This window comes from Dolichospermum sp. DET69, assembly GCA_017355425.1.
Lineage (GTDB): Bacteria > Cyanobacteriota > Cyanobacteriia > Cyanobacteriales > Nostocaceae > Dolichospermum.
Genome location: CP070233.1, coordinates 3,601,347 through 3,716,689 on the forward strand (window position 1 = coordinate 3,601,347; position 115,343 = coordinate 3,716,689).

A 115,343-nucleotide genomic window follows, 5' to 3' on the forward strand; every position below is an offset into this window, starting at 1 on the left:
GCAGTCCGTTGTACAGAAGAACGTTCCCAACTGCAAAACAAGGAAAAAGCTTTGGCACGTCTAAAAGCTAAGTTGTTAATCATTGCTAAAGAACAACGCGCCCAAGAAGTTGCCGAGATTCGCGGTGATATGGTGGAGGCTTCCTGGGGTAATCAAATCCGTAACTATGTATTTCACCCTTACCAAATGGTGAAAGATTTACGGACAAATATCGAAACCACAGCCATTATTGATGTGATGAATGGTGAACTGGATATGTTCATTCAAGCCTATTTACGGCAAGAAAACCAGATAGTTGATGGGTAATGGGGATTGGGGATTGGGTAATTAATTTTTGGTGTTGCTGATTTGAGATATTCACCTGATTTTTAATGATATCAAACCCTTTGTAGAGATGTTCCATGGAACGTCTCTACACCTAAATTCATGCTTGATTTCAGCAACTCAAATTATTAATTGGAAATATTTTTATTCACTAATTCCAATACAGGTTTTGGTTTAAATTGTTCCGTCACATACTCCTTAAATACAAGTTGCAAGGTGTATTTACCTGCTTTTTTCTCAATTAAAGAATGTGAATTAGGGGATGGGATGAGTGCTATTTTCCTGAAAATAACGATAGAATAAAGCCTGTGCAGCCTGACAATGTTTTTCTACTAATTCAGATGGAGATAAAACTACTGCTTTATCCATGTAACGATAAACCCAGAGACTAAACTCATTTAAAGAACGTGGTGGTAATTTTATAATATAGTCTATAAATTGGTATTCTCCTATAGTTTTATCTATTTGTCCTAGGATAATTTGTTGGTTAAGATGACGAAGTTCACCTTCTAAAATAAATCTTGTAACTGGAGGAAAAAAACGTACTTTAACCTCAATAAAATCCAGATGACCATTTAATTCTAATTCTTGTTCTTTGACTTCACCTAAATATAAACCCCAACCATTTTCTATTAACTTATATGCTTGATCAAGACTTTTTTTCTGTTTATCTAATTTACGAGGTGTTATTTTAATAAACTCACAATAATTATTGAAACGATTTAAACGCCCTATTGCTAAATGCTGTGTTTCACAATATTCATATAGTAAATACCAAGCAATATCATAATAAATTAATTGTAAAGGAAAAACCTGAAAACGTCCTGTTCGATTAGAAGCATATAAATCTTGCGAACGAGATATTTCGATGGCTTGTCCATGACTAATCGCTTTTTCTAATAATGGCAATTGATGAAATAATGTATCTCGATTTTCACCTTTTGCTGCCATTTCTGCGGGGTCAGTATGAACAATAGCCCGATTAAGATGCTGACGAATTGGGTAAAAAAAATTACCCTTGAGTTCCATATCTAAGCCACGGAGTCTTTTACTAAGAGTTTCACAAATACGTCTAATTTGCGGATCACCTTGATATTGTGCTTGGGACACTAAAGCGTTAAATGCTACCTTTAATTCTGTGCTAGAAAGCGCACCAGTCCCAAGATAATATCCCCAACGATACATTCGACGATCAAGAATACCGTAATTTCTCAGGGTTTCTAAATCTTTTCGTAATGTAGAAACTGCTGGATATCCTGCTGGTAATTCTATATTTAATTCTGTGGCTAATTTTTGGAGATATTCTCTGACAGCACTAATTGCATCGTGGTGTTGATTACTATTGGAGTCCAGAAAATCAGGACTACCTATACCTGGATATTTCAACAAGGTAGTAATTAATATCAGTAATCGTTCAAAAGCTAAACGTTCTGTATAGGAATGACTAGGTTTTTTAGGCATAATAAAAGAAAATATTGAAGTTTTTAGTAGCTATTGGCTATAACTCTTGTCAGGATTATCTTTGTGTAAGTAATTATCAATCTTTAGTTTATAGTCTTTTCCTAGCTTTTCATTAATTCTGAAGCTATGGTAATGAGTATCATTTAACCTAGCTTTTTCAATATGTATATTTCTCGACGTTCTGCTACTGTCAGAAATGTTTCTGTATCTACTGTTAATGGTGGTATTACTTTAGTAATTTTGTTAATTGCTCCTTTGGGTTTAGCCGCAGTAATTATCAATACTTTATTAGTAACCTTTTCTACCTATATACTTTCTATTGCGGCAGACAGGGTAATGTTATGGTTGGAACCCGAACAAAAGGCAGAATTAAGTGCTTCTGAAAGTGAACATCGTTCTCAAAAATCCAATTTACAACGTTGGTGGCGTTAATGCAGACTCTTTATGTTTCTGAACAAAACTGTTATGTTTGCCTACAAAAAGAGAGTTTATTAGTTAAACAAGGTGATTCCGTATGCGTTGAAGTACAGTTACCTTTATTAGAGCAAATTCTGATTTTTGGTAAGTCGCAAGTAACCACCCAAGTAATTCGTGCTTGTTTATGGCGTGATATTCCCATTGCTTATTTATCACGCATGGGCTACTGCTATGGCAGGATTTTACCGATTTCTAGGGGATATAGACAATTATCACGTTATCAACAACAGTTATCCCCTATAGAGAAGTTAATTACTGCTAGGGCTATTATTAAAGGCAAGTTAAAAAATAGTAGGGTATTATTACGAAGACAGAATAAAAAAAGAGAGTCAGAACTTTTAGAAAAAGTTTTACAAAGTTTAGATTATTTAGCTGATCAAGCAGCACAGGCTGATACTTGTGAAAGATTAATGGGCTTTGAAGGTGCTGGTGCGGCTCAATATTTCGCGGCTTTTAGTGAATGTCTAACTAATCCTGATTTTGTGTTTTCTGGGCGGAGTCGTCGTCCTCCAGGCAATCCTGTGAATGCCATGTTAAGTTTTGGTTATCAAGTTCTTTGGAATCATTTATTATCATTGATTGAAATTCAGGGATTAGATCCTTATTATGCTTGTTTACATCAGGCTAATGATGGTCATGCAGCTTTGGCTTCTGATTTAATTGAGGAGTTTCGCGCACCGTTAATAGATTCTTTGGTTATGTGGCTAATTAACCGCAAAATCGTTAGTGCTGGTGAGGATTTTGAATTTAAAAATGGTGGGTGTTATTTGAATAATTCAGGAAGGAAAAAGTTTTTAAGGGCATTTTTACAACGAATGACTGAGGAAATACAAACTAATGATGGAAAACAACCAAAGTGGGATTTATTAACTCAACAGGTCAGGGCTTTTAAACAGTTTGTTTATAATCCTAGTCATCAATATCAGCCTTATCGAATTGATTGATTTTTCCTCATATTTATGTTATGTTTTTGTATGTGATTGCTTATGATATTCCTGATAATAAACGCCGTAAAAAAGTCGCCGATTTGTTAGAAGGGTATGGTCAACGTGTACAGTATTCTGTGTTTGAATGTAAATTAAATACGGAAAAATATGATGATTTACGTCGTCGGTTAAGGAAGGTTTTGAAGTTAGAAGAGGATAATGTCAGATTTTATCCTTTGTCTCGACATACTCTGTCTCAGGTGGAAGCATGGGGGGTGGGAATACCTGTGATTGAACCGCCTAATTCGATTATTGTTTAGTTTTTTTTGATGGTAAATTGTGGCGTTGTCCGAAGGTCAGGTAAAATGGCTGAAATGTTTATTTTTGGGTTACGAACTTCGGTCGCTTGCTGGGTAAAGGTTTTAGGCATTTTGATCTGTTGCTTAGAGGCTGTTTTACCACTTTTTTTCCTGACCTTCGGAAACTGTCTCTGGACTCCTTACACCATCAGGGTCTACAATACAGGGATTCCCACTCGCTGGGGATATTAATTGAATGGAAACTTCTGGCAACCACTTCTTGCTAACTAAGTCGAATTGAGGTAGAAATTCCCACTCGCTGGGGATATTAATTGAATGGAAACTTTCTAGACCAGATAGCTTGTTGCCCTTTGGGATAGTGCATTCCCACTCGCTGGGGATATTAATTGAATGGAAACGTCAAGAGCAATGAAAGTAAAATAGCTTCTGCCTGGGGATTCCCACTCGCTGGGGATATTAATTGAATGGAAACTTACCCCTCACTTTGCTACCATTAGCAGTAACGTCAATGCAAAATTCCCACTCGCTGGGGATATTAATTGAATGGAAACATTAGGTTATCCTGTGGGAAGAACCAAGTGATTTTATCAGGATTCCCACTCGCTGGGGATATTAATTGAATGGAAACCCAGTTGTCTGGAAATATGGTAAAGTAATGGTTTCTTATTCCCACTCGCTGGGGATATTAATTGAATGGAAACGCGCTACGGTTAAAGGTTGACTCGCAATCTATCTTCCCATTCCCACTCGCTGGGGATATTAATTGAATGGAAACATGATGGTGACTTTGCAGTAGTTCCTTATAAAGAAGATTCCCACTCGCTGGGGATATTAATTGAATGGAAACATCAGTTTCTTCTACTTCAATAAGCCTTGCCTTTTTAGAGGGAGACTTATTCCCACTCGCTGGGGATATTAATTGAATGGAAACTACCACCAATAGCTCTACCAACCCCTCTTGATAGATATTCCCACTCGCTGGGGATATTAATTGAATGGAAACTCAACAATTATATTCCCAGTCCCATGTTCTATTGCAATTCCCACTCGCTGGGGATATTAATTGAATGGAAACAAGCTATCTAAAGCATCCATATTTAGTTTACCTGTACATTCCCACTCGCTGGGGATATTAATTGAATGGAAACATTTGTTGACAAAGCTTAACACTAAACTGAAGCTTAGTATTCCCACTCGCTGGGGATATTAATTGAATGGAAACTAACGACGCAGGAGTCAAAAGGCAGCCTCGCAAAGAATTCCCACTCGCTGGGGATATTAATTGAATGGAAACTCTGTTGTTAGGTGTTGACAGAATCTATCGGTTGTTATTCCCACTCGCTGGGGATATTAATTGAATGGAAACTGGTCGTCTCCCGTATATCCACAAAAATCCTCTGCCATTCCCACTCGCTGGGGATATTAATTGAATGGAAACCATCAACTACCGTTTGACCTACTCCCCAATCTGACATTATTCCCACTCGCTGGGGATATTAAGAGACTTCTAAATAAAAAAATATCCCAAATTCTCTTGTGGTGCAGGCATACTATGGCTAACGCCACGCTGCGCTATCGACAAGCTCAGTACAAGTCTTGCCTGCTAATAATACAAGGACGGGCAAGATGCCCATCCCACAAGATTGGATAATTTTTTTGTGAAGTTCTCTAATTGAATGGAAACTAGAATTGCAACTTGCGATCGCCACTTAGTAATTTAGTATCTATTCATATAAATACAAAACTTTTATCAGTATTAATAAATACAATACATTTGAACTAAAAAAGTTTAGCAAAAAAAGCTGTAGTTTAATACCTGCATAAATCAGAACAGATGTCAAAAACAAGAAAATATTTAGAATAAAATTCTTGTGGAGAGAAAAAGCTTACCAATAAAGCATTGTACGAATTATATAGAGAAATGTTGCAATATTATATATTTATAGACAAATACTGAATTATGGCTATACAATGCGTATATCAATCATATAAGGAAATCACTAGTGTCAGAAGAATATTGGCGAGCTAAGATTTGGGGGTTACTTCATGATCCTGTGCTAAAAGCATTACACAACAACAGTGGACGGGGTAAAAATAGCTTCTACAAACAACTAAAAGTTATGAAACCTTGGGTTGATGCTGATAGAATACCTGGTAAGTCACAAAGTAAATTATGTAAACATATACTCTTAGCTGACCATATAGCTTCCTCTAGTGATAGAGCTACAATAGGTTGTGTAACTGCCAGTATTAATTATGCTCCACGTAAAAACCGTGAACTAGGATTAGAAATTAAACACCTATTATCTGGTGCAAAACAGGATTTTAGAATCCAACTACATGAAGAACTTATAAAATCTAAACGCAGTAACTACTTACAGGATAAAGAAAAACTCCTACTACAATCTGTACCAAAAGAATTACAAACAGAAGATATTCGACATGATCTGAAAAAGATTAAACAATTATATTGGTGGTTGTGGCGTTGTTTACCAGAAGAAACCTGCAAATTATTTACAGAAGATACATCTTTAATGTTAATGCCAGCAGAAACAAGAATTCCTGATGGTTCAATTTGGAGTCATGTTAGTATGACTTCAGCATTAGCCGGGGCATTAGCAGGATATGATTTAACACTAGAGCAAGTAGAACGAAATTGGCAGTCAGATCAAAAATTATCTCATCCTTATTTAGCCGTATTTAGTTTTAGCCCAGTACAAGAACTAATTAAATCTAGTCGCAAAATGCGCGACTTTTGGGCCGGTTCTTGGTTACTGCATTATTTATCTGCTAAAGTTTCTTGGGTACTAGCAAATCAATATGGACCAGATACATTACTTTATCCTAGTCTTTATCAACAACCATTAATAGATCATTGGTTATTACAAAAATATCCAGAATTCAATCAATGGATAGAAAAACCATCAGCAGATAAACTATTAACTGCCGGATTTCCTAATGTTATAGTATTAATATTACCCAAAGATAAAGTTCAAGCTGCCATGCAAACAGCCCAGCAAACGCTGTTAGAAGAATGGTTAATGATTGGAGATTTAGTATTTAATTACTTACAAAAAGATAAAAGTCCTTGGAAAGATTTACAATCCGATCATAAGACTTGGAAAGGATGGTTAAAATCCCAATGGCAGTTTTATTGGACAGGGTTACCCATAGGAAACAAAGAAACAGAACTTAAAAGTCCTGCAATTATTAATGAAAATAAAGATAGAGGATTTGAAGATTGGTTAAATGTCCAGAACGAAACTTATAATCTAGACAAAACAAGTAAACTTTTTCAAGAAAAAGAATTAGAACTTCTTAAAGAAGCATACAAAAGACATTATCGAAAAAGGGGTTTTAGTGCTAATGTTGGTTCATGGTGGGGTTGTATATTCGATGCTACCCGTGCTAGTTTAGCATCAGTTAAAAACGCCCGTAATTGGGAAATGCCCACAGCATTTGGACCCCGTTCTACAATTTCTGGTATTGGTCCAGTTGTAAATACTCATAATCAAAAAGAGAGTGAAGATAATCAAGAAGAAAAAGATACAAAATATGGTAATGACTGGATAGCAGAAAGCGATACCAAGGAATTATGGGAAAATAAAGCAGGTTTATTTGATGGTACAGAACAATTAAATGCTACAGAAGTAGTTAAACGAGGTTTACATAAAGTTTTACGTGATTTATTAGGAATAAAAGAAGAAGATATTGCAGCATCTTATCCCGATTTAACTTCAGGTGTCGCTGGGTATTTGAAAGTTAATGCAAAAAATCATAAACATCAAGAAAATTTGGACGAATCTTGTGAAAAAATATTAGAAAAATTTCCTAGTGCTAAAATCATAATTGATGAAATGTCTAAGAAATGGGGTATTCCCTGGATAGATACTCCAAATAGTAATCATCATTCGCAAGAATATCATTGTCGCTTGTTAAATTCTGGTTGGTTAGTAGAAGATTTACAAACTCCAGAATTAAACATATTACAAATACAGTTAGATAAGGCTAAGGACGAAGATAGAGGACATATTAGAAAGCAAATCTCTGATAAAAAACGTGATTACCGCGAAGAAATTCAAAAAATAATTACCGAATACTACCCCAAGAATAACCCATCAGATTGGTATGTATTAGCAGCCGGTGATGGTGATAGTATGAGTGAATGGTTAAAGGGAACAAAACTGAAAACCTACGGTGATTATATTCCCTCAACATTGTCAGTCAAATTAGAGAAATTTCCCCAATTCCTAGAAATTCAAAAACGCATGGGACCAAGTACCCACAGTGCATTAAGTCGGGCATTATTAGACTTCTCTAATCAATTAGTACCTTACCTCACCCAAAAACGTTATGCAGGTAAACTAATCTATGGTGGTGGTGATGACGTTTTAGCCTATACGAACCTATGGGAATGGGATGAATGGTTATGGGATATCCGCCAATGTTTTAAAGGTGCAAAAGACCCTCACGGAGAATTTAGTCATGAAGGAGATTATTGGAAATACTTAGGTAATATTGACCAATTAGCCGACCGTCCATTATTTACAATGGGTAGCGAAGCCACAATTAGTTTTGGTATCGTTATTGCCCATCATTCTGTACCATTAGCTATAGCATTAGAAAGCCTATGGGAAGCAGAAGACGCAGCGAAAAAACACGAATATCATCATAGTTGCCAGTTAGGAACTAAAAAAGATTGTTTTAACAAAAAAGACGCTGTACAAGTGCGGGTATTATATGGAAACGGTAATACTTTAAAATCCACCGCTAAATTTGATGTTTTCTATCAATGGCAGGAATTAATGGCAAGTTCAAAAGACAGTGCCATATTTGAACAAGCAGCGAGTTTGTGGACTCAACACCCAGCACCGAGTTTAGAGGCTATTGCACCCTGGACAAAGGCATTTTGTGACAGACGTGATCAATTTCAAACCGATGAAAACAAAACCGCACAAATAAAGTTTCAGGAAAACATAGCCAACTTTTTAACAGCATTGTTTATTACCACTCAAACCAAAGACCTAGATAATGAAATTCAAAGTTGGTTAAAATTGGCCGCATTTATCAAACGTAGTCGTAATATTGATATTAAGTTAGGAGGTGGTAATTGATGTATTGGTATAAACTCACACCATTAGATATCTTGATGTTACGAGATGCCAAACCATTTTCACCACAACAAAGGGCATGGGCAGCTAGTGTGTTTCCTCCTAACGGTCATACCATAGCCGGGGCATTGCGAGGGTTATTAGGAGAGGGAAAAGAAAAGAAATTGAAAATTGTTGGTCCTTTTCTCTGTTATCAAAACACAGAAAATACCTTATATCTTCCCCGTCCCTTGGGTTTTGTCAAATCTACACCTCTTGTCCCTTTAAAATGGGCAAATGAATTTCATCTAAAATGGGAAAACAAACCTCATCATCTAAACGATGCCTTACGTGATGAAACTCAACCTTGTCCATTAGTCAAACTTCATAATTCTAAAGATGAAGATGAGGAAGATGAGGAAAATCACAACAATGAATTCCCAAAATGTGAAGGGAGTTCTGAGGTAAAGTTTAGACAGTATTTACCGTCTTGTGTTGTCAAAAACTATTTAGAAACAGGGGAAATTAATAAATATTGTTGGCAAGTAGTTAAGGGTACACATGAAGATAAACCCTGGACAATAGAAACCCGTTCCCATAATAGTATTGAACCCGGAACAAAACAAGTTAAAGATGCCGATGGTTACTTTGTAGAAAACGCCATTAGATTACATCAAAACTGGAGTTTTGCCATTGGAATTAATGATTCAATACAAACACCTGCTACAATCAGATTAGGAGGAGAAGGACACAGAGTAATAGTTGAATCTTGTCCAGAGTTGGGGGAACAATGGCAAGAACTACAAAACATTTCAAATACTAATTCAAAATCTAAAAGTCGATCAATAGCTTATTTAGTTACTCCTGGAGTTTTTGAAAGACTCCATAAAAATAAACATGGACAAAAAGTTTCTTTATGTCGTCCTTATCCTTGGGAATGGAAACTAAAGGATGATAATTTTGTGAGTATGTCCACAGATAAGCCAGTCCCAATTAGTTGTAGAATAAAAAGCAAAAAGGATCAAAGTATTCCTGCGCCTCAAGTATTTGCAGCACCACCGGGGAGTTTATACTATTTAGAAACACATCAAGAATTGTTTCAGGATCAAGAACTTTTACCCAATGGTGAAAAAAATTATGTAAATCATTGGCGAAAATTGGGTTATTCAGAAATGTTGTGGATTAAATATAAAGAAAAGGTTGAGAAAAAAAATGGCTGATTTTAGAGTTGGTTATATGTACAGTCTTGCACCTATTCATTGTGGAGGTGAAGGAGACTTAGGTAATATTTTAGAAATTGCCCGTGAAGTACATACAAATTTTCCTTATATTCCCGGTTCTTCTTTACGTGGTAGCCTAAGGGATGGAGTAGAAATATTAGATCCAATGGCAGCCCCAATTCTATTTGGAAAAGAATTAGACGAAAAAGGTCAAATGGGAGTGCATCAAGTTTGGTTTGGAGATGCGCGATTATTATGGATTCCTATGCGAACCATGTCAGTTAATAATAGAGATGTTTTTACCTGGGTTAGTTGTCATTCATTAATTCGTGATCATGCTATAATTTCACGCCAAAAAACAGCAATATTTCCTAGTGAGGCTGTGGGTACTCGTGCAGGGGTTTATTCTGTAGCTGATGCTCAAATTACAGTTAAATTATTATCAAATGATCAAAAACAAGCTATTTCTTTAACAGGATGGCCAAATTCATTAAAAGATGCTGTTCAACCTACTTGGAAAGATAATTTAATTATTTTACCTGATGCAGATTTTCAAGTATTAATGGAACATTCGCTGTGGACCCAAGTTCGGAATAAAATTCAGGAAGAAGTTGGTTCGGCTGAGATTTTCTGGACAGATATTTGTATTCCTAGAGATACTATTTTTTATTATCCTTGGGGCTATAGTTTGCTCAAAAATAATCCCATAACAGAGAAACAACATGATTTATTAATCAGCATTTTACAAGAATTATTTCAAGTAGGTGGTCAAGCTAATGTAGGACGAGGTTGGGTTCAAGGTTGGACAAATCATCTTACAACACCTATTAAAGACAAAGTTATAGCCTAAAGGAATATAAATTTATGCCTCAACTAAACAGACCTAAGCAACCAAATCCAGCACTAAAAGTTACTGCAATACCTCCAACTCATTCTGAACCTATTAAATCTGAAAAATTGAAACCTGAAACTATTAAGAATGATAATAACTCTTCTTTAGTTTTACCAGAACAAATGAGTCTAACTGCCCATGAACATATTCAAAAATATTTACAAAAATTCAGAAAACAAAAGTTAGATAAAAACGATTTAACCGCCGTTTTAAGATTGTCTCAACATCTAAGAGTTTTTGGTTTACTGTCTGCTGTTGGTTATCTAAATCAAGCTAATGCCCAAGGTGGAGAAGTAAGGGAACGTACTGTACCAGTGTGGGAATCATTACTAGGTCAGATGGTAGACAAAAATAACTCACCAACGAAAGAAGAACTGATGGCACAAATAGTAGACATAACGAAAGATAAGCCACAAGAATATATGCTGATGTGGCGGAAATCTTTGTTATTAGCTAATCACTGGAATTTTTGGGCTAGAGCCTATCAGGAGGACTAATGTATACAGGAATCCAATTAATTAATTTACTAGAAAAACAGCATCAAAAGCGATCGCAATCTGGCCTATTTAAAAAAGACATTTTTACTATCCAGTGGCGTGCTAAAGTAGGTTCATTTCCCCATCCAGATGTAGAAACTATTGTTTCTGCTGGTGAACCTTGTGGTACATGGCGGCCAACTCACGGACGACCAGGAGATAAACGCAATGTTAGCGAAAATTGGGAGCAATTAAGATTTTTACCCCTTAATGGTTACATTCCAGGGGCTTCTATTCGAGGTTTGGTAAGAGCATGGGCAAAACAACGGCCAGAAATTTTACCAAGAATGTACGAGCTTTTGGGGTATCAAGAAAATGATAAAATTAGTGCTGGGAAAATAGAATTTCTCGATGCTTGGCCAGAAACAGCAACTAAATTAAGTTTAGATATTGTTAATCCTCAACAGGAATTTCAGGTATATCATCAAAACCAAAGCAAACCATTATCTCTTTATACTTTAGGTAATGGTAAAGATACAATTCCTGTCATAGTTGCAATTAGAGGAATACCCGAAAAAGCTACAGATGAAGAAGTAACCGAAGTTTGGAATTGGGTACAACAAGCACTAGGTTTATATGGTATTGGTGGACGAACTGCGTCTGGTTATGGAAGTCTCAAACTTCCCAATTCTGCACAAAAACTCACACCTGATCCCGATTATGCAGTTAAACAATTTGAATTTAGTCTTTACAGTCAAGGTAATGCAGGTCCACATACTCAAACAATGGAATTACGTCCTTCACATTGGCGGGGTTGGCTGCGTTCTTGGTTGATGCGTTTTTTCTTGGGAGTAATGTCTGAAAATATGGCTAAATTGACTGTATCTGAACTCATGGGAGATATAAATGCAGGAGATGGTAATAGTCGCAAAGGTTGTGTACGTCTGCAAATAATTCAATCTAATACACAGGGCGATCGCTCTGAGAATCAACCAAACTTTTATTTGTGGAAAGGTAAACTACAAATTAGCGCACCACAAGACATCCTTAATAAAATTATTTTGCCTATCATTCGCTTTGCTGTCATGGTTGGGGGTGTTGGACGTGGATGGCGTAGACCATTACATATATTTTACATGAATAATGGTAGAGCAGCTTCCAGAGGAACATACTTAATTTTAAAGCACAAAGTTAAAAATAACACTACTAACCAATGGGATACTAAACCTTTTGGTTTACCTCTTGATACAACAGCTTGGATAAAAGCTTATAGTAACTGGTTGACAGCAGTAAAAAGTAATTGGAATGATAGATTATCGACTGAAAACCATAACATCACAGCAGAGGTTTTTTCCCCTACTACTTGTGCAATTTATGTAGTTCCAGGTCCCGATATAAATCCCATAAAAACTTCCTCCATAAAATGGGAACAAATAGATGATGCAGAAGTAACTCGTGGGGATGGAATGTATTTAATTTATCATGAAAATCATCCACGCAATTATAAGCGTAATCAAGATTTAGGTGGTAGTGCTGGTAATAGTAGTGCTTACTGTTCTTGGGCAAGTATTAAACGGGTAAATATTCCCAATAAAGACGAAGAAACCGACTGTCAAGAAATTGTTTGTTTATTTATGGGTGGACAAACACCAAATGCTAATCATGTGCGATCGCGTTTTCTCCGTGATTTAGGAAACATAAATGGTAATTTACATCTATTTGGTGTCGAACCTCCAGCAGAAATTTAACTAAATAAATACTACAAAATATAACTCGCTTAAATATGAAATCAGTTTTAATTGCCACAATCGGCACTAGAGATTTAATGTTTCAAATATCATCTGGTGCATGGTTCAATATTGGTAATGATAGAGTCCAAAACGGAGAAATTATTGCTGAACAATTAGAAGTAATTTCTGATTTAGGCTTAAAGGATAATATAACTTTTCGTGACTTAACTAAATACCTATTAGATAATATTGAAAAATATGTAGACAAGCTCCAACCACCAATTATTGGTAAACTATTTATTGAGGAAGCATCAAACATTGAAAAGGTTTATTTAATAGCTACTGATCAGAATGAAAAAGTAAAACAAAGAGAAAAAGATACCTTATATTCAGCCGCATTAATTAAAGAATGGATAATCCACAAATTTAGTCATCTTACTGATGAAAATGTTACTATTATTCCGCTTGGTCAGGATGGTATTAACCCCTCTAATTTTGAGGATATGTTTAATTGGTGTCGAAAAATCTGGAAAAATACAATTACTGTTAATAGAGATCAATCAGTTTGGGTATGTTTGAAAGGAGGAGTAGGACAAACTTCCGAAGCTGCCAGAATTTCAGGACTTAGTTTTTATGGTGATCGCATTCAGTTCTTTGAATTTAGAGAAAATCCAACTGCTAACCGTAATGGTATTCCCTCTGACTATACTGGTCCATTTTTAGGAACTAATTATCTTTGGGATAGAACTCAAAAACAGGCTTTACAATTATTAGAAAGCTATGATTATGCCGAAACATATAAATTACTAGAACCATATTTTCAACAATTCCCTAATAAATTTGGAGCAATATCTAACTTATTAAAAGCTGGAATAGTTTGGAATCAAGGGGAATTTCAGCAGTTTTTATCAATAGCTAGAAATTCTACCAACATACCCAGAGTAGAAGGAAGATTATGGATGGCTTATGAACAAGCCTATTTAGGTGTAATTCGCCTTCAACAAAGAAATACCACAGAAGCAATGTTACACAGTTATAGAGCTATTGAAGGCTTATTATATTTGTGGGCTGCGGATTCTTTTCCTAATGATGTTGAGGAAAGAGAACAAGGATATCCATCAATTAAAAGTTCTATTTTGCAAAAATATCCATCATTAAGAAGACATTTTAATAATTCAGATGTTAATCTGCAAGGATGGTTATTAGAAGATTTATTAAATCTGGCTATTCCTGAAACCAGAAATCATATTGATTTTCAAACATTTTGGGATTCTGCTAAAAAGGCAAGAAATAGTTTTTCCCACCGTTTAGGCGGTTTGGCAGAACAAGATATTTTCAAAGCTTGGTCTCAAGATATAAAAAATCCAGATATCAAAAACTCAGAACAATGGGAAAAAAGAATTTTTAACTGCATTAATTTAGTCACAGGAAAACCTTTTAAGAATCTCTCACAAGCCAGCATTTTTCAAAAAATACACATCGAAGTTTATCAAAAAATAGAAAATACTGAAATAATTAATTAAAAATTAGTGTATATTTTATGAAAACAACAAATAACACAACCCACGTTAACACCCTGATCATCACCGTAGGAACTAGACAAATAGGGTGGCATTGCAAAGATGGTATTATTCGTTCCTTTGGTGCAGATGGTAATATTGGGTATCCTGCCCATATAAACCAACTTTATCAAGAACTAGGAATAGAACGGGGTACACATCAAGAAGGTGATAAAACTTATCCTTGGAGTGGTAGAGATTTAGGACAACGTTATTACGAATACTGCAAAGAATGGTTGGGTGGTAATTTTAGTAATGTTGAATTATTGTTAGACAAAACTATCATTGAAGCAGGAATCAAACAAGGATTAAAACATATTATTCTTTGGGCAACTGACCAACCAGAAACAGTTTCCTGGAAATTTCGCAGACTTGATACCCTGTGGATAGCAGAATTAATGGCAAGTAAAATTAAAAGTTTATTTCCAGAAATCAGAGTTGATATTCATGCACCAAAAATAGATGCTGGTGATAGTAATGCAATAAGAGAAGAACTAGAACAATTAGTATTAAAAGATGCTATTGATGCCTTTTCACCTACTAAAAATGAAGAATTTGTACTGTGGATACAAACCAAAGGATGTACTCCAGTAATTGCTTCTAATGTAGAAATTTGTGCAGCAGCATTAGTGCGTCAATATCAAGTATTTAACGCTAGTCCTGATGAACCGAAAGAATTGTTTAGCAATTTAGAAAATAATTCAGTAACCGCTAATCATTCCCGAAGTTTTACATTAATTTCAATGGCAGAATATTTCTGGTCATTGGAAAAATTACGGATTAAATCAGCTTGGGAAAGAGGCGATTTTTCAGAATCTCAACTTTGGTTAGCTGTTCATCAACATCGTCATCCAGTATTATATAAATTAGCGGGGTTATTAGCAAGATATAGTAATTGGGAATCCAATGATGAATTTTACCGCAAACTCAAAGATTGGCTGGGTTCTAATGATGTGAGTAACTTGGTTGAGTCAGAACAAATTGAAACTTGGAAAAACCAACTCCAGAAAATGCAAGATAATGATATCAGCAAACTTTGGGAGTCAACAATTTTGATAGAACTGTGTCTTTATCGAGAGAATTATACGGCTGCATTTATCCAATTTACACAGCTTTTAGAACGATTATTATATATCCAATCAACTGCACAAAATTGGACTACTAAGGGTTGGGCATTGCATAAAAATAATGACCCCTCATTAGCAGAATTAATGCAAGGTTGGTGTTTATACAAGAAATTTAATCAAGATAGTAAATGGTCTAAACTTTTGTATGAGATTCGACAAAACCGCAATCAAATAATTCATAAAGGTGAATCTATCACAACCAAAAAAATTCGTGCTATCTGGGCTGATAATGATTTTCCAGTGAAATATCCAGAAACCCCAGCAATCATTAAAAATCTGATGATGGATGTACTTAAAGAAATTGGTACACCTCTCAACTTGAATAATTTACTCATGCGATCGCTATATCAATGGGGACTAAAATATTTAGAAGATGTGAGTTAATTGATTCTGTAAACTTGAAAATAATACTAAAAAAAGTCCTCCACTATCATTACAAACTTTATTAGCAGAGGTAAAAGCAAATCGAGATAAACAATATCTAAAAGTCTAATTTTGAAGATACTTAGGCGATCGCTCTACCAATTATTAAGGGAAAACTGGCAATTCCTAGGTCGCGCTAGTTCCCTCCGGGACGCTTTGCGTAGCTTGCTTCCCGTAGGGTACGCTATCGCTCACCCATTTATCCCCTAAAAATTATCCTAATTACAATGTCCACACTAATTCCTTCATTTAATAGCTGTTCAATGAGAATGACCCCTGGTGAAAGGAGGTTAGCGCAGCGCATGGAGGAAAAACTAGATGATGATTATTTATTGTGGTATGACGTACCCATCGGTAAAAAACAATTACACCCTGATTTCATAGTTTTGCATCCTAGCCGGGGTTTGTTTATCCTTGAGGTTAAAGACTGGAAACTGGACACAATTCAAAATATCAATCCCTCCACATTCACTATAATTACTGATAATGGCATTAAAGAAGTTAAGCACCCATTACAACAAGCCAGAGATTACGCTTTAGCAGTCAACAAATTGTTAGAAAAAGATACTGCTTTAGTTCAACAAGGTGATTATCAAGGTAAGTTAATTATTCCCTATGGTTATGGTGTGGTTTTTACTAATATTAACCGCAAAGATTTTAATAATAGTGAACTCCCCACAGTATTTGAGGAACATTTAGTTATTTGCAAAGATGAAATCTTACCAAGTACCGATGCAGGGGAATTTCAGCAGCGACTTTGGTATTTGTTAGCATATAACTTTGGTAAAATCCTAACCAACAGTCAAATAGATAGAATCCGTTGGCATATATTCCCAGAATTACGAATTACTCAATTATCTTTATTTGATGTAGAAATAGAAGAACCCCAACATCTGCAAATTCCAGATATTCTCCAAATTATGGACTTGCAACAGGAACAATTAGCCCGCAGTTTAGGTGATGGACATAGAATAATTCATGGTGTGGCAGGTTCAGGTAAAACCATGATTTTAGGCTTTCGGTGTCAGCATCTGGCACAACTTAATAAACCCATATTGGTACTGTGTTTTAATGTTTCCCTTGCTGCTAAATTACGAGACATGATTCAGAAACCTGGCAAAGTTAGTCGCATCAAAGTAAGACACTTTCATGGGTGGTGTATGGATTTACTCAAGAAATATAACATCCCCAAACCTGACCCTAGAGAATATCAAGGGGAATCTTACATAGAAGAACTGGTAAATCTAGTCATAAATGCTGTTGATGCTAAATTAATACCCAGTGGAATTTATGATGCTGTGATGTTGGACGAGGGACATGATTTTAAACCTGAGTGGTTAAAATTAATTGCCCAGATGGTTAACCCGGAAACCAATTCACTGCTTGTACTTTATGATGATGCCCAAAACTTATACGGTAGTAAACGTAATAAATTTAGCTTTAAAAGTGTGGGGATTCAGGCACAGGGACGCAGCACCATTTTAAAACTCAACTACCGCAATACAGAACAGGTGTTAGGGGTGGCCTACGAATTTGCTAAGGAAGTAATGATACCCACGACCGGGGATGATGACCAAGTGATATTAGTAGAACCTGCGAGCGCTGGCCGTCAGGGACCAATGCCAGATTTAATCAAACTATCCAGTTTCCAACAAGAGGTAGATTACTTAGCCCAACGAGTGCAACAATTACATGAACGGGGTACACCCTGGAACGAAATCGCTATTATTTATCGTAGTTATTTTATGGGCAATTGCATATTCCAAGACTTCCAAAAAATGCACATCCCTATTGAATGGGTAAACGCCAACAATAATAGTCGCAATTATAACCCTGCCCAAGAAAGTATAAAATTAATAACCATGCACTCATCTAAGGGTTTGGAGTTTCCCATAGTGTTGATTCCTGGTCTTGGGTATATGCCCAACGAAAACCAAGAGTTAGGAGAAGAAGCGCGGTTAATATATGTAGCCATGACCAGGGCAATGGAACAATTGATTATCACCTGTCATCGTTCATCAGAATTTACCAACCGGATTGAGTCAGCATTATCAAAAGTTACAAAGTAATTTAGAGGATTTAATAAGGTACAAATTGATGGAGTTCATTAACAACAATCATCACAAAAAACTAGAGATTATAGACGGGATAGGATACGTAATGTTATTCGTACCGTGAGATTTGATGCTAGTGAATGTTATAATTGTCCGATGGATGTTGTGACAGAGTTTCTGAATCTATTTTAGTAATTATTAATTTTTTGCCAAAACGAACATAATATAGTCAAAATATGAAATTTATTTTTGTTTACGTTACTTGTAAAGATCGTAGTGAAGCCCTTAATGTAGGTAAAGCTGTAGTAGAATCCCGTCTTGCTGCCTGTGCCAACATAATTAATGGTATGGAAAGCATTTATTGGTGGAACGGTCAATTACAAGTAGAAAAAGAAGCAATTTTAATTATGAAATCACGCCGCGATTTGTTTGCAGAACTGACAGAAAAGGTAAAATCAGTACATTCCTATCAAGTACCTTGTGTGGTAGCTTTACCCATTGAAACAGGAAATCAAGATTACCTGAATTGGTTAATGGCAGAAACCAAAACTACAGATATCAACGAACAATTACACTAAACTTATTGTTATTCTCCTATGAACAACGGTTACGACCAGTATAAAATATATCTAATACGACACAGCGCAAATAAACTTATTATTAAACATAGAAATATTTCCACAGAATATTGTAATGTCGTTGTCATTACATAATGCTAAAATAATTGAATCACGAATAACACCCCAAATCAACCGACAATGACCAGTAAAACTCCACGTAACACCCTCAATTTACGCATTAAGCCAGAAGAACGTGATTTGATAGATATGGCTGCCAAATTGCTAGGTAAAAATAGAACTGATTTCATATTAGCAGCAGCGAGGAATGCAGCCGAAGAAACCTTACTAGAACGAACTATTTTTTGGGCTACTCCAGAAGCTTATGCCGAATTTATCACCTTACTAGATGCACCACCCCAACCTAATGAACGTTTACGTAAAACTATGCAAACAAGCGCACCCTGGGACTCAGAATGAGCTTAACACCACCTGAAACCCTAGCTAGTCATCACTCCTGCGCTGATTTTTCCTGTGGAATAGCTTCTCTTGATGATTGGTTAAAGCGTCGAGCTTATACTAATCAAGTCAGTAGTGCAACGAGAACTTTTGTCATCTGTGTTGACAATAAAGTTATTGGATATTATGCCCTTGCTTCTGGAGCAATTAGTGTAGAATCAGCTTTAGGTAAATTCCGGCGAAATATGCCTAACCCCATTCCAGTGATTATTTTAGCACGCTTGGCAATAGATAATTCTTATCAAAGTCAAGGTTTAGGACGTGCTTTATTCCGTGATGCTGCGCTACGGGTTATTCACGCTGCTGATACTATTGGCATTAGAGGAATTATTGTTCATGCCATTTCCGAGGAAGCTAAGAATTTTTATTTAGCTTTAGGTTTTAATTTGTCTCCTCTTGAACCAATGACATTGATGATTACTGTTAACGATTTACGTGATTGTCTTGCTTAGGATTGAACTAATTAGCTCCGCATTAACACTCTCTGGTTTAGCATAAAACAATTGTTTGCTAATGCAGACACAACAAAAAAACCAAAAACTGGTTTAAGTTCAACAGCAGCACTATCAGCCGACTCCTATTCCCCAAGAACCTGCTACAGTAATAAAAGAAATAATAGCGAATTAATTATGGAAAAATCTCCTACTCCAGACCCCCAACCCAGCTATGTCAAACTTGCCATGCGAAACATGGTGAGAAAAGGTGGCACATCCCTCCAACACTTCGCGCTAACTGCCGTAGGACTATTATCTGTCCTAGTGGGTTTAGCATATCTTACCCGCTAAGTGAGGAAAATTCGTGCCTCTACAGATAGAATTATATTTAGAAGATTGCTTTGACGACTCTTCCCCCATAGCCGTCAATATTGGTAATAATTACCCCATTCCTCTGGAAACCTGGGAAAACTGGTTTCAACAATGGTTGGAAAATCTTCTTGATTATCTGCCAACTGCACCTAGTTATGAAATCAGCTTGCGTTTGACAAACGATACCGAAATGCAAACCCTAAATTCCCAATATCGTCAGCAAGATAAACCTACAGATGTTTTAGCCTTTGCCTCTCTCGAAGCAGATTTACCACAAAGCGAAGAAATGCTGGCTACGATGCCTTTGTATCTAGGTGATATTATTGTCTCTATAGATACGGCACAACGTCAAGCTCAACAGCAGGAACACAGCTTGTCTACAGAATTAGCTTGGTTAACGGCTCATGGTTTATTGCATTTGTTAGGTTGGGATCATCCTGACGAAGAGAGTTTGATAGAAATGTTAAAGGAGCAAGTTGTATTACTCAAGAAAATAGGTATTATTATTAACTTAGAGTCTTAGAGGATGTTAGAAAAGTCTAATTTGTTACCTAGCCTGGCGACTGGAAGTCGCAGCTACACAGACAAAACCCACCTTCGTGGGTTAAGAAGCTGGGTTTTTGGTTAGTCCACGCAGGTGGACTTCGCTTGTGTAGTAGCGAATTATATTCGCTCAAAACTTTTCAAACATCCTCTTAGATATATCTTGACAACGGCGAATCTTGGTAATTAATTTATAGTTGAGATATTTAAAATAGCCTATAATTCCATCAAAGTTGATCTGGCTATAAAAATCCGTAAATTCTCACCCTTTTATATATCGTATTCTTTTGTCTATGCCTCCAAAAGTTTCGTCATCACCAACCAATAACAGCTTACCAACGCTTGTGTCTAAAGATAGGGAACTTTCCTGGCAAATTGCCTCTAATTTATTTGTTAGTTTTAAGTATGCTTGGGCTGGAATTACCTATGCTTTTCAGACTCAACGTAACTTTCGGATTCATGTAGCTGTCTGTGCCTTGGCCATTGGACTAAGTGTATTTTTACGTTTAGAAACAGTAGAGGTAACTATAATTGCGATTACCAGCGGTTTAGTTTTGACCTTAGAGTTAGTGAATACTGCCATTGAGTCAATTGTAGACCTAACGGTCAAACAGTCTTATCATGAGTTAGCAAAAGTTGCTAAAGACTGCGCTGCTGGTGCTGTACTTATCTCAGCTTTAGTAGCATTACTGGTTGCCTCTATATTAATATTGCCTCCTTTAGTAATTTTGATCCTATCTACTTTCTAGAAATTAGATTGTGAAGAGTAGAGACGTTTTCGGAAAACGTTTTTGATATTTTTAAATGAAATTAGGTAAAAATTGTGATATTAGTCATTGATAACTACGACAGTTTTACGTATAATTTAGTACAATATCTTGGAGAATTAGCAGTAGATTTTCCAGTGGCTAATGACCTGCAAGTGGTACGAAATGATCAGATTACTGTAGATGAGATTAGGGCATTAAACCCCGATGCAGTGGTAATTTCCCCTGGTCCTGGTCGTCCAGATGATGCCGGAGTTTCCCTAAATGCGATCGCCCAACTTGGCTCTCAAATACCCATTTTAGGTGTGTGTTTAGGACACCAAAGTATTGGTCAGGTCTTCGGTGGTAAAATCGTCTCTGCCCCCGAATTAATGCACGGTAAAACCTCCCAGGTATCCCACACAGGAATAGGAATTTTTCAAGGTTTAGAAAATCCTTTAACCGCGACCAGATATCATAGTTTAGTTATTGAAAGGGAAACTTGCCCAGAAGTATTGGAAATCACAGCTTGGGTGGAAGATGGCACAATCATGGGCGTGAGACACCGGAACTATCCGCACATTCAAGGAGTCCAATTTCATCCGGAGAGTGTTCTCACTGCTTTGGGTAAAGAACTACTAAGAAATTTTTTGCGAACTTTGTAAAGCGAGCATTTTTATGAAACGACGACAATTGATAGGCTACGCTGGAGCGGGTTTAGTAACGGCTGTAGTTACTAATTTAGGTACTCAAGTTCCAGTAAATGCCCAGTCTGGCGGTGTATCAATTCAGTGGTTAGGTCATACTTGCTTTTTATTGACCAATGGTAATGTCAAAATTCTCATCAATCCCTTTCAAACTTTAGGTTGTACAGCTAAGTATCGTTCCCCAAACGTTGCCACAGATTTGGTATTAATTAGCAGTCAATTGTTGGATGAAGGTGCAATAGATAAAATCCCAGGAAATCCCAAATTAGTCTATCAGCCGGGTGTCTATGAGTTTAAAGGCGTTAAGTTTCAGGGAATTACCACAGACCATGATCGTAACAATGGAAAACGATTTGGGAAAAATGTAGCTTGGAAATTGACACCAGGAGGAATTAATCTATTGCACTTGGGAGGTTCCGCTGCACCGATTACTCTAGAACAAAAAATTCTCATGGGTCGCCCCGATGTGTTATTTATTCCCGTGGGAGGTAGTGCTAAAGCCTACAATGCCCAAGAAGCAAAACAAATAATTGAATTCTTAAATCCTAAGTTAGTCATTCCCACCCATTACCGCACTCAAGCTGCTGATGGTGCAGTCTGTGACATTTCCCCAGTAGATGATTTTCTGACTTTGATGCAGGGTGTTAATATCCGCCGAAGTAATAATGATTCTGTGGCGATTAACTCCAAGATTTTGCCGGAAAAAACCGAAATCCAGCTTTTAAGTTATAAGTTTTAGTCACAGATAAGCGTTGGGTTTCATTCTTCAACCCAACCTACTCATTAATGGTAGGCTTGTTTGGCAAATAGTTCTTCCTCGTCAATTTTATCATAGCATATCTAAAACTCGTTGTCAAGTAAAAGATTACTCTTTTTGCGTTTTTTTTGTAAAATTCAAATTCTTATCTCGTTCCCAGTCTCTGACTGGGAATGCCATGATAGAGGCTGGAGCCTCATTGTATTATTGAAGGCAGAGCCTTCTTGAACCCATTCCCATACAGAGTATGGGAACGAGACAACGAGACATATAACCGCATTAGAAACGGAAATGGATCAAATCAAATGGTTGATCAACTTTACAAATTAACAGCAGAGGAAATTCAAATTAGAGAAAGTTCTAGTAAGAGAACTCCACAAAAAAGATTATCCAATTTTGTGGGATGGGCATCTTGCCCGTCCTTGTATTATTAGGGGACCAGATGCCCGCACCACAAGAAATTTTGGGATATTTTTTTAATTGGAAGTCTCTAAATAAGAATTTGGGGATCTAGGGGAGATCAGATAATTCGTGATAGGACTGCATTCTCTCAACTAAAATGAGTGAAAAGATGACTTAATATGGAGGAGATAAAATCATGAGAGTTTGGCTTGTATGCTTTTTTGTTCTGTTTGCTTTAGCCGAGTTTTTTAAGTGGTTACGAGGTTTTTCTGTCCCGTTACCGATATATATTTTAGGTGGGGCGTTGTTAGCAGTTGCCTCTAATTATGATAAAATCTTTGGTTACTATGTCAGCAATATCCATATAGTTAATTCTGTGGAAATCCCCCAGGAAATACCTAATTTGGAATCAGCAGCAAATTCAACTCCAATCTCTGTATTAATTTCTAGCTCTGTATCCGAATCCAATGTTCAAGAATCTGCCAGAGATTGAATTACTGAGTGGTTAGATTCGTAGAATCAGGGAATAGAGAATAGGGGATACAGAGAGTTTTATTTTTTGGCAAAATATATAATTAGGGCTGTATCAGTGCAAGATGCTGATATTGCATGACAAAAAATGCCTTTGTAAATATAACTCACACGAAATATAAGATTTTTGTTAAGCTTGCTGGAACATTAGAAGTTAAGTAGCTTTTAAGACAGAAAAAAGTAGCAAATACTACGAATTGTATTTAATTGAGATAAATATCGTAGACCCAGAGGAAAGAAAATCAATGTTCAAAAAATTGATCATCGTTGGATGTTTAACCCTCTTTCTATTGGTAAGTTTATTAACAGGAAATGCTTTAGCCGAGACTCCAGCAGCCGTGTCTGATCTGAATACGGGAGATACAGCATTTATGCTAATTTCATCAGCCCTAGTAATGCTGATGACACCGGGATTAGCATTCTTTTATGGTGGGTTTGTGCGATCGCATAACATCCTTAACACATTAATGATGAGTTTTGTGTTAATGGCCATTGTCGGAGTCACCTGGGTTCTTTGGGGTTATAGCCTTTCCTTTGCCCCTGGTTTGCCTTTTATTGGTGGTTTGCAGTGGTTGGGGTTAAATTGGTGTCGGCTTGGAAACTACAGGTTATCTGAAGGGTTCAGCCCCGGCAGAGGTGGTTTCCTATGCGGGGACAATTCCCCATCAAGCATTCATGATCTATCAAGCCATGTTTGCAATTATTACCCCAGCCTTAATTTCGGGAGCGATCGCGGAACGGATGAGTTTCCGGGCATATTGCCTGTTTGTCGTGCTGTGGTCAACCTTTATCTACACACCCTTAGCTCACATGGTTTGGGCAAAAGGCGGATTTTTAGGTTTATATGGCGGTATAGGAGCCTTAGACTTTGCGGGTGGTACAGTAGTGCATATTAGTTCCGGCGTTTCGGCATTGGTAGCCGCAATGGTCCTAGGTCCGAGAAAAAACTATCCAGATCGTCTGAGTCCTCCCCACAACGTCCCCTTTATTTTATTAGGTGCGGGTTTACTGTGGTTTGGGTGGTTCGGTTTTAACGCTGGTAGTGCCTTATCCGCAGGCACAGTAGCTACAGTAGCTTTTGTTACTACCAATACATCAGCCGCCGCCGGAGCATTAATGTGGTTGATTTTAGAAGCGACATTAAGGGGAAAACCCACCGCTGTAGGGGCAGCCACGGGTGCAGTAGCTGGTTTAGTTGGTATCACCCCAGCCGCCGGATTTGTCACACCTGTTGCGGCAATTTTAATTGGTTTCATTACCTCCGTCGTTTGTTTCTTTGCTGTGAGTTACAAGCACAAATTACAGATTGATGATGCCTTAGATACCTATCCCGTCCATGGCGTAGGTGGGACTATAGGCGCAATTTTAACAGCTATCTTTGCCACAACTGAAGTTAATGCCGGTGGTAAAGATGGGGTATTGCGTGGTAACTTTGGAGAATTATTTGTGGAACTGGGAGCGATCGCCCTAGCCTATATAATTGCGGCTGTTGGGACTTGGATCATTCTCAAAATAATTGCGGCTACAGTTGGTTTACGAGTCCCAGATCAAACCGAAGATCAAGGCTTGGATATCAACGAACACGGAGAAGAAGGTTATAACTCCGAGTTTGCAGATCGGATTTCTAATAAGTAGAAAAGGTAATGGGTAATGGGTAATGGGTAATGGGTAATGGGTAATGGGTAATGGGTAAGAGCTAAAAACTTTTACCTATTACCAATCACTAGATCTACAATTAAGTTCAATATTGGTAATGTTTTCTAGTCGTGTCTAATCGTGTAAAAACTTTTCCTGTCTGGGGACTCTTCGCACTGTTAACTAATATAATCCTCATGTTAGCGGTGATCGTATTGATTTGGCGACAGCAAAAACTAACCCCTGTGTTAGCAACTACAGCTATCCCCGATTCCCCAGAACCAGTTAACCTCAATTGGAAAAATCAATATGTAGCACCAGAGTTAGGCCCCCGTCATAAACTCAGTTATCCCCAATGGTTGGATATCCTCAAGCAAGAAGCTAAAATAACTGCTAGGAAAAATCCCCAGCGATTAACCATACTCGCGGGAGATTCTCTAAGTTTATGGTTTCCACCAGAGTTATTACCTGAGGATAGAAGTTGGCTAAATCAGGGTATATCTGGGGAAGTTAGTAATGGATTATTGCAAAGATTAGATTTCTTTGATCGCACCCAACCAGAGGTGATTTTCGTCATGGTGGGTATTAACGATTTGATTCGCGGGCTAGATGATCAGGAAATTTTAGCTAATTATCGGCAAATTATCAGTTATTTGCGAAAAAAACACCCCCAATCAGAAATCGTCATTCAGTCAATTTTGCCTCATGGTGCGGAGGGGGTAACTTGGGAAGGAAAAGAAAAACTCCTAGCAATTCCCAATCCTCGGATTCGCAATTTAAATCAGGAATTGAATAATCTTGCTACTGAAAAAGCTGTGAGATATCTGGATTTACATCCTTTATTCACCGATAAACAAGGTAATCTTCGGACAGATTTTACTACCGACGGTTTACATCTGAGTCCCCCAGGTTATCTAGTTTGGCGGACTGCCTTAAGGATGTATACTAACCAACAAGTAACACGCCAAGTACCTCAATTAGAAAAGATAAATTCAAAAAATAGGATATAAATCCAAATTTTCCATCTAAATCGTCTCCAAACGCGAGAAAATCAAAAATAGTAATTACCAGTGGTCTATTTCAAATGGATACAAAAGCTTTTAAACGCAGCCTCCAACATTCAGCTAATTACAATCGTAAGGGCTTTGGTCATCAAGCGGAAGTTGCTACCCAGTTACAATCTGAGTTTCAGAGTAACTTAATTCAGGAAATCCGCGATCGCAACTACACTCTCAAACGGGGTAATGTCACCATTCAATTAGCACAAGCATTTGGCTTTTGTTGGGGTGTAGAACGGGCTGTAGCCATGGCCTATGAAACTCGTCAGCATTTCCCCACAGAACATATTTGGATTACTAACGAAATTATTCACAATCCCTCTGTGAATAAACGAATGCAAGAAATGCAGGTAGAATTTATTCCCGTCATTGACAAAAATAAAGACTTTTCTGTTGTTGGTAGCGGTGACGTGGTAATTTTACCAGCCTTTGGTGCAAGTGTTCAAGAAATGCAAATCTTGAATGATAAAGGTTGCCAAATTGTGGATACTACCTGTCCTTGGGTATCTAAGGTTTGGAACACAGTAGAAAAGCACAAAAAAGGCGATTACACCTCAATTATTCACGGAAAATACAAGCATGAAGAAACCGTTGCTACTAGTTCTTTTGCTGGGAAATATTTGATTGTTTTGAATTTAAAAGAAACAGAATATGTGATTAACTATATTCTTAATGGTGGCAATCGGGAAGAATTTTTAGCCAAATTTTCTAAAGCCTGTTCTGCGGGATTTGATCCTGATCAAGATTTAGAACGGGTAGGGATTGCTAACCAAACAACCATGCTCAAAGATGAAACCGAAAAAATCGGGAAAATGCTAGAGCGGACAATGATGCAGAAATATGGACCAACAGAGTTAAATCAGCATTTTCAAAATTTCAATACTATCTGTGATGCCACTCAAGAACGTCAAGATGCTATGTTGGAATTAGTGGAAGAAAATGTAGATTTAATGATAGTCATTGGTGGGTTTAATTCATCAAATACTACTCAATTACAACAAATTGCTTTTGATAGAAATATTCCTTCCTATCACATTGATTGTGTGGAACGGATTCAATCAATTAATAACATTGAACATCGGCAATTAACAGGAGAATTGGCCATTGCAGAAAACTGGCTACCAGCGGGAGAAATTAAAGTTGGTGTGACTTCTGGCGCTTCGACACCGGATAAGGTAGTTGAAGATATAATTGAGAAAATTTTTGCCCTCAAGTCAACAGCAACTTTAGTTTAAATCGTAGTTTCTTGACTTACCTCTCTTGACATTACTAATAATTTTTCTAAGAGGATGTTTATAAAGTTTAAATTAATACTAATACAGCGCGGCATAAATGAAGCAACCATTTAAAATTTCTGAAAAGCTCATGCTGTAGAGGATGAATGAACAAGTCCCTCATGGTGTATTAAATGTTGTTTTACCCCTCCCTAACTCTCCCCTTTCTAAGGGGCTACGGTGTACACACAAGTCTTCTAGAGTTGCCCCACAACGTTTAGATCCCCCCAACCCCCCTTTCTAAGGGGCTACGGTGTACACACAAGTCTTCTAGAGTTGCCCCACAACGTTTAGATCCCCCCAACCCCCCTTAAAAAGGGGGGCTAAATTCTTCAAAGTCCCCCTTTTTAAGGGGGATTTAGGGGGATCGGATCACGTTCAGCATCCTGTCTAGAGATGTGTGTACACCGTAGCCTTAAAAAGGGGGGCTAAATTCTTCAAAGTCCCCCTTTTTAAGGGGGATTTAGGGGGATCGGATAACGTTCAGCATCCTGTCTAGAGATGTGTGTACACCGTAGCCTTAAAAAGGGGGGCTAAATTCTTCAAAGTCCCCCTTTTTAAGGGGGATTTAGGGGGATCGGATAACGTTTAGCATCCTGTCTAGAGATGTGTGTACACCGTAGCCTTAAAAAGGGGGACTAAAACCTCTCAAAGTCCTCCTTTTTAAGGAGGATTTAGGAGGATCTCCCAGGATTTTGAGTTTATACCCAAGATGTGTGTACACCGTAACTAAGGGGGTAAATAATCATACCTGATATCACTTTATGGCTACGCCATGCTTCGCTATCAAACATCCTTTTCTGAAAAACGATATAATCGCAATTTATCACTTAATTTAAGGAATCTACAACAATGACGGATAGTACATCTTTTGATAAACTCCAACCTGCAAGTCAACAACAATCTATCGTCTATTTACCATATATTCCGGGTGGTAAACGAAATTTGTTACCCTATGCCATCACCCTTTATAAAAAATGTCAGTTAGAGGGACACCGCAAAATTGAGGGTAGTGATAATATTTCCTTCGTTGCTTCCTGGAATGATGCCACCTTACCCTCAGATTTAACCATTTGCCAGATGCAGTTTGATTCTAAATCTGAACTAACTTATGAAGTCAAGATGCCAAGTTTTGAATTTATTAGTTTTTTAATTGAACTAATGGAAAACTATAAGCGCAATAAAATCGCCGATTTTTCTAAAGCTTTTTACCGGAAACTCTTACGCTTAGATGATTGAAGCAAAAGCGGAATTTAGAATTTAGAATAAATACAACATAAGCTTTTTGTCAGATTCGGAATGGTTCATTAACTTACGCCGGACTGTAATATAAACATGAGAATATATCATAAAGATTTATAAATTTTAATGATTTAAAAAAACAATATATGATTTGATGTATTTTAAATTACAAAAACATCCTAAATAAAATTCCCAAACATCTACCAATAGGGTATTGTCAGAAGAGATAAATTTTAGTTTGCTATTAATTTTGTTAGTCGTTATATTACTTACGATTAGTCTGCAAAAAACACATTCAAAAAATACACAGCCTCATGCACATACCCGATGGATTTATTTCAGTTCCAGTAGCAGCAGCCACCAGTTTAGCCAGCGCAGCCGCTTTATTCGTGGCTTTTGAGCGATCGCAAACAGCTTTTGGGATTCGTCGCGCCCCCATTCTCGGCTTAACCACCGCCTTTATTTTCGCCGCCCAAATGATTAATTTTCCCGTAGCGGGAGGAACTAGCGGCCACTTATTAGGAGGGGCTTTAGCCGCGATTATTTTGGGTAGTCCTTGGGCGGGAATGTTATGTATCGCCACAGTTTTAATTATTCAAGCCGTCCTCTTTGCTGATGGTGGAATCACTGCCTTGGGTGCAAATATTTTAAACATGGGAGTAATCGGCGTGTGGGTTGCGTGGGGATTAACCCAAACCTTACAACGACTATTTGGTGGTTCTCAAGGGCGTTTACCCCTAGCAGCAGGCATAGCAGCCGGAGTCAGTGTAGTTGTTGCCGCCATAGCTTGTGCCATTGAATTAGCCCTTTCGGGAACAGCACCAGCCAACATAGTTTTACCCACCATGGCAGGAGTCCATATTTTGATTGGTGTTGGGGAAGGGGCAATTACTGGGGGTGTATTAACCTACCTAACCACAGCCCGTCCCGATTTATTACCAGGTGAAGAACACAAAGTTAGAGGCTGGTTAGTTCCCGTTGTCAGTATTTTCCTAATTTCGGGTGTGTTGTCTCTTTTTGCTTCCGCTTGGCCAGATGGCTTAGAAAAAGTGGCGGAAAACTTGGGATTTATTGATTTAGGGGCAAAAGTGCGCGTCATTGTCCCCACACCTTTAGCTGATTACAGTATTCAGGGTTTAGGTAAAATTGGGACTAGTATTGCCGGTTTAGTCGGTGCTACATCGTGTTTTGCTGTAGCTTTTGGAATTGCCAAAGTTATTAAACCGAAGAATGCTTAAAATTTCCTTGCCATTACGCTTGCAATTATCCCTAATTATTGTAATTGGGGCGGCTTTTCTCAAACATTATGCTTGGTCTAATTTGCTTGTATATGGGGCGATCGCTCTTTTGTGGGTTTGCATATTACAAGTACCCATTCGCAAATTAGGCGGATTATTGGGGACAGAATTAATTTTTCTATCCTTGGTGGCTTTACCCTTGGGATGGGAGCGTGCTAGTTTTTTGCTGGTGCGATCGCTAATTTGTTTAATTACGATGAATAGTTTTTTATTAACCCTACCCCCTCATAGTTTCGGCATTGCTCTCAAAAGCTTACCAGTACCCGCACCATTAAAGGAAAACTTGATTTTAGCTGGGCAATATTTAGAAATATTACTCTCAGAAGTAACTCGAATGCAGCGCAGCGCCCAATTAAGAGGTTTAAATGGTACAGGAGGATGGCTACGCTATGCCAGTGCTTCTATGATTGGGGCTTTATTTCTCCGCACATTAGACAGAGCCGAAAGAGTTTATGGGGCAATGGTAACTCGTGGATATAACGGACAATTACCCATAGATTCCCCCCTCAAACCGAAAGAACGTTTTATCCTGTTAGTAGCTGGGGTGACAGCGACTTGTTTAACCCTAAGTTCTTATTTTATTGTTATTTGAGTGGTGAATCTTGACATCATTAACTTCTGATCCCCAAATGTCCATCTCTCAACCACATACTGCTGTCGTTGAAGTCCAAAATCTGGTGTATGCCTATGAACGCCAGCAACCCGTATTCCAAGAAATTTCTTTTAGCTTACAAACAGGCGATCGCGTGGCCTTAATGGGTGCTACAGGTTCAGGTAAAAGTACCTTACTAGAAAACCTCATTGGCTTAAAACATCCCCAAAGTGGCAAAATCTGGATTAACGGTATAGAGATATTACCAAACACCTTGCCGCAAATTAGGCGACAAATTGGTTTTAGTTTTCAAGATGCTAATGACCAATTATTTATGCCGACAATCCTGGAAGATGTCACCTTCGGACCCCTTAACTATGGTGTGTCACCCATCGCGGCTAAAGATAAAGCTCATCAATTATTAGCCGACTTTGGACTCGAAGCCTACGCCCATCGTTCTGCCCATGAACTTTCTGGAGGACAAAGACGTTTAGCCGCCTTAGCCGCAATTTTAGCCCTAGATCCGGCAATTCTCATCTTAGACGAACCCACCAACGGACTTGACCCAGCATGGCGAAGACATTTAGCCCAAGTATTATTAAAATTACCTGTCCAAGTGATGCTAATAGCTTCCCATGATCTCCATTGGCTAGGAAGAGTTACCCAACGGGCTTTAGTCCTCTCTACTGGTAAAATTCAAATAGACAGCGACATCCAAACACTGTTGCAAGATGGCAAAACCTTAGATACATTAGGGTTGCCAGTAGATTGGTAAACTGCTCAACACAGAAATTCGTAATTGCGAATTAATGATTATCTGGCTTAATATTTAGGGGATTTTAATGCTTTTGGGATGTTAATGTTATTTTCCCGTTATTCAGTTATTGCTCCTGTTAGCCTGAGCATTGCATTGTTAATTACTAGTTGCAGCGAGACTAAAACCACCCAATGTCAGCGATTAGTTACAGTTGTCAATCAAGGTACATCATTGATTGATATAAAAAAAGGTCAGCAGGTATCAACCAGCTTGCAATTATCCAAAGACTTAAAAAATGTCACTAAGTCTATTCAGCAATTAAATTTAAAAGACCCCAAACTGGAAGAATTTGAAGCCAAATTTATCAAAATCTTTGATCATCTGAGTGAAGCCATAGCCAAAGCTTCTCAAGCACTTGGGGAAACTAAAAAAGCAGAGGCATCATCAGATGGTAGAGCAAAAATTGAAAAAGCCAGAAAAGAAATTGATTCTGCACTGACAACCGCAGCTAAAACTGCTGGAAAAGAATCAGATGCTTTAGGAGTGCAATTAAATAAATATTGTAGCCAAGAAGAATCAACGAAGAATTAAAAATTGAGAATTAAAAATTAAAAATTGTTAGAGTTAGATTCTTTACTCTTCTTTTTTTAATTTTTTCATATCTCTGAATTCTATCATCAATTAATGATTTTTTGATGAGATGAAAAAAGAAGTCGGGGATTTCTATTGTTGGGGTATTTCTTCTTTAGGTACTAAAGCAATACGATAACCTAAAGCATCTAAAAATTCAATTAAAGTATAAATTTCATTTCCTGCATTTTCTGATAACAATTTATCAAGTTCTTGATAGCTTTCTTTGGCTATTTCCGAAAGATTATTACCCAATATTCTGGCATCAATAATATCTTTTAAACCAGCACGCAATACTTCTGGTTCGCGTCCTTCTTCATCTAATGCTAAAAAAGCTGCTAAATAAGCTTTAGCGTGTTCTTCATTTTGAAGAGAGGAAATAAGATAATCTTGGTAACTGCTACTTGGTGATATTTTTACTTCTGTTGTCATAATCTCTCCAATATTCTTTAGCTGTCAATATATCTTGTTCTTGGGTGCTTTTATCTCCACCACAAAGCAAAAGTATTATTTTTGACCCGATTTGTCCAAAATAGATCCTGTATCCTGGTCCATAGTCAATTTTTATTTCACAGACTCCTTCCCCAACTGTGCGGTAGTTTCCTAAATTACCTAACTTCACTCGTTTGATTCTCTTTTCTATTTTAATAATAGCTTGCAGATCTTTGAGATCATCAAGCCATTCTGCAAATGGGGTTTTTCTATTTGATGTAATGTAATTTTGTATTTCTCTTGGTTGTGCTTCCACTTTAAGTTTATTAATGCTGCATAAGTTAGTTTACTAGAAATCTTCCTGATCTACTGCGCCATATTGGTTGTATCGTTTTATGAAAAACACTATAATTTACCCAAATAATTACTTGCCGCAATTATCACAATGTCCACAACGCCAATTAGCAGTAGGTGTTTCAAACCCAAAGGCATTTAATAAAAACTGCCAACGACACTTTTTAGTAGTGAGATATTCACTCATTTGTTTAGCAGATTGTAATTGCGTTTCTGGTGGATTTCCTGACTTTGAAGAAATAGCATAATGGAAAGGATCAAGCCATTCTAGTTGTCCATTACTATGGAGAAGAGAAAGTGCCACAGCAGCAATGGGAAATTCTTTAATTACAGCATTTACTTCCCCCTGGGGTGGTAATTTTGTGGCTAATTGTTGGGCTTTTTGCTGTTGTCCTCTCATTTGTTCTGCAAAGAAATGCTGTCTTTGCTTATCCTCAGAATCTAATAACCCCGTTGGTTCACTTACCAAAGTTAGCACATCAGCAGGTTTACCATCTCTTCCTGCTCGTCCTATTTCTTGCACATATTCAGATAATAAATGTGGTGCATGAAAATGGATAACCCAGCGGACATCTGGTTTATTTATTCCCAGTCCAAAAGCACAAGTACATACCACAAACTGGACTTTTCCACTCAACCAATTAGCTTCAATATTCCGACGTTCTTCTGGACTCAATCCAGCATGATAACTATTAGTTTGATGTCCTATTTCTGTCAACCACTGAGCTAAATTTTCACTATCTCTTCGAGTCCGTACATAAATTAAACCAACTTGATTTGGTCGTTCTTGAATAAACTTTAATAATTGTTGTTTTCTCCCTTTAGGAGTCCAAGCAATGCGGACAAGAGGATTTAAATTTTCCCGGTAGGGATTAATCCGAAAAATCTCAGGTTTGTGTAATTTTAAAACTGTAGAAATAATCTTTTGGGCTAAAGGATCAGCCGTTGCCGTAAAAGCTGCTATACTAATTTTTGTTCCTGGTGGTTTTGATTTTAGTAACGCTTCACGCACAGCCCCCAATCGCCGATAAGCTGGACGAAAACTATCACCCCACTGCACTAAACAATGGGCTTCATCCAGAATCAAACCATTAATTTGTAGTTGGGGATCACATAACCTTTTCCACACTGCTGGACTTAGTAAAGTTTCTGGTGATAAATATAATAATCTTAATTGCTGTTTTTCCAAAGCTTGCAAAGTTGCTTGGCGTTGAAATGGAGTTAATTCACTGTGTAAAAGTGCAGCTTTTTGTGATAGTTGACGTAATTCCTCAACTTGGTTTTCCATTAGTGCCACCAAAGGAGAAACTATTAAAGTCAATCCTGTTTGTAGTAGGGCAGGAAGTTGAAAACAAATTGACTTCCCCCCACCTGTGGGCATAATAATTAGGGCATCTTCTTGTGATATTAAACAGTTAACAATTTCTTTTTGAGGAGGACGAAAATCGTCATATCCCCAAATTGCTTTTAATGCTGCGCGAACATCGTGCCAAGATTGTGTTACTGGGAGATTCATTTTTTTACCACAAAAGCACAAAAAAGAATAAATGGGAAAATAAGGAAAATATTTATCTTTACTCTTCCCACTGACAACTGACAACTGACAACTGACAACTGACTACTGACCAATCAATTCTTGATCATTCCATTCCAAAGTATCACCAATGTTTTCGCCATTATGGTAAGCAGCCAGTAATACTTCGCAGGTTTTACCATAGGATATCGCACCAGTGGCATCAAGAGCGATCGCTCCAAAATCCCGATTATTTCTCTTAGCTTCCGTAAATGATCGCTGCATAGCCTCCTGTAGTGACATTCCATCAGTAACGCGCACCACAACCTTAGCGGCTAAACACTCATCAATAATATCTTCCCCAATGCCCGTACAACTAACTGCTGCATGACTAGTTGCATAATTACCCGCTGGCATCGCCGAATCACTGACTCGCCCAATGCGTTCAAAGCCTTTACCCCCGGTGGAAGTACCTGCCGCTAATTTACCATAGCTATCTAAAGCCACGACACCAATAGTTCCCCTGCCCGCACTTTCTGCCATTTCTGGTTCTGCTACTACCCCAGCCATTGTTCTTTTAAAGTTCCCCTGGCGTTCTAGGGTCCACTCTTGCAAGCGCAAATCTGTTAAACCATTGTAACTAGGAAGCTGCAACTCCCGCGCCAACTCAGCCGCACCATAATCAGACAAAACCCGATCATCGGAATCTTGTAAAAACAGCGCCATTTCAATGGGGTTTTTCACCCGTGACACATTAATTACACCACTAAAGCGCCCAGTTGTGCCATCCATCATGGAAGCACTCATGCGGATTTGTCCATCTGATTGAAGCACAGAACCAGTACCGGCATTAAAGCGTGGTTCATCTTCGAGCATTTGACAACCCCGAACTATAGCTTCAGCGGCAGTTGCACCCGTAAGCAAGAGAGCATAAACTTCTTCAACAATCTGAGAAAGAGAATTGCGGACTGCGATTAATCCCCCCTTACCTTGGAGAGAACTACCAGCCCCTCCATGAATAATTAATTTAGGTTGCATTTGTAAAATCATTTATTTTCTTCGTAGGGGCGCAGGGCCTGCGCCCATATATTTATTGGTTGGTCTAACTCTCATTTTTAGCCTGAGAACGACGACGACGGCAACGTTCTGAACAATATTTCACCTCATCCCAACAATCTTGCCATTTTTTTCGCCAACTAAATGGACGTTGACAGACTACACAGATTTTTTCAGGTAAATCAGATTTAGAACGAACACGCTCCATAATAATCAAGGTAATTGGTAATTGGTAATTGGTGATAAAATCCCTGTTTTCATCCTTTAATCATAGATATTATCTCGACTATGGCTACGCCACGCAGGCTATCGCTCGATAACCACCTGATTCTGACAGTATACCTGTAGCTTGCGTAGCGATAGCCATACTAGCAACTTACATTATTAGTCCTGTAGCTTTTTTTATCTTGTATAAACTATTTATATGTTATATTCTGAAATAGTTCTAGTCTAAGCCTATTCTGGGAACTAAAGCTTTTTTGCGGTCTGTACTTCAACAAGCTCAGTCACAATAAACTACAGGTTTCAGCCTCGATAGTGTTTAAGTCTTAAAATCTGACAATTTTACTGTTTTTTAACTTAAAAGGCGAAAAAAATGACTCAAAATCAGAATTACATCAATAATCTTCTGAATACAGCCATTCCTTCCGTTTATGATACTTTATTTGAATATGCTCGTTCTCACAATTTCTGGACAATATTAGGGACAGCTTTCGGGTCTAGTTACAATCGCTTAAAAGCAGAGTCTATTCTTGCTCAGTGGCAATCAAAAAAATTCAGTGCTTTACCAAATATTGAAGTCGTTAGTGGTACAGTGCTAGGGACTGCAAGAGCAGGCTATGCTGCAACTCAGAATAAGATTTATCTGTCTGATAGTTTTCTCAATACTGCCACTGTAAATCAAATTCAGGCTATTCTTTTAGAAGAAATTGGGCATTATTTAGACGCTCAAATCAACCTCACAGACACCAGAGGAGATGAAGGTGAATATTTCTCTGCTTTAGTGCGTGGTGTACCTGTAAGTGCTACGGAAATAAATCGTATCCAAAATGAAAATGATCATCGGACTATTACCCTAAATGGCCAAAATATTGCCATTGAAGAAGCGGGGATTACCGTCTATGAGACAGTTAAGTTAGCTATTTTGGGAAGTGTTTCTTTGGGAAGTGCTTCTGTTAAATCTTCCGGTAGTAATTACGTTTGGGTAGCTCGCAAGGGAGCAAATTCTGTTCTTAACCTCTACAACGGCACAACAACATTACCAATTGCCAATAGTGCCTATGATATTGATACACCCGGCAATTACAATATTTCCAATGGCAATTACAATATTTCTGGTAATACAGTTGTTTATACCAAAAAAGATGGTAGTGACACAGAGATTTATCGTTACAGTGGTGGCACAACAACCAAACTGACCAATAACACAATTAACGACTACGCACCTCAGATTGCTGGTAATACTGTCCTCTGGTATGCTAATGATGGCACGGATGTGGAAATATTCCGCAATAACGGCACAACCACAACTCAACTTACCAATAACGACACAGACGAAAGGGGTTTAAAACTATCAGGTAGTAATGCTGTCTGGGTTGGTTGGGATGGTAATGACTACGAAATTTATCTGAACAACGGAACTACTACAACCCAACTCACAAACAACACCACCGACGATTATAGTCCTGTTATTTCTGATAATGATAATAAGGTGGCTTGGTTTAACTGGAATGGTACGGCAGAAAACTTGTTTTACTACAATGGCACAACTACTACCCAAATTACCAATAACATTGAGGTTTATAATCCACTAGTTTCTGGAGATAAGGTTGTCTACTCTAAATATGATGGCACAAATTATTCTCTTCAGCTTTACAATGGTACTACTAACACCACAACCCAACTAGCCAGTCAGTTGTCGTCACAAGAAGACTTTAAGATTGATGGTAACTGGGTTGTTTGGGTAGATAGAACAACAAATAGTAATAGTTATTATTCTAGTTCTAGTTCCACATTGAAACTCTACAATGGAACTTCAACGGTAACACTAAGTAATTCCTTCCCTTTTTATGACGATTCTCCTTATTCTGACAGCAATTTTACGGTTGCCAATAACAAGGTGGCATGGGTAGGCACTAGTAATAGTAATAATAGCAGTAATCGTGATATCTTTCTTTACGATGGCACAACAACCACCCAAATTACCACGAGTGGTGGTTATTATTATTACTCACCTTATTACTCACCTAACTTAACCATTGTTGGCAATAATGTTCTGTCAATACAAAACAATGACTTATACATTACCCAACCTTCAACAAAGCCTGGTCTAAGTATCAATAGTGTCACAGTAATAGAAGGGCAAACCTCCCCACAAAATGCGGTTTTAACCGTCACCCTTTCTGCGTCCAGTACAACTACTGTAACTGTCCAATATGCCACTGGCTACTCCTATTCAGGAGGCTACACTGCTTCTCCGGGTTCTGACTACACTACCACTACAGGTGCACTGACCTTTAACGCTGGGGAAACCACAAAGACTATTAACGTCCCCATTTTGGATGATAACTATTCAGAACCTGATAAAACCTTTAGCGTCACACTTTCCAATCCTACGGGTGCTGTGTTGATACCAGGGCAAAATATAGGCATAGTAACTATTAGTGACACTTTACAATCTAGTGCTACTACTACTCTACCCGCAGGTGTAGAAAACCTGACCTTGACCGGAACTGGGAATATTAACGGCACTGGCAACATTAACAGTAACACTATCCGGGGCAACAGCGGCAATAATATTATTGATGGTGGAGCAGGAGGTTATGATACCTTACTTGGAGGCGCGGGTGACGATACTTACATTGTAAGTGGTAATTCTTTTATTGGCGTTAATATTACTGAAAATGCCAATGAAGGAACTGATACTGTCCAGTATTCTTCTGGTACAAGCCCTTTTGCTTTAGGTAGTTACACATTAGGAGCTAACCTAGAAAACCTCACCCTTACTGGTACGAATGGTATAAGTGGGTATGGCAATGAATTGAATAACGTTATTACAGGTAACAGTGGTAATAACTCCCTGTATGGATACGGTGGTAACGATACATTAGATGGTGGATTAGGTACATACGGTGGTAACGACTCAATAAATGGTGGATTAGGTACAGATATTTTGATTGGAGGCGCGGGTGACGATACTTATATTGTAACAGGTAGTAATATGTATACGTATGGTAATGCTACTGTTACTGAAAATGCCAATGAAGGAACTGATACTGTCCAGTATTCTTCTGGTACAAACCCTTTTGTTAGTTACAGTTACACATTAGGAGCTAACCTAGAAAACCTCACCCTCACTGGTACGAATGGTATAAGTGGGTATGGCAATGAATTGAATAACGTTATTACAGGTAACAGTGGTAATAACTCCCTGTATGGATACGGTGGTAACGATACATTAGATGGTGGGACTGGAAGTGATTATTTGTCTGGCGGTGCAGGTAATGATACTTACATTGTTGACAATATTAGTGATTCCATTTACGAAAATGCCAACGAAGGTACAGATACAATTCAGTCTAGTATCACCTTTAGTATTCCTAGTATTCCCACCATGTTTGGTACTGACATGTTGACAAACATCGAAAACCTGACTTTAACGGGAACAACCGCAATTAACGGTACTGGCAATGCAGGTAATAACGTCATTACTGGTAATACTGGTAATAACATCCTAGATGGTGGATTAGGTACAGATACCTTGATTGGTGGTGCGGGTGATGACATTTATATTGTTGATACCAGCACTGACACGATTACCGAAAATGCCAACGAAGGTACAGATACAATTCAATCCAGTATCACCTTGAGTATTGCCACTTTGACAAACATCGAAAACCTGACTTTAACGGGAACAACCGCAATTAACGGTACTGGTAATGCAGGTAATAACGTCATTACTGGTAATACTGGTAATAACACTCTAGATGGTGGATTAGGTATAGATACCTTGATTGGTGGTGCGGGTGATGACATTTATATTGTTGATACCACCACTGACACCATTACCGAAAATGCCAACGCAGGTACAGATACAATTCAATCTAGTATCACCTGGAGTATTGCGACCTTGACAAACATCGAAAACCTGACTTTAACGGGAACAACCGCAATTAACGGTACTGGTAATGCAGGTAATAACGTCATTACTGGTAATACTGGTAATAACACCATAACTGGCGGTAGAGGAAAAGATACTCTAACCGGAGGACTGGGAATAGACCGTTTTGATTACCGTAATTTAGCCGATTCTGTCTTCAGTAGTTTTGATGTGATTACAGACTTCAATGCTACTGCTAATAATGATTTATTCCTTGTTTCCACTGCCCGCAGCGTATTTTCCAATGTGGGATCTGTGGCAACACTGAATACAACGGAAATTGCAGCTAAGTTAACCAATACTGCTTTTGTAGCTAACTCTGCTGCTCAATTTACCTTTGGTACTGGTGCTAATATCCGTAGTTTTGTCGCTATTAATGATGGAACAGCAGGATTTAGTGCTGCTACTGATGCTATTATTGAGGTGACGGGCTTAACGGGGACTTTAGCATTAGCTAATTTTGTCACAGTTTAGCTAATAGACATCAGGTGAATATTTAATGTGCGTAACCTGAAACCCTTGTAGAGACGTTCCATGGAACGTCTCCACCCTTGACCGGAGATGGCGCAAAATATCTCTGAAATTCTCTTTGGTTTGTGACTTGTGCGTAAGTCCTATTATTTTCTGAAATTCCCTAATTTAATTGACTGATACTTTTAACCGAGACATTCCCCGACATCTGAGATATCGTGAATATCCAGTATAACATCACCAACTGAGTTAGTGAAGGTGGTATCCCACATTGCCCACAGAACATAATTCTAAGGCTCTTGATTGTCTATCAACGAGTTCAATACCCAAATTTTCTCTAGAACTACCAAGTTTTCTAAGGAAAGGTTTATTTTCTTTGTAGCCATTCAAGTCTATTCGGAACCATTACAGTTACTCAAAATATTTATTGACTTTAAATTAACTACAAAACTCTCGTATACATATATAGTATTATGAACCTATTGTCGGGAAATGTCAATAGATGCCTGAAGATTTGATGTCCTATTCTTTACTCCTAACCTAAATTGGATATTTATAAAGCATTAGTTGGTCATTTTTTATTTACTCTGGTGAAAACAGACCCAGAGTGGTTACACAAACAAACTATTAGTAGTCTTAATTGGTTGGCAAAAACCAGCTATTATCCGGCTAATAATTGTTTAAATCATCTCCTTTACCAATCTTTATCTCTCCAGAACCCACGACTAGAACAAACTATACTGGGAATGAAATTTCCCAATCCCTTGGGTTTAGCGGCTGGATTTGACAAAGACGGTGTTGGCGCTAGTTTGTGGCATAATTTTGGGTTTGGTTTTGCTGAATTGGGTACTGTTACTTATCACCCCCAACCGGGAAATCCCCCCCCTCGGTTATTTCGTTTACCTTTAGATCAAGCGGCACTTAACCGGATGGGTTTTAATAATTCTGGTGCAGTCGCAATGGCCGCAAGATTAACAGCGGCAAAACAACATTTGATTCACCCAATCCCAATACCGATAGGAATAAACTTAGGTAAATCCAAGATAACACCTTTGGAATTAGCAGCCCAGGATTATCTAGAGAGTTTTCGATTACTGAAGGATTTGGGTGATTATTTTGTAGTTAATGTTTCCTCTCCCAATACACCGGGATTGCGATCGCTCCAGGATGCTACCATGCTCAGTCAAATCTTAGATATGCTACAGCAGGAAAACATCGCACAGAAACCCATATTTGTGAAGATAGCCCCGGATTTAGAATGGGAAGCAATATCTGACATTATTAATCTGGCTAAAACCTACCAAATTGCCGGTCTAATTGCTACCAATACCACCATCAGCCGAGAAGGACTCAAAACCCAAATCATTGAAAAAACTGGTAAATCCCCCCAAGAAGAAGCGGGAGGAATTAGCGGAAAACCAGTGCGCGATCGCTCTACGGAAATAATTCGCTACATTTACCAACAAACCCAAGGGCAAATGCCCATTATTGGTGTAGGTGGTATATTTACCGCTGAAGATGCTTGGGAAAAAATCACAGCCGGGGCTTGTCTGGTTCAAACTTATACAGGCTGGATATATGAAGGACCAATGATGGTACGCCGTATTCTTGCCGGTTTATTAACTAAACTCGAAGAAAACGGCTTAACATCCATCAGTCAAGCGATTGGGATTAGTCCGTAGGGGCGCAGGGACTGCGCCCAGTAGTCAGTGCTAAAACTATTCCCTATTCCCTACTCCTCAATGGGGAAAAACTCCTTAGACTTACGAGAATAAGACCAAGCGATACCATCAGGATCACGGCTACGACACCAATCGGCAAAATCTGGGTCATTGCGTCGTTTGTAAACCGTACTGGAATAGACATTTAGCCGTTTGGCTAATTCAGATTGAATCAGCGAACCAAAAACTAACTGTTCTTCTAGAGGTTTTTTAACTTCCTCATGGGTAGGGGCAGGTAAGGATTCCGATTCCGATTCAAATTTAGGTTGCGCTTCCTCCTCCTGGAGTATTACTGGAGGTGGAGCTAAAAACGAACGGGCAATTTTAGTAACTGGTTGAGCCGGAAGTTTTTCTAGCAATTCACTACTATCAAGAATATCGCCGAGAATACTGGCATTAATAAAGTAGTACGATTGTTCCTCATTTTCAGAACCTAGTACACTAGCACCAAATTCCTGAGCCTTACCATCTAAATAGCGTTTTGCCACCTGTCCCGAAAAATTACCCTTGATTGCCAAATCCATTGGTGTAATTTTTCCCTGGTTTTCCCGAATCAAGTCATAAAAAAGCGGGTTAACTTGGTTGCACCACTTTTCCCATCTATATTGCTGCCAAAGATTGAAAACCATCAGCAGCCCTAAGATTAGCAGTAAGACTTTCCAGGTATTCACCAAGAAAACAATCACAAACGATATCGGCAAAATTAGAACGAGAAAACTTTTCCCGTAATTTTCTATGGTTTTCTCACTCATGCTCATTTTTGCCAAGTGAATTTTTACAAAATAATATTTCTATATTGGCAAAAATTTGGCCATTTGTTTGTATTTTTTGGCAAAATTTTTGGCAATTATTCGACAAAACCTCCTAATTTCAGGTAAAAGTGACATATAACACTAAGAAAAAAATTTTTTCCTAGCCCTTGGTTATCAGCTACAAAAAATTAGATTTAGTCAGACTTGCTCCACAAGGATTAAAATTAAGCGATGATAGTCCATTGAATATTCTTTATTTTATTTAGTTTTGAGTAAGTTTTTTAGAGCAGCTTCAGCAGATAATAACCAATCACTAATCATTTATCAAAATATGAAGATACCTGGATTTCCTGGGAACAGAGCTAAAAAAGCAGCTTCCTCTGCCCGAAAATCCTTTTTTTTAATTCCGCCATTAGCTCTTTGGCATCCTTGGTGGCATCAATTTATGGATTCTGCGGTAACATTTTTAACTGTAATGCTATGTTTACTAATGTTGCCAACTCGGTTTCCCGGAATGGAATTATTAGGCATAGGCCCTAACTGGCTACTCATTTGGGTAGTGGCTTGGAGTGTCAATCGCTCCGTATTTTCTGCTATGCTATCGGGAATAATTTTAGGGCTATTGCAAGACGCAATGACATCACCAGATCCAACTCATGCCTTGGGTTTGGGAATAGTCGGAATGTTAACTGCTCTGATTCAAAAGCAGCGGTTTATTCAAGAAGACTTTATTTCTATTGCTTTAATTGTATTTGGCATGGCTGTGGTCGCAGATACTATTTTTGCTGTGCAGTTATCTTTAACAGGAAATCGTCATGCAGCCAGTATTTGGACATATTACCAGCGTGCTACCTTAGCCTCGGCAATTCTGAGTAGTTTATGGGCGCCTGTGGTTTATTATCCTCTTAATCGCTGGTGGCAGCAGATGAAATTAATTCGTAATTCGTGAGTCAAATGGATAATTTTTCCGGAGTCTCTCCAACATCTGTATCTTTACCCCAAAACAATCAATTTGTAGTCAAAGAAATGGTCTGTAATAACTTTGACTCTCAGATGATGCTGCGGTGTGTGGAATTAGCTCGCACTGCCTTGGGACGGACTTCACCAAATCCCCTGGTGGGGGCGGTGGTTGTTCAAGATGGAAAGATTGTGGGGGAAGGGTTTCATCCCCGTGCTGGTGAACCTCACGCCGAAGTTTTTGCCCTCAGAGCAGCAGGAGAACGGGCGCGAGGAAGCACTATTTATGTGAGTCTTGAACCTTGTAACCACTATGGACGCACTCCTCCCTGTTCTGAAGGGTTGATTAATGCTGGTGTATCTAAGGTGGTAGTGGGGATGGTTGATCCTAATCCCTTGGTTGCTGGTGGTGGGATTGCGCGGCTCCGGGCTGCTGGTATAGAGGTGATAGTTGGAGTAGAGGAATCGGCTTGTCGGCGATTAAATGAAGGTTTTATTCATCGTATTCTCTATCAACGACCTTTAGGGATTTTGAAATATGCTATGACCTTAGATGGCAAAATCGCCACTACCGCTGGTCATAGTGCTTGGGTAACAAATCAAGATGCTCGCACTGAGGTTCATCAATTGCGAGCTGCTTGTGATGCTGTAATTGTTGGTGGGAACACGGTTAGACAAGATAATCCTTATTTAACTAGCCATCAAGTGGAGGCTCATAATCCCCTGCGAGTGGTGATGAGTCGTAGTCTGAATTTACCAGAACAAGCTCGCCTATGGGATATTCAGGAAGCTCCTACTTTGGTTGTAACGGAAGTTGGGAGTTCAGAGACTTTTCAAAAAATGCTGCGGCAGAAAGGGGTGGAAGTGGTGGTATTTAATTCACTCACACCAGAAGCAGTTATGGGTCATTTATATAAGCGGGGTTTTTGTAGCGTGCTATGGGAATGTGGTGGTATTTTAGCAGCTAGTGCGATCGCTCAAGGCGCAGTTCAAAAAATTATGGCATTTATCGCGCCTAAAATTATTGGTGGCGATTATGCTCCTACACCTGTGGGAGACTTAGGTTTAACTAATATGACTCAAGCCTTATCTTTGGAGCGGGTAACTTGGCGTGTTGTCGGTTCTGATTGCTTAGTGGAAGGTTATTTAACACCAAAAATTACATAAATAAAATAGATACCAACTATGATTGTTGGCGTTCATAAGCTAAATCACGAATCAGACTCAGCCGAGATTGAATGTAGTCACAAAGAAAATTAATTTCATGGGCATCTAAGAAAGCTTGATTAGTGATTTGTTTGAGTAACCACTGTACCAAACTAGCATCATCAAGCTGTAAGAGTGTTACTGTGTGAGTGGCTTCAACTATAGACCAAAACTGACGCATGATTGTGGGAGTCATTAGACCTCTATGTTAATCATTAATTTAGTTATTTCTCAGATTACACAATTTTAATATTGATTGACTGCATAAATATATAACAAGATATAACTATTATTAAAAATTTAACAAGTGAATAAATATCTTGCTAAAAATGAAGAAATGTCAAGTTATATAAATTAACAAAAATTTACTTCATCTCCATAAAGCTTATTACAAACAGTTAGAAAATTGTGTAATGGGTAATTGGTAAAAATATTGGTTATTGCTGCTTTCGTTAAGCCTTTCACTCTTTTGACTGAAATTTATCAAGACAATAACCAACTACTCTAGGACACAGACAAAAGTGAGGAGTAGGGGTTTGAGATGTTTTTTACCTTTCTCCTCAAGTTTATTAACTTCCAATTTGAGATTTTTTATATTAAAGTAAATGTAACCAGGTTATCTATATTTTTACAAGATGACAAAGTAATGGTTCAACCTGATAACATAAAAAATACAGTTGAGGAAAATCTCTCAACATTTCATTCTCTTGATTTGAGTAACATCATTCAATATTGCCAAAACAATTCTGTTGGCAAAATGTTACCTGATGCTTTTTACATTCATATTTTAGCATTACATACTCTTGATCCTTGGCTTCAGGAATATGAAAGCCACGCCCGGACTTGTACTAAGCGAAGTCAAACTAGTGCTTTACCTAAAGTTCAATCGGCAACCTTAGTTAAATTTAGCACTAATAAACCAAAAATTTCTTATCTATTTTATCCTAATTTTGATACTGATGCCCATCCGACTTTACAAGTTAGTATTCAGGTTGATTTAGAAACTCTAGAAGTTGGTTATCGGGATTACAGCAACTCGGAAAATCCCCCCATTCTTCACCGTAAAGAAACCTTTGTGACTCCAGAATATCCCCTCTATGCAGAATTTGCGGCTTTAACTCGCGCTCAAGTTGCTTTAGGTTTACTTAATCATCCTCAAGGGATTGGGACTAAGTTAGGCTGGGAACAACGGTTACAAGTTTATGGTGTGGAAATTCAAGGACACCGCTTAATCAAACGGGAAAATAGTCCGATACCTACAAATATAGTTCCCAAAATAGAGCGTCACAAAGCTGCTATTATTCGTCCTGATTTATCCCGTCCTGTGCGGTTAGCATTGGAATCAAGCTTATTTAGTCCAGAAGCCACCTTTTTTGATTATGGTTGTGGACATGGTGGAGATGTTAACCGCATGGCTGACCAGGGTTATATAAGTTGTGGTTGGGACCCTTATTATGCGCCAGATACGCCTCGGATAGCTGCGGATATTGTGAATATTGGTTTTGTGATCAATGTGATTGAACATCAGAGCGAGCGCCGGGAAGCTTTGATACAAGCCTGGGAACTGACGCAAAAGGTGCTGTTAGTAGCCGCTCAAGTGTTGATATCTGATATTAAGCGGGGTGTAATTGCTTATGGTGATGGCATCATCACCAATCGTAACACATTCCAGAAATATTATGAACAGGAAGAATTAAAAGTTTACATTGATCAAGTGTTAGGAGTGGATGCAATTCCTGTGGCTTTGGGGGTTTATTTTGTGTTTCGAGATGAAGCGGAAGCTGAGTTATTTCGCGCTTCTCGGTTTCGTTCCCGGGCGACTACTCCGAGAATCCGTCTTTGTGTGCAGCGGTTTGAGGAATATCAGGAATTGTTAACGCCGTTGATGAATTTTCTGACGGAACGGGGACGAATGCCTATTAAGGGGGAATTGCCTCAAGAAGCGGAAATTGCTGCGGAATTTGGGAGTTTACGCAGAGCCTTTAATGTGATTATCCAGGCAACTGATTCGGAAGAATGGCAAGCGATCGCTGATAAACGCCGTCAAGATTTGATGGTATATTTAGCATTATGTAATTTTAGCCGTCGTCCGCGATTAGGACAATTAGCTCCCGCAGTACAAGAGGATATTCTGGGTTTATATAGTAGTTATAAACAAGCTTGTATAGATGCAGATTTAATGTTAAAAAGTTTGGGAAATACAGAATTAATTATTAAACGTTGTCTAGAAAGTAAAGTAGGCAAAAAATTAGCTAATTCTCTTTGGGTGCATATTTCTGCATTACAAGCGGTTGATCCTTTATTACGTCTTTATGAAGGTTGCGCGAGTCGGACTATTGGACGGTTAGAAGAAGCAAATGTGATTAAGTTTCATTTGAAAACAGCGAAGATTTCCTATTTATTTTATCCTGATTTTGATATTAATCCGCATCCAATTTTATCAAAGGTGATGACAATTGATTTGCGAGATTTGCACGTTACTTATCAAGATTATGATCTGGAAGATGACCCACCAATTTTACATCAAATTGAGGCTTTAGTTACTGCTGATTATCCTCAGTATGAGAAGTTTGTGAAGTTAAGTTATCAAGAAGAAGATAGAGGACTTTTGGATAATTGGAAAAGTATTAGTCGTCTTTCTGGCTGGAAAAAATGTTTAAAGGAAAATTATACTGTAATCAATGGTTATAAGTTAGGTTGGTGTAAGGATGTGGATGCTTATAAGTTGAAGCTGCTTAAAGCTGCTGCGAAGACTCGACAAGGAAATAGGCTGAAGTTGCTTAAGTCTAAAGAGGGTGAGGTTTTGGAGGAGTGATCTCTTTGTCTACCGTAGCGATCGCTTCTGTGTCAATTTTCATAAAGTAGTCTTTGTTGCCTAAGTCTCATTAGTCGAATATTAGACATATTATCCTGTTAATTACCCATATTTAAGTATATTGGAAGTAAATCTAGATAATATAATAGAACTATTGACAGTTTTAACAGTAACTTAGGTATGAATTGAGTTTTAATAGTTACTACGTCTTACTGCCAGAAAGTTTTTATTTCCATACTTCCCTAGTACCCCCCATGACCACCATTAAAGAAAAACTCATTGCGTCAATTGAAAATGCACCAGAACCTATTCTGGGACAAACCCTCGACTATCTCGAATATCTCAAAACCAAAACAAATGCTTCTGCTATTAAATCAAGCAGTATTCCTGTACAAGATGGAGAACCAATATTACGCGGATCTAAAGCCAAAGATTTACTACAATTTGCTGGAACTTGGCAAGGTGATGACTTTGAGAAATGTCTCCAGCTTGTTTATGATACCCGATCTGAAGCTGAATTCTGATGTATCTTTTAGACACTAATCACTGTAGTCGCATCATCTTTGGTGAAACTAATCTTATCCAACAGCTAGAACTCCACAGCGAAGCCGGCGTTGCTACTAGCGTCATTGTCCGTGGAGAATTACTTTACATGGCAGCCAAATCTCAACAAACAGCCGCCAATATCCAACAGGTGAAAGCTTTTTTAAACAGCATTGATCTCTACCCTATTAATTTATCAATATCAGACATTTACGGCGATCTCAAAGGCAAACTTATTAATACATTTGGTCCTAAAGAAAAAGCAGAACGGCGAAAATTTAATATCCAAACTCTAGGCTTTGGAGATAACGATCTTTGGATAGCGGCTACCGCCATCCACTATAATTTAACTATAGTTTCCACAGACAATGATTTTCGACGTATTCAGCAAGTTTCCCCTTTTGTATTAGAGTCCTGGATTTAAAATGTGTACTCAAATCACAAAATCCTGTACATCCTCAAATCCTGGATATCCTGATTCAGACAAAAAAAAAGCGGGCTAACCGCTTATTAGAAGGTTAACCCGTTTCGCTTTGGGAATGCGCTAGAGAAATTGTTACTGCAAGACTAACTTAACGTTAGCGTTTTGCAGACCGCGCTGTTTTACTTCAGCCAAAGTCTTGTTAACGGCATATTTTTGATTAATGGAGTTGATCAACTCGGTCTGGTTGTGCTTCTTAGCAACACCCCAAAGGTCAGCAATGAGGTCAAAAGAACCGTCACTGTTGCGAGACCAACCTAAATCGTACTCGCCTTCCAATACGGCAACGATGTCGGAACGGAGACGCTGACCGTTATAACCACGAACATCAGCTTCAGTCTTTACGCTGATACCTAAATCGCGCAAAGAAGATTTGAGAATTTCGGCATCGGTGATCTTGGTACGCAGAGTGCTAAAGTGAGACATTTGGGTTTCCTCCAATAAGAAGATTGATGAGAAAAACGACAACGGTTCTTTTTCAGCCAAGCCGCATGATTTGGGAACGGCTTTTTTCTATTTGTTAGCCTTATGACTAACCTTTCCCCCCTGACATGGCAGAGGAAAGCTTTTAAAACTCCATGCGCTGATATTCAGCAACAGAGGAGGCTGCGGGTCTAGCACGCTGTCTGGCCCAGTCTCGTAAGGCTGTGACCTGTTCTTGCATCGTTCGTGACAGCGGCAAAGTAGACTTCAATGCAGCAATAATATCTAATTGGGTGAACTCCCGATCTTGGGCAAAGGCTTCATACATAGCTGCCACTATCGCTTGTTCAATTTCTGCCCCTGAAAAGCCATCTGACATTTTTGCTAGTTGTTGTAGATCAAATCTAGCAATATCTTCCCGGCGTTTAGTCAGGTGAATACCAAAGATATCCTGACGTTCTTCAGGTGTGGGCAGATCCACAAAGAAAATTTCATCAAAGCGCCCTTTCCTCAAAAACTCTCCAGGTAGGCGTTCTACGCGGTTAGCAGTTGCCATTACAAACACTGGAGATTTCTTTTCTTGCATCCAAGTCAGGAAAGAGCCGAAAATTCTGTTTGATGTCCCCCCATCAGAATCGCCTGAACCACCGCTACCCGCAAAGGATTTATCCAACTCGTCGATAAACAGAATCGTTGGGGAAATTGATTCTGCTGTTTTTAGGGCGTTCCGCAGGTTAGCTTCGCTCCGACCCACCATTGAGCCGTCGTATACCCGCCCCATGTCTAACCGCAAGATTGGTAAACCCCACAAACGGGAGGTAGTTTTGGCAATGAGTGACTTACCACAACCGGGAACACCAAGAATCAACATTCCCTTTGGTTGGGGCAACCCATACTCTCTCGCTCTTTCTGTAAAGGCGTTAGAGCGTTGGGTAAGCCAGGTTTTTAATTCTTCCAAGCCCCCAACAGCATCAATGGTTTCATCTTCTTCGATGTACTCCAAGATACCGTTGCGACGGATGAGTTGTTTTTTCTCGGATAAAACGATATCAACTTCATCTTCCGTCAATCGCCCAGTTGTTACCTGTGCTTTCCGGTAGACTTTCTCAGCTTCATCTTTAGTTAGACCTAAAGCGGCTCTGAGAAGCTTTTCTCGCGCCTCGGTTGTTAGCCGTCGTCCACGATTTTGCTCTTGATGGGCAGTTAAAACCTTATTTAACTCAGCCATATCAGGCAATTGAAAATCTAAAACAACAACTTCTTTTTCTAGTTCAATCGGAACTTGCTGCATGGGAGACATTAAGATAATGTTCTTTTGCGTTCCTTTAAAACTAGCGATCGCGTCCCGGAGCGATCTAGTTGTTGCTGGCGCATCAATAAAGGGATGTAAATCTTTAAGAATAAATATACTGGGTTCTTTTTGCCGAATAATCCAATCAATCGCTGCTTCGGGAGAAACAGTATTGTGTTGAGTAGTATTCCGGGGTTGACCGTACTCGACGATACCGTGAGTTACTGTCCAAATAAATACTCGTCTTGGGGGTTTTAACTCTTGGGAGACTTTAAAAATTGCCTGCTCTGCCCGCTCTTCCTCGGAGGTCACAAGGTAGATTAGAGGGTATTGAGCTTGAATTAAAATATTGAGCTCTTCTTTCATACTATCGACCTACTTGAGACCTTATAGAGACAGTACCGATTAGCGATAGCCTGGCTTTAAGCCATTCAGCCATAGCGTGGCCTTAAACCATACTATAGATTAATCATTCTTAATTCCTATCTAGCAAGGAACTAATTCTTCCTCACCCTTGGGAGGAGTTTCATCTTTTTCTCTACTATCAATAGATAGAGGGTTTTGACCAATTACTCCTGGTTGATTGCCCAAGTTCAGTAGTTCACCATCACGTAATACAAGTGAAGTTTCGCAAGTGGGACAGGAATAAACCCGGTGAGTTCGACCATGTGAAGACGCTTCTATCTCTTCTACTATTTCTGAGTTCATCAGGTAGAAATTAAGCGCACGTTCAGCAAGGTCTGACATCGGTTCTGAGTCAACAGCAGAACGAATTTTTAGTCTTCTGTGCAGTTCCGGTGATAAATATAACGTAACCTTTTGCTTAGTTTGCATACAACTTTCTAGTGGTCTTACCCGGGTATGTAAACCACCTTATCGGCTTTTTTCTTAGTTGTCAAGATGGTAAAGCGTTTTAACGTTGATTTTGTTACATTTCGTAATGTAGCTAGGATTTTGTCTGATAGCGTAGCGTGGCGCAAGCCATATCAGGATGTCTAGGATTTAGGGATTTTCAGGATTTTTGTGGGGATTTGGATTTTGTCTGGATATATTTCACAAAGTGGTATGTACTCTTTGTGATAATCTGGTGAAAATATTATCTGCCGTCGTTTAGCTTCGTCCTGTGCCGTTTTAAGATTATTGTTGACGATTGTTGCTCCAACCAGTGCGGGTAAGTCTACTATTATTAATGCGATCGCTGGACAGGATTTATTACCTAGTCGTAATGATGCGATGACGGTTTTACCTACGGAGATTGTTTTTTCTCGTGAGGTAACTCGTCCTAAGTTGATTCTGGATAAGGCTTTGATGACGCTTTTGCGAGAGGTTTGGCGACAATTACATCAGAAATTGCAACGAATTGGTTTAAAAGAAGCTGTTGAACAGGCTACTAAAAATGATTTTCCCCGCGAGAATGTAATTAGGGAAATTTTGAACAGTAGTTCTGTTTCTTCTCAATCTGAGGTGGAAGAATCAAATAGTATTCAAGCTGAATTAATCAGAATAAATGATCTACTGCGGTTGTGCGGTATTTTTGGTGTAGCTACAGATTTTTTGTCTTCCTTGTCTGAAATTCCTCGGATTGAAGTTCCTTTTCCGCGACAATTATCATCTCTAAAAGATTCGGGTTTGGGGACTTTGGCACTGGTGGATACCCCTGGACCTAGTGAGGATAAGTCTATGAACTACCCCATCTTACTTCGTTGAAGATGGGGTTTCTACATCCCCTTAAATTTAGTGAATGTTGTCGAGGATAGACTACGAACGATTAATCACCAAAGGTAAAGACAGCCAACTGCGTCAAAGTATAAGCGATAGAATACTTGCAACGGACAACACAATCCCCGATAACCATTTTTCATTAATCGAACTCCTCAACCTTTCATATAGCGAAACATCCCCAGAAAACCAAGAACTTGCCGGTTATTTGTTGGAAGTAGAATCTATTTGCGAACAAAGACTAGGGAAAACTCTCTATTTATTTACCCTTGGGAAAACCCTAGAATTAGCCCAACTACCCAAACAACAACAGCCCCAAAATCTAGCCCAAACCGCCTTTGAATTATGCCGTAACTACCCCAATGTGATGATTTATCCGACTACCAGCAAAAGAGAATTTGTGGAACGCATTGTCAATGAAACTGCAAGCGATAGGCTCAATTTAATAACATTAGTCTAATCGCCCTTCGTAGGTTGGGTTGACAAAAGGAAACCCAACATTTCTAGACAAACAATATCCCCTCTAAAATTATTAGGAGAATAACCTATGACCACGAGTCTGTATGAAACCGACTTTAATCTTTGGATAGAACAAACTGTTAACCAACTCAAAAATGGACAAATTCAAGACCTAGACCTAGAAAACCTAATTGAGGAAGTTCAATCAATGGGGAGCAATGACAAACGGGAAATTAAAAGCCGATTAATTGTTTTAATCATGCACCTATTAAAGTATAAATATCAACCAAAAAAGAAAACAAAAAGTTGGACTTCAACTATAATAACCCAAAGAAATGAACTCGAATTAGTCTTAGAAAACAGTCCTAGCTTAAATCCATTCCTTAAAGACAATATATCCGAGTGCTATCAGAAAGCACGAAAAAACGCCGCCAGGGAAACAAAACTACCCTTAACTACCTTTCCCCTAGAATGTCCCTTCACCCCAGAGCAAATCATAGACTCCGATTATTTCCTAGACACAAACGCTTAATACAAAAGCAGTATTGCTGATTTCAGAGGACTAATTTTAGCTTCGTAGGTTGGGTTGACAAAAGGAAAACCAACATTTCTACACAAACAATATTCCTTTTTCAAAATGAATTAATACCATTATCATTGAATTTGTTGGGTTTCGTACCTTAACCCAACCTACCGAGTTTTGAGAAAGTTGAGTGCGATATTGTTGTTTTTAAAAATGTAATTAATCCTATTGAAAATCAGGCAATTTGTTCTGAGATACGGGGCTGAATTCGTTGAATAATCTCATCACGGTTAGGTAACGTTTTTAGATCATAAATTGCTTGAAGATTAAGCCAAGAAGCCGCATCACCCCCAAAGAACCGCGCTAATCTTTCCGCCGTATCAGCAGTAATAGAACGACGTTCTTTAACAATTTCGTGCATACGAGATGCAGGAACATTTAAGGCTAAGGCTAAAGCATTCACACTCATATTAAGAGGAGTAAGAAAATCTTCCCGTAGAATCTCGCCTGGGTGAACGGGACGCATTTGGTTAACTGGGTGATTAGTCATGGGTTATTTATGAGTGATAATCAACAATTTCAACATCAGTAGGAGCATTATTTGTCCAGATAAAACATAATCGAAACTGGGAATTAATCCGAATACTATATTGTCCTTTTCTGTCGCCTTTTAATGCTTCAAGTTGGTTGCCTGGTGGAGAACGCAGGAATTCTAAGGTTTGAGCCGCATCCAATTGAGTCAACTTCCGAATTGCACTATCTTTAAAAGCACGAAAATGGGATGGATCACCCCCTTCAAACAGCGATCGCGTATGTTTACATCGGAAAGATTGAATCATATTCAAATTCTATTCCGTTTCGCGTAATACGTCAAGCAATGTATCTCAATGTATCTCAAACATTTTCAAAAACTAATCTGGAATATTGCAATCCAACGCAATAAAATTAATTTATCATCGAAGAAGGTAACTTTGAAGAAGGATTAGTTGATACACTCATAGAGGCAGGAATCAAAAAAGAAGATATCGTCACCAGTTGACAACAAGCGATCGCAGGATCTCCAAAGTAGTGTAAATATTCTCCAAAATAGACCGCAACAACTTGCTAATAATAGCGAACTGCTTGCACCAGCACTTACTTTATCGCCTATAATACTAACTAGATAGACAACTAAATAGCTAGAATACTTTCGAGGTTATTAGGAATAGGTTAAAAATGGCAAAGCGTGGCGAAGTACTTGTAGTAATAATGCCAGCAAAATCGGACATGAAAATTGCCTGTGAGCAAAACTGGTATCGGATTCCTGCTGATCAAGTGGAACGTCTTAAACAACGTAATGTTTGGGAACCAAAATGGTTAGCCTTTTATCAGCCAAAAGTTTTTCGTGATGAGGCATTTGCCGTCAATTACTATGCTTCCATAAAGTCTATTAGTCAGACTTTCAGACATGAGCTTTTTCCTGATGAATCACCAAACTCCAAAAGTCAGAAACGTTATTACAAAATAGACATACACCCTATGGAAAAACTACCGCAGTCAATCTATAGCCGTAGGCTCAGACGTATATTGTTCATTCCTACAACTTGGGAAAAGCTAATAAATGCAGCCGAAATTAACGATCTATGGGACGAAAGCCCATTAGAAGATAAGCTTTGGGCTGAATTCAAGCGTTATTCTATAGATGCCGAGCGTCAACAGGAAGAGAAAATTAAAGATAAAACCTATCTCCTTGACTTTGCCATTTACTGTGAAAAAGGAAAAATAGATGCAGAGACAGATGGGGATACTTGGCATTCAGCCAAAGACCGTATTGCTGAGGATAATCTCAGGGATAACGATCTTGAGACTGTTGGTTGGCGAACTATTCGTTTCAATTCCCAAAAGATCCGAGAAGAAATGACTGAATATTGCATTCCTACAATTCTAGAAAACATCAAAAATCTAGGCGGACTGAAAGATGACCAAAAAAGGATGCCTCGCAAAATTGGCTTGGATGGTTCGGAACAATTGACTCTATTTTAGAAGCATATATTATCTTCAAAATATACACTCATCGAGGCAGGAATTAAAAAAGAAGATATCGTCACCAGTTGGCAACAAGCGAACTGCTTGCAGCAGCGCTTACGCTATCGCTACGAATAAATAACCTTTAGTGATTTTTTAGTTACTAACTTAAAATTCTTGAGAAATAATAATTAAAATTGCTGATTTTAAAGGACTAATTTTAGTTTGAATAATGTCCCAAATAATCTCGTCCTCCAAAGAAAAATAAGCATGAACTAAAATATCTCTCAATCCAGCAATTTTGCGCCATTCAATATGCGGATATTTATTTCTTATTTCTGGAGGAATTTGTTTAACTGCTTCCCCAATCACTGATAAATTTCTAATTACCGCATCAAATCTTAATTCATCAGCAAAAAAACTATTATCATTAATCCTTGAGTATAACGGATAATTTTATCACAACTAATTAAAATATCATCACAATAAAGTTTTAAACTACGCGACATAAATAGCGTCTTTTTCTACAGAACTAATAATTTGAGGTTTCAACATTTTTTTAGTGACTAAATCAACGGATAAAGATAAGTTATCTTCCAAGAAGAATTTTAAGTCCATATATTGATCAAAGGTAACTTTTCCTTGAAATTCTACGAGTAAATCAAGATCGCTAGTATTTTTTGCTTCATCTCTTGCATAAGAACCAAATAAAGCTAAGGAAGTTACACCATAACTTTTGATCGTGGTTAAGTTTTTTTTCAGGAAGTTGATTAAATATTCTCTATTCATGATTGTTACCTAATGTTTTTGGTCTGAATTAGGATTTAAGCATTCACAGCAATGTTTCAGATCCCCGACTTCTCAGAGAAGTCGGGGATCTTATTCTTGGAATATGTTACAATTTGCGTCATAAAATTAATAGATTAATAATTTAAATTATTACATGAAAGAAGCCAAAATCAAACTCGGATTGGTGCTGGCGGGTGGCGGTGCTAAGGGCGCGTACCAATCAGGTGTGGTCAAATACCTAGCAGAAATTGACTTTGCACCTCTGATGATTGCAGGTACAAGTATCGGTGCGCTCAATGGTGCGATCCTTGCTTCTGGTACATCCTTTAAACAATCAAGCGATGCCTTCGGCGAGCGCAGCTATCGCCTATGGCAACTATGGAGAGAACTGGGTGAAGCCAACATTATCAACTGGCAGTTAGTTAAATATCCACTGCATTCCTTGGCACAATATTTACATTTCTCAGGTGAAGACGCATCACTTTGCAACTCTAGACCACTGGATGAATTTTTACACAATGCAGTCAATGCCGAACAACTGCGAAATGGAATCGAACTATGGGTAGCCGCATTTCCTTCAGCCCACAATTTTCTACCATCTCCACACAAAGCAGGTCAGATTGTCCCCACAATAGGCAATGCGATCGCCTCCAATCTTGGACAGTCCGCCGAATATATTCACGTCCAATCAGCCAAAACTGATGAAGAAATTTATCAAACATTACTCGCCAGTGCTGCTATTCCTTTAGCATTTAAATCGCGCAAAGTTGATGACAAGCATTATGTTGATGGTTGGTTAGGTGATAATGTCCCTCTCAAAGCTTTAGCAAATCGCGGTTGTACTCATGCGATCGTTATTCATTTAGGAAATGGTGAACTTTGGAATCGTCATGATTTCCCTAATCAAACAATTATTGAAATTCGTCCAACTGAAGATATGGGTGGTCTTAATACATTATTAGATTTCAGTCCCGAACGGATTCAACTTTTGCAAAACCGAGGTTATCAAGATGCAAAACGCTGTCTTGAACCAATTTTACAAACACTGATGATCGAGCGATCGCGCCCAGAAAGTTTTGCGCGGCTTCAGGAAACATCAAAGCGATTAAGAGACGATCCACCAATATATTAATTAAAACTGAATGATGAAACAGCCTTGGGGTGCGGTACAAATAAACAAGGCGCTGTGCGCTATTATTTCAGGTGTGGGGATAGGGATGATCTTCTGGGGGTGTAATGCTAATAACCCCCAAATTCAAGATTTGACACTCTCACTGGCTTTAGCCGCTGAGATTCTTGGTTCAACGAGTCCACTTAGCTCAGATCCCTTGCAGTATCTAAACCAGAGGTGGTTCTCTCCCCAAGCGTTAACTTTCCCTCTGCCCGAAGGTAGTCGCATTGCTGCAAATTTTGCTTGAGTTTAAATTCTGTGTTGTCTAGCTCCCATGAAGATTTTACCTATTCGGAGGGTAGTCACTAGAACTATGGAATAGAACCCCATATCAACAAGAGTCAAGGACCAGAAAAGCCGTTAGGCAGTTAGGTTTTTATACAGGTTGATTACCATTCCTGTTGTGAACATTATAACACTATTAGGAACAAAGATGACAAAACTTCATGCACCTCAACCAATCTTCATGAAAAGAAAGACTCTATGCGCTTTATTACCGCACGAGTCGCTTATATCTCAGGTCTAAAGACACTGAGTTTTACGCTTGCCGGATGCTCTTATAAAAATAAGCGTTATGGTTTTGAGTTTCCTTATCCGCATACTTGGCAGGTGTCAGGAAACCCAGACAATAGTGATGGTGTTGTTTTAGTTTCACCAAACCAAAAAAACGTAGAAATTCGTGCTTATGCAAGTAAGTCTGGATTAAAATCCTTAACTGAAAATTCCCAGCCAGTCCCTAATTTTCAGACTCATCAAGGTTTTCCTGGGGTATTGGCTGTAGAGGCTGGTGAAAAGGTGACTGTGATTAAATTGACTATTAGCCAAGAGAACTTGGAATATCACTGGCAAGGACAAAGCGCGAGTCAAGACTTTAAAAATTATTACAGGCTGTTTTACTACATTGCTCAGGAGTATAAAATTAGTCAGTAGTCAGTGTCAGTTGTCAATTGTGGGTGGTTATACTCAACACGGCTTATTCTGTGGGTAGAAGCTTATTGGTGTCAATTTAACGTAAATTGATGTTTCTTGCAGCCAGGGAATAAATTCCCTGTCTAAAAGCTAAAGTCGGTTAAAACCGACTACCTTGGCATAAATAAATAGGATGATTTTTGATTTTGAGTTAAACTGCGTGCGTTTTAATGCACTTTAGCTTTGAGACCGGAACTTAAGTTCCGGGCAGGAGTGTTGCAGCCTGACTCGGTGACTCCTGCTGTAATAGATTCCTGTCTTGATCAGAATTTAATGATGAAGAAGGGACACAAACCTGATAGATTTAGCTATCAGCGAGTAAAAACTGGTAAAGATGAAAGTCCTGGTTATTGGTGGTGATGGGTATTGTGGTTGGGCAACCGCGCTTTACCTTTCTAATCGAGGTTATGAAGTTGGAATTTTAGATAGCTTGGTGCGACGGCACTGGGATAATGAACTGGGTGTAGAAACTCTTACCCCAATCGCACCAATTCAGCAACGTCTTCAACGATGGCAGGATTTGACTAGTAAGTCTATTGATCTGTTCATTGGTGATATTACTAATTACGAATTTCTGCACAAGTCCTTACACGAATTTCAACCAACTGCGATAGTGCATTTTGGTGAACAGCGTTCAGCGCCATTTTCCATGATTGACCGTGAACACGCTGTTCTCACCCAAGTGAATAATGTCGTTGGGACGTTGAATTTGCTGTACATTATGCGGGAAGATTTCCCAGATTGCCATTTGGTGAAATTGGGAACAATGGGTGAGTATGGAACTCCCAACATTGATATTGAAGAGGGATACATTACGATTGAACACAATGGCCGCAAGGATACTTTGCCCTATCCGAAACAGCCTGGTTCAATGTATCACTTGAGCAAAGTTCATGATAGCCATAATATCCACTTTGCTTGCCGAATTTGGGGGTTGAGGGCTACAGACTTAAATCAAGGGATAGTTTACGGTGTCTTAACCGACGAAACGGGGATGGACGAACTGTTAATTAACCGCCTTGATTATGATGGCGTATTTGGTACAGCACTGAACCGCTTCTGTATTCAAGCAAGCGTAGGACATCCCCTCACTGTCTACGGTACAGGTGGACAAACTCGCGGCTTTTTGGATATTCGGGATACAGTGCGATGTGTTGAATTAGCGATCGCTAATCCTGCCGAACCAGGAGAATTCCGCGTATTTAACCAATTTACCGAGTTATTCAGCGTCGGTGATTTGGCGATGATGGTGAAAAACGCCGGTAACGCCTTGGGGCTAAATGTGGATATTGACCACATCGCTAACCCCAGGGTGGAGAAGGAAGAACACTATTTCAACGCCAAAAACACCAAACTCTTGGATTTGGGTTTACAACCGCACCTACTTTCGGATTCTCTACTTGATTCACTGTTAAACTTTGCAGTCAAGTATCAGCACCGAGTTGATCACAAACAGATTCTCCCCAAAGTCTCTTGGCATAGAAAATAGGAAGTCAGGAGTCACAGAGTCAGGAGTCACAGAGTCAGAAGTCAGGAGTTAAGTAAGAAGAAAATTTCTTCCCTTCTCCTTTTCTTCTGTTCTTTCTCCTCTATTCTGAACTCCTGTAACTTCTGTAACTTCTGAACTTCTCATCATTTGATATGCGAATAGCCTTATTTACAGAAACCTTTTTACCTAAAGTTGATGGCATTGTTACACGCCTTCGGCATACTGTTGACCATTTACAACGACATGGCAATCAAGTCTTAGTATTTGCTCCCGAAGGTGGCATAACTGAACACAAAGGTGCAAAAGTTTACGGTGTTAGTGGCTTTCCCTTACCTCTTTACCCAGAGTTAAAAATGGCACTGCCCCGCCCTGCCATTGGTCATGCCTTAGAAGATTTTCAACCAGATATTATTCATGTTGTTAATCCCGCAGTTCTCGGACTATCAGGGATTTTTTATAGTAAAGTTCTGAAAATTCCTTTGGTGGCTTCTTATCATACCCATTTGCCCCAATATCTACAGCATTACGGTTTGGGGATGTTAGAAGGATTACTATGGGAGTTACTTAAACTTGGTCATAATCAAGCAGAATTAAATCTTTGTACTTCTACCGCTATGGTGAAGGAGTTAACAGAACATGGGATTGAAAGGGTAGATTTGTGGCAAAGAGGAGTAGATACAGAGTTATTTTCTCCAGATTTAGCTAGTGCCAAAATGCGATCGCATCTTTCCCAAAAGCATCCAGATAGCCCCTTGTTGCTGTATGTTGGTCGTCTTTCAGTCGAAAAAGAAATTGAGCGGATTAAACCCATTCTCGAAGCCATTCCTGATGCCAGATTAGCATTAGTTGGCGATGGACCCCACCGCCAAGCTTTGGAAAAACACTTTGCGGGTACAAATACTTATTTTGTCGGTTATCTGATGGGTCAAGAATTAGGCGCTGCTTTTGCCAGTGCTGATGCCTTTATTTTTCCTTCCCGCACTGAAACACTAGGATTGGTGCTGCTAGAAGCCATGGCTGCCGGGTGTCCAGTGGTTGCAGCCCGTTCTGGAGGCATACCTGATATTGTGACAGATGGGGTAAATGGATATCTTTTTGATCCACAAGCTGATATTCAAGAGGCTATTAATGCTACCTTGTGTTTGTTAAAACAACGACAGGAAATAACTATTATCCGTAAAAATGCCCGTGCGGAAGCAGAGAAATGGGGATGGACATCGGCTACACTGCAATTGGAAGACTACTATCAAAAGATAGTGTTAAAAAATAGACAATGAGGTAAAGTTTGCTTCAACCTAGTTATCTAAGCTTGTTAAGGTAAAGACACTTTCCTTTCAGAATGTTTAATCAGTACCGACAGATCATGGAACTAGCGAATCCCAAGGTGTCATGACTTAAATAACGTTTACCCTTTGACTACACTCAGGGTGGTCTGGTTCACATCTAATCCGTATTACTACTTTTTAGAATGATCCCTAATATTAATTAAGCTTCTTCAGAACCGTGACTTTGAAAAGGTTGTTCACCAATTTTCAGTTCTTTTTTTGATTGCTTTAATTCTTTCCAAAGTAATTTAATTTGTTTGTAAGCCTCCTGTGGAGGGAGTTTTCCACCTGTTTCTAAGTTACAGATATAACTAATTTTTTGGGCAAATTCTTGTAAATTCGCGTTGAATACCAAGTTTTCTGGCTTGACATGACCATAATAGCGACCACGGGGATAGAGAAAATCTTCTTTGCTCATCATTTTTTTTCTCCATTTACTCAACTACTATAAACCTTATATAATATTCGTAGCGCAGTTTGGCCTTAGCCAGACATTGCTGTTCGTTTCTCCTGTTGGTCTTGATAGCTCCTCTATCTATCTTTTCAGAAGGGGATGGATCAAATTATTACATCCTGCTGATAGTTTAGCGTAGCGTGAGCTACAAGTGGAGATTGAGGGGCAGTTAGTCACAGTTAGTTATTTTCTAATTGATTAACAACAGATTGTATTAAATTCAACAAGTTATTAATATATTCCTGAAGATAGGTTAATATACTCCTTTTTGCCAAACATTAAACAATTATCTTTTGGTATAATAAAACTATAGGACTTACACACTGTACAAGTTAATCTCAACGCCGCTAAAAACATTGACCGATGGTTTGCGGATATTTTTATCCCTGTAGCGTAGCGGTTCCTTTTAGGAACTACGGTCAGAAACGGTAAGTTCTACCGAGATAGCCTGTGGAGCGGACAAACCTCTTAGAAGTCATTCTAAGACCGTGATTAAACAGGAAATAAGCACTAAGGTTATCGCTGTCCAGATGTGTCTAGACTTTGGTAATTTTGGGTAAGTTTTATAGAACGGTTTAGCCATTGGTGTCAACTTAACGTAAAATCCATAGCCCGCCTGGGAATGATAGCGTAGCGTGGCGTAAGCCATAGTTCAGGGCGGGTGTGGAAGCAAACAGATAAGTAGGGGCGTATTGCAATACGCCCTTACTTAAGTTGACACCTATAATCACTGCTAAACCCCTACGAGGAATGTGGTTTTTACAGCCATACATATTTGATATTTTTGGTCAATGCCTAAGTCCTATTATACATAAACCTCCTTAGAAATTATTAAATACCCAAGAAAACGTCAAAATTCCCGACTTCTGGCAAAAATCGGGAAAATGAAGTATTAATTGGAATTTGCTAACTAAGCAGATGTCCGAGTTGCTTCTAGTAAACTGGAAAAGTAAAAGCTTGTTCGGGTCATTGCTTGTCTTTGGACTGAAAAACCATTTTTTTGCAGAATTTTGATTACATTAGCTTCACGATGCAAATAAGCGCGAGTGGCTTTACTTGGTCCAGGAAAGAAACTACCGATTTTTTTGAGGATAGTCAGAAAAAAGGTTTTAGGTGCAAAACTAAGAATAATTCTTGATTGAGCTAAAGAACATAGATGAGAAATCATTTCATCAGCTTTGTCTTGAGGGTAATGAATGAGAACATCCAAACAGATAACGGTGTGATAATTACCACCCAAAGATTCTAAATCCTGTACCGCAAAAGAGGGATTGACAGTATTGAATAAAGCGTTTACTGCCCTATCCTGGGCTTCTGATACCATTTTGGCGGAAATGTCGCTGGCGTAGACTTTAGCACCATCTATAGCCAGAGGAATACTCAAACTACCCACACCACATCCAGCATCACAAATTGATAATGATGGTAAATTGTTGTCAGCTTTTAACCAGCCGATGACATTATCCACGGTTTGCTGATGTCCAGTGCGAATATCTAGCTGGACTTTGTTAACTTCACCATCACCATAGATGCGTTGCCACCTATCAAAACCTGTGGAGTTGAAGTATTCGCGGACTATTGTTTTATCGTCGGCTGCGTTCATAAACTCAATTGCTAATTGTTCACAATTCTTAAAATTATCATTTTTGACATACTCACCGACCTGAAGGTGCGGTGATTCTTGACGCTTCACTGACTGACGCTAACCGTTGCTAGTCTTACTCTGTCTGGAGCGCCCGTTTAGAGTCGTGGCAATGCCCTATCCCGACTTTATTTATATTTTTTGCGGCGTTCTCGTCTCGGTCGTGTTCAGTCCCACAATTCAGGCACTTAACCGACCGAATTTTTAGATCAAGTTTCCCCCATTTGTAGCCACATTCAGAGCAAATTTGGCTGGTCGGTTCCCATCTACTAATGACGTGAAATGTCCTGCCAAACTTCTGTGATTTAGCTTCACATAACGTCCGAAACTCTCTCCATCCCTGAAGACTAATCGCCCTAGCAAGTTTGCGATTTTTAACCATGCCCGATACACTCAAATCTTCTAAAACGATAACTTCATTTTCGCTAACTATTTTGGAGGATAATTTGTGCAAAAAGTCTTTTCTGGTATCAGCTATTTCGTTATGTAGTTTTGCAATTTGAATTCGGGTTTTATTTCTTCGTTGTGAGTCTTTTGGTTGCCGTGCTAATTTCTTCTGAAGTTTGCGAATCTTCCTGTCTAATTTTGAGTAATCGGGGCTTTGGGCTTTTTCTCCATTGCTCATGACAGCAAAAGTTTTTATCCCCAAATCAATACCGATACTTTGGTTTTTAGCATCAATATTAACGGGTTCAACTTCTACTACAAAACTGATAAAATAACGGCTAGCACAATCCTTTATTACTGTTACAGAGCTAGGAGCGGAGGGTAAATCTCTTGACCAAATCGGGCTAACGTTACCAATTTTGGCTAGATAAACCTCATCCCCTTTGATTGAAAACCCACCGATTCTAAATCGTGCTGACTGCTGATTAGTCTTCTTTTTGAACTTAGGACGACCTAATTTTTTACCTTTGCGTTTCCCTTTTAGAGAATCAAAAAAGTTTTTATAGGCAACTCCCAAATCTGCAACCGATTGTTGCAAAGGAATATTAGAAACATCAGACAACCATTGCCGCTCAATAGTTTTTTTTGCTTGAGTAATAACCAACTTTTGCAAGTCGTTGTTACTTGGTAGTTTTTCTGCTTGTTTACACATAGCCAGCGCATCATTCCAAACCACGCGAACACAACCAAACAATTGAGCTAAAAGCTTTTGCTGTTGGTCTGTAGGGTAGAAACGGAGTTGATATCTGGCTTTCATGGTTAATGCTATAATTGGGCTGTAAATTAATTATATATTGGTCTGCACAAAATGGCAAGTCCCCTCAGAAGAGAAAGACACAGCGTTACAGACTTAAAGATTCATTTGGTTTGCGTTACGAAATATCGTCGGGCTGTGTTTACTGGTGAAAGTCTTGATTTAATTGAAAAAACATTTCGTGAGGTGGCTGAAAAAATGAATTTTAAAGTGCTTGAGTTCAACGGTGAAGGAAATCACGTTCATGCACTGATTGAATATCCTCCTAAATTATCTGTTTCTCAAATAGTAAATGCTCTAAAAGGCGTATCTAGCCGCAGATATGGACAAGCCGGATATAAAAAACCCCACAAAGAATCTCTATGGAGTCCCAGCTATTTTGCCACTTCAGTCGGTGGTGCGCCACTAGAAATATTAAAAGAGTATATTAAGAATCAAGAAAAGCCGTCCTAGAAGGACGGGGCTTGTGTCCCGTCATTTCGGTCAGTGGATTCTCAGCGACAAAAATTCTCGTCGGGGGTTAAATTCTTAAAAACTTACTAGCTAATTTGATCGCGTCAGCAATATCCACATCACCATCACCGTCAACATCTAGAAATTGATTTAGTAAGGGATTCCCACCAGATTGCAAGAAACTCAAGATTAAAGGCACTAAAGTTGGTAATAATTGTTGAATCGTATTCACATCTAAGCTAGTACCCTGGGCAGCATTTTCCGCTATTTCTGCTTGAATATCGGGAGAAAATAAGGTATCTACGGCTTGGGAATCGGCTGAATTTCCAGCAAATTGATTGACAAAATCTTGCACGGCTTCACTGCCGTTAGTAGCTTGTTTTGCTTGCAAGGATGATTGTACTTGTTTACCAACTACTGATAAAATTGATTGCATGGTGGAAGAGTCTGCACCAACGCCATTACCTAATTGTTTAACTGTGGTGGCAATAGTTACTAAATTATCCAAGCCACCCGGTTGATTGGGATTACTAACCGCACCAAGAATTTGATCAAACAGTCCCATTAATTTCCTTCCTGTTGTTTTTGATATCTCTTATTATTAATAATATATCAGAATTGATGACTAAATTCAGCTAAAATATAAAGATAGCAAAACCAAGGCTATTCTATGAAAATATCAACACAACCAACAACTCAAACCTTATACGACCAAGATTATTACCTGTGGCTGAGAACAACCATTAACCAACTTCGCACAGGACAGTTTTCTGTGGTTGATTTAGAGAATTTATTAGAAGAATTAGAAACTATGGGTAAAAGTGAGAAACGAGCAATCGAAAGTTTATTAACTAAGCTGCTTGTACATCTACTAAAACTCAAATGTTGGGATAGTGAAAGAGAACGGAATCAAGGACATTGGCTAGGGGAAATTAGGACATTTCGCAGACAGATTACAAAATCTCTTAAAGATAGTCCTAGTTTAAAACCTTACATTTTAGAAATATTTGATGAATGTTATCAAGATGCCAGAAAAGAAGCATCAGATCGTTCTCAACTTCCCATTGATATATTCCCTCTTATCCCCATTGCTTCTTTAGAACAAATTTTAGATGACTGGTTGCCGAGATAAAAAAATGAAGGATAAAAAACTTCATCCTTCACTCTTCAAATTTGATCAGCTAAAACCCACCTAATTTAAATATTCAAAGCGGGCAGGATGCCCACCTCACAATATTTAGACTCCTAACAGGTTATACAATTTAAATGCGGAAAAGCTTAGTTTTGATGCCTTATTTCTCAACACCTGTATGCACAGTTTTTACCCATTTGAGGCGTTTTGGTCGGAAGGAGATTCGCGCTGTAGTGCTGCTCATGACTACTAACCAATGCAACATATATAAACTGCCGCGTAAGGTTTGCATAAGTAACATTAAATAGGTAGATGGTTTAAATTGTTGATCTGAACGAACGTGTTTTAAACCAGCAAACATTCCGACAACTGACATCCCCAGAGATAACCCAGTTACAGAACTTAATACGGGGGGACGATGACGAGCGATCGCCATTAATATATCTGGCACTGCTGCTGTAGGTAAGATATACATCGTTAGCATAAAGATCAGCAAATCCCAGGTTTTCTTTGTCCCCATGCGGTTTTTGAGGATGAGATCCCAGTAGTCTAAATAACGTTGATAACCACCTTCTGCCCAACGGTTACGTTGATGCCAAAGGGCTGTAGCATTGGTGACACCTTCTTCTTCTACTGGTGGATAAAACACACATTCAATATCCCACTTATCTAGATGTAAGCGAATAGTTAAGTCGAGATCATCGGTGATAGTTTCTTCATTCCAACCACCGCAACTTGCCAACGCTTGACGACGGACAAATTGACCATTACCTCGGAGTTCACCAATACCACCCATAGCAGTGCGCTGTTGTTGAAACCAAATATCCAACAACATTTCTGCCATTTGTCCCTTAGTCCAAAAATTTTCTTTAGCATTGGCGATCGCTTTCCGCATTTGCACCGCCCCTACCCGTTCTTTTTGGAACAACGGAACTATTTGTAATAGTAAATCCGGTGTAACTTGGGCATCAGCATCAAATACAGCAATAATGTCTCCCTTTGTCAGAGGTAATACTTGATTCAATGCCCCCGATTTTCCACCACTAGCATCCGGGGAACGTCTAAATACATTGAGTTGTTGATATTCCTGCTTGAGTTCGGCTAGTAATTGGGCTGTATTGTCTGTGCTATTATCATCAATAATCCAGACTTCATATTGACCATTACCGTATTGTAAATTACACAGATTCTTAACTAATCTGCCAATTACCGCTTCCTCATTTTTAGCAGCCACTAACACCGAAATAAAAGGCAAATCTCCTTCTATCTCTTGGGAATGGTGACGGGGGTTAGCAAAAATAATCCCCAAGGCATGAATACCTAGCATTGTTGTTAGTCCGAGGACAAATATCGAACCCCAAGAAACTAAATGCAGGGTAATAGTACCACTCCAGACTATAGTTAAAACTAGAGCAGCTTTGCCTCTACGCCCTTTAAATCGGGCTGGTGGTAGAGACGCGGAATCTGTCCTTACTTCTGATTCCTCATCTACTGATAGGTCAGTGAAGATAGAGTCAAGGGGATCAGAGCTTCCGTGATAAGCATCATTTTCAGGACAGGAATTCGCTGGCATAGGTTACATAATTCAAAAACATCTATGCTATATAGCTTTTATTTACAGACTAATACTCTAACAGATTCCCAGCTACCTAAGAGAATGAATGAACAAGTCCTTGATGATATATCAAATATTTATTATCCCCCTTAATCCCCCCGATGTCTTGGGGGGGGGAAACAAGAAAATCTAGTTCCCTCCCCTGATCAAGGGGAGGGTTAGGGTGGGGTATAACTTTATAATATTTTCTAGCTGGGTTGTAGCTGTACAATAAGGCTGGGCTACAACAACTAAAGCGATAGCAATTGGCGGAATTTTGTGTAATTAATTTTGTCCTATTACCTAAGAGGATGTTTTAAAAGTTTTCAAGGTATAAATTAACCCCTCTGGTAAACCTCTCCCCTATAAGGAGAGAGGCTTTAAAATCCCCATTCCCTTGTAGGGAAGGGGGGTAGGGGGGTCTGACAGGTGTAGGTTTTTTACAATTGGGTGAGGACAGGACTTGGAAGACAAGGCAGACAAGGTGACAAGGGAGGAAAACCGGACAAGAAATGGATGATTGGTCATAAAACAAACCATAAATTGGGTATTTTATGGATAAAATCTTCCTTGTCTACTATCCCTCCTTGTCTTCCTGGTCTTGCCTTTACAGAGAATATTAAAAACCTACACCTGTCAGGGTAGGGGGGGGTTAGGTTTTTGGAGATTATTGGTTTTATTTAATACTTTATGGCTAACGCCACGCTTCGCTATCAAACACCCTCTAATGCAGATTAATTTCTGCTCTCAATACTGTTGTATCCCCTGTTGTAAGGATTTGGAAACCGAGGTTTTCACATACTCGCTGCATACCTGAGTTGTCAGCTAAAATATCAGCATAGATGCAGCAATTTTTCTCATTTTTACCTACTTCTATCAATCTGCGGAGTAATTCTGTTCCTAAACCTTGATGTTGAAATTTGTCGCTTACCAGCATCGCAAATTCTGCCGCATTACCACCATGTATTTTACTTAATCTTCCTACCGCTAAAATTTCTATTTCTTTGGTTTCTGGATTTTGGGATTCTGCGACTAAAGCCATTTCTCGATCATAGTCAATAAAACAAATTCTGGTAAGTCGTTCATGAGTGATGCGTTGACTTAATTTAATTAGATGGAAATAGCGAAAATAAACACTTTCTTCTGATATATTTTTGTGAAATTTTACCATTAATGGTTCGTCTTCAGGACGAATGGGACGAATAGTAATCGGTATCCCGTTTTTCAATTTCCAAACACTAATATATTGATTTGGATAAGGACGAATTGCTAATTTTGGTAATTGATGTTCTTGCACATCAGGAGAATGTAAAACTATTCTGGCATCTAAAGCAATTAATCCTCTAGAATTTACAGAAGTAGGAGGAAAAGCTAACAAGGGATTAATATCAATTTCTTTAATCCAAGGTTGTTCCACAACTAATTGACTAAATTCTACCATTAATTGTTCTAGGGCAGAAATATTAATACTTTCACGTCCTCTTACTCCTTGTAGGGCTTGATAAATTTTGGTTTGTTCCATCATTCGTCTGGCTAAGGTAGTATTGAGAGGAGGAAGTGCAATGGAACTATCTTGAAAAACTTCTACTAATTGTCCCCCAGTCCCAAATAATAATATTGGTCCAAATTGCAGATCTAAACTACTACCAATAATCAATTCATAACCGCTAGATTTAACCATTGGTTGGACAGTTACGCCTAAAAAATCTTCAGGTTTAGCTTTTTCTAATACCGAAGTTTCAATAATTTGATAAGCACGTTTTACAGCTTCGGCATTTTGCAAATTTAACTGAACACCACCAACATCAGTTTTGTGAGTAATGGTTTGAGAATAAAGTTTTAAAACAACCGGATAACCCAGATTATCTGCACATTCAACGGCTTTATCGGCACTTTCAGCAATGCAGCCAGCCACTACAGGAATCCCGTAAGCAGCTAATATTTCTTTAGATTCAAATTCTGTGAGAATTGTTCTTCTTGCTGCTCTTGCGGCTTGAATAATATTTTCAACCATGGCACAATTGCGAGTATTAACATCACAAGTTAGTGTGGATAAAACTGGAGTTTCATAAATACCGCGCAGGTTATAACTCGACTTCCACATATAACTAAATACCCGCGCTGCTGTATCAGGATAATCATAAGTGGGAATACCTTGACTATTAAGAATTTCTTTTCCCGCAGCCACATCAGCACCACCCATCCAACTTGCTAAAATGGGTTTATTTGACATTTGTGCGTAGGGTTTTAATTGTTCAGCAATGTGGGTTGGATCTGTCATCGCTTGGGGTGTTAAAATCACTAACAAACCATCACTATTGGGATCTTTTGCGGCAATTTCCAAGGCTTTTGTATAACGTTGGGGATCAGCATCTCCTAAAATATCAATGGGATTATTATGACTCCATTGAGGAGGTAAAATCTCATTGAGAGAATTTATCATTTCTGGAGAAATATTTGTCAGTTCTCCCCCACTTTCAATTAATGTATCTGTGGCTAATACTCCCGGACCGCCAGCATTAGTTAAAATAGTTAATTTTGGTCCTTTTGGTCGAGGTTGTTTGGCTAATACTTCTGACATATCAAATAAATCAGAAATACTATTAACTCGTAATACTCCACATCTGCGAAAAGCTGCATCTAAAACTATATCACTTCCAGCTAATGATCCTGTATGAGATGCGGCTGCTTTGGCTGCTGCTGCGGTGCGACCGGCTTTAATAACAATTATCGGTTTTGTTAATGCTACTTCTCGGGCTGCGGAGAGAAAAGAACGGGCATTACCAATGGATTCCATATAAATTACAATACTTTTTGTATGGGGATCATCACCAAGATAATAAATCAAATCTCCCCAACCAACATCTAACATTGAACCAAGGGAAATAAAGGCACTAAAACCAACTTTTTCTTGTAAACTCCAGTCTAGAATTGATGTACATAAAGCTCCACTTTGACTAATTAAACCTACGTTTCCTGGTTGTGCCATTTTACTAGCAAAGGTAGCATTTAAACCGGAAATAGGATTCATTATTCCTAAACAATTAGGTCCGATAATTCTAATTTTTCCTCGCTGTGTTTGTTGGAGTATTTCTTGTTCTAAAGCTATACCTTTTTCACCAATTTCTTTAAAGCCAGCAGAAATAATAATTGCGCCTTTAATGTCTGCATCAACGCAATCAGAAATGATTTTTGGTACGGTTTGTGCTGGTGTGGCTATCACTGCTAAATCTATTTTTTCGGGAACATCAAATATCGTAGGATAGGCGATTATTCCTAATACACTATGATGATGAGGATTAATGGGAAAAACTGTGCCTCCAAAGGGATTAGTAATTAAGTTCCAAAGTAGATTTCTTCCCACACTTCCGGGTTTTTCAGTAGCACCAATTACAGCTACAGTTTTGGGTTGAAAGATAGCATCTAATGGGTTTATTTTCTGTGCTTGCAAAATATCAAAAGTTTGATTACTGATACTTTCTATAGATGCTGACATAACCACTCCTTGATCATTTATCGGTGATTACTATGATCTATTCTCTATTTTTCGGGTAAATTACATCTATAAATAGTTACATTTATGGAGAATTTCCCTAATTTTGAATATGGCAATTTGTATACCTTTTTCTGCTATGGGTGAGATGCGATCGCCTAATTCAAAGTTTACACCTGGAACTGTGACTAACCAAGCTTGAGGATAATGATCATAGAGTATTTGAGAAAGCGCAAGTAGCGATAGTGGATTACCGATATGGGTATTAATAGTATTCAACTCAGATGCTAATAATGATTGCACCTGCACTTCACTAAATTGGGAATTAATACAGGCATCAACAAAAATTACTAAGTCAGTATTTGCCAAAGGTTCAGTTAATTCTGGTGTTAATTGATGGACTGCAAAAGATTTTAAATTAGGTAAATCCCAGGATTTAATAGTATTTGCTATTAACTGACCAATGGCATCATCACTACGTAAATTATTACCATAACCTATAACTATTGCAGTTGCCATCATAATTTTAATTTTCTGACACTAGCACAATTCGATAACGAGCTTTATTTGCAGCAATTTTATCCATTGCTGCATTAATATCAGATAATGGCATTGTTTCAATCATCGGTTTAATTTGATTGATTGCGGCAAATTCTAGCATTTCTCGCATAAATCTGCGTCCTCCTACCACACTACCAGCAATCACTTTTTGACCGAATACTAAAGGAAGAAGTGGAATATTTAGAGTAGATACAGGAAGACCAACTAAACAAAAAACGCCATTATTAGCAAGTAAATTAAAGGCTTTTTCCCAATCAATTGCTGATGAACTTGTATTAATTAATAAATCCTGTTTTCCAATTGCTTGTTGCATTTGTTCAGGATTATTCCAGTGTTGGAAGTGATGCGCTCCAAATGTTTTTGCTTCTTCTTCTTTATCAATAGAAGTTGAAAAAGCCGTAACTTCTGCTCCCATTGCTCTAGCAAATTTAATTGCTAAATGTCCTAGTCCTCCAATGCCAATAACGCCCACTTTCATGCCAGGATGCTTGATATAAGTTCTCAGAGGAGTATAAACTGTAATTCCTGCACATAGTAAAGGAGCAGCACTAGCAGAATCTAAAGCATCAGGGATTTTATAAGCAAAATCTGCGGGAGCGCGTAAACGATTAGCAAATCCACCATGATTACCGACAATTAATCCTGTATAACCTCGCTGACAAACATTTTCTTCTCCTCGTAAACAAGCGTCACAAGTTCTACAGGAGTTACTAATCCAACCAAAACCAACGCGATTTCCAATTTGAAAGGAAGTCACATCTTCACCTATTTGGGTGATTTTACCCACGACTTCATGACCTGCAACCAGAGGAAATTTACTCACGTTCCAGTCATTATCCCTCATGTGAATATCCGTATGACATAAACCATTGTGAGTGACTTGAATTTCAATATCTTGACGGCCTAATATGGGCGGTTCATAGTCCCATTGCTGTAATTTTTCTCCTGCTTGTAAAGCTGCATAACCTTGAAATTTTTGATTTATTGCCATAAATATTATCCTATTATTTCCAACACAAAAATTAAATTTGTTGTTTCCTATAATCCCTGTAGAGACATTACATATAACGGCTCTATTTTTCCTAGATATGTCTAATTACCTAGTTCCATGATAAGCCTGAATGTACAAATTGTGTAAATCACTAATTAGAGGATAACGGAGATTTGCACCTGTACATTGATCATCAAAAGCTTGTTCTGACATTAATTCTAATTTATCATAAAAAGTTTGTTCATTGTCTTTAATTACATCCTTAATCGTTAGGGGAATTTCTACATCCTGTTTAAGTTTTTCCACAGCAGCAATTAGTAATTCTACTTTCTCTTCTTCGGTGTTTCCTCCTAATTGCAAATAATCAGCAATTTTAGCATAACGCCATTTTGCATTGGGATATTCATATTGGGGACAGCAATTCTCATTTTGAAACGAGTTTGCATCATTCCAGTAATCTCCAGATTTGTTAAGAATTGTAAACTCCTTGTACTGTAAGGGTTTAAATGTCATGAAACCTTAAAATGAGAATTGTTGGTTATTAATCTTACTTCTTAATCTTTGCGAATTCTGCGGTTAGTTAGAATTCATCATGTCCCCGAATTCTTCCATCATTTTTTCCATCAATTCTTCCATCATATCCTGCTGCATAGAACGGAGACTTTCTGGCCCAGAAATAAATTCCTTAATAGTGATTTTTTTATCTTTAAAATCTTTGACGAAATCACGAATCTCAGCAACTATTTTAGTTTGAGATTGGATAGTTTCTAGCATGAGTTCAACAGCATCAATCCCCTGTTTAGCTGCTTTTTTGTAATTAGCAACCATCGCTCCTTCCGGGGTATCTTTCACTAACCTTAGTTCCTGCTTCAATTTCTCATACTGATTTTTAAGAATTTGATTTTGTTGTTCTATATTTTTACATCTGCGAGTTAAATCATCTTCGCTATTATTATCAACTATTTCCCCTAGTTCATGCTGACGTTCAATTTCTAAAAGTCGTGCTAAATCTCCTTCTTGGTAAGCTTTATTAATTTCTTTCATAATTTCTGTATGGAACATTTGCGTTTCATTATCTTTAACCTTATCGGGGTGAAAAATTTCTGCTAACCGCAAAAATGTTTGCCGCACTTTTTTTGAATCATCTGCTCTACCTCCATGGGTAGATTCTGAATCTTGTTGTGCTTCCCAAAATTGCCGACGACGTTGATGATTTTCTTGATCTTCATGTTCTTCAAATAGTTCATCTTCATCAATAGCTTTATAACTAATAATTCCTCCCATTTGCAAACTTCTGTAAAGCGATTCTATATTTTTTTGGGTTTGTTTTCCCAACTTTTTTGCAGTTAAAATTTCGGCAAATAAACCATGAATTTCTTCATCTAATTCTGCCATTGTTTTCATATTAGGACTAACTTTATGAAATACCTCTGTCGCTAACGAACGCATTTTTTCAACAAAGTTATTCAGTTCTGTGCGCTTTTTTTTAATCTGCTTTAATAGAGATTGGTGTTCTTTCTCCAAACCATCTAGCTGAAGGTGTAAATCAGATAATGCTAGAGGAGTAACTGTAGTTGAGGATGTTGTTTTTGTTTTACGTGCCATAGCAGATGCAATTAAGTTTGGGGTTGATAAAAGAAGACAAATGCTAAATCTTTTAGGTATCACCTTAAAGGTTATTTGATAGCGTTCACGAAGTGTGCCGAAGGCATAGCGTGGCGTAGCCATAAAGTTATGATAGATGTATCAAATATCTTTTTACCCCACCCTAACTCTCCCCTTTCCAAGGGGAGGGAACTTGATTTTCCAGTTTCCCCCCTTGATAAGGGGGATTAAGGGCTGACAGGTGTAGGTTTTTAATATTCTCTGTAAAGGCCAGACCGGGAAGACAAGGAAGGAAAGTAGACAAGGAGGATTTTATCCACAAAATACTCAATTCATGGGTTGTTTTGTTACTAATTATACATTCATTTGTCCGGTTTTTCTCCCTTGTCACCTTGTCTACCTTGTCCACCAAGTCTTGTCCTCAAGACAATGTAAAAAACCTACACTTGTCAGGGGATTAAGGGGGGTAAAAAATTACAACTGATTACTTTTCAAACATCTTCTTAGATAGCGTTTAGTTCGGATAGACGGGAGCAATTAATATTATTATTATATTTTAAATATTGATATTTATCCAAAATTTTCGATTAAATTAACTGCTGATAATTGCTTAATTCAAAACCATTCCTAGTCAACAATTCCCGCACTCGCTGACTCAACAAAGCCGCTAATTCTACCTCACCACCGCTATTTATACCAGTATTTACTAAATCAGGATGAGCATAAATTTCTACTAATTCGGCTTCTATTTGCGGTATTAAAGCCAGTAAATATTTTTCACTCATGTCACCAGTTTGTAACAATCCATAAACCTTATCAGCAAATTTAATATTGTGCGCTTTTAATAGACCTTCTCCATAACGACGTAATTGTCCAAAGACAATAGACCAAACTATTTTAATTAGTAAATTGCATTTATCAATTTTGAGATTTTTACTTAGTTCTTCTGAGGGTAAACGGATGAATTTAATCTTAAATTCTGCGGCAAGTTCTGTTAAAATATTTAAAATTACGGGATGTACATGAAGATGTAAATGTCCATCAACATGAGAGAGATTTAAACCAGAATCACGAAACTTTGCTAATTGAGCATATATTTCTAACCGCAATTCTGCACGAGTAGCTTGATTAAATTGATAGTTTAATCCTGCTTGGGTGGGATTATTGGAAAAATTACCTTGCGAGTCTACTAAATGGGGAATTTGCGAAGGTGATAAAACAGATTTACCGCAAACCAAAACTAAATGTAACCCAACTGCTAAATGAGGATGATTTTTTGCCAAAGCGATCGCCTCTTGTGCAGCATCACCACTTACCATTAAACTAGTGCTAGTTAAAATACCTTCCTCGTGCGCTTTAATAATCGCTACATTCACACTAGAAGAAAAGCCAAAATCATCAGCATTAATAATTAAATTGGGCATAGGTAACAAGTGATTGGGATTAAAAATGTCTGAATCAGGATATCCACCGATTAAAGGATTAATTAAATTCAATCCTGAACATCCTTAAATCCTGTAAATCCTGATTCTTACAATTAATGAATTAAAACTGTCTGAATCAGGATATCCACCGATTAATGGATTAACAGGATTAATTAGAAAATTCTTAGAAGATAATTAAATTAAATCCTGAACATCCTTGAATCTTGTAAATCCTGATTCAGACAATTTATCTAGCTAAAGCTTGAATTCGACGTTCTTTCAAATAAGCAAAAAACTCTTTACCTTCTCGCAAACGACGCACTAACATTTGTCTATCACCAAGCATTTCCCGCACAATCGGAATAATGGCTTTCGGACGGAAGTAAAACTTGCGATACATTTGTTCAACTGAATCTTCAATTTCCGCACTCGAAAGAGTTGGATATTGCAAAGTTGAAGTTTGAATACCGGAACTTGCGACTAAAGACTCATTCGCAAACCAACCTTTTTCTCTGGCTTGGTCATACAATTCTGTACCAGGATAAGGTGCAGCGATAGAAACTTGAATTGTATGGGGACTCAATTCACAAGCAAAGCGAATTGTTTCTTCTACAGTTTCTGGAGTTTCTATTGGCAATCCAATAATAAAAGTTCCATGGACAGTGATACCGAGTTTGTGGCAATTCTTCATAAATTCTCTCGCCACTTCTAGCTTAATGCCTTTTTTGATATTATTGAGAACTTCTTGATTACCAGATTCAAAACCTACTAATAACAACCTTAAACCGTTATCTCGTAAAGTTTTGAGAGTATCATAATCCAAATTAGCACGAGCATTGCAACTCCAAGTTAAATTGAGTCGCTTCATGTGTTTACTAATAGCGATCGCTCGATGTTTGTCAATGGTAAAAGTATCATCATCAAACATATACTCCCGCACCTTGTCCCCAAACAAAACCTTGGCTTCTTCCATTTCTCGTCCTACCGCATCAGGGCTTTTATGACGGTACAAATGTCCACCAATAGTTTGCGGCCATAAACAAAAAGTGCATTTTGCCGGACAACCGCGCCCAGTATAAAAAGAAATGTAAGGATGTTGCAAATAGCCAATAAAATATTTGCTAATATCCAAATCACGAGCATAAACTGGCAACACACTGGGCATAGCATCCCAGTCATGAATCAAAGGACGTTCCTCAGTTTGGTGGATATTCCCCAACTTATCCCGGTAACTCAAACCCTTGATTTCATCCCAAGGTTTTCCTTCTGCCAACTCCTTACAGGTATAATCAAACTCATTGCGACAAACAAAATCAATTACCGGATTTTCCCGCAAAGTTTCCTCTGGTAAAACCGCAACGTGCGCCCCTACAAAGCCAATTTGCACATTGGGATTTTGCTCTTTGATAGTTTCAGCACACTTAACATCATTAGCCAAAGAAGGTGTACTGGTGTGCATAATTACCAATTCGTAATCTTTAGCAATTTTCAGCACATCATCCACAGTTTGACCATGGGGGGGTGCATCAACTAACCTACTGCCTGGAACTAACGCTGCTGGTTGTGCTAACCAGGTCGGATACCAAAAAGACGTAATTTCCCGTTTTGCTTGATACCGCGCCCCCGCACCACCATCAAACCCATCAAAAGATGGTGGACTTAGAAATAAAGTAGTTTTCATGAATATTCCTCACACACAAATTTTTTATCTTGGTAATAGGTAATATAGCGGTTATTTTGTTGAGTGAGATACAATAACCACACTCCGCAAACTAGGCTACCGTGTACACACAAGTGATTGCATCGCCCCCTAACCCCCAAAATTGGGGGAACAAAAACTTTCAAAGTCCCCCAAAATTGGGGGATTTAGGGGGCGAAATAGGCCGAAACGAATACAGCTAGGACTTGTGTGTACACCGTAGGCTCTTCGAGAGGGGACTATGATGTACATCATGTAATTGGAAAACGCTATATAATCCCAGTTTTAATCCTGTTAATCCTTAAATCGGTGGAAATCTTGATTCAGACAATTCCCCACTCCCTAACTAGCCTTAGCATTCACACCCATGAGGTTTTCAATCAGGGAAACAACATCACTCCGACTGAGTTTTTCCTTACCATTTGCCAAAGCATCTAGAGTACCATGTGCTAAAGCTAGGGGAATTTGGCAAAATTGCAAAGCCGGTCCCTTTGGCAAAGAGTTGGTATAGGCATCTGCTAAAATCAGATTACGACGGGCATATTTTTGGAGATTATCGTTATCCCAACCTACCGGGAAAAAATTGACCCCACGGGTTAAATCTTCAGAATTGTTACGCAGAATATTTACCGCTTGCAAACCTCTACCAAATCCTATGGCTTGAGTCCGGTTGCTTTGAGTTCCATCATACCAGTTCCATAAATCTGAGAGTAACAAGCCGACAGCACCAGCTACTCCAAAGGTATAACGGTCTAAATCCGCTTCATTTTCTATTTGCCAATTTCTATCAGCCCAATAAGCCATTCTGTCAGCCATTGCGGCCGTTGCATCCCAAATTCGCGGAGCAATGCTTTCAGGTGCTAATATTGACCATTCTCTAATCCGTAAACTGACTTCTTGTAAAGAATTTTCGTAACCTTTAAATCCTACAGCGAAAGCATCAAGAGGAAAACCATCTATTCCCGCTTGCAATGTCAGACTAATATTTTGTAACAGACGTTTTTTAGTCACATTATCCAAATTTGGATCATCTTCAATTTGGTCAATGGCGCGCATACACAAGTATGCTGATGCCACCGCTTCTTGCAATCCTGATGGTAAAATACTAATTGGGATATAAAAAGTTCTACTAGTGTCTTTAAGGATTTGCAACGCATCTCCACGTAAATCCATTTTGTTCATTCCTCTCTTGATTTGCACACCACACCACACTTAATTTCGGATTTTTCGATAATACTGAATTTAGTTTTTACTAAACCTAAAAAACTATCAACATCCTAGTATTTAATCTAGGAATTGTACAGTTTATGGTGTCGTCGTTAACACAAGTCTCAAGCTTATCAAAGTTTAATATAGTATATAAGGTTTTGGTAACAACAACCGTGTTCATCAGGATAGATATAGCACGATTTAGAAATCATTAATAGGTAAGGGTTTAGCAGTGCTTACTGGTATTAATTTTCGATAAAAAAACATTTACCTTTAACAACATATCGGTATTGAGCCGAAACCCTCTCAAACCTGCAAGATGGTCTGGAAACTCCTGCCATGTATAGGTAGCAGAAAATGGCGCAGGTATTGTCAGTTATAACGCCTTCAATAACCAAACCCGATAAAAATAGTCGGGTATGTTTGACGTGCATTTTACCTTGTGCTAGTATCATTCCAAAGTTGACGGATACCCAGGGAAAGCAAAATTATGACTCAGGCGATTACGAACCTCAACCAAGCGAACACTTCTATTCTCAAAGCCTTGAAGTGTAAAGAATGTGGAGCAGAATACGAACTTAAAGCCACTCATGTCTGTGAATTGTGTTTTGGACCATTGGAAGTCAAATATGATTACAATGCTTTGCGGAGCTTAGTTAGTAGAGAAACTATTGAAGCTGGTCCTAATTCCATTTGGCGTTACCGTCACTTTTTACCGGTGGCTACAGATAACTATATAGATGTAGGCACAGGAATGACTCCCTTGGTACGTTCCCACCGTCTTGCCCGTCGCCTGGGTTTAAATAAACTTTATATTAAAAATGATGCCGTCAATATGCCCACCCTGAGCTTTAAAGATCGGGTGGTGTCCGTTGCATTGAGCAGAGCGAGAGAATTAGGTTTTACTACGGTATCTTGTGCTAGTACAGGCAACTTAGCAAATTCTACCGCAGCGATCGCCGCCTACGCTGGTTTAGATTGTTGTGTATTCATTCCCTCTGATTTAGAAGCTGGTAAAGTCATCGGGAGCTTGATTTATAGTCCTACCCTAATGTCTGTTAAAGGCAACTATGATCAAGTTAATCGCCTTTGTTCAGAAGTTGCAAATACACATGGTTGGGGATTTGTCAATATTAACCTCCGTCCTTACTACTCTGAAGGTTCTAAGACATTAGCTTTTGAAGTAGCAGAACAATTAGGTTGGCAATTACCAGATCATATAGTTGCACCTTTAGCGTCTGGTTCTCTGTTCACCAAAATCTATAAAGGTTTCCAAGAATTTGTAGAAGTTGGTTTAGTGGAAGGGAAAGATGTTCGTTTTAGTGGCGCTCAAGCGGAAGGTTGTTCCCCCATTGCCACAGCTTTTAAAGAAGGTAGAGACTTTATTCAACCAGTTAAACCCAATACAATTGCCAAATCCATTGCTATTGGCAACCCCGCAGATGGAGTATATGCTGTAGAAATCGCTCAAAAAACCAACGGTAATATTGAATCAGTTAATGATGCTGAAATTATCGAAGGTATCAAACTATTAGCAGAAACCGAAGGCATTTTTACAGAAACCGCAGGTGGCACAACCGTTGCTGTTCTCAAAAAATTAGTAGAAGCTGGTAAAATTGATCCAGATGAAACTACAGTGCTTTACATCACTGGTAATGGTTTAAAAACCCAGGAAGCAATTCAAGGCTACATTGGCGAACCTTTAACAATTGAAGCTAAACTAGATAGTTTTGAACGGGCTTTAGAAAGATCCCGCACTTTGGATCGTTTAGAATGGCAGCAAGTTTTGGTTTAGTCATTAGTCAGTGGTCATTAGTCATTCGCAATGGATAAATGATCACTAACAACTGACAACTGACAACTGACAACTGACAACTGACAACTGACAACTGACAACTGACAACTAACAACTGACAACTAACAAATAATTATGCCCATAAAAGTTTTAGTTCCCACTCCTCTCCAAAAGTTTACAAAAAATCAACCTTCCCTAGAATGTAGTGCTGGCACAATTGCGGAATTGTTAGACTCCTTAGAAGCAGACTGTCCTGGTATCAAAGGGAGTTTATGTGATGAATCAGGAATACCCAGACGGTTTGTGAATTTTTATCTCAACAGCGAAGATATCCGCTTTTTACAAGGGACAGCAACAGTCCTTACTGATGGTGATGAAGTAAGTATTGTCCCTGCTATTGCAGGTGGTTGATAAGAGTCATGGAAGAGGAATCAGGCAGCCCCTGCGCTCCTACCTCCTGACTCCTGCTGTATTACTCAGGGGATTTGAGCGCCTGATCTAAAATTTGTCTAGCTTGTTCGGCTTTTCCTCTAGCTTCCTGGTAACGCAAATTCGCTTGAGCAAAAGTTTTGAGAACCTTAAAACCTTCTTTGAGATGGGTAATTTCTTCCTCAGTTACGGATTTATCGGAAAATAGCACATCAATGGCTTTACGAATTTCTAAGGCTTCCGTGCGTGATTCTTGGACTTTTAATTTCAGTGAAGCTAAATTACTCAAAACTTGAACCGCTTGTGTAATTTCATCTTCACGGCTAGAAGTATCTAGAATTGGTTCTTTCACCTCAATTAATTGTTGAGGACCAAATCCTTCTTCTAGTTCCGTTGGTAATTCCCCAGCGTCCATGAGTTCCATTAGCTGATCCATTGCTTTATCACGAGCTTTAGCGGAATCTTTACCGGGAACAGTGAGGATGATTTCTGGGCTTTGAGCGAGGCTATACTGAACCATTATCTGTATATATAAATCCTATCTAATTTGTGAAAAGTCAGAAGTAGAAAAATTAGTTCAATTATACTGAATAAAGGTAAATCAAAATATAAACAAAGGGAACAGATATGACTCCCAATCCTGCCATTATGCGTTCTGTAGAACAATTGGGCTACCGCGTCACCGTGGGTGATGTTGCTACCCAGATAGGATTAAATATAGCTGAAGTCAATCAAAGTTTATTAGCCCTAGCGGCTGATGCTGGGGGACATTTGCAGGTAGCAGAATCAGGTGATGTTGTTTACCAATTTCCTCGCAACTTTCGAGATATTTTACGCAATAAATTCTTGCAAATGCGATTGCAAGAATGGTGGAAAAAAGTTTGGTCTGTGCTATTCTATCTAATTCGGATTTCCTTTGGCATCCTTTTAGTTGCTTCTATCTTGCTAATTACTCTGACTATTATTATTATCATGACTGCTAGTTCAGATCGAGATAATGACAATCGCAGTAATAATTCTAGAGGTTTTAATTTCTTCTTTTTCCCAGATTTATTCTGGTATTTTAGCCCCAATCATCGTGATAGTTACCGAGAACAGCGGAGGGAACGGGGCGAAAATAGTGAAATGAACTTTTTTGAAGCTGTGTTTTCCTTTCTATTTGGTGATGGTAATCCTAATGCCAATTTAGAAGAGCGCCGCTGGTCAGATATTGGGGCTGTGATTAGTAATAATCAAGGTGCAGTAGTAGCAGAACAAATTGCTCCTTATTTAGATGATATTGGCGAGAAATATCAACAAGAATATGAAGATTATATGCTACCTGTGCTGGTCAGATTTAATGGAATGCCCCAGGTAAGTTCTGAGGGGCAAATAGTCTATTATTTCCCAGAATTACAGGTAAAAGCGAGTAAAAAGCAAAGTCGCTCAATATCTGAATATCTCCATGAATTTTCCTGGCGGTTTAGCGCAGCAACTTCTGGACAACTTATGCTCAGTGCTGGTTTAGGAGGAGTGAATTTTGTTGGGGCTTTAATCTTGGGCAACTTATTAAAAAATGGAACTGTAGCGGCTCAAATTGGGGGATTAGTCGGTTTTGTGCAAGGAATTTATGGACTATTGTTAGCCTATGGGACAGGTTTTCTCGCCATTCCCTTAATTCGCTATTTCTGGATTAAGCGGCGTAATGATCAGATTTCTATCCGCAATCTTCACCGCCAAGAACGAGCTAGATTATTAGCAGGTGCAGATTCTTCTTTACAGAAAAAAATTACTTTTGCCCGTGAATTTGCCACAGAAAAAGTCATTGGTAAGGAAGATGCAGTTTATTCCACAGAAACTGATTTATTAGAACAGGAATTTAAGAATAAGCAAATAGGTGACAGTTGACCGTTGACCGTTGACCGTTAACAGGTGACAGGGAACAAGGGGGGAATAATTACCAATTATTTATCAGTCAACAGTCAACAGTCAACAGTCAACAGTCAACAGTCAACAGTCAACAGTCAACAGTCAACAGTCAACAGTCAACAGTCAACAGTCAACAGTCAACAGTCAACAGTCAACAGTCAACAGTCAACAGTCAACAGTCAACAGTCAACAGTCAACAGTCAACAGTCAACAGTCAACAGTCAACAGTCAACAGTCAACAGTCAACAGTCAACAGTCAACAGTCAACAGTCAACAGTCAACTATTCCCTACTATCTTGCTTGAATGGGTGTGAGGGCTACACCTTGATAGTAATAGCCTAAAATTTGTAGGTGATTTGCTCCACGTTTTGCCAGTTCATAAGCTCCCCATTGACTCATTCCTAAACCATGGCCAAAACCTAATCCTTGCAGGACAAAACCACCATTTGCATCTTTATTAACAACAAAACGGGTACTTTTAATTCTGAGTGCAGTTCTGACTTCTTCACCTGCGAGAATTTTAGTGCCTTTATCACCAATAATTTTGAGAGTTTTGACACTTTTAAAAGGTGAGAGAGTTTCGATAATCATGTCTTTGACATTACCAACACCGGAAATTCTGGCACTAATTTCTCCAGGAGTGAAAGTTTTTACCCAGTTACATTCTTTAATATTTTGATCAAAGTCAGGAACAGCCCGCAGGTAAGCTTCTTTGCTTGTCCAGACATCTTCGACATTTTCGGTGTGTCCACCAGAACAAGCGTGAAAGACAGAAAGAATGATTTGGTTGTTGTATGTTAAGACTTTACCTGCGGTGGTATCTGTTGCGTTGTAGGTTGTGGGAGATTCACTACTGACACCTTTATAAATTTGCCACCTATCTGGACTATCTCCTAAGTCATAAACGGGATTTTTACGTTGTCTTTCTCGTTCATAAAGGGCATAGGTACGGGCAGCAATGGCTTGGGCTTTGAGGGCTTCTTGTGGCCAGCTAGTGTCCATTTCTCCACCAATGACGCTGTAGAGATATTCTTCTAAATCTACCCAGTTAACAGCAGTTAAACCGTTGCTTGTCGGTACTACTAAGGTTCTACCACGAAACCAGCGATCGCCAATATAAACAAATCCTTTCCCAGTGGGTTCAATCCAAAATAACCCCGATTGCCACCTGTCTAAAGCTACTCCTCCCGGCACTGCTTGAGCTGCAAATGCACTCATTCCTGGTAATTGTCCGAGAATCTTACCACTACTATCTTTAACAATAGCGGTTGTAGAAGCACCGACTTTTACCTGTTTAACTTCTCTTTCAATTGCCACCCGCAGAATTACAGATGCTTGTGCAGGAGCAAGTAAAGCAAACCAAATCAGGATACCTATCCACCAATGTCTACCTTTAATCTCAGAAAACAAATTGCCTAATAACAATGGGAATTTCATGCTAATTTTTTGATCACAAGCGTCTACCATTCTACTCTGGCAGTTCTTGAAAACAGGAGATTGGGAACTGAAGCTTGGGTAATTTTCTTCCTTCTTCCTTGTTTCTTCTTCCTTCTTTCTCCTGATTCTCGTAGGGGCGTATTGTTATACGCCCCTACTGACTCCTATTCACAAAAGAGAACGAACGGCACGGAAGCCACTTGGCTTCAGACAGTGGAGGAAGTGCCAACTTAGAATTTATTCGCCGAGAATATGATACAATTGAACTGCAAGTAAGAACAACCATCTACACGAAGAAGTATTTTAATAAGGAGAAACCCCTGATTTATCTCGTCTCAGCATTTGACTGTAGCCTGGGTAAACAAGTAAAGGTAAAATATGGAGTGTAATACCGCCAAAATTTGATGGACTCACAAAAGCAAAAAACATAAAAGTAAGCGCAATTGCAATACCTGTCGTACTGGTAGTTGTTTTGAGCGTGTAGCGGGATAATTGACTATTCCTTTTAAGCAAGTCTTAAAGAATCTGTGTGTCTTTAGACCGCAGAGTGTCAAGGTGTCAATATTTGAGGAAAATCATAAACTTCATTACCAATAATACCAATTAAATTTAACTTGCTTAAAATTTCTGTAGCTTCCATCAATTTATTGGGGGTAACTTTACCAATGCGTCCTACCATTACAATCCCATTACACAAAGAAGCCACAATTCTACCATCAACTGTATCTAAAACAGAGGGCGCATCTATTAATACTAAATCATAATTTTGGGTAAATAAATCCATTAATTCTTGCATTCGCTCAGAACTAAGCAAATTTACCGCATCCTCTGGTACGGGACCCGCAGTCAAAATATCAATTGCTGGATGAATGGGCTGAATATAATTACGAAATGATGTATTGATATCATCAACAAGTAATAAAGATAAACCCCAATCATTGGTAAGTCCTAGAGTTTTATGTAAACTGGGAGAACGCAAATTAGCATCAATTACTAATACTCGTTGGTGCATTCGAGCCGCACTAGCTCCCAACCCTAAAGCTAAAGTTGTTTTTCCTTCTCCTGGTAGTGCAGAAGTCAACATTAATGATTTTAAATTCAGAGAATTATTTAATCTTTGAATATTCTGGTAAATAATATCTAAGGTTTCATGATTAGGTAAATTTTTGATAGTTTCCTGATTAGAAATATCTACATTTTTAGATTTATCTCTGACCATAGATTGGAGTTGTCTTTTCCAAGTATTTTGATATTTTCCTAATCTTGGTATTGACCCTAGTAACTGAACATTGGTGAGACTTTGCAAGTCTTGAGTATAAAAAATTACATGATTACATTTTTCCCAAAATAAAGCTGTTGCTAAACCCAATATTGGACCAATTACTACTCCTCCAATAATTAGTAACCAGCGCAAATTCCCTATATGTATTCCCAGAGCAGGTTCTTCTAAAATTTGCCAATTAAAACCTTCTTGAGAAATTTTAACACCTAATGAATGTTGCACTTGAACTAGTTGTTGTAATGTCTTGCGATAAATTTCTACATTTGCAACTAAATTGTTGTACTCTGTAATTAAACTTGGGTATGTACGCAGCAAGGAACGAATTTCTTGTTCAGATTTTACTAAATCACGATCATGAGCAATTAGTCCTAATGCAGTCATTTTTAATTGAGTTAAATCATTCTCTGGCTTAGGTACTCTTTGTTCTGATATTTTTGATTTACTATTGATAGTAATAGCTTGAATTTGACTTTGTAATAGGGTGATAATAATTTCCTGTTTCTGTTCCAATTGTTGAATGATTGGATGTTTTTCTGTGTAAAACATCCGAGCTTGTGTTAATGCTTTTTCTGTTTGGTTAAATTCACTAATTAAGCTTTGATATTCGCTAGATTGAAAGGAATCATTAATATTTGCTTTATTTTGATTAGAAGAGGCAATTGCTTGTTCTAGGCTGTTATGTTGAGCCTGTACGTCTTGTAGTTGAGCGCGAGTTTTTTGCCGCTGTTTTTGAATATCTGCTAAAGACTGGACTAAAATTTGACTTTGTAAAACTGGATCAATTAAATTATTCTGTTTACGAAAGTTTTCCAGCTTTTTCTCAGCTTTTAATACATCCTTTTGCAGTTGTGGTAGATGGTTATTAACAAAAACTAAACCTTGATTAATCCGCTGATCTTTTTGATAGCTGTTATAATCTTTATATACTTTTTCTAAAGCTTGTAATACTCTTTTAGTCCTCAGAGGATCTTTGTCTGTAAAAGAGAGCAAAAATATTTGGTTTGAATTCTGATTAACTTCTGAATCCGCTGGTAACTGAGTTGGTTGTAAAGATGAAATTTTATCAATTTGGCTGTTACTATAAATATCTTCTACAGTCATTTTCGGATAATCAGTATGGAGTAAATTTACAGCTTTCTGTACTAATTTACCATTCAGCATTAATTTCATTTGACTACTGTAGTCAATGGATGATAACTGCGGTTTATTTAAGTCTTTTTTCGTCTTTTCTCTCTGATTAGCTGGTGATAATTCATCTGAATTATAACTTACCAATATTTGCATATAGCTTTGATAAGTTGGTTTAGTAGTGATAGCTAAAAGGCTTGTTGCTGACATGACTGCACAGGAAACCCCTAGTATAAGCCAACGATAGTAAAGTATAATTGAAGTTATTTTTTTAATATCAACTACGCTATATGTAAACTTAGTCAGCAATTTTTGCAAAATTATCGCATTTGTAGCCATAATCATATTCCTCTCAAATTGTAAAAATATATCTGGAAGATAACAATGATTAGAAAACTTTTAGAGATATTTGATACTCAATGTTTTCTGGTTAATAATCAATACTTATTCTCCCTATGATTACAGATATACTTAACAGAAAATATTCAGCAAGTAGTTCTTGGCTAATACCTTCAACCAGATATATGTCTAATCAGTGTGAGGAACATAAATTTTTTGCAAACATTGTGAAAATATTTATCTTGCAGATGCTAATTTATCAGCAATGCGGGTAGTTTCTGGTAAGCGATATTTTGGTGTACAGCGTAATACATATTCAATTGCTGTTGGCAAGCTAATCAGATGACCACTAGAGACATAAACTGGTTTTACTCCTGTGCGTGTTCTTAAAACTGCACCTATGGTTTCCTGTTTATGTATGAGTGGTTTCCAGCTACCTTTTGTTGGTGGTAATTCTTCATATTCACCAATAAATAAAGATTTAGCTACACCAATTGTTGGTAAATCTATTAATAAACCCAAATGGGAAGCAATCCCCAACCGACGAGGATGAGCTATGCCTTGTCCATCACATAAAATGATATCTGGTATTGTCTTGAGCTTTTCTAAAGCATCAAGAACAGGAGGAATTTCTCGAAAAGAGAGAAAACCAGGAATGTAAGGAAAGGTGGTAGGCTGATATGCGATACTAGTTTCTACTATTTGTAAATCTGGAAAACTTAGCACTGCTACTGCTGCACGGCTGATTTTGCCATCTTCCAAAAATCCCATGTCTACTCCGGCAACATACTGAATAGTTTCTGGAAGTTGATCTGTGGTAATTACTTGATTTCGCAGGCTTTCTTGAATCGCTTCAGCTTCTTTTATGCTAGAAGGCCAATGATGAGGCTTGTGAATTTCCATATTTCTTCGGTTGGTAGTTAATTTATTTTTACCAGAAGAAGAAGTTTTTCTAGCTTAGTACAATTATAAGATAACTCCACAAAAAAAATAATCCCATCTTGTGGGATGGGCATCTGGTCTCTCCTTGGATTATTAGTAGGGCCAGATGCCTGCACCACAAGATAATTTGGGATATTTTTTTATTTGGAAGTCTCTAAAAACAAAAAAAGCAAGCTGTTAAAGCTTGCTTTTTAGATAACTGGGGCGCTAGGATTCGAACCTAGGGATGGTGGTACCAAAAACCACTGCCTTACCACTTGGCGACGCCCCAATCAATTCACTATAGAGAATATAGCAGTTCTATGAGAATAATGTCAAGTGTTTAGGAAAAAAAGTTTTGAGGGGCAAAATTTACCAAAAATTTGGGTTTAAAGCCCCGTCCTTCTAGAACGGCTTTTTAATATAATGGTGAGAACAAGCAGGGCATTGTCTGTTGGGCGAGATAGTGTAAGACGGGTTATGCCCGCAACTGTTGTTTGAAAGAGAGAATCCTCACCCTTCTAGTAGTCTGTCAAATAAATTTTGACGGATAAGAAACGAACCACGAAGGCACGAAGGACACGAAGGAAGAAGGAAGAATCAAAATGGCAACAAATGAACCCGTCAATTAGTTATTGACAGACTACTAGTACAGTACGGCGTAAGTTAAGGAACCATTTCAAATCTGTGAAAAGCTTATGCTGTATTCATTCTAAATTCTAAATTCTAAATTCCGCCTTGCGGTACTAGGATGGGGAGTATGTCAACTATTCTCATAGAACCTCGCGGTAAGTGGGAAACTCAGCGGCTTTAGCCCTGAGAGGAAAACGGCACGTGCGATTTTAATCGCTGTGGTTTTTGTGGTACAATTAAATTACGAGTAGGAATAACTATCTACGTGTTGAAGCATCCTAGTATCGGAGAAATCCCGGCTCCCCTGAAACAACGGTTAGGTTTAAGTTCTAACGACAGTATGACGAGCAAGGAGCAAACAAAGGCAGGTTGCGGAGCGTACCGCGTTTTGGCTTAGTGATGGACTCTGAAAGTATTAGAAACAAAAAAGTAGATAGAAACCTAAGCTTGACTTAGAGTGACTAGGTAGACGACGTTTGACGGTCGTAGCGAGAGTTTTACTCTGTCCGCAGAATCGAGCGTGTCTTTAGACCTGAGAGTGTCAACATCCCTGAACTGTCGGTGAGAATTTACCACAGCAATTAATAGGTGTGATATTATGGGAGACTGCTACACAAATTTAGAAAAAATAAGCATTTAATCAATCATGGCTCTGACGCAACAGCGCAAACAAGAACTAATCTCTGGCTACCAAGTTCACGAAACCGACACTGGTTCGGCTGATGTTCAAGTAGCAATGCTCACTGACCGCATTAACCGCCTCAGTCAACATTTGCAAGCTAACAAAAAAGACCACTCCTCCCGGAGAGGATTGTTGAAGATGATTGGACAAAGAAAGCGTCTTCTAGCTTATATCCAAGCAGGTAGTCAGGAAAAATACAGAGCTTTAATTACTCGTCTCGGTATTCGCGGTTAGGAATTCATACTTATGGCTGGTGAAGAATCAGAACGGAGTAAATTGCCTTTTGAACCAAGCAAAAAGCGTCCAAAACCCGCTAAAGCTATTAGTCAGCCCGTAATTAAGACCGCAGAAACTCCAGAAAAACCACAACAGCAACGCCGTTATTCTAAACAAGAAATGGCGATTCCTGAAGTAGTTAGCCAACGCATGATTCGTCGAGTGGCTGGTTTTTGCGGTATCCCCACAGTTTTAGGAATTTCTAGTTTGGTAGTCAGCTATCTGCTAGTCACCTTTGCTCATATCGAACTTCCTCCTATTGCCGTTTTATTGGTGAATATGGGATTGTTTGGTTTAGGAGTAGTGGGAATTACCTATGGTGTTCTTTCTGCTTCTTGGGATGAAGAAAGACCGGGAACTATTCTAGGTGCTGATGAATTTAGCACTAACTGGGGCAGGATGACCGAAGTTTGGCGCGATACCCAGAAAAAGAACGTCTAACAACCAGCGTCCAGGTAATAACTGTAATCTGGGGTAAATTGGAAAATGAGTGTTGAAGTTGCATTTTTATGACTTTAACTGCAAATTTAAAAAACTATATTTTTCTCGTTTATACCCAATATTCAGCCAAAAATACCTGGCGCTACATTTTTATTTATTATGTTTAACTACAGGACAAGAACCCCACCCCCAACCCCCAACCCCCACCCCGCAAGCGAGGAGAGGGCTATAATATACTCTATATGTTTATTTCCCAGAGGGAAGCGGTAGTTCGATATTTAATTTATTCCCTATTTCCATAACATTATTTGCAAAATCTGCCATACCTGCTACCCCGGTAAAAGTTAAAGTAGCAGCAGTTCCTAAAGCTATTAGACAGTTTTTGACGTTGCGTAAATTACGTTCTGTCTCTGGCTTTTTAATTTCTACTTCTACATCATCAATATCAATAATAATATCGTCGCGGATTTCTGGTGAAAATTGGGCAGCAGTTTGGCGCATGGTGCTGATGATTTGCATTAGTTCTGCTACGTTTGCACCGTTTGTTTGAGTTAAATCACCGACTCGTTGACTGGCGTTGTCTTTCACTTCGCTGCCAACGTTGGCGATGCCTATTTGTGCGCCTGGAAAGTTGTTTGTGTTGTTTGTCATGGGTTTATTGTTATTGTCAATATTGTTATTGTTGTTAATTATAACGTTAACTTCCTGTGGTTTAACTGTTTGTGATTCTCGACGAGATTCTAGTGATTCATAACCATCTAAAAGTTGAGGGATATTAATGTTTATGTTGAGTTTACCAATTGGATATTTAACAACTTTCATTTTTTCAAGTCCCAGAAGTTCTTGATAGTCAAGGGGTGGATATTTGGGATAGCCAGGGACGGGAACCCATTCGGTGATTTCGAGATTGGGGAGAGTATTGTGGATTTTTTGGAAGTAATTGCGAAGAATACCAAGAAATAAGCGACGGATTTTTTTAAGTCCGCTAATGGTAATAAAGATTTTTTTGTCTTCGGGGTCGGATTTGATGCGAGCAATGTTGTAAATTTCCTTGTTTTCTTGATATTGCAAAATTACGCCACTGCGCCAATAGATTTGGTTATGGATTTTGTCGTGGGTGTTAACGATGAAGCGGGAAATGATGCTTTCGGGGAGAACTTTGTAATGATATTGAAATTCGAGAGTTTCTCCTTCTAGTTCTGTTTCCTCTGGTTGGTCTTTAGGCAGAAGTCCCGCAATCAAAAATTGTGGTGGGTAACATTCCAGTGCAAAGCAAAGCTCAAATTCCTTCATCAGATTGACCAAATAGTCATGACGCTGGGTAGGGTATCGCTTTGGATTGAGGATGCGGGTGAGATCGGCGGGGGTGAAAATGCCTTTGGTTTGAGTTTTGAGGTTTTCATCACTCAACAGGGCATAAATGCCTTCTGTCACCCAGTTGGGTTTGAGGACGTTGGTATCTTTGAGGATGGGATGCTCACGGAAGTTGAGAACTAAGCCGAGTCTATGCAGTAGGTCAATGAGTTGTTCTTGGTTTTGTTCTTCGGGAATTTTGTTTTCGTGACAGATGCCGATGTAGCGGTTGTAGGTGATGAAGTCTTCAGTCATGGATTCGAGTTGTTGTTTAACTTCAAACCATGAGAGGGGTAGAAGGTCGTAGACTTCTTTGAGTTTGGCGACTTGCTGAAAAATGGCGGTGTGAAGTTCATCAATACCGATATTGTCTTGGCAGGAGGTTTCGATAATGGCTTGGATATTGGGATATTTTTCCCGTAATGCCTTGCGGTTGATGTCCAGGGGTTGTTCGTCTTTTTTGTTGCCAACGATAATCACAGGGGACTTTCCACCAAAGCTTTCAATTAGTTTCAGCCAATATTCGATGCGGTTTTCTTCTTCGCTGGTGCGACAATTACAAACTAGAAGATAGAGGCTACGCTTGGTTAGAAAAAACTGATGGGTGGCATGATAAATTTCCTGTCCGCCAAAATCCCAAACATTCAGGCGGATGTCTTTGCTATCTATCTGCACGTTCCAAGTTTCTACATTCAGTCCGTGGGTTTGGGATTGATTTTTGTCATATTGATTGCGAATTAGTCGCTCGATGAGGGATGTTTTGCCGACGCTACCTTGTCCAATGAGTAAGAGTTTGGCTTCGTGTAATGGTCGAGTTTCACTTGTGCTAATTTGCCTCAAGTAACTCAAAATCTTTTTTATATCTTTTGAATTAAGAATTTCTAATGGAATTTCGGTGATTTGGTTGTTACTGAGGTCAAGCTGGGTGAGATTGGTTAATTTGGCTATCACCTCTGGTATCTCGGTGATTTGGTTGTTACTGAGGTCAAGCTGGGTGAGATTGGTTAATTTGGCTATCACCTCTGGTATCTCGGTGATTTGGTTGTAACTGAGGTAAAGCTGGGTGAGATTGGTTAATTTGGCGATCACCTCTGGTATCTCGGTGATTTGGTTGTAACGGAGGTAAAGTTGGGTGAGATTGGTTAATTTGGCGATCGCCTCTGGTATCTCGGTTATTTTGTTGTCACGGAGGTAAAGCTGGGTGAGATTGGTTAATTTGGCGATCGCCTCTGGTATCTCAGTTATTTTGTTGTTACTGAGGTCAAGCTGGGTGAGATTGGTTAATTTGGCGATCTCTTCTGGTATCTCGGTTATTTGGTTGTCACGGAGGTCAAGCTGGGTGAGATTGGTTAATTTGGCGATCGCCTCTGGTATCTCGGTCAACTCTTGCCGTGACAAGTCTAACTTTTCCCAACTCTCAGCCGCAGCGCGATCTATCAGTACCAACAACTCATCCTGCGTCATAATTTCAAGGCCAAGGGTAAGAGAAAAGAAGATTGATGAAGATTATTTTATACTGATTTGGGCAAAATTTTATGTTGTCTGAATCAGGATGTCCAGGATTAAAGGATGAACAGGATGAAAATAGGGATTTTGTTGTCTATTACCAAAGAAAATGAATTTATGCTAAAATATAGTCAAAGTGTCTAAAATAGTCATTCTATGCAAACCTATACTCTGACAGATGCGCGAAATAAACATGGTGAGGTTTTTGACAAAGCTGCTATTGAACCAGTATTACTAACCAAGCAATCACGTCCTAGTCATGTAATTATTTCCGCAGATAGCTACCAAAAATTAATTACTCGATTGGAAGAATTAGAAAATATGCAGTTAGTTCAAAATGCTGAAACTGCTTTGAGTCAATCAAAAATGGTGGGTACAGAGGCTTTTACATCTGCATTGGAGCATTTAGCTAATGGCGCGGCTTGATGGTTTAGCAACTGTTCTGGATTTCCTCAATGGGTTACAACCTAAAATAGCAGCGCAAATAGCAAAAAAGGTTTTGGCTTTGAATATTGAACCTTTACCAAATGATAGTGAAAAACTATCTGGTTATCAGGGTTTTTATCGAGTAGATAGTGGTGAATATCGAATTGTTTATAAATACTTTCCAGATCAAGATTTAGTAGAAGTAATTTTAGTTGGTAAGCGTAATGATGATGATGTTTACAAAAGATTAAAACGGTTATTGGAATAAACTCTTGGTTCTTCCACCAAATCTAATCCCAACATAGATATAAGCGTAAAAAATTAAGTAATGGGATAGAATTAATTACCGATGAGATTGGTTAATTTAGCGATCGCTTCTGTTATCTCAGTCAACACCACCACTTTTTATCGCCCATTGAATAAAACTTTTTATCGGATATTCTTTTGTGCTTGAAATTTTTACACCAATAAGTTAACATGAAATATCATGAGAATTTCATGGAGAAATAATAATGCTTGATGCACGGGAAATTTACCCCCTTTCAGACTTTCAGCGCAATGCTAGACAGTTCATTGAACAAATACAGTCAAGTCACAAACCAATTATTCTCACCGTTAATGGTAAAGCATCCGTGATCATGCAGGATGCAACATCTTATCAAGAATTACTCGATGAGTTAGAATTAGCAAGGTCAGCCGCAAAAATTCGCCAAGGCATAGCTGAATCTGCTGCTGGAAAGACAAAAGATGCGGTAGAAGCATTAGAAGAATTACGGTTAAAGCGTCAATAACTCAGGGCTAAAGCCACTGAGCTTGTAAAGAACAAACTTTACGTGTTTGACTAGCCCATCTGAGACTAATCCTGATACGCACTTCCGAATACTTCCCCAGTTCGGATTATCTGCAAGACTGTTTGTTCAGTCGTTGTTTCAGACAAGACATTTTGGATTAGTTGGGCGAGGGGACTTAAACTTTACTCCAAGGATTAGTGCGATTCGTTGTTAGCTGAATCACGGTATCCAGCCCGTACATAAGCTAACCAACCCAATCTAGAAATAGAGAAAGGTTGAACTCTCGGTCTGATATGGGTGCAAGTCCCATCTGCCAGACTCAGGTATGACTCCCTATCTGCCTACGATGACCCGACTCGGCTTCGGGAGGTCGAAGCTAGGAACAGGACGCAATCAGACATCCGTTGTGGGGTGACACTGGCGTTAATGGGGAGTTCCCACGGTGAAACAGAGCCTGGAAAAGCAACTTATCGAGAGGCGGGACACAATACAAAAAACCCGACCTCATTGGAGTTAATTCCCGCCGCATCTTAGTCCCATAGCGGTACGAGTCCAGGGATTCCAGTGGTTGAAATGGCTACACCTAACGGAACTAATAATCAACCGAGGGAACGAATAAAAACGGATTGAGGGTCTAAGGGCGGTCGAACCCTACAAGTAGGCTGGACGAGCAGCGGAATTCCCTCAATTCGGGTAGGACAGACCGTAATTGGTCTGAGGTGTTCAGAATACACAAACTGGAGCAGAGCATGATTGGACACAGAGACAACTCTAGTGAATCTTGGAAGACCTTACCCTGGAAGAAATTCCGCCGTAACTTATTCCGCCTACAAAAACGAGTGTACAAAGCGGTTCAAGTTGGAGACAAGCGCAAAGCTAAGTCCCTACAAAAGCTGATTCTGAAATCAACCGCAGCGAGATTAATGGCTATCCGTCAAGTAACACAGCTAAACGCTGGTAAAAAGACCGCAGGAATTGATGGCAAAAAGTCCCTTACCTTTAAGGAACGCTTTGAGCTTAATGAACTGCTAAAAGCATCCGTTAGCAACTGGAAACACCAGGAACTAAGAGAAATACCCATCCCCAAAAAGGACGGTACGATGAGGATGCTGAAAATCCCTACTATTGCAGACAGAGCTTACCAATGCCTTGTCAAATACGCATTAGAACCAGCACACGAGGCAACCTTCCACGCTAGGAGCTACGGGTTTAGGACGGGACGTTCAGCGCATGACGCACAAAGACAACTGTTCAACAACTTAAACTCCAAAGCCAACGGAACAGATAAAAGAGTTATAGAACTCGATATCGAAAAATGCTTTGACAGGATAAACCACACCGCCATCATGGATGAACTCATCGCTCCTCATAGCATAAGACAAGGTATTTTCCGATGTCTCAAAGCCGGAGTTAATCCAGAATTTCCCGAACAAGGAACACCTCAAGGTGGTGTGGTAAGCCCACTTTTAGCTAACATCGCCCTAAACGGGATTGAAAGTATTCATAGATATCACGAGAAATCTAATCGCAGAATCACAGACAGAACCCCAAAGGAAAGTATTGTTGAACCAACAATCCGTTACGCGGATGACATGGTAATAATACTTCGACCCCAAGACGATGCGACTGAAATACTTGACAAAATCAGTCAGTTTCTAGCAGAGCGGGGAATGAAAGTCAGTGAGAAAAAGACAAAGCTAACCGCCGCGACAAATGGGTTTGATTTCCTCGGCTGGCACTTCAAAGTCCAGAAAAACGGGAAGTTTAGATGCGTTCCATCAGTGGACAACTTTAAAGCTTTTCGCAAGAAAGTAAAGCACATCGTCAACAACTCGAATTATGGTGCTACCACAAAGGCTGAGAAATTAGCCCCTGTAGTTAGAGGTTGGAGGAATTACCACCGCTTCTGCAAGATGGACGGGTCAAGAAACTCGTTATTCCACATCGAAACAAGAGCTTTCAGGGTATTCAATAAGGAAACTAAGCAAAACCGCTACACTAGCAAGAAATTACTAGACAAGGCGTTCCCCTCAGTTCCCTGCTCCGAAAACAAACACATCAATGTCAAAGGTGAGAAATCACCTTATGACGGAGATTTAAGTTATTGGAGCGAGCGTAACAGCAAGCTCTATAACAACGACACCTCTAAAGCCCTCAAACGGCAAAACCATAAATGTGGTCATTGTGGTCTAAAAATGCTCAGTGATGAGAAGGTGCATTTACATCATATAGATGGAAACCACCAAAACTGGAAACCAAAAAACCTTCTAGCAATTCATGAAAGCTGCCACGATTATATTCACATGAGCAAAAGCGTAAGCTAAGAACGTCGGAAGCTGGGTGCGGTGAAAGTCGCACGCCCAGATTTAACAGAGAGGAGCGCGGGATAATACCCGCCTTCGACTCTACCAAGCAATTGGTAAATTCAATAAATTGGGTATTTTTTATGTACAGCTACAAAAGTTGCCTAGTGATAATAAAACACAAGATTTAGTTATTGGTTTAGATCCAGGCAAAATGTTTTCTGGCATAGCTGTTCAATCTCAAAAATACACACTACAAATGTTGCATCTAGTTTTACCATTCAAAACAGTTAAAGACAGAATGGAAAACCGATCTATGATACGACGTTGTAGACGTGGAAGACGAATTAACCGAAAAATATCTTTCAATAAACGTAGTCATCGTCAAGCAAGATTTGATAATCGTCGGCATTCAAAATTACCGCCAAGTATTCGAGCAAACAAAGACTTGGAGTACCGGATAATTACTTTGTTGCGTGAAATCTACCCGATTAAAACTATTGTAATTGAGGAAGTAGAAGCACGAGGAAGTAAAAGTTTCAGCCCTGTGATGGTTGGTCAAAGATACCAAATTAACCGATTGTCAGGACTAGCAGACATCGTTTTAAAGAAAGGTTGGGAAACATCAAATCTTCGTCAGCATCTAGGATTGCATAAAGAAAAATCTGACAAGTCTTTGCAAATACCAGAAACGCACGCAGTTGACGCAGTGACATTAGCTTGCTCTGAATTTATTAAATATCAAATATGGGAAGGAGTTAAAAATCATGGTGCATCCTGGATAGGCGCAGTTGATGTTACAGAGTCTCGATTCACCATTGTGCGTCGTCCTCCCATTAGTCGCAGGCAATTACATTTGATGACTTTTAGCAAAGGTGGTAATCGTCGGAAATATGGTGGATCTACAACCCGTCATGGATTTAGAAAAGGTGACTTTGTGGAAGCCACTCAAGGAAGTAAAACATTCTTTGGTTGGGTTAGCGGAGACACTGAAAAACAAGTTTCAGTTAGTGATGCTAATTGGAAAAGGCTTGGACAATGTTCCATTAAAAAAGTTAAGTTGATACGACGCTCAACAGGATTAATTGCCACTGCGGTTAAAACCGCTCGCGTCGCTTCCCTCTCAGCACGCTTTTTGACTGAGTTTCCCACTTACCGTGAGGTCTTATGATTATTGTCATGAAAGTTGGTTCCCCACAGGAAGAAATAACTCGCATTACAACAGAACTATCTAGCTGGGGATTAACACCAGAAAAAATCATTGGAGAACATAAAGTAGTAATTGGTTTAGTTGGTGAAACTGCGGCGTTAGACTTACCCCGCATTCAAGAATTGAGTTCATGGATTGAGCAAGTATTACGAGTAGAAGTACCCTACAAACGAGCTAGTCGCCAGTTTCGTCATGGTGAAGCTTCTGAAGTGGTGGTGAATACTCCTCAAGGAGAGGTGGTGTTTAGTGAACATCATCCTTTGGTAGTTGTGGCTGGACCCTGTTCGGTGGAAAATGAAGAAATGATTGTAGAAACTGCACTGCGGGTAAAGGCGGCTGGAGCTAAGTTTTTACGAGGTGGGGCGTATAAACCCCGAACTTCACCTTATGCTTTTCAAGGTCATGGTGAAAGTGCTTTAGGATTGTTGGCTAAAGCGCGGGCAGTGAGTGGACTTGGTATTATTACAGAAGTAATGGATACTGAAGACTTGGAGAAAATTGGCGAAGTTGCCGATGTGATTCAGGTAGGGGCGAGAAATATGCAGAATTTCTCCATGCTGAAAAAAGTGGGAGCGCAACCGAAACCAGTGCTGTTAAAACGCGGTATGGCGGCGACTATTGAAGATTGGTTAATGGCGGCGGAGTATATTTTAGCTGCGGGTAATCCTAATGTGATTTTATGTGAACGGGGAATTAGAACTTTTGACCGTCAATATACCCGGAATACTCTAGATTTATCGGTTGTGCCAGTGTTGCGGAAACTGACCCATTTACCAATCATGATTGATCCTAGTCATGGGCTAGGTTGGTCTGAGTTTGTCCCTTCTATGGCTATGGCGGCGATCGCTGCGGGTACAGATTCGCTGATGATTGAAGTCCATCCTTACCCTGCGAAAGCCTTATCTGATGGGACCCAATCCTTAACCCCAGACCGTTTTGATAAATTAATGTCAGAATTAACCGTGATTGGTAAAGCCGTTGGCCGCTGGCCACAATAGACTCAAAATTGTCTTGAGGACAAGACTTGGGAAGGCAGACAAGGTGACAAGGGAGGAAAACCGGACACAGGAATATATGATTGGTAATAAAACGTAGTTATTCACTCCCCCCCCTCTAAAATTATCGAAACCCTTGATCTCTCGTTAAAGATAAGGGGGGGTGTGAACAGTTACAATAAAACAACCCATAGACCGAGTATTTTGTGGATAAAATCCTCCTTGTCTACTATCCTTCCTTGTCATCAGTTGGTCTTGCCTTTACAGAAAATATTAAAAACCTACACCTGTCAGGGCATCCTGCCTGCCCATATTATATTTAATTGTCCCTATCTACTATGGTCAAATCACAAACCAAAAATTGTGAATTAAATTAAAATACAACCCAAGTCCCAGACCCTGGGACATTACAGTAAAATATCACTGTTTTCTAATACTGTTTCATCTAAGCTTTCCTTGACCCTACGGATTGGTAAATTAGCTATTAAAGCCGTTGTCCGTTGGCTGCTTTCTAGGGAAAACTCCAAACCATCTGTTTCTATTTCGACATAGCGACAAACGATTTCCAGGATTTCCTGACGCATTTTTTCTAAGGTTTGGGGGTCTAAGTCTGTACGGTCATGGGAGATTACCACTTGCAGACGACGTTTAACATCATCGCGGCTGTTATCGGGACTACGAGCAAAAAATTTTTCTAAAATTTCAAGAATCATTGCGGGTATGTGTAAGGCAGAAACACTGGTAAGTAAATTAAACAATCTTTGACCACAACATCTTTCTCAAGCGGGAGAAGATATTTTTATTAGATGAGTCAAGCTCAAGAAATTCTACAGTTTCCCCTTCCAATCTCCGAGCAATATTCTCAAAAGCTGTGGCAGCTAAAGAGGGAGTGTCTGATAATACTAAAGGTTCGCCACGGTTGGTAGAGACAATCACCCGCTCATCGTCGGGGATCACTCCAATTATGGGGATAGCGAGAAGTTCCTGAACGTCCTGTACAGACATCATATCATTTGCCTGTACCATTGCTGGTCTAATCCTGTTAACTATTAAGTTAATCTTTTTTACACCTTGGGCTTCAAGTAATCCCACTACTCGGTCGGCATCACGGACTGCGGAAATTTCGGGAGTGGTGACAATCAAGGCTTCTTTTGCTGGTGCAGTCGCATTTTTAAACCCCATTTCAATCCCTGCCGGGCAGTCAATCATCACATACTCATACTTTTGTGCCAGTGCATTTACTAGTAACTTCATTTGGTCAGGTGTAACTGATTCTTTGTTACGGTGTTGGGTAGCTGGGAGCAGTACCAAATTCGGTTGCCGCTTATCTCTAACTAAAGCTTGTTCTAAACGACACTCTCTAGCCAAGACTTCCACCGCTGTATAAACAATGCGATTTTCTAGTCCCAGGAGTAAATCTAAATTTCGCAGCCCAAAATCTGCGTCAATTAAGGCCACTTGCTTGCCTATTTTGGCTAAAGCCATCCCTAAATTAGCTGAAACTGTGGTTTTACCCACTCCCCCTTTACCGGAGGTAATGACAATAATGCGAGTCATGATAATGCTGTATGAAAGTTCAGGGAACAACTATAAAATATTTAAAGCTATTGATTAATTCTAATTACCTTTTGTCAGTTGTCATTAGTTATTAGTCATTAGTTATTGGTAAAACTATTGCCTATTACCTAAATATTTTGTGGAACTAATTGCGTTCGACTACTTAATTGACTACGGGAAAAATCAGCGGCTTTAACAATGCGAATTCCTTCAGGTGTAATATGTGCAACTTCAGGAAAGAAGCTGCTTAGGGTTTTTTCTGGCGCTCTAGCGACAGCATCAGCAATTCGCAATTGGGTTGGTTCCATTTGCAAGGCCATGATCAGAGATTCCCGATTACCACCGGCACCAGCATGGGCAACCCCCCGCAAGCGCCCCCAAATCAGAATATCCCCATCTGCAATGACAATACCACTAGGATTGATATCTCCCAAGATAATTACCGTACCGGGATGACGAATTTCTACGCCTGATCTAACTGTCATTTGCAGATAAAGTGCATCTGCTAGGGCGGTGGGAGTTGGTTGAATATCGGACGCGAGGGATGTTTGGAGTTGGATTTGTTCTACAGAATAACCCAGGGTACAAGCAGCGATCGCCGTTTGTCTCCGACTGGTGGCTACGGATTTTAGTTGTAGTTGGTATGTATTTAAAGTTTCTGCCAAATCTTGCAGTTGTCTGTTATCTAACAACCGATCTTTCGCTACTAGATGCACGGATGTATTTGGCTTGCGTAAGCGATCGCCTGCATTGAGACGCTGTTTCATTTGTTGCCAAATTTCCCACCAATTGAATTCTGATGGTAATATTTGAGACTCAGTGGGCAAAATTAATAATAGTCGCTCTCCTTCGGTTTTTAACTGAACTTGAATATTATGATCTACCTTCTGCTGGTTGTCATTTAAATCAGTATTTGGTAAATCAGATAAAATAGAACTAGATTCCCCATGATTAGGAATATTAGATTCTGGATTTTCAGCAGCAGAATTACCGTTTAAATAGGCAATTACAGAATTTAACTCTGAATTAGGAATAATAGGATCAGATTCTACTTTATTATCAGCAAAATCTGTATTTATCTCGCCAGAGTTAGAATCATTTACCTCTTGATCAACCTGATGAGAAATTGGTTCTGACTTAGGAACTTCAGGCTTTATTTCATCAGGTTTAGCAGTATCAGTAGCATCTACATTTTCTGGGACAGAATGAGAATTATTTACCTCTTGATCAACCTGATGAGGAATTGATTCTGACTTAGGAAATTCAGACTTTATTTCATCAGGTTTGGTAGAATCAGAATTCATGCAGCACTAGCCAAAATACACCAACATTTGAAATCTTCATAAAAATAGAGAAATTTGGTAATGGGTAATTGCGGATAAAATCCCTGTTTTCATCCTATTTATCCTTTCATCAGTGGATATATTGATTCTGACAGTTTCTCCAATTACCAATTACCAATTACCAATTACCTATCAATGTTTGATAAACTATCCCCAAAGCATCAGCATTACCGACATTACCGGGGAACAATACCACTGGCAAATTCGGAAACAGGGGATGATCAGATGGTGTGATTACCATTGAACACCCTGCTAAAATTTGACCAAGTAATCGGGCTGAAGTTAAAGCCAGTCCCGTACTCAAGACATCGTTAGAAGTAATACCCCCCTTACTGATTAGGAATCCTATATCAGATGGCAAACCTTGGACAATATCCATGAGTAAAGCTGAAACTGTAGTGCCAAAATCTAACCTAGTTTTGACATCTTTAAAAGCCAATTCCTGACGGCTAGTATAAATTACTGGCGTTTTACCAGCATTATGCACTACTTTGACATTTTCTAGAATCTCGGTTAGCAGTTTAGCAGATTCATTTACCCCATTCTCAACTAATCTGCCCACATTAACTTCTATGCCTACCGTTCCCTCAACTTGTAATAATGATTCTAACTGTTGAGTTGTCTTTTTCACGTGAGAACCAACAATAATTGCACCAGGTTTACCACCGCGCACATATTCTGTCATATTTTCAGCAGCAATGGGTTGGGGTGGTAAGGCCGCCAAAGCTGTTAAAATACTAGCAGCAGAACGGAATAAAAAACGTTTTCCCTGACTTGCGGCTGTTAATACATCTACAGCAAAGGTATTCAGATCCTCCTGATTTTCCCCGTCTATGACACCACATTGATTATTCTCAAGTTTTAATAAGCTTTCTAAACTACCAGCACGGATATCTGCGAGTAAAAATCTAGTAACAGTATCTTCTTTAATTCGTCCTTTGGTTTTTTCTTCGACATATTTAGGAAGATAGCTGTAATTGTAGCCAAAGACAGAATCACGGGCAAATTCTGTTTCATGTACGGGAGTAGGAACACCATCAATGATTAGATAGTGAATACTGTCGCGGGTAATTCTTCCCCCTTCAAAAAACGCAGGTACGAGAAAATGAGCATCAAATGGACCAAGTTCTTCAGCAATGACATCTGTTTCTATGGGATAATGTCCGCGCAAGGTGGAGTCTGAACGACTGACTACGAGAAAATCATCTATTTTTTCCTCTGCTAGTGCGAGTTTGAGGTTATGACAAACTTCTCTGGTGACATTAGCGGCTGATTCTGGTGTCAGAGCGCGAGTATTGGTTAAAATAAAGAAGATAGGAGCATTATCTTTTAATCCTAACCGTAAGGTTTCCACGTCCCAGTGCATGAGTAATAAGCAACTGTGGACGGTTTGCGAACCAGTAGGATCATCATCGAGGACAATTATTTTGGGTTGGTTATTCATAGGTTATTTTGTTTATACTTTTGTGAGGTTTCTAAGTTCTGCTTGTACGTCCAAGGCAATCTGTCATGATTGATTGAGAAGTTGAGTATATTCAATCGCTTGACGACTAACTTCTAAGTTTTGGAGATTGGCTAAATCATTTACCACTAAATCTTGGTTATTAGCAAGCGGTTTTTTATTATCGCGCAAAATCTGTTCACTTTTTCAAGCGCGAACTAAATCTTCTCTATAAGGAAGGATAAGTTAAATTGGTATATTAGTACGGTGCGTCAGACCGCATAAATACTGACAATAAAGAGATTCTCAATATCTGACGCACCCTATAACCTATCTTCCGCACCCTCAACTGTCACAATCGGTTTTTACTGTTTTTTATGATGAAATGAGGATGTATTATATACCGAATCTCAATGAATTAACGGATACATGATGCCGACAAGGCATAATTTGTATCCAAAAATCAAGAGAAAATCAAGTGATAATACTATGTGACACCCCAGGGTGCGGAATGTGGGCTATAAGAGATATTCAATGTGATAATTGGGTAAGTTAAGTATTGATATATTTTAGTCGGCTTTATCGTGATGATTGCAGTTATTTTCAGGAAACCAATTTTCATCTAGGATTTGCTCTAAAGAACCAATGAGTACAAGAGGGAATTTGTCAATAGTAAGTTGAGAACGATCCGAAACTTCTTTTCTTGCTTCTTGATAAGATTCAAAAATGAATATGGTGCAAATATTGAAAACATTAAAATTTTCCAGCTTCTTTAAGTGCGAAATCAATCACTCGTTGACTTAAACGAATATTGTGATTGAGCATTTTTTCAATCGCAGTTTTGATAGATAGGGGATATCCTTCTTTTTTAGCACGTAGCAAAATTCCAATTGAACCCGTAACTGCAAGACCACTTAATCTAGCTATTCTTCTTCCTACCGCTTCATCTATACAGACTGTAGAAATATTTTTATTTAATGCTAATTGAATTACAGAAGCTTCTCCTACATCTAAAGAATTCAGAAGTATAGGAGAAATATTTACAGGAACAGTTTGCTTTTGTAGCCAAAAATCAGCTTTAAATTCAGTTACACCCAAACCTGTTGTACCACCAATGATTATTTCTTGAGAAACTTCAAAGGGAACAATAACAGTTGTATATAAAGATTGTAAAACATTAAAGTACCCGATAGCAGCAACAATAGCAATTAAAGGAGAAGTATTAATAACAATTTCACTGGTGTTAGGCATTTTCTATATCTGATAATAATTCCTCTGCACTTAAATCAATTAATGGCACTCCATAATCATTTAATTTAAGGATAAAAGTTACTCTCTCTACTCCTAATAAAGCCGCAGCCATACCAGAAGAAAGACGTTTCATTTCATATAGTTTAACTGCCATTGCCCATTTTGCTTCTTGTTCAAACTGTTCTCTAGTTTTACCAACAGCATCAGGTAAAGTTTCGGGATAGTTAATTTGGAGTTGCAAAGACATAATTTATTGTACAGCAAAGGTTATTGATATTATCGAATTATAACAAATAAAGTTGAGTATCTGCGTGATCAACCATATAAGCAACTCACTTTTCTATTTTTGTTTTTATTACCTTCCCTTTATTTATGGATGTAAAAACGCAAGTTATGACCTTTTCAAGTATAACGTGTTGTATATATCGCTCTCTGAAATCAACTCAATATCTACCGATGGTTATGCGATCGCTTAATATTAAAGCATAGTTGAATTAATTGATGATTACACTTTTGTCAGTTTTCTAAGTTCCGTTTGTACATCCAACGCAATCTGCAATGATTGATTCAGCAGTTGAGCATATTCACTAGCTTGATTACTAACTTCTAAACTTTGCAGATTGGCTAAATTATTTACCACTAAATCTTGATTATTAGCCAGTAGTCTTTTATTATCGCGCAAAATCCGTTCACTTTTCAAAGCGCGAACTAAATCTTCCCTAATTAGCTCAAGTGCGGATATAACTTTTTCTCTGTCGCTAATGCTACTTTGGGAGTTACCAGAGTTGGTAAGTTGATCATTAATATCTATCGCTTGGACGACTTCGTGATATTTTTCAACTTCGTCTAAAAGGATTGTGAGTGCATGGGGACAGGTTTTTTTTCGCCAGAGCGAGCGCCCCACAACTACCGCAACAGGTACAATAATCAGTAACATTACCCCCAATTGATTAGAAGATCCCAGCGTGGGTAAAACTATAAAAGCGTAAATACCACCAACTATAATCGGTGTTAGCACCAAAGCGACTAAAGCTTCATTAAGAAAAAAGCTAGTCCGCCTGTCCTTGTCTGCCATAATTGAGGGACGGAAAACGTCTTCTGAATCGAATCCAGTTAAGCGTCTAAGTTCCCCTTTGCTAATTTCTAAACCTACTAAATCTGGCTGCACTGCTAAACACTCCTTTGAGTTAAGCATCTATTTTAAAGTGTAGAGCGATATCTTGAAGGATATTGAGAACTCCCTTGTCCGTTGTTATAGTGGTAAAAATCAGCCAACTTATGTAGGAGCAGTTTGAAAATCTAAAATAATTTTTGTAACAAGCACCACATTTTTTTAAATTTGCCCTGAAAGTGAATTAATCGAGTTGATGGTAAATTTATGTTGCGTAAATAACTAATAAAACTTTAATTATCTATTGATAGAAATCACCGCTACTAAGCTGAGAAAGTGCTATCGTAGAAAAGATAATTAAGCATTTACAAAAGATACTCATCTCAGTGTCTTCTGTTTGTCTGTGTTGTTCTGTAAAAAAACTGATTAAGTCCAACTATATTTGTTAACCAACAAATAAAATATCTGGCTAATCACTAACAAAAGTCCAAAAGATGGATAAAGCATCCAGGTTATTAGGATAAAAAAGACTAGAAAACATCAGAAAATTCTGATTGATAAACTGTCGAAAACACAACTATTTCAGCTAATATACGTCAGTAACCCAGCCCTAAAGGGACTGAGCTTGCAAAAGAAATTAAACAAGCTGTACTGACCAGACCACCCTGAGCATAGTCTCAGGGTAGCCGTTATTTGAGTCACGACACCCACCGAATGCGAAGCTAGTTCCCTGCTCTGTCGCTTGTGATTAAACAGTTCTAAGGTCACTGGAACAGTGTTGCAAGTCTAACAAGCTCTAATAACTGGTCGAAGCTAACATTACCCCAGAAATGGGAGGCTCTTTGGAGCAAAACATTATGCGTACAGAGTTGAGAAATTTGAATCGGTAATTGTCCCGTTGAAAGTACATCACAAAAGTACCCCGAATTTCCCAACTCCAAGGCGGTAATGAAACAAGATTTAAAGCGTTTAAAAACGCCCGATTTGCTTCCCTCTCAGGTCTAAAGACACTGAGTTTCCCACTTACCGCGATGTCTTATGAACCAATCTGCGAAACGTTACTCACCGCTCCAAGCTGCCTTGATTGGTGGAGCGATCGCCACAACTGCTACTATATCTGTATTCGGTCAGGCTTGGACACGCTCAGTTCATGCTGCTTTACAAGATAGTCCTAAAGCATTAGTTGACCAAGTTTGGCAGTTGGTGAATCGTGAATATGTTGATGAAAAATTTAATCAGCAAGATTGGCAAGCAATCAGGCAAAGCCTATTAAGTAAAGATTATACTTCTAAAGATGAAGCTTATGTAGCCATCCGTGAAGCTTTGCAAAAGCTAGGTGATCCCTACACACGGTTTATGAACCCCAAACAATACGAATCCCTAACCAACCAAACATCTGGGGAAGTATCCGGGATTGGTATTCGGATGCAAATCAACGAAAAAACCAAGCGTCTAACGGTAATAGAAGCTATAGAAAATTCTCCAGCCCTCAAAGCCGGACTCAAATCAGGTGATGAGATTTTAGCAATTGATGGTAAATCTACCCTGAAAATGACGGTAGAAGATGCTTCAAAATTGATTCGTGGTCGGATAGGTACTTCTGTGAGATTGGACTTAGAAAGACCAAGTAACAAATTTAACGTTAAATTAACGAGAGCAACAATAGAAGTTCCCACAGTCCGGTATACCCTGAAACAAGAAACTGGTCGGCGAGTTGGGTATATTAAATTACAAGAATTTAGCTCTCACGCTGCGGATCAAATGCGTGTAGCCATTCGCAAGTTGAACGACCAAAAAGTTGATTCCTACGTTTTAGATTTACGAGGTAATCCTGGTGGTCTATTAAATGCGAGTATAGAAATTGCCAGAATGTGGCTAGATGACGGACATATCGTCAAAACCGTGGACCGCAAAGGATCAAGTTCTCAAACAACAGCTAACCGTACAGCTATTACCAAACTCCCCTTAGCAATTTTAGTTGATGGTAATTCCGCTAGTGCTAGTGAAATCCTCACCGGCGCACTTAAAGATAATAAACGCGCTGTGGTTGTTGGTAGTCAAACCTTCGGTAAAGCTTTAGTACAGTCAGTCCATGAATTAGGGGATGGTTCAGGTCTAGCTGTCACCATTGCCCATTACTATACACCGAATGGTACAGATATCAATCATAAAGGGATTGCACCAGATATTAAGCTCGACTTGACACAAACCCAAGAACGTGAATTAGCTTCTAATCCAAATTTAGTTGGTACAAATAGCGATCCCCAATATAGCCGCGCTATTGCTGTTCTTTCTAATGGCAAATTAGCACAATCACAGTCTATGAATGTCAGTGCTAAAGACCTGAAATTTTAGAATTTGAGGTATGATTGTTTACCCCCCTTAGTCCCCCCTTTCCAAGGGGGGATAACAGAAAATCAAGTCCCCTCCCCTTAGAAAGGGGAGGGTTAGGGAGGGGTAAAACAATATTTGATACACTATAAAACCCACCTTCCGCACCCTAAACTGTCACACAACGAAAAATGGTCATTTGGGGATTTGAGATTGGCGATCGTTACCTAAAATTTAGACCATTTTGTATCAAAATTATCCTCACAGGTCTTCAAAAATCCGAAATTACCGATTGTGACACTGGGGGGTGCGGAATGTGGGATAAAAGACTGTAAATTCGAGAGCTAATAGCCCAATTCTTCTCTTCCTTCTTCCTTCGTAACCTTCACTCCTATATCCCTCCGGTCCCGTCAGGGATACGTGGTTCAGTAGGGGCGTATTGCTATACGTCCCTACTGATTCCTGTAGGGGCGTATTGCAATACGCCCCTACTAGCCTTCACGAAAAGACTTTTATGGCTTACGCTACGCTATCAGCAAGCCCTACCCAAATAGAGAATTATAGGTAGGGTACTGTTATAAACCCCCTATGCTAACAGTGTAAAATCCGTTCTATAAAACTTACCCAAAATTACCAAAGTCTAGACACATCTGGACAGCGATAATCTTAGTGTTTATTTCCTGCTTCATCGCGGTCTTAGAATGACTTCTAATCTTGTTTGCCCGCTCCACAGACAATCTCGGTAGAACTTACCGTTTCTGACCGTAGTTCCTAAAAAGAACCGCTACGCTACAGGGATAAAAATATCCACAAACCATCGGTCAATATTCTTAGCTGCGTTGAGGTCACGATCCTCTGTATGTCCACAATCAGGACAAACATAAACGCGGCTTTTTAATGGCATTTTATGACGATGATTACCGCAGTTAGAGCATATTTGCGAACTAGGAAAGAATCTATCTACAAGGATTAATTCACTGCCAAACTTCTCAGTTTTGTACTCTAATTGCCTTTTAAATTCATACATCCCACAATCTGCAATTGCACCTGCTAATTTGTGGTTCTTCAAAAATGCCTTAACGTGCAAATCTTCTATCTTAATTATGCTGTGGTTTTTAGCTAGATAGTAGGTTAATTTGTGAATAGAATCCTTGCGAATATTAGAAACTTTGGCGTGTAATTTAGCTAATTTTCTCACAGCTTTTTTACGGTTATTAGAGCCTTTAATTTTCCTGCTCACATTACGCTGTAAACGTTTCATGCGTTTACTCATGCGGCGGTAGGCTTTAGGATTATCGAATACTTCACCATTACTGCAAACTGCTAATTCTTTGATACCGATGTCAACGCCAATGGTCGGTCGGTCTGCAAGTATAGGAGGTTTTTCAACTTCGTATTTAACAGAAATAAACCATTTATCAGCCTGTCTAGAAATCACGCAATTATGAGTTGCTATAATCGGTAAAGGTTCTGCTAAACGTACCCAGCCAATTGACGGTAATTTAATTCTTTTACCATCATTTTTAATCGCTGGTTTCGCCTTAGTTCCTGATTCTAAATAGAAAGAATCGTGTTGTCCTTTTTTCTTGAATCGTGGTTGTTTTGATGTTTTGGAAAAACACCTATCCCAAGCCTGGCGTAAATCAGCTAACGCCTTCTGAGGAACATTTTTATTAACTTCGTAATACCAAATATGCTCAGATTTTACCTCAGCAATTAATCGCTTATGCAAGTCTATTGCTGAGGGTAATTTAAGTTTTTCGCCTTCTTTTTGAGCAGCTAAAATATCCTTGATTTGAGCATTTGCCCAGTTATAGGCGTGTCTAGCTACTCCAGATGCTTTACGAAAAGCTGTAACCTGTCCGTTATTTGGAATTAACGCGGTTTTGAAACACAGAAGCATTGTTTTCGACCTGACAATGTTTATTGATACTTCTCTAGTATATGCCCATATCTACCTACTATCAACTGTTTTGGATAGATTCTTGGACATTAGCAGCATCACCTATTGAAATAGTCACTTGTTGGTTTTCCATATAATTAACTCCGTTACTTGACTAAGTTAATTATATGGATGTTCCGTAAAATATGGCTAGTTATGGGTAGAAATTGCCGAACAGTTTAAAACCCCCGCAGTCAAAGTTGTCGTTAAAAATTATTGTTCCCCCAATGTTGGGGGTTAGGGGGCGATTCCATCACTTATGCGTACACGGAGTATCAAAGCCCGAATTTATTATCTTCTTCTACTACCGAAACCGGAAGAACGACGACTAGAAGAACGGCCACCACTACCAAAACTATTATTAGAATTGCGACGGGTAGAGCTAGAGTTACCAGAAGGTTTAAGGGTACTACTACCAAAACCAGAACCGGACGCTCTTCCACCTGTTGTAGTCCGGGTTGCACTTCCTGAAGAAGAGTTTCTGATGTTTCCTGTGGTGCGGAAAGTAGTGCGATTTCTCACTGCTGCGGGTGGTTCATTGTACCGAGAACGGTAACTAGAAACTGCTGAATCATAGTTAGAACCATAGCCACCATAACCATTCATGATCCCACCTGGCTGATATACGGGGGGAACATAATATTGAGGTCTAAATAACATACTACCAATAGCTTGACCAGCAACATTACCAACTAAAGCACCTGCAAAAGGCGCCCAAAAACTACTTTGCTGACGAACAATTACAGTTTCCGGTTGTCCAGTTTGGGGATTGTTTTTGGTTTCTGTGACGTTATGGATGTACTCAAGTTTAAAGTCTTCAGTCATATATAAGACTGGCTGACTATTTTCTACTTTCAAGTAAGTTTTCTTACCTGCTTTGATTTCTTCATCAGTCAATCGTGCCATTTGTAGCTTTTCTGTGGCAAAGCTGGGGGGGGTGTTATTAAGTAAAAACAGGGTATACTCACCATTAACATCGTTGTATGTACCTTGTTGTACTTCATACTGACCATCATTTAATTTGGTGGGAGTAGCAGTTTGGCTAACGTTCTTTGTTGAAGAATTAACTTGGTTTCCTCCCCCACAAGCAACAGTTGTTAAGCACAAAGTCAAGGCTAAAAAAACAACTGTAAATTGACGCAGTACGGTGATTATCATTGTGTTCATGTTTTGTGCTGGTACTAATTACAGATCCATAAATAATTTACAATGGAATCAATTCAGGGTAATACTCTAATAATTGATCACTAGAAAGTTCATCACCTAATTGAGCGGGAGAAAAATGGACTTGGATAGCGCGGAGTTTATGTTTGTAGTGTAAATTAATTAGGGCTTTTAAAGCTGCTTTTAAGGCTGGAATATTCGCCAAATCAGTTTCTAACTCGGGAACTTCTCCTTCAGCCGCAACTGTAATCATGATAATGATGTTACGGGTGACAGGGAGTGATAAGGGCTGATTTGAGGAATTGGCATTAAAATCAAGATTAGCCCCATATCTTTGGGCTGAGTCTGTGAATAATTCATTAACGTAATCTCCTGTTTCCCCTTCATTCCACAAAACATCACCTTCATTAGCAGCAGAGAACCAATATTCGTCATATTGCAGGAAAGTTTGGCACAGTTGCACCAATTCTTCTCCTGAGACTTCTAGATCACCATCAGCATCAATTGCTGTTCGAGCGCTACGATTGAGGACACCTAGTATCGGGGCTACGTCTGATCCTTGTAAATGCAAAAATAAACGACAGACAACATAGCGAGTTTTACCCATCATGCGATTAAACATTTTTTGTCTCCTGTAATGTCAGTGGATAATTAAATACTATACAAATTTATAGTGGCAAACCAAAACTGATAATTAATCAGGTTCTTCGGTACTTATTATGCTAAAACAACAATTTGAGAGGAGGGAACAGGGAACAGGGACCAGGGAACAGGGGAACAGGGGAACAGGGGAACAGGGGAACAGGGGAACAGGGGAACAGGGGAAAAATTTTAATTTTCTAGTTTTTTAATCAGACTAATAATCATTCTGCTTTCCTATTCATAATAAGTTAAGAATCATTTCTATATCTTTTTCTGAGCATAATCCAACTCGCTTCGATAAAATTAGGTGAGTTTCTAATTCTTAATATCTGACATTCTTCCTGTTCCCTGTTCCCTGTTCCCTATTCCCTGTTCCCTTTCAGGTCCCCTAATCATCAAGGACGGGCAGGATGCCCATCCCACAAAATTGGGTAATTTATTTTTTGGTGTTCCCTAAGATTAATGCTACTAAAATTCGATTCTGTGAGGTTAAGACCACTAAAGTCTAAAACCCCCTCTGCATATTTTGCGATTAATTCTGCTTCTAAATTCATGAATCTACCCTGTTATTGCCAACTTTGAGAGTTGGACTTGGTAAAGTATCGAGAGAACAAGTAAAAATTAAATTTTCAAAATGACGATGAAAATTGGTATTCTAGGATTAGGGCTGATTGGTGGTTGTTTAGGTTTCGATTTACGTTCGCAAGGACACTATGTTTTAGGTGTGAGCCGTCGTGAATCAACCTGTGAAAAAGCTATTAACCTTGGTAGTGTTGATCAAGCGTCCTTGGATTTGAGTTTGTTGGCATCAGCCGAAGTTGTATTTATTTGTACTCCTATAGGATTGATAGTGCCTCAAGTGAAAGAGTTAATAACTCATTTACCAAAAACTACTATTATCACTGATGTTGGTTCAGTTAAAACACCTATAGTTGAGGGAATTTCTCCTTTGTGGGAGAATTTTATCGGTGGTCATCCGATGGCAGGAAAAACAGATGTCGGTATAGAAGCAGCACAGCGGAACTTGTTTTTCAATCGGCCGTATGTATTGACACCAACAGGGATAACACCTAGTAATGTTGTGATAATTGTAGAAGAAATTGTGCGATCGCTCGGTTCTATTATTTATCATTGTCAACCAGAACAACATGACCGGGCTGTAAGTTGGATTTCTCATTTACCTGTCATGGTTAGTGCTTCTTTAATAGCAGCTTGTTTAAGTGAAACAGATCCAGAAATCGCCGCATTAGCCCAAAATTTTGCCAGTTCAGGGTTTCGGGATACTAGTAGAGTCGGAGGAGGAAATCCCGAATTAGGAGTAATGATGGCACAATATAATCGTCAGGCATTGTTACATTCTCTAAATCAATACCGCGAAAATTTAGACGAATTTATTCAGATAATTGAGCAGGAAAAGTGGGAATTATTGGCAGAAAAGTTTAAATTCAATCAACAAGCGCGTCCTGATTTTGTAGAATAAGTTACTGGTTCGTTAAATAGGTTGGTGTAAATAATTATCATCGTAATAAGGCAGAGGAGCAGGGATCTCTGTCTCAGGGGGGTTTGCTGGTTCCCGGGATTATATCCACTCAAAAATCAGTATTTAAATACCACAGTGAATAAATTCACTCGTGTCGTTTCCCGCTGTCCCCTAAAATTTGTATTAATTCTAGTTTGAATCCAAAAACTTAATCATAGGATAAGCCAAAATTGCTCGATCTTCAGTCACCATAATTAAATCATGTTGTAAAGCTTGAGATATTAACAAACGGTCAAATGGATCTCGATGAAGTGATGGCAGATTAATCAATTGAGCAATGCTATTTTCATCAACCACAAGACTTTTAATTAAGTGCTTTCTTCTTTGCTCAGGAAGATATATTTCAGGAGAATTAGGAAAAGAAAGTTTTCCTTGTTGATATTTAATGACGCATTCCCAAATTGAGGCAACGCTCAAAAATCTTTCATTATTGGGATTTTTGAGTTCTTGGCAAAAGTAATCTGACAACCGCCCATCATTGTCAATCAACCAGAGAAAAATATGAGTATCTAACAATAGTTTCATTGGGGGTAAAATAAATCTAAAATTTCATCTGGTAATGGGTCATTAAAATCATCAGGAACAACAAATTCGCCTTTTGCAAGTCCAATAGGTAGCAATTTATTTTGCTGACGATAAGATTCAACGATTCTGTCAATTTCTTCATTGGTGGTCGGAGTTTCTGTTTCAATAGGAGTTTGTTGATATTCTAAAAACCCAACAAATTGCCACAAGTAATTAAGCTGCTCGGTAGCTAATTGATCTAGCTTTTGATGTAAACGTTCTCGTAAACTTTCCTTTTGAGAATAATCATGGGTTGCTCTAGCATTCATATTTACTCCTTCCAATAATAATATTTTGGCAGAATAGTATTCTCATCATTGTGGAACAGGTATCTTGCCTTACCAAATATACCATAAATAGCTATTAATATAATAAATTCAGTAGAGCGTACCGCTAATGATATGACTTTTTTTGCGAATTGGAAAAGCTAGTACGAGTTCCTATAAAACATCAAGTATAATAGCACAATAGGTATAAGGTGCGTTAGCCACAGGATAACGCACTTGATTTATTTACTACACATTAAATCGAAATAATAACACATCGCCTTCTTGGACAATATACTCTTTCCCTTCACTTCTGACCAAGCCTTTTTCCTTGGCTGCATTCATTGAACCGTGCGTAACTAAATCATTATAAGCCACAGTTTCTGCGCGAATAAATCCCCGTTCAAAATCAGAGTGAATTACTCCTGCGGCTTGAGGTGCAGACATTCCCGCATTAATTGTCCAAGCACGAGTTTCTTTGGGACCACAGGTAAAATAAGTCCGCAAACCTAAGAGGGTGTAAGTTGCCCGAATCAAGGATTTTAAACCACCTTCTTTTACACCCAAAGATTCCAGAAAATCAGCTTTATCTGCTTCTGGTAATTCCACTAATTCTGCTTCTACTTGGGCAGAAACTATGACAACTTGAGCATTTTCGACCGCAGCAACAACGCGCACTTTTTCGACAAAATCATTACCTGTTGCTAAGTCTTCTTCAGAAACATTAGCAGCGTAAATAATTGGTTTATTGGTAAGTAGTCCTAAACCTTTAATAATTTCGGCTTCTTCGGCATTTAAACTGACTTGACGGACAGATTTACCTTCATTTAAAGCAGCGGCTAATTTTTCTAGAATTGTTACTTCAAACTGGGCATCTTTGCTAGTGCGGGCAAGTTTGCGAGTTCTCTCAATGCGTTTTTCAATTTGAAATAAATCAGATAAACCCAGTTCTAAATTAATGATTTCAATATCTCTGGCTGGGTCTACAGAACCAGCTACGTGAATAATATCATCATTTTCAAAACAACGGACAACATGAACTATGGCATCAACTTCCCGAATGTGGGATAAAAATTGATTCCCTAGTCCTTCTCCTTGACTTGCACCTTTGACTAAACCAGCAATATCCACAAATTCGACACGAGCGGGGACTATTTGGACTGAGGTGGCAATCTGGGACAGAACGTTTAATCGGTCATCTGGGACTGATACCATACCAACATTTGGTTCAATGGTGCAAAATGGGAAATTAGCGGCTTCAGCTTTAGCATTAGCAACTACAGCGTTAAATAAGGTTGATTTTCCGACGTTGGGAAGTCCGACAATTCCGGCTCTTAGCATTTTAGATTTTAAATTTGGGGATGAACTATCTACTATAAAGATAATTCAAACAGGTTGAGGTATGGTTTGGGGAATTGAACCGGGTACTGTTTGGGGAATTGGTGCTGGTACTGTTTCTGGGACTGGTTCCGGGAAAGGTGGGGGAATGCTTGGCTCTTTTGGTGTAGGTTGAGGACGTGGTGGGAGGGGGTTTGGTTCAGGAGTGGGAATTTGGGGTTCGGGGATGGAAATCAATGCGGGGTTAATCATTTTTGGTATTTGGGGTTTTGATTTTGGTGTGTTAGAGACTTCCAAGGAAAAAAATATCCCAAAATTTTTTGTAGTGCGGGCATCTTGCCCGCTAATAATACAAGGAGGGAACCAGATGCCCATCCCACAAGATTGGATAATCTTTTTTGTGGAGTTCTCTAGGGAAAAAGCCTCTCCACTGAGAGGCTTCAGGTATAAATTTCAGATTCTCGAAATTTTAAACAAAGAGATTCGGAGTAATCACAGCTAAAACTCCACCTACTGCGGACGCAACTAAGGAAACAAAAGCGGCGTTAAATAGCCACCATGCGGCATCTGCAAGGGCTTTTTTACTATCAATTGCTTGTTGTTTAGCTTGTTCTTTAATTACTTGGAGTCTTCTTTGGGTTTCTTGCTGGATGCGTTCAGCTTGGTGTAATACCCTATCCCGTGCTGATTCAATTCGATTGATAAGCTGATTAGCTTGTTCTGTGGAGATATCTGGACGAGAACTCAGGAGAGCAACTAGGGTATCTCGGTCAAATTGACTTAAG

106 protein-coding genes, 1 tRNA gene, 7 pseudogenes and 1 CRISPR repeat array (2 of these 115 cut by a window edge) are annotated in these 115,343 nt (G+C 38.8%); of the genes and pseudogenes, 63 read left to right on the forward strand and 51 right to left on the reverse strand.

Translation table 11 applies throughout. From position 1 onward, the window contains the following. The gene (gene prfB, locus EZY12_16390) for a peptide chain release factor 2 (protein QSX66390.1) occupies positions 1-306 on the forward strand (it extends 808 nt beyond the left edge of the window). Within the gene, positions 1-306 belong to an annotated coding region that runs on past the window's edge; the region does not span the whole gene. Between the two features lie 273 nt (positions 307-579). Here prfB and EZY12_16395 read toward each other — a convergent pair. Further along, positions 580-1,785, reverse strand: a complete 1,206-nt coding sequence (locus EZY12_16395; protein ID QSX66391.1) for a WYL domain-containing protein — start codon at positions 1,783-1,785, stop codon at positions 580-582. A 162-nt stretch (positions 1,786-1,947) separates the two neighbouring features. Here EZY12_16395 and EZY12_16400 point away from each other — a divergent pair, with 162 nt between their 5' ends. The 28 genes and pseudogenes from EZY12_16400 (at position 1,948) to EZY12_16535 (ending at position 32,094) form a co-directional block, all read left to right on the forward strand. Further along, positions 1,948-2,217 carry a hypothetical protein gene (locus tag EZY12_16400; protein ID QSX66392.1) on the forward strand — a complete coding sequence of 90 codons (270 nt, stop codon included), beginning with the start codon at positions 1,948-1,950 and terminating at the stop codon, positions 2,215-2,217. Then, the gene (gene cas1 / locus EZY12_16405) at positions 2,217-3,206 is read left to right on the forward strand and encodes a CRISPR-associated endonuclease Cas1 (protein QSX66393.1); all 990 of its coding nucleotides are present in this window, start codon (positions 2,217-2,219) and stop codon (positions 3,204-3,206) included. Before EZY12_16400 ends, cas1 begins: the two co-directional genes overlap by 1 nt. 20 nt (positions 3,207-3,226) lie before the next feature. Continuing rightward, complete coding sequence (gene cas2 / locus EZY12_16410; GenBank protein QSX66394.1) at positions 3,227-3,508, forward strand: CRISPR-associated endonuclease Cas2; 282 nt, start codon at positions 3,227-3,229, stop codon at positions 3,506-3,508. Between the two features lie 207 nt (positions 3,509-3,715). After that, a CRISPR array of direct repeats spans positions 3,716-5,020; the repeat unit is 36 nt; unit sequence ATTCCCACTCGCTGGGGATATTAATTGAATGGAAAC. A 491-nt stretch (positions 5,021-5,511) separates the two neighbouring features. Continuing rightward, a complete protein-coding gene (gene cas10, locus EZY12_16415) occupies positions 5,512-8,622 on the forward strand; it encodes a type III-B CRISPR-associated protein Cas10/Cmr2 (GenBank protein QSX66395.1) in 3,111 nt (1,036 codons plus the stop codon). Then, positions 8,622-9,818, forward strand: a complete 1,197-nt coding sequence (locus EZY12_16420; GenBank protein QSX66396.1) for a CRISPR-associated protein Cmr3 — start codon at positions 8,622-8,624, stop codon at positions 9,816-9,818. The genes cas10 and EZY12_16420 overlap by 1 nt, the downstream gene beginning before the upstream one ends. Then, on the forward strand, positions 9,811-10,668 hold the full coding sequence (gene cmr4 / locus EZY12_16425) for a type III-B CRISPR module RAMP protein Cmr4 (GenBank protein QSX66397.1): 858 nt from the start codon (positions 9,811-9,813) through the stop codon (positions 10,666-10,668). The genes EZY12_16420 and cmr4 overlap by 8 nt, the downstream gene beginning before the upstream one ends. 14 nt (positions 10,669-10,682) lie before the next feature. Next, positions 10,683-11,207: a hypothetical protein gene (locus EZY12_16430; protein ID QSX66398.1), complete on the forward strand. Its 525-nt coding sequence runs from the start codon at positions 10,683-10,685 to the stop codon at positions 11,205-11,207. Continuing rightward, a complete protein-coding gene (locus EZY12_16435) occupies positions 11,207-12,934 on the forward strand; it encodes an RAMP superfamily protein (GenBank protein ID QSX66399.1) in 1,728 nt (575 codons plus the stop codon). The genes EZY12_16430 and EZY12_16435 overlap by 1 nt, the downstream gene beginning before the upstream one ends. Before the next feature lie 35 nt (positions 12,935-12,969). After that, positions 12,970-14,439 (forward strand): hypothetical protein, encoded by a 1,470-nt coding sequence (locus tag EZY12_16440; GenBank protein QSX66400.1) that lies wholly within the window; start codon positions 12,970-12,972, stop codon positions 14,437-14,439. A 17-nt stretch (positions 14,440-14,456) separates the two neighbouring features. Then, entirely contained in the window at positions 14,457-15,986 is a 1,530-nt protein-coding gene (locus tag EZY12_16445; GenBank protein ID QSX66401.1) for a hypothetical protein, read from the forward strand. 266 nt (positions 15,987-16,252) lie between these two features. Further along, positions 16,253-18,094 (forward strand): NERD domain-containing protein, encoded by a 1,842-nt coding sequence (locus tag EZY12_16450; protein QSX66402.1) that lies wholly within the window; start codon positions 16,253-16,255, stop codon positions 18,092-18,094. A gap of 221 nt (positions 18,095-18,315) precedes the next feature. Next, positions 18,316-18,657 (forward strand): divalent-cation tolerance protein CutA, encoded by a 342-nt coding sequence (locus EZY12_16455; protein ID QSX66403.1) that lies wholly within the window; start codon positions 18,316-18,318, stop codon positions 18,655-18,657. A 180-nt stretch (positions 18,658-18,837) separates the two neighbouring features. Next, positions 18,838-19,116: a DUF1778 domain-containing protein gene (locus EZY12_16460; GenBank protein ID QSX66404.1), complete on the forward strand. Its 279-nt coding sequence runs from the start codon at positions 18,838-18,840 to the stop codon at positions 19,114-19,116. Continuing rightward, complete coding sequence (locus EZY12_16465) at positions 19,113-19,607, forward strand: GNAT family N-acetyltransferase (GenBank protein ID QSX66405.1); 495 nt, start codon at positions 19,113-19,115, stop codon at positions 19,605-19,607. The genes EZY12_16460 and EZY12_16465 overlap by 4 nt, the downstream gene beginning before the upstream one ends. A 177-nt stretch (positions 19,608-19,784) precedes the next feature. After that, entirely contained in the window at positions 19,785-19,940 is a 156-nt protein-coding gene (locus EZY12_16470) for a DUF3285 domain-containing protein (protein ID QSX70704.1), read from the forward strand. 13 nt (positions 19,941-19,953) lie between these two features. Next, entirely contained in the window at positions 19,954-20,484 is a 531-nt protein-coding gene (gene ybeY, locus EZY12_16475) for an rRNA maturation RNase YbeY (protein ID QSX66406.1), read from the forward strand. 313 nt (positions 20,485-20,797) lie between these two features. After that, complete coding sequence (locus EZY12_16480) at positions 20,798-21,253, forward strand: diacylglycerol kinase family protein (GenBank protein ID QSX66407.1); 456 nt, start codon at positions 20,798-20,800, stop codon at positions 21,251-21,253. A gap of 74 nt (positions 21,254-21,327) precedes the next feature. Next, on the forward strand, positions 21,328-21,915 hold the full coding sequence (locus EZY12_16485) for an aminodeoxychorismate/anthranilate synthase component II (protein ID QSX66408.1): 588 nt from the start codon (positions 21,328-21,330) through the stop codon (positions 21,913-21,915). Between the two features lie 13 nt (positions 21,916-21,928). Next, positions 21,929-22,696: an MBL fold metallo-hydrolase gene (locus EZY12_16490; GenBank protein ID QSX66409.1), complete on the forward strand. Its 768-nt coding sequence runs from the start codon at positions 21,929-21,931 to the stop codon at positions 22,694-22,696. 616 nt (positions 22,697-23,312) lie between these two features. Continuing rightward, positions 23,313-23,609: a hypothetical protein gene (locus EZY12_16495; GenBank protein QSX66410.1), complete on the forward strand. Its 297-nt coding sequence runs from the start codon at positions 23,313-23,315 to the stop codon at positions 23,607-23,609. 385 nt (positions 23,610-23,994) lie between these two features. Then, positions 23,995-25,282: pseudogene (locus EZY12_16500) on the forward strand (ammonium transporter). A 197-nt stretch (positions 25,283-25,479) separates the two neighbouring features. Further along, positions 25,480-26,292: a G-D-S-L family lipolytic protein gene (locus EZY12_16505; protein ID QSX66411.1), complete on the forward strand. Its 813-nt coding sequence runs from the start codon at positions 25,480-25,482 to the stop codon at positions 26,290-26,292. 74 nt (positions 26,293-26,366) lie between these two features. Next, on the forward strand, positions 26,367-27,575 hold the full coding sequence (locus EZY12_16510; GenBank protein QSX66412.1) for a 4-hydroxy-3-methylbut-2-enyl diphosphate reductase: 1,209 nt from the start codon (positions 26,367-26,369) through the stop codon (positions 27,573-27,575). Between the two features lie 891 nt (positions 27,576-28,466). Beyond that, positions 28,467-28,853 (forward strand): hypothetical protein, encoded by a 387-nt coding sequence (locus tag EZY12_16515; protein ID QSX66413.1) that lies wholly within the window; start codon positions 28,467-28,469, stop codon positions 28,851-28,853. Positions 28,854-29,170: 317 nt separating this feature from the next. Then, positions 29,171-30,094 carry a PDGLE domain-containing protein gene (locus tag EZY12_16520; protein QSX66414.1) on the forward strand — a complete coding sequence of 308 codons (924 nt, stop codon included), beginning with the start codon at positions 29,171-29,173 and terminating at the stop codon, positions 30,092-30,094. Beyond that, positions 30,087-30,746 (forward strand): energy-coupling factor transporter transmembrane protein EcfT, encoded by a 660-nt coding sequence (locus EZY12_16525; protein QSX66415.1) that lies wholly within the window; start codon positions 30,087-30,089, stop codon positions 30,744-30,746. Before EZY12_16520 ends, EZY12_16525 begins: the two co-directional genes overlap by 8 nt. Before the next feature lie 10 nt (positions 30,747-30,756). Continuing rightward, entirely contained in the window at positions 30,757-31,521 is a 765-nt protein-coding gene (locus EZY12_16530; protein ID QSX66416.1) for an ABC transporter ATP-binding protein, read from the forward strand. 78 nt (positions 31,522-31,599) lie between these two features. Continuing rightward, complete coding sequence (locus EZY12_16535; protein QSX66417.1) at positions 31,600-32,094, forward strand: hypothetical protein; 495 nt, start codon at positions 31,600-31,602, stop codon at positions 32,092-32,094. A gap of 132 nt (positions 32,095-32,226) precedes the next feature. On the opposite strand, the gene EZY12_16540 is transcribed toward EZY12_16535, so the two are convergent. The 5 genes from EZY12_16540 to EZY12_16560 all read right to left on the reverse strand — a co-directional run bounded on the left by EZY12_16540 (position 32,227) and on the right by EZY12_16560 (position 35,696). Then, positions 32,227-32,565, reverse strand: a complete 339-nt coding sequence (locus tag EZY12_16540) for a transcriptional regulator (protein QSX66418.1) — start codon at positions 32,563-32,565, stop codon at positions 32,227-32,229. Beyond that, on the reverse strand, positions 32,534-32,881 hold the full coding sequence (locus tag EZY12_16545) for a type II toxin-antitoxin system RelE/ParE family toxin (GenBank protein ID QSX66419.1): 348 nt from the start codon (positions 32,879-32,881) through the stop codon (positions 32,534-32,536). The genes EZY12_16540 and EZY12_16545 overlap by 32 nt, the downstream gene beginning before the upstream one ends. 108 nt (positions 32,882-32,989) lie before the next feature. Further along, positions 32,990-34,435 (reverse strand): ATP-dependent DNA helicase RecQ, encoded by a 1,446-nt coding sequence (locus tag EZY12_16550; GenBank protein ID QSX66420.1) that lies wholly within the window; start codon positions 34,433-34,435, stop codon positions 32,990-32,992. A gap of 102 nt (positions 34,436-34,537) precedes the next feature. Continuing rightward, positions 34,538-35,482, reverse strand: a complete 945-nt coding sequence (locus tag EZY12_16555) for an isoaspartyl peptidase/L-asparaginase (GenBank protein QSX66421.1) — start codon at positions 35,480-35,482, stop codon at positions 34,538-34,540. A 52-nt stretch (positions 35,483-35,534) separates the two neighbouring features. Next, positions 35,535-35,696: a DUF2256 domain-containing protein gene (locus EZY12_16560; GenBank protein ID QSX66422.1), complete on the reverse strand. Its 162-nt coding sequence runs from the start codon at positions 35,694-35,696 to the stop codon at positions 35,535-35,537. Between the two features lie 2,301 nt (positions 35,697-37,997). Between EZY12_16560 and EZY12_16565 the strand changes: the two are divergent. The 4 genes and pseudogenes from EZY12_16565 (at position 37,998) to EZY12_16580 (ending at position 41,800) form a co-directional block, all read left to right on the forward strand. After that, positions 37,998-38,657, forward strand: a pseudogene (locus EZY12_16565) (sodium:calcium exchanger). A 51-nt stretch (positions 38,658-38,708) separates the two neighbouring features. Then, positions 38,709-39,002, forward strand: a pseudogene (locus EZY12_16570) (hypothetical protein). Between the two features lie 192 nt (positions 39,003-39,194). Then, positions 39,195-40,121, forward strand: a complete 927-nt coding sequence (locus EZY12_16575) for a calcium-binding protein (GenBank protein QSX70705.1) — start codon at positions 39,195-39,197, stop codon at positions 40,119-40,121. Positions 40,122-40,663: 542 nt separating this feature from the next. Beyond that, on the forward strand, positions 40,664-41,800 hold the full coding sequence (locus EZY12_16580; GenBank protein QSX66423.1) for a quinone-dependent dihydroorotate dehydrogenase: 1,137 nt from the start codon (positions 40,664-40,666) through the stop codon (positions 41,798-41,800). Positions 41,801-41,850: 50 nt separating this feature from the next. Here EZY12_16580 and EZY12_16585 read toward each other — a convergent pair whose 3' ends face one another. Beyond that, positions 41,851-42,591: a hypothetical protein gene (locus EZY12_16585; protein ID QSX66424.1), complete on the reverse strand. Its 741-nt coding sequence runs from the start codon at positions 42,589-42,591 to the stop codon at positions 41,851-41,853. Positions 42,592-42,922: 331 nt separating this feature from the next. Here EZY12_16585 and mreD point away from each other — a divergent pair, with 331 nt between their 5' ends. Together mreD and ribD are read left to right on the forward strand one after the other, a co-directional pair. Further along, a complete protein-coding gene (gene mreD / locus EZY12_16590; GenBank protein ID QSX70706.1) occupies positions 42,923-43,540 on the forward strand; it encodes a rod shape-determining protein MreD in 618 nt (205 codons plus the stop codon). A 5-nt stretch (positions 43,541-43,545) separates the two neighbouring features. Then, complete coding sequence (gene ribD / locus EZY12_16595) at positions 43,546-44,715, forward strand: bifunctional diaminohydroxyphosphoribosylaminopyrimidine deaminase/5-amino-6-(5-phosphoribosylamino)uracil reductase RibD (GenBank protein QSX66425.1); 1,170 nt, start codon at positions 43,546-43,548, stop codon at positions 44,713-44,715. A gap of 16 nt (positions 44,716-44,731) precedes the next feature. On the opposite strand, the gene EZY12_16600 is transcribed toward ribD, so the two are convergent. Next, entirely contained in the window at positions 44,732-44,950 is a 219-nt protein-coding gene (locus EZY12_16600) for a hypothetical protein (GenBank protein QSX66426.1), read from the reverse strand. A 450-nt stretch (positions 44,951-45,400) separates the two neighbouring features. Between EZY12_16600 and EZY12_16605 the strand changes: the two genes are divergently transcribed. The 3 genes from EZY12_16605 (at position 45,401) to EZY12_16615 (ending at position 48,536) form a co-directional block, all read left to right on the forward strand. After that, positions 45,401-47,569: a DNA phosphorothioation-associated putative methyltransferase gene (locus EZY12_16605; protein QSX66427.1), complete on the forward strand. Its 2,169-nt coding sequence runs from the start codon at positions 45,401-45,403 to the stop codon at positions 47,567-47,569. A gap of 254 nt (positions 47,570-47,823) precedes the next feature. Next, the gene (locus EZY12_16610; GenBank protein QSX66428.1) at positions 47,824-48,093 is read left to right on the forward strand and encodes a hypothetical protein; all 270 of its coding nucleotides are present in this window, start codon (positions 47,824-47,826) and stop codon (positions 48,091-48,093) included. Beyond that, positions 48,093-48,536, forward strand: coding sequence for a type II toxin-antitoxin system VapC family toxin (locus EZY12_16615; GenBank protein ID QSX66429.1), 444 nt, complete (start codon positions 48,093-48,095; stop codon positions 48,534-48,536). Before EZY12_16610 ends, EZY12_16615 begins: the two co-directional genes overlap by 1 nt. Before the next feature lie 132 nt (positions 48,537-48,668). On the opposite strand, the gene EZY12_16620 is transcribed toward EZY12_16615, so the two are convergent. The 3 genes from EZY12_16620 to EZY12_16630 form a co-directional block, all read right to left on the reverse strand. After that, the gene (locus EZY12_16620; protein QSX70707.1) at positions 48,669-49,019 is read right to left on the reverse strand and encodes a DUF1257 domain-containing protein; all 351 of its coding nucleotides are present in this window, start codon (positions 49,017-49,019) and stop codon (positions 48,669-48,671) included. Between the two features lie 142 nt (positions 49,020-49,161). Then, positions 49,162-50,673, reverse strand: a complete 1,512-nt coding sequence (locus EZY12_16625) for an AAA family ATPase (GenBank protein ID QSX66430.1) — start codon at positions 50,671-50,673, stop codon at positions 49,162-49,164. 120 nt (positions 50,674-50,793) lie between these two features. Continuing rightward, positions 50,794-51,141 carry a hypothetical protein gene (locus EZY12_16630; GenBank protein QSX66431.1) on the reverse strand — a complete coding sequence of 116 codons (348 nt, stop codon included), beginning with the start codon at positions 51,139-51,141 and terminating at the stop codon, positions 50,794-50,796. A 309-nt stretch (positions 51,142-51,450) separates the two neighbouring features. Here EZY12_16630 and EZY12_16635 point away from each other — a divergent pair, with 309 nt between their 5' ends. The 3 genes from EZY12_16635 to EZY12_16645 all read left to right on the forward strand — a co-directional run bounded on the left by EZY12_16635 (position 51,451) and on the right by EZY12_16645 (position 53,017). Beyond that, positions 51,451-52,014, forward strand: a complete 564-nt coding sequence (locus EZY12_16635) for a dynamin family protein (protein ID QSX66432.1) — start codon at positions 51,451-51,453, stop codon at positions 52,012-52,014. A 34-nt stretch (positions 52,015-52,048) separates the two neighbouring features. Next, complete coding sequence (locus tag EZY12_16640) at positions 52,049-52,486, forward strand: hypothetical protein (protein ID QSX66433.1); 438 nt, start codon at positions 52,049-52,051, stop codon at positions 52,484-52,486. An 87-nt stretch (positions 52,487-52,573) separates the two neighbouring features. Beyond that, positions 52,574-53,017 (forward strand): DUF29 domain-containing protein, encoded by a 444-nt coding sequence (locus tag EZY12_16645; protein QSX66434.1) that lies wholly within the window; start codon positions 52,574-52,576, stop codon positions 53,015-53,017. 226 nt (positions 53,018-53,243) lie between these two features. On the opposite strand, the gene EZY12_16650 is transcribed toward EZY12_16645, so the two are convergent. Then, on the reverse strand, positions 53,244-53,558 hold the full coding sequence (locus EZY12_16650; protein ID QSX66435.1) for a HigA family addiction module antidote protein: 315 nt from the start codon (positions 53,556-53,558) through the stop codon (positions 53,244-53,246). A 7-nt stretch (positions 53,559-53,565) separates the two neighbouring features. Continuing rightward, positions 53,566-53,847 carry a type II toxin-antitoxin system RelE/ParE family toxin gene (locus tag EZY12_16655; protein ID QSX66436.1) on the reverse strand — a complete coding sequence of 94 codons (282 nt, stop codon included), beginning with the start codon at positions 53,845-53,847 and terminating at the stop codon, positions 53,566-53,568. Between the two features lie 376 nt (positions 53,848-54,223). Here EZY12_16655 and EZY12_16660 point away from each other — a divergent pair, with 376 nt between their 5' ends. Next, the gene (locus EZY12_16660) at positions 54,224-55,030 is read left to right on the forward strand and encodes a DUF559 domain-containing protein (protein QSX66437.1); all 807 of its coding nucleotides are present in this window, start codon (positions 54,224-54,226) and stop codon (positions 55,028-55,030) included. A 150-nt stretch (positions 55,031-55,180) separates the two neighbouring features. On the opposite strand, the pseudogene EZY12_16665 reads toward EZY12_16660, so the two are convergent. Both EZY12_16665 and EZY12_16670 read right to left on the reverse strand, forming a co-directional pair. Continuing rightward, positions 55,181-55,521, reverse strand: a pseudogene (locus EZY12_16665) (DUF86 domain-containing protein). Next, positions 55,511-55,801 (reverse strand): nucleotidyltransferase family protein, encoded by a 291-nt coding sequence (locus EZY12_16670; protein QSX66438.1) that lies wholly within the window; start codon positions 55,799-55,801, stop codon positions 55,511-55,513. The pseudogene EZY12_16665 and the gene EZY12_16670 overlap by 11 nt, the downstream one beginning before the upstream one ends. Before the next feature lie 154 nt (positions 55,802-55,955). On the opposite strand from EZY12_16670, the gene EZY12_16675 reads away from it, so the two are divergent. From EZY12_16675 to EZY12_16700, 6 genes are all read left to right on the forward strand, one after another. Next, on the forward strand, positions 55,956-56,933 hold the full coding sequence (locus EZY12_16675; protein ID QSX66439.1) for a patatin-like phospholipase family protein: 978 nt from the start codon (positions 55,956-55,958) through the stop codon (positions 56,931-56,933). A 10-nt stretch (positions 56,934-56,943) separates the two neighbouring features. Continuing rightward, positions 56,944-57,219, forward strand: coding sequence for a hypothetical protein (locus EZY12_16680; GenBank protein ID QSX66440.1), 276 nt, complete (start codon positions 56,944-56,946; stop codon positions 57,217-57,219). A gap of 236 nt (positions 57,220-57,455) precedes the next feature. Beyond that, complete coding sequence (locus EZY12_16685) at positions 57,456-57,902, forward strand: hypothetical protein (GenBank protein ID QSX66441.1); 447 nt, start codon at positions 57,456-57,458, stop codon at positions 57,900-57,902. Positions 57,903-58,154: 252 nt separating this feature from the next. After that, the gene (locus EZY12_16690) at positions 58,155-58,301 is read left to right on the forward strand and encodes a hypothetical protein (GenBank protein QSX66442.1); all 147 of its coding nucleotides are present in this window, start codon (positions 58,155-58,157) and stop codon (positions 58,299-58,301) included. Next, positions 58,276-59,430, forward strand: coding sequence for an NAD-dependent epimerase/dehydratase family protein (locus EZY12_16695; protein ID QSX66443.1), 1,155 nt, complete (start codon positions 58,276-58,278; stop codon positions 59,428-59,430). Before EZY12_16690 ends, EZY12_16695 begins: the two co-directional genes overlap by 26 nt. A gap of 152 nt (positions 59,431-59,582) precedes the next feature. Continuing rightward, positions 59,583-60,707: a glycosyltransferase family 1 protein gene (locus tag EZY12_16700; protein ID QSX66444.1), complete on the forward strand. Its 1,125-nt coding sequence runs from the start codon at positions 59,583-59,585 to the stop codon at positions 60,705-60,707. Positions 60,708-60,915: 208 nt separating this feature from the next. Here the strand turns inward: EZY12_16700 and EZY12_16705 are convergent, their stop codons facing one another. The 3 genes from EZY12_16705 to EZY12_16715 form a co-directional block, all read right to left on the reverse strand. Then, entirely contained in the window at positions 60,916-61,173 is a 258-nt protein-coding gene (locus EZY12_16705) for a hypothetical protein (protein QSX70708.1), read from the reverse strand. Between the two features lie 946 nt (positions 61,174-62,119). Then, on the reverse strand, positions 62,120-62,812 hold the full coding sequence (locus tag EZY12_16710; protein ID QSX70709.1) for a magnesium protoporphyrin IX methyltransferase: 693 nt from the start codon (positions 62,810-62,812) through the stop codon (positions 62,120-62,122). Positions 62,813-62,927: 115 nt separating this feature from the next. After that, entirely contained in the window at positions 62,928-64,055 is a 1,128-nt protein-coding gene (locus EZY12_16715) for a transposase (protein QSX66445.1), read from the reverse strand. 51 nt (positions 64,056-64,106) lie between these two features. On the opposite strand from EZY12_16715, the gene tnpA reads away from it, so the two are divergent. Beyond that, positions 64,107-64,505, forward strand: coding sequence for an IS200/IS605 family transposase (gene tnpA / locus EZY12_16720; GenBank protein QSX66446.1), 399 nt, complete (start codon positions 64,107-64,109; stop codon positions 64,503-64,505). 67 nt (positions 64,506-64,572) lie between these two features. On the opposite strand, the gene EZY12_16725 is transcribed toward tnpA, so the two are convergent. Then, on the reverse strand, positions 64,573-65,070 hold the full coding sequence (locus EZY12_16725; protein ID QSX66447.1) for a DUF937 domain-containing protein: 498 nt from the start codon (positions 65,068-65,070) through the stop codon (positions 64,573-64,575). Positions 65,071-65,175: 105 nt separating this feature from the next. Between EZY12_16725 and EZY12_16730 the strand changes: the two genes are divergently transcribed. Beyond that, complete coding sequence (locus EZY12_16730) at positions 65,176-65,637, forward strand: DUF29 domain-containing protein (GenBank protein QSX66448.1); 462 nt, start codon at positions 65,176-65,178, stop codon at positions 65,635-65,637. 160 nt (positions 65,638-65,797) lie between these two features. Here the strand turns inward: EZY12_16730 and EZY12_16735 are convergent, their stop codons facing one another. From EZY12_16735 to EZY12_16775, 9 genes and pseudogenes are all read right to left on the reverse strand, one after another. Beyond that, positions 65,798-67,210 carry a glycosyltransferase family 2 protein gene (locus tag EZY12_16735; GenBank protein QSX66449.1) on the reverse strand — a complete coding sequence of 471 codons (1,413 nt, stop codon included), beginning with the start codon at positions 67,208-67,210 and terminating at the stop codon, positions 65,798-65,800. Positions 67,211-67,955: 745 nt separating this feature from the next. Next, positions 67,956-70,727, reverse strand: coding sequence for a bifunctional acetate--CoA ligase family protein/GNAT family N-acetyltransferase (locus EZY12_16740; protein ID QSX66450.1), 2,772 nt, complete (start codon positions 70,725-70,727; stop codon positions 67,956-67,958). 66 nt (positions 70,728-70,793) lie between these two features. Further along, positions 70,794-71,246: a hydrogenase maturation protease gene (locus tag EZY12_16745; protein QSX66451.1), complete on the reverse strand. Its 453-nt coding sequence runs from the start codon at positions 71,244-71,246 to the stop codon at positions 70,794-70,796. A gap of 4 nt (positions 71,247-71,250) precedes the next feature. Next, the gene (locus EZY12_16750) at positions 71,251-72,276 is read right to left on the reverse strand and encodes an NAD(P)-dependent alcohol dehydrogenase (GenBank protein ID QSX66452.1); all 1,026 of its coding nucleotides are present in this window, start codon (positions 72,274-72,276) and stop codon (positions 71,251-71,253) included. Positions 72,277-72,381: 105 nt separating this feature from the next. Beyond that, positions 72,382-72,690: pseudogene (locus tag EZY12_16755) on the reverse strand (iron-containing alcohol dehydrogenase). A gap of 162 nt (positions 72,691-72,852) precedes the next feature. Beyond that, positions 72,853-73,881, reverse strand: a complete 1,029-nt coding sequence (locus EZY12_16760) for a molecular chaperone DnaJ (protein ID QSX70710.1) — start codon at positions 73,879-73,881, stop codon at positions 72,853-72,855. A 587-nt stretch (positions 73,882-74,468) separates the two neighbouring features. Continuing rightward, positions 74,469-75,305, reverse strand: a complete 837-nt coding sequence (gene hpnK, locus EZY12_16765) for a hopanoid biosynthesis-associated protein HpnK (GenBank protein QSX66453.1) — start codon at positions 75,303-75,305, stop codon at positions 74,469-74,471. A 247-nt stretch (positions 75,306-75,552) separates the two neighbouring features. Continuing rightward, positions 75,553-76,986, reverse strand: coding sequence for a hopanoid biosynthesis associated radical SAM protein HpnJ (gene hpnJ / locus EZY12_16770; GenBank protein ID QSX66454.1), 1,434 nt, complete (start codon positions 76,984-76,986; stop codon positions 75,553-75,555). A 360-nt stretch (positions 76,987-77,346) separates the two neighbouring features. Continuing rightward, entirely contained in the window at positions 77,347-78,177 is an 831-nt protein-coding gene (locus tag EZY12_16775; protein ID QSX66455.1) for a phytoene/squalene synthase family protein, read from the reverse strand. 526 nt (positions 78,178-78,703) lie between these two features. Here EZY12_16775 and EZY12_16780 point away from each other — a divergent pair. Beyond that, complete coding sequence (locus EZY12_16780; GenBank protein QSX66456.1) at positions 78,704-80,008, forward strand: threonine synthase; 1,305 nt, start codon at positions 78,704-78,706, stop codon at positions 80,006-80,008. Positions 80,009-80,143: 135 nt separating this feature from the next. Then, a complete protein-coding gene (locus tag EZY12_16785) occupies positions 80,144-80,419 on the forward strand; it encodes a MoaD/ThiS family protein (protein QSX66457.1) in 276 nt (91 codons plus the stop codon). Between the two features lie 61 nt (positions 80,420-80,480). On the opposite strand, the gene EZY12_16790 is transcribed toward EZY12_16785, so the two are convergent. Next, complete coding sequence (locus EZY12_16790) at positions 80,481-80,957, reverse strand: hypothetical protein (protein QSX66458.1); 477 nt, start codon at positions 80,955-80,957, stop codon at positions 80,481-80,483. A gap of 107 nt (positions 80,958-81,064) precedes the next feature. Between EZY12_16790 and EZY12_16795 the strand changes: the two genes are divergently transcribed. Then, the gene (locus EZY12_16795; protein QSX66459.1) at positions 81,065-82,324 is read left to right on the forward strand and encodes a hypothetical protein; all 1,260 of its coding nucleotides are present in this window, start codon (positions 81,065-81,067) and stop codon (positions 82,322-82,324) included. Between the two features lie 312 nt (positions 82,325-82,636). Here the strand turns inward: EZY12_16795 and EZY12_16800 are convergent, their stop codons facing one another. The 4 genes from EZY12_16800 to EZY12_16815 all read right to left on the reverse strand — a co-directional run bounded on the left by EZY12_16800 (position 82,637) and on the right by EZY12_16815 (position 87,744). Further along, positions 82,637-83,782, reverse strand: a complete 1,146-nt coding sequence (locus EZY12_16800) for a SpoIID/LytB domain-containing protein (protein QSX66460.1) — start codon at positions 83,780-83,782, stop codon at positions 82,637-82,639. 550 nt (positions 83,783-84,332) lie between these two features. After that, positions 84,333-86,531, reverse strand: coding sequence for a polysaccharide biosynthesis tyrosine autokinase (locus tag EZY12_16805; GenBank protein ID QSX66461.1), 2,199 nt, complete (start codon positions 86,529-86,531; stop codon positions 84,333-84,335). A 237-nt stretch (positions 86,532-86,768) separates the two neighbouring features. Beyond that, positions 86,769-87,434, reverse strand: a complete 666-nt coding sequence (gene nfi, locus EZY12_16810) for a deoxyribonuclease V (protein ID QSX66462.1) — start codon at positions 87,432-87,434, stop codon at positions 86,769-86,771. A gap of 238 nt (positions 87,435-87,672) precedes the next feature. After that, positions 87,673-87,744 (reverse strand) — tRNA-Gln (locus tag EZY12_16815). A gap of 987 nt (positions 87,745-88,731) precedes the next feature. Here EZY12_16815 and rpsO point away from each other — a divergent pair. Beyond that, positions 88,732-89,001 (forward strand): 30S ribosomal protein S15, encoded by a 270-nt coding sequence (gene rpsO, locus EZY12_16820; GenBank protein ID QSX66463.1) that lies wholly within the window; start codon positions 88,732-88,734, stop codon positions 88,999-89,001. 12 nt (positions 89,002-89,013) lie between these two features. Beyond that, positions 89,014-89,484, forward strand: a complete 471-nt coding sequence (locus tag EZY12_16825; protein QSX66464.1) for a PAM68 family protein — start codon at positions 89,014-89,016, stop codon at positions 89,482-89,484. 246 nt (positions 89,485-89,730) lie between these two features. Here EZY12_16825 and EZY12_16830 read toward each other — a convergent pair whose 3' ends face one another. Continuing rightward, positions 89,731-92,301: a leucine-rich repeat domain-containing protein gene (locus tag EZY12_16830; protein QSX66465.1), complete on the reverse strand. Its 2,571-nt coding sequence runs from the start codon at positions 92,299-92,301 to the stop codon at positions 89,731-89,733. 198 nt (positions 92,302-92,499) lie between these two features. On the opposite strand from EZY12_16830, the gene EZY12_16835 reads away from it, so the two are divergent. The 6 genes from EZY12_16835 (at position 92,500) to aroF (ending at position 98,071) form a co-directional block, all read left to right on the forward strand. Next, positions 92,500-92,769 (forward strand): type II toxin-antitoxin system Phd/YefM family antitoxin, encoded by a 270-nt coding sequence (locus EZY12_16835; GenBank protein QSX66466.1) that lies wholly within the window; start codon positions 92,500-92,502, stop codon positions 92,767-92,769. Continuing rightward, the gene (locus EZY12_16840) at positions 92,756-93,037 is read left to right on the forward strand and encodes a type II toxin-antitoxin system RelE/ParE family toxin (GenBank protein ID QSX66467.1); all 282 of its coding nucleotides are present in this window, start codon (positions 92,756-92,758) and stop codon (positions 93,035-93,037) included. The genes EZY12_16835 and EZY12_16840 overlap by 14 nt, the downstream gene beginning before the upstream one ends. Before the next feature lie 244 nt (positions 93,038-93,281). Further along, a complete protein-coding gene (locus EZY12_16845; GenBank protein ID QSX66468.1) occupies positions 93,282-93,560 on the forward strand; it encodes a type II toxin-antitoxin system Phd/YefM family antitoxin in 279 nt (92 codons plus the stop codon). A 749-nt stretch (positions 93,561-94,309) separates the two neighbouring features. After that, positions 94,310-95,884 carry a reverse transcriptase N-terminal domain-containing protein gene (locus tag EZY12_16850; GenBank protein QSX66469.1) on the forward strand — a complete coding sequence of 525 codons (1,575 nt, stop codon included), beginning with the start codon at positions 94,310-94,312 and terminating at the stop codon, positions 95,882-95,884. 91 nt (positions 95,885-95,975) lie between these two features. Continuing rightward, complete coding sequence (locus tag EZY12_16855) at positions 95,976-97,034, forward strand: RRXRR domain-containing protein (GenBank protein QSX70711.1); 1,059 nt, start codon at positions 95,976-95,978, stop codon at positions 97,032-97,034. Next, on the forward strand, positions 97,031-98,071 hold the full coding sequence (gene aroF, locus EZY12_16860) for a 3-deoxy-7-phosphoheptulonate synthase (GenBank protein ID QSX66470.1): 1,041 nt from the start codon (positions 97,031-97,033) through the stop codon (positions 98,069-98,071). The genes EZY12_16855 and aroF overlap by 4 nt, the downstream gene beginning before the upstream one ends. Before the next feature lie 404 nt (positions 98,072-98,475). Here the strand turns inward: aroF and minE are convergent, their stop codons facing one another. The 8 genes and pseudogenes from minE to EZY12_16900 all read right to left on the reverse strand — a co-directional run bounded on the left by minE (position 98,476) and on the right by EZY12_16900 (position 104,828). Further along, positions 98,476-98,781: a cell division topological specificity factor MinE gene (minE, locus tag EZY12_16865; protein QSX66471.1), complete on the reverse strand. Its 306-nt coding sequence runs from the start codon at positions 98,779-98,781 to the stop codon at positions 98,476-98,478. A 37-nt stretch (positions 98,782-98,818) separates the two neighbouring features. Further along, positions 98,819-99,625 carry a septum site-determining protein MinD gene (minD, locus tag EZY12_16870; GenBank protein ID QSX66472.1) on the reverse strand — a complete coding sequence of 269 codons (807 nt, stop codon included), beginning with the start codon at positions 99,623-99,625 and terminating at the stop codon, positions 98,819-98,821. Between the two features lie 128 nt (positions 99,626-99,753). Beyond that, complete coding sequence (gene minC, locus EZY12_16875) at positions 99,754-100,929, reverse strand: septum site-determining protein MinC (GenBank protein ID QSX66473.1); 1,176 nt, start codon at positions 100,927-100,929, stop codon at positions 99,754-99,756. Positions 100,930-101,086: 157 nt separating this feature from the next. Next, a complete protein-coding gene (locus tag EZY12_16880) occupies positions 101,087-102,412 on the reverse strand; it encodes a four-carbon acid sugar kinase family protein (GenBank protein ID QSX66474.1) in 1,326 nt (441 codons plus the stop codon). Positions 102,413-102,978: 566 nt separating this feature from the next. Continuing rightward, a pseudogene (locus EZY12_16885) lies at positions 102,979-103,125 on the reverse strand (DUF29 family protein). Positions 103,126-103,162: 37 nt separating this feature from the next. Further along, positions 103,163-103,660: a DUF3368 domain-containing protein gene (locus EZY12_16890; protein ID QSX66475.1), complete on the reverse strand. Its 498-nt coding sequence runs from the start codon at positions 103,658-103,660 to the stop codon at positions 103,163-103,165. Next, positions 103,653-103,907, reverse strand: coding sequence for a UPF0175 family protein (locus EZY12_16895; protein ID QSX66476.1), 255 nt, complete (start codon positions 103,905-103,907; stop codon positions 103,653-103,655). Before EZY12_16895 ends, EZY12_16890 begins: the two co-directional genes overlap by 8 nt. A gap of 258 nt (positions 103,908-104,165) precedes the next feature. Continuing rightward, positions 104,166-104,828 (reverse strand): hypothetical protein, encoded by a 663-nt coding sequence (locus tag EZY12_16900; protein ID QSX66477.1) that lies wholly within the window; start codon positions 104,826-104,828, stop codon positions 104,166-104,168. Positions 104,829-105,809: 981 nt separating this feature from the next. Here EZY12_16900 and EZY12_16905 point away from each other — a divergent pair. Further along, on the forward strand, positions 105,810-107,126 hold the full coding sequence (locus EZY12_16905) for a S41 family peptidase (GenBank protein QSX66478.1): 1,317 nt from the start codon (positions 105,810-105,812) through the stop codon (positions 107,124-107,126). Positions 107,127-107,886: 760 nt separating this feature from the next. Here EZY12_16905 and EZY12_16910 read toward each other — a convergent pair. The 4 genes from EZY12_16910 to EZY12_16925 form a co-directional block, all read right to left on the reverse strand. Next, positions 107,887-109,005 (reverse strand): transposase, encoded by a 1,119-nt coding sequence (locus EZY12_16910; protein ID QSX66479.1) that lies wholly within the window; start codon positions 109,003-109,005, stop codon positions 107,887-107,889. A gap of 330 nt (positions 109,006-109,335) precedes the next feature. Continuing rightward, on the reverse strand, positions 109,336-110,202 hold the full coding sequence (locus EZY12_16915; protein ID QSX70712.1) for a hypothetical protein: 867 nt from the start codon (positions 110,200-110,202) through the stop codon (positions 109,336-109,338). A gap of 46 nt (positions 110,203-110,248) precedes the next feature. Beyond that, on the reverse strand, positions 110,249-110,830 hold the full coding sequence (locus EZY12_16920) for a DUF1517 domain-containing protein (protein ID QSX66480.1): 582 nt from the start codon (positions 110,828-110,830) through the stop codon (positions 110,249-110,251). A gap of 415 nt (positions 110,831-111,245) precedes the next feature. Then, the gene (locus EZY12_16925; protein ID QSX66481.1) at positions 111,246-111,404 is read right to left on the reverse strand and encodes a hypothetical protein; all 159 of its coding nucleotides are present in this window, start codon (positions 111,402-111,404) and stop codon (positions 111,246-111,248) included. Between the two features lie 86 nt (positions 111,405-111,490). Between EZY12_16925 and EZY12_16930 the strand changes: the two genes are divergently transcribed. Next, positions 111,491-112,330: a prephenate/arogenate dehydrogenase gene (locus tag EZY12_16930; protein ID QSX70713.1), complete on the forward strand. Its 840-nt coding sequence runs from the start codon at positions 111,491-111,493 to the stop codon at positions 112,328-112,330. A 189-nt stretch (positions 112,331-112,519) separates the two neighbouring features. On the opposite strand, the gene EZY12_16935 is transcribed toward EZY12_16930, so the two are convergent. The 5 genes and pseudogenes from EZY12_16935 to EZY12_16955 form a co-directional block, all read right to left on the reverse strand. Further along, a complete protein-coding gene (locus tag EZY12_16935) occupies positions 112,520-112,915 on the reverse strand; it encodes a type II toxin-antitoxin system VapC family toxin (GenBank protein ID QSX66482.1) in 396 nt (131 codons plus the stop codon). Next, positions 112,912-113,223, reverse strand: a complete 312-nt coding sequence (locus tag EZY12_16940) for a hypothetical protein (GenBank protein QSX66483.1) — start codon at positions 113,221-113,223, stop codon at positions 112,912-112,914. Before EZY12_16940 ends, EZY12_16935 begins: the two co-directional genes overlap by 4 nt. Positions 113,224-113,469: 246 nt before the next feature. Continuing rightward, positions 113,470-114,561 carry a redox-regulated ATPase YchF gene (gene ychF, locus EZY12_16945; GenBank protein QSX66484.1) on the reverse strand — a complete coding sequence of 364 codons (1,092 nt, stop codon included), beginning with the start codon at positions 114,559-114,561 and terminating at the stop codon, positions 113,470-113,472. Positions 114,562-114,606: 45 nt separating this feature from the next. Further along, positions 114,607-114,810, reverse strand: a complete 204-nt coding sequence (locus EZY12_16950) for a hypothetical protein (protein ID QSX66485.1) — start codon at positions 114,808-114,810, stop codon at positions 114,607-114,609. 217 nt (positions 114,811-115,027) lie between these two features. Further along, positions 115,028-115,343, reverse strand: a pseudogene (locus EZY12_16955) (DUF1732 domain-containing protein) (it continues 2,087 nt past the right edge of the window).

What these genes read in the sequence shown, in the direction of transcription:
- mreD (QSX70706.1), top strand. Translation starts at nt 42,923, where the DNA reads ATGAAGATACCTGGATTTCCTGGGAACAGAGCTAAAAAAGCAGCTTCC.
- EZY12_16640 (QSX66433.1), top strand. Translation starts at nt 52,049, where the DNA reads ATGTTGTCGAGGATAGACTACGAACGATTAATCACCAAAGGTAAAGAC.
- EZY12_16445 (QSX66401.1), top strand. Translation starts at nt 14,457, where the DNA reads ATGAAAACAACAAATAACACAACCCACGTTAACACCCTGATCATCACC.
- EZY12_16925 (QSX66481.1), bottom strand. Translation starts at nt 111,404, where the DNA reads ATGAATTTAGAAGCAGAATTAATCGCAAAATATGCAGAGGGGGTTTTA.
- nfi (QSX66462.1), bottom strand. Translation starts at nt 87,434, where the DNA reads ATGGAAATTCACAAGCCTCATCATTGGCCTTCTAGCATAAAAGAAGCT.
- EZY12_16670 (QSX66438.1), bottom strand. Translation starts at nt 55,801, where the DNA reads ATGAATAGAGAATATTTAATCAACTTCCTGAAAAAAAACTTAACCACG.
- EZY12_16950 (QSX66485.1), bottom strand. Translation starts at nt 114,810, where the DNA reads ATGATTAACCCCGCATTGATTTCCATCCCCGAACCCCAAATTCCCACT.
- EZY12_16880 (QSX66474.1), bottom strand. Translation starts at nt 102,412, where the DNA reads ATGAATAACCAACCCAAAATAATTGTCCTCGATGATGATCCTACTGGT.
- EZY12_16850 (QSX66469.1), top strand. Translation starts at nt 94,310, where the DNA reads ATGATTGGACACAGAGACAACTCTAGTGAATCTTGGAAGACCTTACCC.
- EZY12_16795 (QSX66459.1), top strand. Translation starts at nt 81,065, where the DNA reads ATGACTCCCAATCCTGCCATTATGCGTTCTGTAGAACAATTGGGCTAC.
- EZY12_16420 (QSX66396.1), top strand. Translation starts at nt 8,622, where the DNA reads ATGTATTGGTATAAACTCACACCATTAGATATCTTGATGTTACGAGAT.
- EZY12_16695 (QSX66443.1), top strand. Translation starts at nt 58,276, where the DNA reads ATGAAAGTCCTGGTTATTGGTGGTGATGGGTATTGTGGTTGGGCAACC.
- EZY12_16525 (QSX66415.1), top strand. Translation starts at nt 30,087, where the DNA reads ATGCTTAAAATTTCCTTGCCATTACGCTTGCAATTATCCCTAATTATT.
- EZY12_16825 (QSX66464.1), top strand. Translation starts at nt 89,014, where the DNA reads ATGGCTGGTGAAGAATCAGAACGGAGTAAATTGCCTTTTGAACCAAGC.
- EZY12_16840 (QSX66467.1), top strand. Translation starts at nt 92,756, where the DNA reads ATGGCGCGGCTTGATGGTTTAGCAACTGTTCTGGATTTCCTCAATGGG.
- EZY12_16505 (QSX66411.1), top strand. Translation starts at nt 25,480, where the DNA reads ATGTTAGCGGTGATCGTATTGATTTGGCGACAGCAAAAACTAACCCCT.
- EZY12_16730 (QSX66448.1), top strand. Translation starts at nt 65,176, where the DNA reads ATGAAAATATCAACACAACCAACAACTCAAACCTTATACGACCAAGAT.
- EZY12_16940 (QSX66483.1), bottom strand. Translation starts at nt 113,223, where the DNA reads ATGAATGCTAGAGCAACCCATGATTATTCTCAAAAGGAAAGTTTACGA.
- tnpA (QSX66446.1), top strand. Translation starts at nt 64,107, where the DNA reads ATGGCAAGTCCCCTCAGAAGAGAAAGACACAGCGTTACAGACTTAAAG.
- EZY12_16440 (QSX66400.1), top strand. Translation starts at nt 12,970, where the DNA reads ATGAAATCAGTTTTAATTGCCACAATCGGCACTAGAGATTTAATGTTT.
- EZY12_16915 (QSX70712.1), bottom strand. Translation starts at nt 110,202, where the DNA reads ATGATAATCACCGTACTGCGTCAATTTACAGTTGTTTTTTTAGCCTTG.
- EZY12_16655 (QSX66436.1), bottom strand. Translation starts at nt 53,847, where the DNA reads ATGATTCAATCTTTCCGATGTAAACATACGCGATCGCTGTTTGAAGGG.
- ychF (QSX66484.1), bottom strand. Translation starts at nt 114,561, where the DNA reads ATGCTAAGAGCCGGAATTGTCGGACTTCCCAACGTCGGAAAATCAACC.
- EZY12_16715 (QSX66445.1), bottom strand. Translation starts at nt 64,055, where the DNA reads ATGAAAGCCAGATATCAACTCCGTTTCTACCCTACAGACCAACAGCAA.
- EZY12_16550 (QSX66420.1), bottom strand. Translation starts at nt 34,435, where the DNA reads ATGAATCTCCCAGTAACACAATCTTGGCACGATGTTCGCGCAGCATTA.
- cas1 (QSX66393.1), top strand. Translation starts at nt 2,217, where the DNA reads ATGCAGACTCTTTATGTTTCTGAACAAAACTGTTATGTTTGCCTACAA.
- EZY12_16740 (QSX66450.1), bottom strand. Translation starts at nt 70,727, where the DNA reads ATGTCAGCATCTATAGAAAGTATCAGTAATCAAACTTTTGATATTTTG.
- minD (QSX66472.1), bottom strand. Translation starts at nt 99,625, where the DNA reads ATGACTCGCATTATTGTCATTACCTCCGGTAAAGGGGGAGTGGGTAAA.
- cas2 (QSX66394.1), top strand. Translation starts at nt 3,227, where the DNA reads ATGTTTTTGTATGTGATTGCTTATGATATTCCTGATAATAAACGCCGT.
- EZY12_16710 (QSX70709.1), bottom strand. Translation starts at nt 62,812, where the DNA reads ATGAACGCAGCCGACGATAAAACAATAGTCCGCGAATACTTCAACTCC.
- EZY12_16650 (QSX66435.1), bottom strand. Translation starts at nt 53,558, where the DNA reads ATGACTAATCACCCAGTTAACCAAATGCGTCCCGTTCACCCAGGCGAG.
- EZY12_16660 (QSX66437.1), top strand. Translation starts at nt 54,224, where the DNA reads ATGGCAAAGCGTGGCGAAGTACTTGTAGTAATAATGCCAGCAAAATCG.
- minC (QSX66473.1), bottom strand. Translation starts at nt 100,929, where the DNA reads ATGAATTCTGATTCTACCAAACCTGATGAAATAAAGTCTGAATTTCCT.
- EZY12_16400 (QSX66392.1), top strand. Translation starts at nt 1,948, where the DNA reads ATGTATATTTCTCGACGTTCTGCTACTGTCAGAAATGTTTCTGTATCT.
- EZY12_16535 (QSX66417.1), top strand. Translation starts at nt 31,600, where the DNA reads ATGTTAATGTTATTTTCCCGTTATTCAGTTATTGCTCCTGTTAGCCTG.
- EZY12_16890 (QSX66475.1), bottom strand. Translation starts at nt 103,660, where the DNA reads ATGCCTAACACCAGTGAAATTGTTATTAATACTTCTCCTTTAATTGCT.
- EZY12_16835 (QSX66466.1), top strand. Translation starts at nt 92,500, where the DNA reads ATGCAAACCTATACTCTGACAGATGCGCGAAATAAACATGGTGAGGTT.
- ribD (QSX66425.1), top strand. Translation starts at nt 43,546, where the DNA reads ATGGATAATTTTTCCGGAGTCTCTCCAACATCTGTATCTTTACCCCAA.
- EZY12_16625 (QSX66430.1), bottom strand. Translation starts at nt 50,673, where the DNA reads ATGAAAGAAGAGCTCAATATTTTAATTCAAGCTCAATACCCTCTAATC.
- minE (QSX66471.1), bottom strand. Translation starts at nt 98,781, where the DNA reads ATGATTCTTGAAATTTTAGAAAAATTTTTTGCTCGTAGTCCCGATAAC.
- EZY12_16480 (QSX66407.1), top strand. Translation starts at nt 20,798, where the DNA reads ATGCCTCCAAAAGTTTCGTCATCACCAACCAATAACAGCTTACCAACG.
- EZY12_16460 (QSX66404.1), top strand. Translation starts at nt 18,838, where the DNA reads ATGACCAGTAAAACTCCACGTAACACCCTCAATTTACGCATTAAGCCA.
- EZY12_16700 (QSX66444.1), top strand. Translation starts at nt 59,583, where the DNA reads ATGCGAATAGCCTTATTTACAGAAACCTTTTTACCTAAAGTTGATGGC.
- EZY12_16645 (QSX66434.1), top strand. Translation starts at nt 52,574, where the DNA reads ATGACCACGAGTCTGTATGAAACCGACTTTAATCTTTGGATAGAACAA.
- EZY12_16555 (QSX66421.1), bottom strand. Translation starts at nt 35,482, where the DNA reads ATGATTTTACAAATGCAACCTAAATTAATTATTCATGGAGGGGCTGGT.
- EZY12_16845 (QSX66468.1), top strand. Translation starts at nt 93,282, where the DNA reads ATGCTTGATGCACGGGAAATTTACCCCCTTTCAGACTTTCAGCGCAAT.
- EZY12_16685 (QSX66441.1), top strand. Translation starts at nt 57,456, where the DNA reads ATGCGCTTTATTACCGCACGAGTCGCTTATATCTCAGGTCTAAAGACA.
- EZY12_16745 (QSX66451.1), bottom strand. Translation starts at nt 71,246, where the DNA reads ATGATGGCAACTGCAATAGTTATAGGTTATGGTAATAATTTACGTAGT.
- EZY12_16495 (QSX66410.1), top strand. Translation starts at nt 23,313, where the DNA reads ATGAGAGTTTGGCTTGTATGCTTTTTTGTTCTGTTTGCTTTAGCCGAG.
- rpsO (QSX66463.1), top strand. Translation starts at nt 88,732, where the DNA reads ATGGCTCTGACGCAACAGCGCAAACAAGAACTAATCTCTGGCTACCAA.
- EZY12_16930 (QSX70713.1), top strand. Translation starts at nt 111,491, where the DNA reads ATGAAAATTGGTATTCTAGGATTAGGGCTGATTGGTGGTTGTTTAGGT.
- EZY12_16520 (QSX66414.1), top strand. Translation starts at nt 29,171, where the DNA reads ATGCACATACCCGATGGATTTATTTCAGTTCCAGTAGCAGCAGCCACC.
- EZY12_16675 (QSX66439.1), top strand. Translation starts at nt 55,956, where the DNA reads ATGAAAGAAGCCAAAATCAAACTCGGATTGGTGCTGGCGGGTGGCGGT.
- EZY12_16905 (QSX66478.1), top strand. Translation starts at nt 105,810, where the DNA reads ATGAACCAATCTGCGAAACGTTACTCACCGCTCCAAGCTGCCTTGATT.
- EZY12_16910 (QSX66479.1), bottom strand. Translation starts at nt 109,005, where the DNA reads ATGCTTCTGTGTTTCAAAACCGCGTTAATTCCAAATAACGGACAGGTT.
- EZY12_16510 (QSX66412.1), top strand. Translation starts at nt 26,367, where the DNA reads ATGGATACAAAAGCTTTTAAACGCAGCCTCCAACATTCAGCTAATTAC.
- EZY12_16775 (QSX66455.1), bottom strand. Translation starts at nt 78,177, where the DNA reads ATGGATTTACGTGGAGATGCGTTGCAAATCCTTAAAGACACTAGTAGA.
- EZY12_16620 (QSX70707.1), bottom strand. Translation starts at nt 49,019, where the DNA reads ATGTCTCACTTTAGCACTCTGCGTACCAAGATCACCGATGCCGAAATT.
- EZY12_16725 (QSX66447.1), bottom strand. Translation starts at nt 65,070, where the DNA reads ATGGGACTGTTTGATCAAATTCTTGGTGCGGTTAGTAATCCCAATCAA.
- EZY12_16610 (QSX66428.1), top strand. Translation starts at nt 47,824, where the DNA reads ATGACCACCATTAAAGAAAAACTCATTGCGTCAATTGAAAATGCACCA.
- EZY12_16750 (QSX66452.1), bottom strand. Translation starts at nt 72,276, where the DNA reads ATGGCAATAAATCAAAAATTTCAAGGTTATGCAGCTTTACAAGCAGGA.
- EZY12_16515 (QSX66413.1), top strand. Translation starts at nt 28,467, where the DNA reads ATGACGGATAGTACATCTTTTGATAAACTCCAACCTGCAAGTCAACAA.
- hpnJ (QSX66454.1), bottom strand. Translation starts at nt 76,986, where the DNA reads ATGAAAACTACTTTATTTCTAAGTCCACCATCTTTTGATGGGTTTGAT.
- aroF (QSX66470.1), top strand. Translation starts at nt 97,031, where the DNA reads ATGATTATTGTCATGAAAGTTGGTTCCCCACAGGAAGAAATAACTCGC.
- EZY12_16430 (QSX66398.1), top strand. Translation starts at nt 10,683, where the DNA reads ATGCCTCAACTAAACAGACCTAAGCAACCAAATCCAGCACTAAAAGTT.
- EZY12_16800 (QSX66460.1), bottom strand. Translation starts at nt 83,782, where the DNA reads ATGAAATTCCCATTGTTATTAGGCAATTTGTTTTCTGAGATTAAAGGT.
- EZY12_16560 (QSX66422.1), bottom strand. Translation starts at nt 35,696, where the DNA reads ATGGAGCGTGTTCGTTCTAAATCTGATTTACCTGAAAAAATCTGTGTA.
- EZY12_16760 (QSX70710.1), bottom strand. Translation starts at nt 73,881, where the DNA reads ATGGCACGTAAAACAAAAACAACATCCTCAACTACAGTTACTCCTCTA.
- EZY12_16785 (QSX66457.1), top strand. Translation starts at nt 80,144, where the DNA reads ATGCCCATAAAAGTTTTAGTTCCCACTCCTCTCCAAAAGTTTACAAAA.
- EZY12_16465 (QSX66405.1), top strand. Translation starts at nt 19,113, where the DNA reads ATGAGCTTAACACCACCTGAAACCCTAGCTAGTCATCACTCCTGCGCT.
- EZY12_16585 (QSX66424.1), bottom strand. Translation starts at nt 42,591, where the DNA reads ATGAGTGAGAAAACCATAGAAAATTACGGGAAAAGTTTTCTCGTTCTA.
- hpnK (QSX66453.1), bottom strand. Translation starts at nt 75,305, where the DNA reads ATGCCCAATTTAATTATTAATGCTGATGATTTTGGCTTTTCTTCTAGT.
- cmr4 (QSX66397.1), top strand. Translation starts at nt 9,811, where the DNA reads ATGGCTGATTTTAGAGTTGGTTATATGTACAGTCTTGCACCTATTCAT.
- EZY12_16935 (QSX66482.1), bottom strand. Translation starts at nt 112,915, where the DNA reads ATGAAACTATTGTTAGATACTCATATTTTTCTCTGGTTGATTGACAAT.
- EZY12_16830 (QSX66465.1), bottom strand. Translation starts at nt 92,301, where the DNA reads ATGACGCAGGATGAGTTGTTGGTACTGATAGATCGCGCTGCGGCTGAG.
- EZY12_16680 (QSX66440.1), top strand. Translation starts at nt 56,944, where the DNA reads ATGATGAAACAGCCTTGGGGTGCGGTACAAATAAACAAGGCGCTGTGC.
- EZY12_16600 (QSX66426.1), bottom strand. Translation starts at nt 44,950, where the DNA reads ATGACTCCCACAATCATGCGTCAGTTTTGGTCTATAGTTGAAGCCACT.
- EZY12_16455 (QSX66403.1), top strand. Translation starts at nt 18,316, where the DNA reads ATGAAATTTATTTTTGTTTACGTTACTTGTAAAGATCGTAGTGAAGCC.
- EZY12_16895 (QSX66476.1), bottom strand. Translation starts at nt 103,907, where the DNA reads ATGTCTTTGCAACTCCAAATTAACTATCCCGAAACTTTACCTGATGCT.
- EZY12_16540 (QSX66418.1), bottom strand. Translation starts at nt 32,565, where the DNA reads ATGACAACAGAAGTAAAAATATCACCAAGTAGCAGTTACCAAGATTAT.
- EZY12_16630 (QSX66431.1), bottom strand. Translation starts at nt 51,141, where the DNA reads ATGCAAACTAAGCAAAAGGTTACGTTATATTTATCACCGGAACTGCAC.
- EZY12_16490 (QSX66409.1), top strand. Translation starts at nt 21,929, where the DNA reads ATGAAACGACGACAATTGATAGGCTACGCTGGAGCGGGTTTAGTAACG.
- EZY12_16920 (QSX66480.1), bottom strand. Translation starts at nt 110,830, where the DNA reads ATGTTTAATCGCATGATGGGTAAAACTCGCTATGTTGTCTGTCGTTTA.
- EZY12_16605 (QSX66427.1), top strand. Translation starts at nt 45,401, where the DNA reads ATGGTTCAACCTGATAACATAAAAAATACAGTTGAGGAAAATCTCTCA.
- EZY12_16615 (QSX66429.1), top strand. Translation starts at nt 48,093, where the DNA reads ATGTATCTTTTAGACACTAATCACTGTAGTCGCATCATCTTTGGTGAA.
- EZY12_16395 (QSX66391.1), bottom strand. Translation starts at nt 1,785, where the DNA reads ATGCCTAAAAAACCTAGTCATTCCTATACAGAACGTTTAGCTTTTGAA.
- EZY12_16805 (QSX66461.1), bottom strand. Translation starts at nt 86,531, where the DNA reads ATGGCTACAAATGCGATAATTTTGCAAAAATTGCTGACTAAGTTTACA.
- EZY12_16790 (QSX66458.1), bottom strand. Translation starts at nt 80,957, where the DNA reads ATGGTTCAGTATAGCCTCGCTCAAAGCCCAGAAATCATCCTCACTGTT.
- EZY12_16780 (QSX66456.1), top strand. Translation starts at nt 78,704, where the DNA reads ATGACTCAGGCGATTACGAACCTCAACCAAGCGAACACTTCTATTCTC.
- EZY12_16735 (QSX66449.1), bottom strand. Translation starts at nt 67,210, where the DNA reads ATGCCAGCGAATTCCTGTCCTGAAAATGATGCTTATCACGGAAGCTCT.
- EZY12_16705 (QSX70708.1), bottom strand. Translation starts at nt 61,173, where the DNA reads ATGAGCAAAGAAGATTTTCTCTATCCCCGTGGTCGCTATTATGGTCAT.
- EZY12_16450 (QSX66402.1), top strand. Translation starts at nt 16,253, where the DNA reads ATGTCCACACTAATTCCTTCATTTAATAGCTGTTCAATGAGAATGACC.
- EZY12_16470 (QSX70704.1), top strand. Translation starts at nt 19,785, where the DNA reads ATGGAAAAATCTCCTACTCCAGACCCCCAACCCAGCTATGTCAAACTT.
- EZY12_16435 (QSX66399.1), top strand. Translation starts at nt 11,207, where the DNA reads ATGTATACAGGAATCCAATTAATTAATTTACTAGAAAAACAGCATCAA.